The sequence below is a fragment of the Flavobacterium erciyesense genome (assembly GCF_018069925.1).
GTDB classification, from domain to species: Bacteria; Bacteroidota; Bacteroidia; order Flavobacteriales; family Flavobacteriaceae; genus Flavobacterium; species Flavobacterium erciyesense.
Window position 1 is genome coordinate 1 of sequence record NZ_JAGPXB010000005.1, and the last position, 115,343, is coordinate 115,343.

A 115,343-nucleotide genomic window follows, 5' to 3' on the forward strand; every position below is an offset into this window, starting at 1 on the left:
CGCTAATCCTGCTCTTACTGCTGTGGTAAGCGGTGCTGTAAACGGAGATGTAATTGATTACTCTCTTGCAACTTCTGCTACTCAGTTCTCTAACGTAGGTGAATATCCAATCGTGGTAACTTTAGGAACTAATCCTAACTATAACATTACGCCAGTAAACGGAACTTTAACAGTTACGCCTCTTAAAATTCTCGCAAAAGACGATGCAATTACAGCAACAGCCGGCACAACAGATGCTGGTAACGTATTACTGGATAACGGTTCTGGAAAAGATACATTAAATGGAGAACAAGCTACAACAACACTTGTGGTAATAACTGTAACAAGACCTGCAACGTCTGCTACAAATTCACCTGTACCTGTACTCAACCCTAGCAATGGACAAGTAAGTATTCCTTTCGGGACAATACCAGGAACATACGAAATCAAATATGAAATTTGCGAAATTATAAACCCTACTAATTGTTCAAATGCAACTGTGATAATCACAGTAAATGAACCTACCTATAATCCTGGAATTTCAGTTTTGAAAGAAGGTACCTATGTAGACAAAGATGGTAACGGAAAAGCAAACATTGGTGATGTAGTACAATATACATTTGTAATAAAAAACACTGGCGATGTAGACTTGACAAACGTAGTTTTAACAGATAATAACGCTGTTGTAAACGGTGGACCTATCGCTCTTTTAGCTGTTGGTGCAACAAATTCTACAACATATACAGCAGTTCATACAATAACTCAAAATGATATTGATGCTGGCTTCGTGTATAATTTAGCAACAGTAAAAGGTAGCTTACCAAATGGATCAACTATATCAGCAACATCTACTGATCCAACACCTTGCACGACATGTCCAGTAATTCCAACTTGTACAACATGTACGATAACACCAATTGCACAAAATCCTAGTTTATTGGTTGTAAAAACATCTAGTACTGAAAACTATATCAGTGTTGGAGACATAATCAATTACACCATTAAAGTCACAAACAATGGAAATGTAACTTTAGCACAGATTGTTGTAACTGACCCGCTTACTGGTATGAATGAAACTATCGACACTTTACTACCAGGAGCGTCTAGAGAATACGAGCAAAGCTACAGAGTAACTCAAAGCGACATCACTAATTTAAGTGTTACCAACGTGGCTTTTGCAAAAGGAAAAACACCTCAAAATAATGAGGTGAGCACTTCTGATGACGCAGTCGTAGAAGCTGCAATTGTATTAGGATGTGGAAATATTAAAGTTCGTAATGCTTTCTCACCAAACGGTGATGGTATTAATGAAGTGTTTGTTATTGACAATATTGACGCAACATGCTACCCTGAAAATACAGTTGAAATTTACAACCGTTGGGGAGTTTTAGTATTCGAAACGAAAAATTACAATAACGAAACTAATAACTTTGATGGTACTTCTAGAGGTAGATCTACAATTCAACAATCTGCTGGACTACCAACTGGAACTTACTTCTATATTTTAACATACAAATCAGTAGATGACAGTAATAGAGTTGAAACTAAAAAATTAGATGGATATTTGTATCTTTCTAGATAATCATAAATATAATCCTAGGGAACAACATCCTTAGGATTGCATTTAAAATTATGCACACTAACACTAAGAAGAAATAAATCGATTACAACCTGAATAACACATTACAGCTTAGGTACAATTATATTAAAAAAGCCCACTATGAAGACGAAAATATTTTTTGTTTTGTTGCTACTTACAGCTTACAAGAGCGCTGCACAACAAGATTCCCAGTTCACGCAGTATATGTACAATACCATAAATATTAATCCAGCATACGCAGGCTCCAGAGGGGCTATGAGTATTTTTGCCTTACATCGTGCACAATGGGTGGGATTAGATGGTGCACCTGTTACCAATGTAGGCTCTATTAATACACCATTAAATAACAGTAAACTTGGACTTGGGGTATCATTTATTAATGATAAGATTGGTCCAACTAACGAAACAACAATATCTGCAGATTTATCATACAGCATACAAGTATCTGCCAACTATAAACTTGCTTTTGGCTTGAAAGGAACAGCTAACTTATTAAATTTAGATCCTTCAAGATTAGATCCAGTAACAGCTGATCCTACACTTCAAAATTTCAATAATAAATTTAGCCCTAACATAGGATCTGGTCTATATTTACATTCTGATAAAGCATATTTGGGTTTATCTGTTCCCAATTTTATCGAATCTAGTCGTTATGACGATAATGAAGTAGCTATTTTTAAAGAAAGAATAAATTATTATTTAATTGGAGGATACGTATTTGACCTAAACAACAGTGTGAAGTTTAAGCCTGCCTTTTTATCAAAATTAGTGACAGGAGCGCCTTTACAAGTTGATGTTTCGGGAAATTTTATGTTTAACGAAAAATTTGTTGTTGGACTTGCCTACAGATGGAGTGCCGCTGTTAGTGCTATGGTAGGCTTCCAAGTAAGCGAAGGAATGTACATTGGTTATGGATTTGACAACGAAACCACAAATTTGAAAAACTACAACAGAGGCTCACACGAAATATTTATTCGCTATGATATTTTCAAAAATAACGGTAAAATAGTAGCTCCACGATTCTTCTAAATAAAATTATATGAAACCTAATATACTCTTTTGTATCGCTCTATTGATAACTATTTCAATAACCGGATATGCTCAAAAGGCACAAGTGAAATTAGCTAACAAGGAATATGAAAATTATGCTTTTATTGATGCTATTAAAACCTATGAAAAGGTTGCTGAAAAAGGATATAAGTCAGCAGAAATGTTCAAAAAACTTGGCAACTCCTATTATTTTAATGCTCAATTAGATAAAGCAGCTAAATGGTACCAAGCACTTTTTGAAATGAATACTTCTGATGTAGAAACAGAATATTATTATAGATATGCTCAATGCTTGAGAGCAATAGGTCAAAATGACAAAGCGGATAAAATATTACTTGAATTCACAAAAAAATCGGGTGGAGATTCTAGAGGAACTCTCTATAAAAAAAACACCAATTACTTAGAACAAATAAAAAAGAATTCAGGGCGTTACACTATTGAAGATGCGGGTATTAACTCTATTTATTCTGATTACGGTACAACCCTTTACAACAACAGAATTGTTTTTACATCAGCTAGAGATACCGGTGGAATTAGTCAACGCAAACACAAATGGACTAATCAGCATTTTACCAACCTCTACAGCGCGTCTTTAGATCAAATTTCAGCTGAAGCAAAACCAACAAAATTTGATAAAAATGTAAACTCCAAATTCAATGAATCGACACCTGTTTTCACCAAAGATCTCAACACAATGTACTTTACCAGAAATAACTTTCTAGATGGTAAAAAAGGGAAAAATGCAGAAAAAATAACACTTTTAAAAATATACAAAGCTACTAAAGTCAACAACACTTGGACTGATATTGAAGCACTTCCATTTACAAGTGACAACTACAATACCGCTCACCCCGCTCTTAGTCCTGATGAAAAAACACTTTATTTTGCTTCTGACATGCCAGGTACTATTGGCCAATCTGATTTATTTAAAGTAACAATTAACATTGATGGTAGTTTAAGCACTCCGGAAAATTTAGGTAAAAATATAAACACTGAAGGAAGAGAAACATTCCCTTTTGTTAGTCAAGATAACGAATTGTATTTCTCATCTGATGGGCATCCAGGATTAGGAGGATTAGATGTATTCGTATCGACATTGAACAACGATTCTGCTTGGGGAACTGTTGAAAATGTCGGATCAGACATCAACTCTCCTAAAGATGATTTCGCTTACTATATTGACACTACATCACGAAAAGGTTTTTTTACATCTAATAAAGACGGTGGAAAAGGATTTGATGACATCTATAAATTTCTGGAGCTCAAAAAGATAAAATGTGAACATGTTTTGTATGGAGTTGTTACTGATTTAAGTACTTCTGCAGGATTGGCAAACGCAAACATAGTGTTATTAGATGAGCAATACAACAAGATTCAAACACAGCAAGCGGATGCGCAAGGCAAATACTCATTCAACGTAGAATGCGATAAGATATATTTTGTAAGAGCACAATATCCTGAGTTTACAACAACAGAAGTAAAAGCAGAAACCAAAAAAGAGAACGAAAAAACATATGTTCCAATTGCTTTAGAAAGTTCAAAATGCAAGGTTGCAATTGGTGATGATTTAGGTAAATGTTTCAATATTAAAATGATCTATTTTGATTTGGATAAATCAACGATAAAGCAAGCTGCCGCTTTTGACTTAGAAAAAATATTAGATGTACTGGAACAAAATCCAACTATGAAACTTGACATTAGATCACATACAGATAGTAGGCAAACCTTTAAATACAATGAAGCATTATCTGATCGTAGAGCTAAAGCGACAATAGATTGGTTAATTTCTAAAGGGATTAGTCCTATTCGCCTCACTGGTAAAGGATACGGTGAAACTCAGCTGGTAAATAATTGTGCCGATGGAGTATCCTGTTCCGAAGAAGAGCACCAACTAAATAGAAGAAGTGAGTTTATTATTACAGCTTTGTAATTAGAAATTATTAAACAGTTTAGCAACTGATTAAAAAAAGGAGTAGTTCACACTACTCCTTTTTTTATACAACATAATTTGTAGCCCAAAGAATTTAATTGGATCTGCTATCAAACATAGATTTGAAAACAAAAACTTTAAGTATGCTTTCAAGATATTACCTTTAATACAAAATAATAGGGTGGTACTAAGATTTTCAATCACAATTAAGGAATAACTAAGTACTTTACAAATCAATATAGGTACAAACGTAAATATGCGTTAAATAGAAAAAGAGCTCTTTTAAACTTTACATTGTTGTTTGGTGCACCTTGTTGTGCACTAACTGTCATAAATCACTAGTGAATGCAAGGAACACATGTAATAACGCGTAAAATAAGTTATTCCTTTACTATTTGCTTGGATTGAAAAAGAGGTCCTTAAAATCACGTAAGATATATTTTAAAAGTAAAACAATTAAAGATTAAGCTGAATTCCAAAACGTAAAAAGTAGAAATACAGATAGAAGCGTATAACTAATCACTACCCAATTTTATACAACAAAAAAAAAGGCTGCCTCTTGGGGAGAAGGCAGCCTTTTTATTACAAACTCAACTTATATTCTTGCAAAGATATTAGTGTAATACTTTCTACCATTTGCTGGATTTTCTTTAATAGCTAAACCGAAGTGTGTAAAATTTCCTTCGATATTTTCTTTATGACTTGGACTTGCTAACCATGCATTTAAAACTGCCTCTGGTGTATTAAAATTATAAGCAATATTTTCACTTACTGACTTGGCACCTAAAGTCTTCATTATGTTTTCAGATCTTGCAACAAAATCATTATGGTTTACCACATTGTTTGCAATCATGTAATTATCATGCTCTTCTGATTTGAATGACATGTGATTGATGCGTTGCAAAGGATTTAAACCCTTACTTACTCTGTATTTATTAATCAAATCCATCGTTTCAATCTCGATGGTATTGTACTCATAACTTACTACTTTTTCAAGAGCCGCAGCTGGTTTTGTTTCAGCCTCTGAACCATCAGATGCACAAGAATTCATTGTTAATACAACATTTGTTATTAAAAAAATACGGAGTAAAGCTTTTTTCATAATAAAAAGTAGATTAAAATTAAAGTAGATTGTGGGGCAAAAAACTTTAATGTATCATAAATTTTTTCCTTGATTTCTTTGACAAATATACAAGCGTTATCGTTAAAGTACCAAAAAAAATCGATGAACTACATCATTATAAAAAATAAATAGGTATTTATCTTACATCAAGGTGCCAAACGACTATAGTCCCAAGCTCCGTTTTGATTAACTATAAATCGAATTCGATCATGCAAACGATTTGGTCTCCCCTGCCAGAATTCTATTTCTACGGGAGAAACTATAAACCCTCCCCAATGTTCCGGTCTTTTTACTTCTTTATCAATCACTTCATTTTCTAACACTTTTAATGCATCCTCCAAAAATGATCTTCCTGCAACAACATCACTTTGATTGGATACTATAGCTCCCAATCTACTTCCTAACGGGCGAGAATTGAAATAGGCATCAGATACCTCCGGACTTGTTTTAGCAGCAATGCCTTTTATAATAACTTGTCGCTCTAGATTAGGCCAAAAGAAGGATAAACATACCTGTGGATTAGAAATTATCGCTCTTCCCTTTTCGGAATTGTAATTAGTGTAAAAAACAAATCCTTCTTGTGTTACTTGTTTTAATAAAACGACTCTTGATTTTGGGAATCCATCTTTGCCAATTGTAGCAACAGTCATTGCATTTACCTCAAACTCTCCTCCTGCCTCTTCAACTTCTCGAAACCATAAATCAAATAATTCCATCGGATCAGTTGGTATAGTCGACTCTAAAAGTTCATTTTTATCATAAGACTTACGATAATTACTTAAATCATTCATACTTATATATTTTAATTAGTTGTGAAAATCTATTTTACAAAGCAGAAGCAAGGTTGTAGTTATAGCTCACTACTTCCCCACTATATTATTTTAGAACTCGAAAGTTTTACCATCGTCAGCCAAAAGAATAGAAGAAAAAATCGATTCAGCCTCAGCTTTAAACGATGAAATAGAATCGTAACGCGTGGAATAATGACCAAGAATCAATTTCTTGACCGTAGCTTTCTGTGCAATCAAGGCCGCTTCTTGTGCGGTACTGTGGAATGTTTTTTTTGCTAAAGCTTCTTCTGACTGCAAAAATGTCGATTCATGATACAATACATCAACATTTTTTATAAGGGGAATAATTGCTTCATGATATATAGTATCCGAACAAAAAGCATAACTCTTAGTCGCATCAGGATCGAAAGTTAATGCTGTATTAGGAATTATAGCACCATCATCTAATGTAATATCTTTACCGTTTTTGATATTTTGGTAATAACAGGTTTCTATTTTGTGTTGCTGTACGGCTGCAACATTTAATTTTCGCTCACCTACTTTTTCTTCAAATAAAAAGCCGTTCGTATAAACACGATGTTTTAAAGGAATCGTTTTCACTATTACCTTATCATCCTCATAAACAATTTCACTATCGAGCGATTTTAACTCATGAAAAAACAAACCATAATTAGTCCAAGCATTAGATAGTTTAAGTTGAAGCAGTATAATATCCTTGACTCCCTCAGGACCGTAAATGTGTAAATCAGTCGTTCTATTTAATAGTGAAAATGTAGAAACCAAACCAACAAGACCAAAAAAATGATCACCGTGTAAGTGCGATATAAAAATATGATTGATCTTAGAAAATTTAATCTTGTTTTTTCGGAGTTGTACCTGAGTACCCTCGCCACAATCAATTAAAAAAAGTCTGTTTTTTATTTCTAATACTTGCGAAGTAGGATTGGTAAAAGTGCGCGGAGTTGCGGCATAGCAACCAAGGATAGTTAGTTTCAAAGGGTATTGTGTTCAATTAATGTATTGGTATTCCTTTTTGCAACACTTTCTAAGTATGAAAATAAGTTTAAAAACCCAAATCACGTTCAATTTCTTCCATTTCAATAATATCATGTGCTTCAAGCAATGAAGGCACGACAGTCAACTTGGCTGGAAGTGCGTTAAAATCAAAATCAGCTACCACAATGACAAATGATTTTTTTAATTTTTTATGTTGTTTTGCTAAAGGAGCAAATGACTTTACATCAGCAACTGAAACTTCTTTGTACGCCAACAAATCAATGATTAGATTGTGTGTTTCAAAGGTTTTGTGTTGGTGTGTCACTTTCATCAAAAATCCCATTAAATCTCCTTGTGTATCTTTAATGGTAATAGTATGTCCTTTTTGATCTACTTTCATCTTGTATTTATTCTGGAATCAATTTTTACAAACTAAGTGTATTGCTTTGGCTAATTTACGAAGTTTTTCAACAAACTATTGAATTTTAGAAGCCAAAAGATAAATTACCGCCATGCGGATTGCTACTCCATTTTCGACCTGATTTAAGATCACAGATTGGCCAGAATCAGCCACTTCACTAGTAATCTCAACTCCACGATTTATAGGACCAGGATGCATGATGACAATTTCTTTATTCAAAGATTCTAACAGCGGAAGATCTACTCCATATTGTTGGGCGTACTCACGAGTTGAAGGGAAAAAATTCACATCCATACGCTCGTTTTGTACTCGCAGCATATTGGCTACGTCACACCATTCTAATGCTTTGCGCAAATTGGGCTCTACTGTCACACCTAAAGATTCGATGTGTCTTGGAATTAATGTTTTAGGTCCGCACACTTTCACTTCGGCACCTTGCATTTGCAACGCGTAAATATTAGAAAGTGCAACTCGGGAGTGCAAAACATCACCCACAATAACTACTTTTTTACCTGCTACCTCTCCTAATTTTTCTCGAATAGAATAGCTATCTAACAGTGCTTGTGTAGGATGTTCGTGCGCGCCATCGCCTGCATTTACAATACTTGCTTTTACGTTTTTACTCAAAAAATAAGCGGCTCCAGGATTGGAATGTCGCATTACCACCATATCAACCTTCATGGAAAGAATATTGTTTACAGTATCAATTAAGGTTTCACCCTTTTTAACAGATGACTGCGCTGCCGAAAAACTAATAACATCAGCAGATAATCTTTTTTGAGCTAATTCAAATGATAATTTGGTTCGGGTACTATTTTCAAAAAATATATTAGCAATCGTAATATCTCGTAACGAAGGTACTTTTTTAATAGGTCTATTAATGACCTCTTTAAAATGATCCGCAGTTTCAAAAATCAGGTCGATATCATCTTTTGTAATGTATTTGATACCCAATAAATGATTTACGCTTAATTCTTTCATTTAGTTTACGATTATATGTTTTTACTTGATAGTTTCGCTGGTAATTAGCTTGTAATCAAATACACGCCATCTTCGCCTTCCTGTTCTTTCCAGCTTACTTTTACTTTTTCGTTGTTGATGGCATCTACCTGCCTGCCCCTGTAATCGGGTTGAATTGGCAAATGCCTACTGAAACGTCTGTCTACAAGCACTAAAAGTTCAATTACTGATGGTCTCCCAAAAGATTGTATTGCTGTTAATGCCGATCGAATACTACGACCAGTATAAAGTACATCGTCAATAAAAATTACTTTTTTATTTTCGACAATAAAATTGATCTTGGTTTTGTTTGCCTCAAGTGGTTTATCAGTTCTTCTAAAATCATCTCTAAAAAAAGTAATGTCCAGATAGCCTAACGCAATTGCAGGAGTCTTATATTCTTGTTCTAAGATTCGTTTTAAACGCTCTGCCAAAAAAACACCTCGAGGTTGAATCCCTACTAGAATTGTATTTGAAAAATCTGAATGTTTTTCGATTAATTGACAAGCCAAACGATGCAGTATGATAGTAACTTCTTGTGCAGTAAGTAATACTTTTTGACTCATAGTAATTAGGTAGATAGTTGTGCAAATATACAAATTCAAATTTAGCTTTTTGGTATTCAAAAGGGACAAAAAAGCGTAAAATATTTCCGAAAAAGCATTTTAAATAGAACAATCGTGTAAAAACCAAACAGAATTGTATAACCCATATACTTATAAATCGATTACTTTTGATACTTCACTAACCATTAAAACCTCAGCCTTATGTTTCAGCAAATATCAAGAGTCCTTACATTAGTACTCGTTTTACTCACCATATCTAGTTGTTCCTTAATTGAAGGCATTTTTAAAGCGGGTGTTGGCGTAGGCATTTTTATTGTAGTAGCCATACTAGCCATATTAGCCTTTATCATTTCAAGAATTTTAGGACGTAAATAGAACCCAAATAAAAAACCCCAACGGCTATTGCAGTTGGGGTTTAAGTATTATTTTCTAGATAATTAGTTTGTAATTAAACCGTATACATTTTAGTTCTTAATTCTTGAATTTTATCATCCTCAAGATACTCATCAAAGGTCATATAGCGATCGATTGCACCGTTTGGCGTAAGCTCTACTACTCTATTACCTACAGTTTGTGCAAACTCGTGATCATGTGTTGTAAAAATCACAGAACCTTTAAAGTTTTTAAGCGAGTTATTGAATGCTGTAATTGACTCCAAATCTAGGTGATTGGTTGGTTCATCTAACATCAAAATATTAGCACGCTCCATCATCATTCGAGATAACATACAACGCACTTTTTCTCCTCCTGACAATACTCTACTTGTTTTTAAAGCTTCTTCGCCAGAGAAAATCATTTTACCCAAAAATCCTCTGATAAAAACCTCATCGCGCTCCTCCTCAGTTTTAGCATATTGACGTAACCAATCGACTAAAGTCAAATCATTATCAAAAAAAGAATGATTTTCACTTGGTAAATAAGCTTGATTGGTAGTTACTCCCCAATCGTATTTACCAGTATCAGCAACTTGATTGCCATTTAAAATTTCGTAAAAAGCTGTTGTAGCACGGGAATCTTTTGAGAAAAGAACAATCTTATCTCCTTTGGCCATATTCAAATCTACTCCTTTGAATAAAAGTTCACCATCTACAGTGGCGCTTAAATCTTGTACATTCAAAATTTGATCTCCTGCTTCGCGATCTTGATCAAATATAATAGCAGGATACCTGCGGCTTGAAGGCTTGATTTCAGAAATATTTAATTTAGAAATCATTTTTTTACGAGAAGTAGCTTGTTTTGATTTAGCAACGTTGGCACTAAAACGACGAATAAACTCTTCTAACTCTTGCTTTTTCTCCTCTGCCTTTTTGTTTTGTTGTGCACGTTGTTTAGCAGCTAACTGACTAGACTCATACCAAAACGTGTAGTTTCCAGAATAGTGACTAATTTTATTAAAGTCGATATCAGAAATATGAGTACAAACTGCATCCAAAAAGTGTCGGTCGTGAGATACTACAATTACTGTATTTTCATAATTGGCCAAGAAATTTTCTAACCAAGCGATCGTTTCAAAGTCAAGATCGTTGGTAGGCTCATCCATAATCAATAAATCAGGATTACCAAATAAAGCTTGTGCCAAAAGCACACGAACTTTCATCTTGCCCTCAAGATCAGCCATTAAAGTGTAATGACTATCCTCAGTAATACCTAAGTTAGACAACATGGCTGCGGCATCAGAGTCAGCATTCCAACCGTTCATTTCTTCAAATTGAACCTGCAATTCGCCAATTCTGTCAGCATTTTTATCATTATAATCTAAATACAGCTCATCCATTTCTTTTTTAACGGCATACAGTACTTTGTTACCCATCATTACAGTTTCAAGAACGGTATGCTCATCAAACATGTTGTGATTTTGGTTCAAAACAGACATACGCTTGCCTGGCTCTAAATGAATATGTCCAGAGGTTGGATCCATATCACCCGAAATTATTTTTAAAAAGGTAGATTTCCCAGCACCATTAGCACCAATCACACCATAAATATTTCCGTGCGTGAAAGTAGTGTTTACCTCGTCGAATAAAATTCGTTTGCCAAATTGAACTGATAAATTATTAACTGTTAACATGAAGATCTGATTATAAATTTTTTGCAAAAATACAAAAAAATACGGTTTAAAAACCATCAAAAAAAATGGAGCATATTCTATTACGATTGTCCGAAAAACCAACATTTCATTAAAATTGTTCTGTCAAAATGACAAATAGTTTTTAAAAACCAAAGCTCTTTTCTAGTTGAAAATCCATCTTGTACAACATCAAAACTACAAAACAAAAGAGGTGCTTTACACGCGAGTTACTTGACACAAATTTACAGACGTAAATAATCACCAAATAATGATTCAACTCATCTACAGTATCAGACTTACAATATTTATCTTAAGAAAAACAAATAAAAAGTTTGAAAAAAAAGCAGATATCTCGATTAAAAACTAGTTATTCAATAATTATATTATTATTTCGTTCGATTAATTTTTTTTTAATTCACTTAACAAATATATTTACGCTTTGACAGCAACAAATACCTGCTATTTCTAATTTTAAATTAATTAATACGTATGAACTCAGAACAAACAAAGTCTAATAATTCTGCCCTGTATACCCTGATTACAGTGTTCTTTTTTTGGGGATTTATTGGAGCATCAAACGGAGTATTTATTCCATTTTGTAAAGCTAAATTTGGTTTAGACCAATTTCAAAGTCAATTAATCGATTTCGCTTTTTATGGAGCCTATTATATTGGAGCCTTGCTACTTTTTATATTTAGTAGCATTGCCAAAAAAGATATTTTGAACGGTTGGGGATTTAAAAAAGGAATTATTTACGGCTTATTGATTAGCACTTTTGGCGCTTTATTAATGATTTTAGCCGTTACGCAAGGAAGTTATTTGTTTATTCTTGGGGCCTTATTTATTGTTGCGCTAGGTTTTTCATTGCAGCAAACCTCTGCTCAACCTTTTGCAGCATCTTTGGGAGAAGCACATACAGCATCCAGCAGATTAAACCTTGCAGGAGGTATAAATTCATTAGGAACAACTATTGGTCCAATTGTAGTTTCGATTGCGTTGTTTGGGGTAATTGCAGGTGTAAACATTGAAGAATACGCCCAAAGACCTGATTCATTAGACTCTATGCGAATTTTGTACGTTTTTGTAGGAGGATTGTTTTTACTTGCAGCTGCTTTATTTCAATTTTCAAAAAAATTACCTTCAGGTAAAAGTGATTCTACTTTTGAAACAGCAAGTAAAGCCATGAAAACATTAATCGGTATTACAGTAATCTTAGTTGCTGTGTTTGCTTATATCTTCTCTCGTTATGAAGATCCTGAATTCATCACAAGATTTATCGAAAACAAAGAAAAAGATTTCTTAGGCTTGGGTCTAACCGTTTCTACTTTATTAATTGTTGTTGTTGGTCTTTTGTATGCTAACACAACTGCACAAAAAAATCCTGAGGGTTGGGGAGCAATGAAATACCCTCAATTGGTTCTGGGAATGTTGGCTTTATTTGCTTACGTAGGCGTAGAAGTTACAATTGGAAGTAACTTGGGTGAATTATTAGTAACTCCTAATTTCGGTTCAATTGAAGGACCTGGATTAGCGCCTTACATGTCTATGTATTGGGGAAGTTTAATGATTGGTCGTTGGGCTGGTGCGATTACTGTTTTTAATCCATCGTCTCAAGTGAAAAAAATATTATTAATCGTTGTTCCTTATATTGCCTTTGGAGTTGTACTAACTGCTAATGCTATTTCAGGACAAGATGTAACGCCGCTTTATGCTTACGCTTTTGTAATTTTATTTCAAGTTGCTGGATTCTTTTTAGGAAAAGATCAACCATCAAGAACTTTAATGATTTTTGGTTTAATGGGAATGACAGCCATGCTAATCGGTTTATTCACCACCGGTACTATTGCTATTTTTGCTTTTATGAGCGGTGGTTTATTCCTAAGCATTATGTGGCCGTCTATCTTCTCATTAGCTATTGCTGGATTAGGAAAATATACTTCACAAGGGTCTGCATTCTTAGTGATGATGATTTTGGGTGGTGGAATTATCCCGCCATTACAGGGTAAACTAGCCGATATTATTGGTATTCATACCTCCTACTTTATTCCGGTACTTTGCTTTGCATTCATTGCATTCTACGGCTGGAAAGTGATTGGTATTTTAGAAAAACAAGGAATAGGAAAAGAAATAGAAGTTGGCGGCGGACACTAATTCCCAAAAAAACTAACCAAAATCAAACCAACAAAAAATCCCATTTGCCGCGGCGAATGGGATTTTTTTATTTCATCCAGTGTGACTAAAAAGTGTACACCGAAAATGTTTTATTTATTTCCTTTCTCGAAATCAGCAACAAACTGAGCCAAACCAATATCGGTTAAAGGGTGTTTTAATAAACCGTAAATTGCAGATAACGGGCCGGTCATTACATCAGCACCAATTTTAGCACAATTTACAATATGCATTGTATGACGGACTGAGGCAGCTAATATTTGAGTTTCGTAACCGTAATTATCGTAAACCAAACGAATCTCTTCAATCAATGCCAAACCATCTGTTGATACATCATCCAAACGTCCTACAAATGGAGACACATAAGTTGCTCCCGCTTTAGCAGCTAAAATAGCTTGCCCAACAGAAAACACCAAAGTAACATTCGTCTTAATTCCTTTATCTGAGAAATATTTAGCAGCCATAACCCCTTCTTTGGTCATTGGTAATTTTACCACAATTTGGTCATGTAAGTCAGCAAGCTCCTCACCCTCTTTAACCATACCCTCGTAATCAAGAGCATTTACCTCAGCACTTACGTCACCTTCAACAAGGTTACAAATGTCAACATAATGCTTTAAAATATTGTTTTTACCTGTAATTCCCTCTTTTGCCATCAATGACGGATTGGTAGTTACCCCATCCAAAACACCTAATGCTTGCGCCTCTTTAATTTGAGCTAAATTAGCTGTGTCAATAAAAAATTTCATAATTGTTGTATATTTAATTGTGTGTTATTACTCTTTTGGGCGTTACCCTCCGCAAAGCTACGGGTCGTGCTTTTCGCTGTATCCTCGCAAAAAAAGCGAGGGATGCCGCTACAATCACTAACGCATAACTACTGCAAAACTACAATTTAGAATCTGAATTTAGCTCCAATCGCCAAATCTATTCTCCATAAATTTTCATACTCTTCCTCGTTAAGCTTAATAGTTTGGGTAGAGCCATCTTCGTAAGTATATTTCAATTTTTTGAGAACCGCTCCTGCAAAATTTAGCTGAGGCCCAATTAATAAATTAGGACGCAATCTAAAATGGTAACTAAAACCTCCCACCATTCCAACATCACCACCTGTTATTTTTAGCGGACTACCTACTACTGAAGCATCATTACGGTAACCCATATAACCCAATGCAATCTCTAAACTAGCTTCACCCAAGCGTGCACTTGCGTTATCAGAAATAATAAATGACGGCCCAACAAACGTTATTTTAATGTCATCAGCAATATCACCACTTACAAAATTACCGTCACCAAAATCAATAATTTGATTGCGCAATATTGCATCCGCACGGAACACATTATATTTTAAACCAACACCACTTGATTCATTAGTTATATAATAGGCAGCTATATCAAAGCTACTTCCTGACTTTAACTCTTTATAATATTTTTTTTCTTGCGCAGTTAAATTATCTGGCGAAGCTGCAACTCTCCAACTCTTTGCTAAATTAGCCATTAGTAAAAATTTGGGGTTTTTAGTCTTTTCTACAACAGATTTAATTTCAGTTGAAGAAAAATCAGTCATGGAATTTGCAAATGGATTACTTTTGATGCTGTCAATTTGAGGCGTTATCACATTAGTGATAAGAGTAGCTTTTTCTCTCTGAACAAAATTAACGTTGGTTGTAGCATCAATTTGTTGAGCAGTAGCCATAGTAAAAAACGGAAAAAACAATAGTGCTTTTCTAAAGTCCATATGTAGATATTTATAAGTTATAATGATTCATTAGCATTTTCTCGTATACCTTATCAGGAAGTATTCGCTTGAGTACGATACTGAATTTTTGTAAAAACGCACCTACCTTATAATGTCCTTTTGGACTTGGCGCAGAAATAATAGCATAGACAGCTTCTGCCATTTGATTGGGATTACTTCCCGTATCCACGTGCGTATCCATAGTCTCTAAAGTTTTCTTATATGGCAACTCATAAGGCGAACCCGAAATTATAGGCGCATGATACCTTCCAGAAGCTATATTGGTAGCAAAATCCCCTGGTGCCACATTGGTTATCTGTACTCCAAAAGATTTAACCTCCATACGCAAAGCTTCGGTTATCAACTCTAAAGCTCCTTTTGAAGCCGAATAAATACTGCGATAGGGCAAACCCATATAGCCCGCAATAGAAGTAATATTGATTATCAAGCCTGATTTTTGAGCTCGCATTTGCGGCAAAGCGGCTTTCATTACTTCAATTGGTCCAAAAAAATTAGTCTCGAAATTATTTTTGATTTCCTCCATCGGGATTTCTTCCAAAGGACCTGTGATTCCAACTCCAGCATTATTAATCACTACATCAATTCGTCCAGCCAACTTAATAACCTCTGCAACTGCTGCATGAATTGAGTCGGCATTTCTCACATCTAATTGTAATAATGGAAAAACAGAATTTCGAATGTTCTTCGGATTTCTACTAGTTCCAAACACCACAAAGTCTTTTTCATGTAAAAATTCGCCTATTGATTTACCAATTCCTGATGATGCGCCTGTGATCAATACTACTTTTTTCATTGGTGTTTTGTTGTTGCTAGAAAGGTCCAAAAATAAAAAAATCCTCCGTAAGGAAGACTATATAATGAAGTGAATTTCGGAAAGTAAATAAAATAAAAAATGGCAAGCGACCTACATCGCACCGCTCAACCACGTACCCTTGCTATGTTCCCATCCTGGGGGAGTCTGCAGGAGCTGGTCGTGTAGGACTTGCCGGTGCAAATATACAACCTTTTTATATTTTCGCAAGAGCTTTACCTATTAAAAATAACGTTGTATATTGCTTCAACAAAAAATAGATCTCATGAAAAAACATAACTTCCTATCTGTCATTTTATTAAGCATAGCATTAACAAATTGCGGCGATACAAAAAAAGATTCAAATACTTTGTTTTCCTTTGATAGCAGCAAATTAAAAGAGCAATACACCCCAAAAGAATCGGCTTCATTAACACTTTTGAACAAGGACAATAAAGCAATTGACAGCATTGTTTATTATGTAAACGATAAAAAAATAGCAACCAAAAAAGATACTACAGCCCTGCCATTGGTATTACAAGACCAAAAACTAGGTTACCAAACCATTAAAGCTTTGGTTTATTTTGAAGGACAAAATACTGAAGCAACCACTCGCATCGAGCTAGTCTCAGATATACAACCTAAATTGTTAAAATATACCATCGTAAACACCTACCCTCATGACACGGCTGCCTATACACAAGGCTTAGAGTTTTATCGCGATACTTTATACGAAGGGACAGGAAATGGATCAGGAAACAGCACGGGAATAAAAGGGATTTCGAGCTTACGCAAAACCAATTACAAAACCGGCGAAGTGTATAAAAAAGTAGAACTCGCAGAGCAGTATTTTGGTGAAGGCATTACCATTTTAAACAATAAAGTATACCAATTAACTTGGCAAAATGGCGAAGCTTATATGTACAATGCCGACACTTTTGCTAAAGAAAAAACTTTTCCTTACCATAAAAAAATGGAAGGTTGGGGATTGGTAAATGACGGGACTAACTTATACATGACCGACAGTTCAGAGACAATTCATATTTTAAACCCTGCTACTTTTCAACCAATTGATCAAATTCATGTTTACTCGCTAAACTCTAAAGTTGCAGCGGTAAACGAACTCGAATGGATCAACGGGAAAATATACGGAAACGTGTATCAAAAAGATGCAATCGCAGTGATAAACCCTAAGAACGGAGCCGTAGAAGCCATCATTAATTTAGCCGATTTAAAAAAGAAAATCACACAATTACCAGATACTGATGTGCTAAACGGAATTGCTTACAACCCAAAAACCAAAACTATTTTTGTTACTGGAAAAAACTGGGATAAAATGTTTGAAATCAAAGTAACAGAATAATTACTTATGACCACGCTATTTACCAATATCAAAGAGTTGATTCAAATCAGAGAAGCAGGAATCACCAAGGTTTCAGGTTCAGAAATGGCCGTTTTACCAACCATACAAAATTCTTTTTTGGTTATTGAAAATGATTTGATCATTGATTTTGGAGCAATGGATGACTTACCAGAAATAAATCCTGACAATATAGTTGATGTTTCTGGGAAAATGATTTTACCTACTTGGTGCGACAGTCATACGCATTTAGTGTATGCCGGTAATCGCATTCAAGAATTTGTTGATCGTATTAATGGATTGAGCTATGAACAAATAGCGCAACGCGGTGGCGGAATTTTAAACTCTGCAAGCAAACTCAAACAAACTTCTGAAGACGATTTATACGAGCAAGCAAAGGAACGTTTAGAAGAAATCATGCGCTTGGGCACAGGCGCTGTTGAAATAAAATCGGGTTACGGTTTAACTGTTGATGGCGAATTGAAAATGTTACGAGTTATTCAACGACTCAAAACAGCATATTCTATTGCCATAAAAGCCACATTCTTAGGCGCTCATGCATTACCTGCCATTTACAAAAACAGTAGAGAAGAATACATCGAGTTGATTATAAATGAAATGTTGCCCGCTATTGCAAAAGAAGAGTTGGCTGATTTTATTGATGTTTTTTGTGAAACTGGCTATTTTACCGTTTCAGAGACAGAACAAATCATGCAAGCAGGAATTTCTTTTGGCTTACAACCAAAAATTCACGTAAACCAGTTCACTGCTATTGGTGGGATTCAAGCTGGAGTAAATAACAATGCGCTTTCTGTTGATCATTTAGAAGTTCTTACTCCAGCTGATATTGAAGCCTTGGTAAAAAGCCAAACAATGCCAGTTGCATTACCATCTTGTTCGTATTACTTAAGTATTCCATACACGCCTGCTCGCGAAATAATAAATGCTGGACTTCCACTCGCTTTGGCCTCTGATCACAATCCGGGCTCGACACCTTCAGGAAACATGAACTTTGTGGTAGCAACGGCTTGTATCAAAATGAAAATGACACCCGAAGAAGCGATTAATGCTGCAACGATCAATGGAGCTTATGCAATGAACTTATCCAACACTCACGGTAGTATAACCATTGGAAAAAAAGCCAATTTCATTATTACTAAATCAATTGCTTCTTATGCGCAGTTACCTTACTCTTTTGGAACTAACTTAATTGATAGCGTGTTCATTGAAGGTAAATTAATTTCATAAAAAAAGGAGGAACCAAATGATTCCTCCTTTTTACAAATACTAATTTGCGATTATTTCAAAGTAAAACTTGTTTTTGAAACTAATTGATCTTTGTCAAAAATGTTAACATAATAAACACCTTTTGGAAAATCTTTTCCTTTCAAGTTTTCAGTTACATCAACTGTTTTGTTCTCATAGTTAATATTCGATACAAAACTATAAGTCAATGAATTGTCACCGAAATTTTCTGTTTTCTTGTCTCCAAGAACATTGTTTTTACTGTCGATAACTTGTACAAAATAGGTCTTAGTCCCAGATTGAGCCACTTGATTTTCAGCAATAGTGTAGCTAATTTTCAAAACATCAGCACGACTTGCTTTTTCAGTAGAAATTTCTTTACCACTACTTCTCAATTTAAAAGCAGATCCTCTTGTATTTAAAACAGTCAATTTTGCAGCTTTTTCTACCACTTTAGATAATTCTTCGTTTTGGCCAACTAGAGTTTCATTGTATTTTTTTGACTCGCCCAAAACAGTTGCAGTACTATCTCTTTGCGCTGTTAAAGTAGTATTAGCCTTTTTAAGTGCTTCATTCTCCTCCATTAAAACCTTCATGTTTCCTTGCAAAGTATTGTATTGCGCTTTGTATTTTGCCAAACTTGCCACATCACCTTTCGACTTTGATAAACTTGCCATTAAATTAACTACTTTGTCACGCTCCACAATCAGTTCATCTGACATTGAAGTATTTTCAGCGATTGCCGCATCATAAGTAGCTTTTAGTTCTTCTAAGTCTTTCATAACAGACTCTTTTTCAGTCGTAGTTGTTTTTAATTCTGTTTGTACAACTTCTGCTTCCGATGTCATTTTAAAGATATACACCAAACTTCCCACTAAAAGAAGTGCTAATATGGCTACTATCGCTTTAAGACTTGAATTGCTTTTTTGATTTTCCATCTCGATTTAATTTTTTATTTATTTTTCAAATTTAACAATATATAATCACCTAGTAACGAATGTTAACACAATTATATTATTTTTGGAAAAAAATTTATTTCTCTAATGGAAAAAATAATCCGATTTACCTCTCACGATCTAGCTAAAATTACCAACCACCGCAGTGGAGAAATTAAATTTGGAGAGAAAATGATTACCATCCCAAGAGAGAATGACACCCTTGAATTTTTAAAAAAATCAGAAGCCAAATATGTCTTATTTGGCATTCCCGAAGATATAGGCATACGTGCCAACTATGGCAGGCCAGGAGCAGCTTCTGCTTGGGAAAGCGCTATAAAAAGTATTGCCAATATTCAGCACAATAAATTTTGTAAAGGAAATCAAATCCTGGTTTTAGGTACATTAGATGTTAGACAATTAATGAAAGATGTTACCTCTCTTGATTTTAACGATATTGATGACCGTTCAAAACTCAGTCAATTAGTTCAAAAAATTGATAAAGATGTATCGCACATTATATTCAATATCGTTTCCTCAGGAAAAATACCAATTGTAATTGGTGGCGGTCACAACAATTCTTACGGTAATATAAAAGGTACCGCTCTCGCAAAAGGAAAACCTATTAACGCAATTAATTTTGATGCGCACTCTGATTTCAGAATATTAGAAGGCCGTCACAGCGGCAACGGATTCTCCTATGCCTACGAAGAAGGTTTTTTGAAAAAGTATTTCATCTTCGGGTTGCATGAAAACTACACCTCTAAAAATGTTTTAGACATTATCAAAAAACTTGAAAATAGAGTTCGATACACTACCTATGACAGTATTTCTATTCGAGGTGAGAAAGACTTTAGACAAGAAATGAACGCAGCCTTAGAGTTCATCAATGACAACCACTTTGGTATTGAAATCGATCTTGACTCATTACCAAATATAGCTTGTAGTGCCATGACAACTAGTGGTTTTTCAGTTGAACAATTACGCCAATTTATTTCCTTTTTTGCAAAAAATACAAACGCCGCTTACTTGCATATCTGTGAAGGCGCACCCGACTTAGGAGAAGAATTAAACAACCACTTAATTGGAAAACTTATTGGTTATTTAGTAACTGATTTTATAAAAGCAAATCAATAAGACAATAAACCAAACTATAACATAAAAAGGGAGTGCAGAAACCCAAACAATAAATAAACTATCTTTGCAGCTCCAATCTTGTACTTCTTGCAAGATTTATTAATTTATAATTTATGTTATTCGAAGAATTATCATTATCCAAAAGCATACAAAGAGCCGTTTTTGAAGAAGGCTACCTCAACCCTACTCCTATTCAAGAGCAATCCATTCCTATTATTTTATCAGGTCGAGATTTAGTTGGTTGTGCGCAAACCGGAACCGGAAAAACAGCTGCATTTGCTATACCAATTATTCATCAATTACACCGAATTGTTGGGTCTTCAAAAAAAGCCAAACAAATTCGTGCTCTTGTAGTTACACCTACTCGCGAACTAGCAGTGCAAATAGGGCAAAGTTTTGATACGTATGCCAAATACACTAATTTAACACAATTAACTATATTTGGTGGTGTATCACAAAATCCGCAAGTTGACACCTTAAAAAACGGAATCGACGTACTTATTGCAACACCAGGTCGCTTACTTGATTTACACAAACAAGGATTTGTAAATTTGGATCATCTACACACTTTAGTGTTAGACGAGGCAGATCAAATGTTGGATATGGGTTTTGTAAATGACGTAAAAAAAATTGTAAAACTAACGCCAAAAAACAGACAAACGCTTTTCTTTTCGGCCACAATGCCAATTGCAATTAGAGAACTAGCCGAATTGTTTTTAACTGATCCTGCTACCGTTACCGTTTCTCCTATATCTTCAACTGCTGAAAATGTAGAGCAACGCGTGTATTTTGTAGAAAAAGGCGAAAAAAGAAACTTACTCTATCACTTGATTAAAACCGAGAATTTGACCGATGTACTCATTTTTTCAAGAACTAAACACGGTGCTGACAATGTTGTAAAAGCTTTAAACAAAAACAACATCCCTGCCGAAGCTATTCATGGTGATAAATCACAAAACGCCAGACAAAGAGTACTAGATGCTTTTAAAAACAAAGAAATTGGTGTTTTAGTAGCGACGGATATCGCAGCTCGTGGAATTGATATTGAACAACTTCCGGTGGTAATAAACTTTGATTTACCTAATATTCCAGAAACCTACGTACACCGAATTGGTCGTACAGGACGTGCAGGCAATGGCGGAATTGCAATTTCTTTTTGCGGAAAAGACGAACATCCTTATTGGAAAGACATTCAAAAACTCATAAAAGTTGATGTCAAAACAGTAACTGACCATCAGTTTCAATGGCATTCAGGAAGTCCTGACGCAGCGGCGGGAAGCAAACCGAAAAATTCAAATAGAAGCGGTGGCGCTCATAAATCACGTAAATCAGCAGGTTCTAAACAAAACAAGAAACGTTGGTATTAAAAAATATTTAGACAATACATCAAAAAAGCCTCAATTGAAATTAATTCATTTGAGGCTTTTTCTCTTGTAATTATTCTACAATTCGATATTAGCTTTTAATCATTCATCGAAATTAAAAACTCTTCGTTATTTCTGGTTTTCTTGAAACGATCATTGATAAAATCCATTGCTTCAACAGGATTCATATCAGATAAGTATTTGCGCATAATCCACATGCGTTGTAATGTTTTTTGATCTAGTAACAAATCATCACGTCTAGTACTTGACGAAGTCAAATCAATAGCTGGAAAAATACGTTTGTTGGCAATTTTACGATCTAATTGCAACTCCATGTTACCCGTACCTTTGAATTCTTCAAAAATTACTTCGTCCATTTTAGATCCTGTTTCAGTTAATGCAGTAGCAATAATACTTAACGAACCACCATTTTCTACGTTTCTAGCAGCTCCAAAAAATCGTTTTGGTTTTTGCAAAGCATTAGCATCAACACCACCACTTAACACCTTTCCAGATGCGGGTTGAACAGTGTTGTAAGCACGAGCCAATCTGGTGATCGAATCGAGTAAAATGACTACGTCATGACCACATTCTACCAAGCGTTTTGATTTTTCAAGAACAATATTAGCAATTTTTACATGCTCTTGCGGCTCACGATCAAATGTTGAGGCAATAACTTCACCTCGTACACTACGTTGCATATCAGTAACCTCCTCAGGGCGCTCGTCAATCAATAATACAATTAAATAAACTTCAGGATGATTTGCTGCAATGGCATTAGCAATTTCTTTCAACAACATTGTTTTACCAGTTTTTGGCTGAGCCACAATCATACCACGCTGACCTTTCCCTATTGGAGAAAATAAATCGATAATACGAGTAGAAATAGTACTTTGCTTCTCGGCTAATTTGAATTTTTCTGAAGGAAAAACTGGAGTTAAATGTTCAAAAGAAACACGATCACGAACTACTTGAGGATCGTGACCATTGATTTTTAAGACACGCACCAAAGGGAAAAACTTTTCTCCTTCTTTTGGAGGACGTACCACACCTTTTACCGTATCACCGGTTTTTAAACCAAAAAGTCTGATTTGTGATGTAGAAAGATAAATATCATCTGGCGAAGCCAAGTAATTGTAATCTGATGATCTTAAAAATCCATACCCATCAGGCATCATTTCTAAAACCCCTTCACTTTCTATAATCCCGTCAAATTCAAAATCAGAGGCTGCGAAATTATTTTTTTTGTTTTTAAAATTTGGGTTTTGATTCCCATTTTGATTTCCGTTCGGGTTGTTATTTTGGTTTCCGTTAGAATTTCCGTTTTGGTTTCCATTGGATTTATTTAACTGATTCGGATTTATTTTTTTAGGAGCAACTGGGGCTTCAACTGTTTCAACTGCAGTAATTTCAGTTTCTGAAACAGGTTTAACTCCTTCGCTTTTCTTTTGTTTTAAAGCTATTTTTTTCTCGTAAGCTGATTTATTGAATTTTATGACCTTTCCTAATTTCTTTTCAGAAGGTGCGCTTTCATTTCCAAGCGTTTCAACTTTGGTTTCTTCACGTTCAGCTTTTACTGGAATTGTTTCAATGCGCTCTTGTGTTTGTTGATTTTGCTCTGATTCAACTCCTTCTTCAACATCTCTGTTTTTTGTCGGTACAATACGAACTCTTTTAGACTTATTATCTTCCTTAACCTCTCCTTTAGTTTTTTCAGTTGCAATTGGAGCAGCGCTTGCTTGAAAATCTAAAATCAGACCAATTAATGTTTCTTTTTTAACACCATTAAATTTAATAGTTTTAGCGGCTTTAGCTATTTGTTGAAGCTCGGTAAGCTTCATTTGTTTTAATGCAGAAATATCAAACATGAAAGTTCTTGGAGTTTAATTAATTTTGTGTTGGGAATACTGTAAGGATAGGTAGTAATCGTAAAATGAATGAACCGCAGTATGAAGTACTTACGGTAATTTGATGCAATAATACGAATAAAAATTAAGCATACAATAGTATTTTTAAAAAAGAAAATATATTTTTGTAACAGATAATGACCACAAAATGATACAAAGAATTCAAACTGTTTATTTATTTTTAGCATTTGTTGTAACGGGTGTTTTGGTTTTTTTCATTCCTCTTTGGAAAGGAATTGATGGAACTCCTTTTTACTTTATGCAAAGTCAAGTATACACTGTTCTTCTTGGTTTGAGTACAACACTTTCGGTTTTTAGTATCCTCTCCTATAAAAAAAGACAAAATCAATTTGTTTTAGGCAGATTGAACATGATATTAAATTTGATTTTATTAGGATTATTTGTTTATCGCTCACTAAGTGTATCTGGAGAAGCAGCTGTTTCTGAGAAAGGTATTGGGATGTTTCTGCCTGTCGTAGCTATCGTGTTATTAGCTCTTGCTAATAAGGCCATCAAGAAGGACGAAGATCTTGTAAAATCTGTGGACCGATTGAGATAAACCTATAAATTTTAATTTATTAGTGCGAAGGAAACCCGAATGTAACAATTCGGGTTTTTTTGTGCTCCTTTTTAAAAGCTAATAATAAATAAACCACTGTAGGCTCTTTAAATTTTTCAAAAAAGAAACAGTAAAAACATTCTCATAGCTCTTAAGATAAAGAAAATGATAATAAAGTTCTTAATAAATTAAAAACTTAATATTTTTTTCATAAATTTGATTATTATAATTTCCACATGCTTCACAAAGTCCGTATTCACCTTGCCGATGACCACCAAATTTTAATTGACGGAATTAAAACCTTATTGCATACCCATGCTAATTTGCAAGTAGTAGGAACATCCCTTAGCGGAAGCAACTTACACCAAGAATTAATTGATAATCAAGCAGACTTACTAGTTCTTGATTTAAACATGCCCGAAACAGACGGAGTCCAAGTAATAAGAGAATTTAGCACTAAAGGATTTCCATGCAAGGTTATTGTTCTATCAAGCCATGACGACCTACGAATAATTAAAGAAGTAATGAAGTTAGGAGCAAAAGGCTTTCTAACCAAAAAATGTGCTGGCGAACATATCATTGAAGCAATTGGCGCCGTACTAGATGGAGAAGAATATTTTTGCAAGGCCGTTCGCGAAAAGATTTTCACCTCTGCCACCAAAGATCTCACTAAATCAGCAGTCTTTGAAACCAAAGATGAAGACAATTTGACTGAGCGAGAACGAGAAATAATCACACTCATCGCTCTTGAATTTAGCGGAAAAGAAATTAGCGAACAACTTTTTATTAGCGTCAACACAGTCGAGACGCATCGTAAAAACATAATGAAAAAATTAGATGCGAAAAATTCTATAAGTCTAGTAAAATATGCATTAAAGAAAAAACTAATTAAATAACACTATACCCACATTTTCCCTAATTTCTTCTCTACAAAGCCACTTACCATGCTGTTACCTCAATTTGTATTGTTGATCACATTTTACCTCAGTAGTATAAATACAACTTTTGCACATCCTAACCCAACTCTTAATAACAAAACAGCTGTTCTTGCAAAACAAGCCAATGAGCTCTTGAAAAAAGGAGATTTTGAACAATCTTTGGTACAATCCAGATTAGCATTAAGCCAAGCCATCGCTTTAAAAAACGATAATTTAATAGCTAGTTGTTACAATACGATAGCTGCTAATTTTGATCAACTTTCAGAGTTTGACAAAGCTTTTTATTATTACAACCAAGGCCTTATCTATGCCAACAAAACAAACAACGATGTTTTAAAAAATTGGATTCATAACAACCTTGCCAACATTTATTGTTTTGATAAGAAAGAGTATAAAAAAGGAATCTATCACTACAAAAAATCATTATCGTACAGCCAGAAACTGAAAGACTCAGCACAGATTGTTTTCACAAAATTAAATATCACTTGGGCTTACTTTGATGTAGGTAATTTTAACCAAGGCGCACCTCATTTAGATTACATAAACAAACACCATCCCAAACACGGCGATAAATCTACTATGGTAGCATTAAACATGCTAAATGGTATGTATCAAGCATCGCTTAAAAACAATAAAAAAGCAAATCAATTTTTTCAAAAAGCAATCAACGAAGGTATTGCAGGAAACGAAAAATCAGATTTATCATACTCTCACAATGAGTACGCAAAATTCCTTCTATCAGTAGGCGATTATAAAAATGCTTACCTCAACTTAGCACGATACAACCAAATTACGGAAGAACTTAACAACGAAGAAAAATTAAATAAGGCAAATGTTGCTGGAATTAATTTACAGATAGACGAATACAAAAGAGAAATAGATAAAATTGAAAACCAATTTGAAGATCAAAAGAATAAACTTTTAAAAGAGCAAGATCGAAATAAAAAAATAGTCATAGTGGTCGTTATAATTGTTCTACTCCTATCACTACTTTTTTATATTTGGGCGCAGAATTCACAACTAAAGCATAAAAACAAACTCAAAGATTTAAAAAGTAAGGTACAAGAAAACATTATCAACGCCTCCATAAACGGGCAAGAATTAGAACGTAAAAAAATCGCCTCCTTTTTACATGATAACATAAGTGCTTTGCTATCTTCTGCGGGCATGCAATTACAAGCTTTTTTAATACAAAATCCTATTGCATCACCAGAAATAAAAAAAACCAAAGCAATCTTAGATAATGCACACGACCAAGTACGCGATTTATCACATGAACTTATGCCGTCCCTACTCGCTCGTTTTGGCCTTTTTGACGCTCTAGAAGATTTGTGCGAAAAAAACTCAAGCCGCATTCTAGAATTTAAATTCAATTCGGCAACAACTCATGACAGACGCTACCATGAAGAATTTGAAATAAAAATCTATTATATCGTGATGGAATTAACAAACAATATCATCAAACACAGTGAAGCCAATCAAGCACTACTGGAAATCGAAGAAATTAACCAAGCGCTGCACATCAACTTAAAAGACAACGGAAAAGGCTTCGATTCAAAAAACTTTCAAGTGTTAGAAGGATTTGGAATCAACCAAATCAAAGCACGTATCAATAATTTGAAAGGCTCTATAATTATCAACTCAAAATTAAACTACGGCTCGAGTATTCAGTTGCAAATTCCAATTGCTTACCAAAAGAAGAAAACTAACCCCGTTTACCCAACTCAATAATCTCCATATCCTTAATCGCAGCTCCGTCAATTACAAAACGTAGCATCGTTCGCATTTGGTGAAAACCACTTTTACCTGCAGCGCCTGGATTTAAATGCAATACTTGAAAATGCTTATCAAACATCACTTTCAAAATATGCGAATGCCCGCAAATAAACAACTTAGGCGGATTGGTTGCCAAAACTGATTTGATAGCTGCACTGTATTTACCGGGATAACCGCCAATATGGGTGATCCAAACGTCCATGTCCTCACACAAAAAACGTTGGTGTAATGGAAACTCCAAGCGCGCTTGCGCATCATCAATGTTTCCGTACACGGCACGCAAGGGTTTTAGCTTCTTAATTGCATCCGTTACTTCCAAATTGCCAATATCTCCGGCATGCCAAACTTCATCAGCTTGTGCCACATATTTTAAAATAATATCATCAACATGACTGTGCGTATCCGAAAGTAAAAGTATTTTTTTCAATGTTTTATATTTAGGAGCTTTTTCCAGCTATTCGCTTTATTCCCGATCAAAAAACTACGGCAAAAAAGCCTTGTTTTTTAAAATCGGGAGATACCGCTGCTATCTGGGCTAGAATTTTCGGTAAAAATAGCCATTATTCAGTCAATAAGAACGCCTCATTTAATCTTAACAAACTTTGGCTCTTTGCTACTTCCTTGCACAAAAATTAATAAGTATCTTTGTGCTTTCAAAAAAAAAGAATTGAGGTATTTTATCAAATTCGCCTACAATGGCACCCATTATCACGGTTGGCAAATCCAACCAAATGCCGCATCGGTTCAAGAAACGCTAAACAAGGCACTTTCGGTTGTCTTAAACACAACCATTAGCGTTATGGGAGCGGGCCGCACGGATACTGGTGTTCACGCCTCCCAAATGTATGCCCATTTTGACTTTGATACTCCAATAAACGAGCCGACTTTAGTTCATAAACTCAACTCGTATTTGCCAAAGGATATTGTCATTTATGCCATACAATTGGTTCATGATGAAGCTCATTGCAGGTTTGATGCTAGTAAACGTACCTACGAATACCATATTAACACCTTTAAAAATGCCTTTTTGCAAGAGCAAAGTTGGTATTTTCATCAAGCACTTGATGTAGAATTAATGAATCAAGCGGCGCAAATTTTGCTCGTTCATACCAATTTTCAGTGCTTTTCAAAAGTAAATACCGATGTTAATACGTTTGATTGTACAGTTTTTGAAGCCTATTGGACCGCAAATAATGGACATTTGGTTTTTACCATTTCGGCCAATCGATTTTTGCGCAACATGGTTCGTGCAATAGTAGGAACATTAGTTAATGTAGGATTACACAAGATTACACTTGCTGATTTTTCAGCAATAATCGAAAGTAAAAACAGAGATAAAGCTGGATTTTCGGTACCGGCACACGGGTTGTTTTTAACCAAAATAGAATACGATTACATCACTGAATAGCCTTGATTAAATTCCTAGACTTTAATTTTAGTAGAAGTTCAGTAAATTATATTTATATCTAATAGCAGACACGAGCAAAGCGAATTGACCAAGTAAATAGCTCCAAAAAAAATATGAAAGCAAAAGCATTTGATACCCGACTGTTTAGTCGTATTTTAAAATTCACAAAACCATACAAATGGCGTTTTAATGGCGTTATAATATTTGCCATTTCACTCTCTATTTTTGCTGCATTACGTCCTTATTTGCTCAAGCAAACCGTTGATGCATACATTGCAACCGAAGATCAAAAAGGCTTGCTGTTGTATGTAACCTTGATGGGAATTGTGTTGTTATTAGAGGTCTTTTCGCAATTTTACTTTGTATTTTGGGCCAACTGGCTCGGACAAGATATCGTAAAAGACATTCGAACTAAATTGTTTCAACACATTTTGAGTTTCAGAATGAAATATTTTGACCACGTTCCGGTTGGGCAGTTGGTAACGCGAAGTGTATCTGATATTGAGTCTATTGCACGAATTTTTAGTCAAGGTCTATTTATGATTATTAGCGACTTGATGAAAATGGTAGTTGTGCTAGGTTTTATGTTTTATATGAACTGGACTTTGACTTGGATTGTTATTGTAGCCATGCCTATTTTGGTGTTTTTCACTCGTATTTTTCAGAAAAAAATGCAAGTTGCCTTTGAAGAAGTACGTACTCAAATTGCCAATATGAATTCCTTCGTGCAAGAACGCGTAACTGGAATGAAGATTGTTCAACTCTTTAATAGAGAAAATATTGAATCCGAAAAGTTCAAAGAGATTAACGACAAACACAAAAAAGCGTGGATTAAAACCATTTTATACAACTCCATCTTCTTCCCTATTGCAGATATTATTTCGTCATTAACTTTAGGATTTATCGTGCTTTACGGCGGAATCAAAATTTTAAATGGCGATAACTTTACCACTTTTGGAGATTTATTCTCCTACACAATGTTTATTGGTATGTTATTTAATCCGTTGCGTCAAATTGCTGATAAATTCAACGAAATGCAGTTGGGAATGATTGCTGCTAACCGTGTTTTTGATATTTTAGATACCCAAGATCAAATACAAGATACTGGTGTTATTGAAGCACCTACTTTTAATGGTGCCATAACTTTCAATAAAGTTCGTTTTGGGTACATTCCGGAAGAAGAAGTCATCAAAGGCATTGATCTTGAAGTGCAAGCCGGCCAGACAGTTGCCATTGTTGGATCAACCGGAGCAGGAAAATCAACCATAATCAACTTACTGAATCGCTTTTATGAAATCAACAGCGGTTCTATTTATATTGACAATCAAAATATAGAAAATTATACTTTGGGTTCGTTGCGCAAGCAAATTGCGGTGGTTTTGCAGGATGTTTTCCTTTTTGCAGATACTATTTTTAATAATATTACCTTACATAATCCTGAAATTGATCGCGAACAAGTATTGGTTGCCGCCAAAAAAATTGGAGTTCATGATTTCATAATGAGTTTGCCTGATAATTATGATTTTGATGTTAAAGAGCGTGGCGTAATGCTTTCATCAGGCCAACGACAATTGATTGCGTTCCTGAGAGCTTATGTGAGTAACCCAAGTATTTTAATTCTGGACGAAGCCACATCCTCTATTGATACGTACTCTGAAGAATTGATTCAGCGTGCTACCGAAACCATTACTAAAGGTCGTACCTCTATCGTGATTGCACACCGATTAGCCACAATTGTTAACGCTGATAAAATTGTAGTTATGGATAAAGGATTAATCGTGGAGCAAGGAACACATCAAGAATTAATTAATCGCGAAAGTGGTTATTACAAAAACTTATACGAATCGCAATTTGTTTCTGAATACAAATAAAATCCTTACATTTACTTGAAAATATTGTTAGCTATAACACATAAACAAGTGAAAAAACTCGGACTTTGTTTCTTGATTCTTCTATTCTATTCGTGTATCCCACTGCGAATCGCTCCAAAAATTGAGGGTGACAAAATTGTACAAGCCAAAAAATTCAAAAAAGACCTGCCCAATTGCTACGGTTTTGTATTTGAAGACAAAAAAAAGGCTGATGAATTTTACAACTTTATCAATACCAAATACAATTTAAAACACAGCAATGTAGATTCAAACGTTCCTATTGTAATTAACAAGAAGACTTTTTATATGTCGTTTTTTGAAAGAGAAAGAATCTCAAAAACACTGAATTTACTCCCAATTGTAGTAGATGCCGGTTTACAAACTAAAGGGAATGACCCTATTTTTGAGGATAATTATACTTCGAGAGACGGGTATTGGTATATTGTCATTTCAGTTCGTGATGCTGAAATTAAAGACTGCCTCGACCCTAATCATCCTGAACAGGCAATTGTAATTAAACATTTAAAAAAAATAAAGGACGAATATTTTTCGACCACAAATTATGTTGAAGCCTATCTAAAAATGAAATGATTCCTTCATCGATATCAACAAAGCTAATAAACTTGTAAAACGGCTAATTTTTTTTAAAATAAATCCTTAATTTTGCTACCCGAAAAGTGTTTTGAACCACTCGTAAATTGCAGTGGTAGAGGTGCTAGATTTTCAACAATAAAAAAAACAAAAAAACTTTACAATGAAATACGATATTATAGTTTTAGGAAGTGGTCCTGGTGGGTACGTTACAGCTATTAGAGCATCGCAATTAGGCTTTAAAGTAGCAGTTATTGAAAAAGAAAACTTAGGTGGTGTGTGCTTGAACTGGGGATGTATTCCAACAAAAGCATTACTAAAATCAGCTCAAGTTTTTGATTATTTAAAACATGCTTCGGATTACGGATTAACTGTTTCTTCATTTGATAAAGATTTCCCTGCGGTGGTACAACGCAGCCGATCTGTTGCAGACGGCATGAGCAAAGGAGTTCAATTTTTGATGAAAAAAAATAAAATTGACGTAATTGATGGTTTTGGAAAACTAAAACCAGGTAAAAAAGTTGATGTTACTGATAAAGACAATAAAGTTACTGAATACAGCGCTGATCACATTATTATTGCTACCGGAGCACGCTCTCGTGAGTTGCCAAACTTACCACAAGATGGTGTAAAAGTAATTGGTTACAGACAAGCAATGACTTTGCCAACGCAACCAAAATCTATTATTATTGTAGGTTCAGGAGCAATTGGAGTTGAGTTTGCTCATTTTTACAACGCGATGGGAACAGAAGTAACTATTGTAGAATTCATGCCAAACATTGTCCCTGTTGAAGACGAAGACATTTCTAAACAAATGGAACGTTCTATGAAAAAAGCAGGGGTTAAAATCATGACCTACTCTTCTGTAGAGCGTATTGATACCACTGGTGCAGGCGTTAAAGCATTTGTAAAAACAGCTAAAGGAGAAGAAGTTCTTGAAGCTGACATTTTACTTTCAGCGGTTGGAATCAAAACCAACATTGAAAACATCGGCTTAGAAGAAGTAGGTATTGCTACTGATAAAGATAAAATTTTGGTAAACGCATTCAATGCAACCAACATTCCAGGTTACTATGCTATTGGCGATGTTACTCCTGGGCAAGCATTAGCACACGTTGCTTCTGCTGAAGGAATTAACTGTGTAGAAAAAATTGCAGGTCTTCATGTAGAACCTATTGATTACGGAAATGTTCCAGGTTGTACGTATGCTACTCCTGAAATTGCATCGGTTGGTTTAACTGAAAAACAAGCTAAAGAAAAAGGATACGAATTAAAAATTGGTAAATTCCCATTTTCAGCTTCAGGAAAAGCAAAAGCAGCTGGAACACCTGATGGTTTTGTAAAAGTAATTTTTGATGCAAAATACGGTGAGTGGTTAGGATGCCACATGATTGGTGCTGGTGTAACAGACATGATTGCTGAGGCAGTTGTAGCTCGTAAACTAGAAACTACAGGTCATGAAATTTTAAAAGCCATTCACCCACACCCTACAATGAGTGAAGCAGTAATGGAGGCCGTTGCTGATGCTTACGGAGAAGTGATTCACTTGTAAGATTACACTTTTTAGAACAAAAAAATCCGATTGGCTCCAGATGCTAATCGGATTTTTTTTTGCAAAACAACACGATGTGACGCATTTGTTTAATTTTTGTACATTAACAATTATTTACAAAATGTAATCTACATTCTAATCAAATCTACTTTATCTTTGTAAATGGTGGGTTAGACCACTTTTTTATTGAACTTATTTTATAGCTATGACAGCAGAAAACAAACGATTTTCTACCCTTTTGAGCGAAAACCAGAACAACAATTGGGTACGAGCAATCGATTCGACAAAAATCATTAAATGGATAGATGATTTATTCAAAATATTATTCCCTGAAAAGGCTCTGGAAACGCTGCAGATAGAGGTATTACTAAATCAAAACAAGGCCGATTTTATCAGTATTTTATCTGAAATTGTAAAAGACAAACCTACCAACACCATCTTAGATGATGCCGAGGCGTTTTACAACAGTTTACCAGACCTTTACGCTAACATGCAGGCCGATGCTCAAGCTATTCTGGATACTGACCCTGCTGCTGACTGCATTCAAGAAATCATCAATTCCTATCCCGGATTTTTTGCTATTGAAGTATACCGAATTGCCAATGCCATTGCAAAAAGAACTCCTTGCCTACTGCCACGTATAATTACAGAATATGCGCATAGTAAAACAGGAGTCGATATTCATCCAAATGCTACTATTGGCGTACCGTTCATGATTGATCATGGTACAGGTATCGTGATTGGTGAGACTACCGTTATAGGCAAACACGTCAGCGTTTATCAAGGAGTTACACTTGGCGCCTTACAAGTTGAAAAAAGTATGCAAGAAAAAAAACGCCACCCAACGGTTGAAGACCATGTAATTATTTATGCTAATGCAACCATTTTAGGTGGCAGTACTATTATTGGTAATCATAGTATTATTGGTGGAAATACTTTCATAACAAAAAGCGTTAATCCGTACTCGTTTGTAATGCAATCCAATAAAAACACTGTTTTAAATCAACAGGAAACCAAGGATATTAACTTTTTTACGATCTAAAGAAATGACAAAATACAACAACATACTCGAAACTATTGGCAATACGCCACATGTAAAAATCAATCGCTTATTTGGCGAAAAACACAATGTGTACATCAAATTAGAGCGTGCCAATCCGGGAGCAAGCATCAAAGACCGTATTGCGCTGGCAATGATTGAAGATGCCGAAACGAGTGGGAAACTAGTTGCTGGAGGTGTAATCATTGAAGCGACTTCTGGAAATACCGGAATTGGACTTGCAATGGTGGCAGCCGTTAAAGGTTACAAATTGATTTTAGTAATGCCCGAATCGATGTCGATTGAAAGACGCCGATTAATGAGTTTGTACGGTGCTGAATTTGTACTCACACCTCGCGAAAAAGGTATGAAAGGCGCAATCGAAAAAGCCCAAGAATTAGTCGCAGAATTACCAAATGCGTGGTCGCCTCTTCAATTTGAAAATCCAGCTAATATTGCTATTCACCAACAAACTACGGCCCAAGAAATCATTGCTGCTTTTCCAGAAGGAATCGATTATTTGATCACAGGCGTAGGCACAGGCGGACATATTACAGGTTGTGCAGATATTTTAAAACAAAAATTCCCGAACTTAAAAGTATTTGCTGTCGAACCCGAAGCATCTCCGGTTATAAGCGGCGGAGCTCCTGCCCCACACCCCATTCAAGGAATTGGAGCTGGTTTTATTCCAACAAACTTACACACCAATTTGTTAGATGGAAGTATTCAAGTGAGCAAAGACGAAGCTTTCAACTACGCACAACGCGCTGCAAAAGAAGAAGGTATGTTTATTGGGATATCTTCGGGAGCATCGCTTGCCGCAGTGGCACAAAAATTAAATGAAATTCCAGAAAATGCTACCGTCCTCACTTTTTGTTACGACACAGGAGAACATTATTTGAGCATCGAAGGATTATTTGTATAGCTTTAATACCAGCCGACTTATGAATTTAAGTCGGTTTTTTTTTATAAAAAGTAAAGTAACTTATAAAATTAATTCATAAATTGCTTTCTAAATCAATCTCTTAAAGATGCTATGAAAAAAAATTTCTCGTTACTTCTTATTTTTTGCTTCACTCTTATTTCCTGTAATCCTGATGATGATTTTAAAAATCCCGAAAAACAAATAAAAGGAACGTGGGTTTTAAAGCAAGTCGTACAACAAAAAAATAATGCGACAGTTGTACTTGATCGCAGTAATACCGAATTTACTTTTGACGGAGCTACCGTTTCAATTAAAAAAGATACGCCTCTTCATGCTTTGGGGTACTACAATTACTCATTATTGCTCGAGAATTACTTTAATCCAGATTTACAGGAACCAAAAGGAAAAATTCTAACCATTAATGGTATAAGGTATATGTTTGAAATCACAGCATCTGGTAACAACATCAATTTAACGAATTTTTCAGATGGCCGTATTTTTTACTATTTAGAACGAAAAGCCAATTGATAGCAAAAAAAAAAATTCTTTTTCCATAACGGCAACTCAGTTTAATGTGAGGTGATCATTCGCAATATTACATTTTGTTTAATATTTTGTTAAATATGTTAGACAAGAGAATTAAATAACTACATTTGAATATCTTAATTTAACAATCTAAAATAAACCTTATGAAATTAGTAAAAACAATTAGTGCATTAATGGTGGTTGGAGCTCTAACCGCATCTTGCGGAGAAAAGAAAACAGCTGAAACAACAGAAACTATGGATTCAACTGCAGTAGCAGTAGATAGCACAGTAGTAACTGAAACGCCAAACATTGTAGGAGTAGCAGCTGAAAACGCAGACTTCTCTACTTTAGTAACTGCTGTAAAAGCGGCTGGGCTAGTAGAAACTTTAAGCGGTGAAGGTCCATTTACTGTGTTTGCACCAAACAATGCAGCTTTTGATAAATTACCTGCAGGAACAGTAGATACTTTATTGAAACCTGAAAGTTTAGATAAATTAAAAGCAGTTTTAACTTATCATGTAGTAGCAGGAAAATTTGATGCTGCAGCTGTAACAGAAGCCATTACAAAAGGAAACGGTAAATTTAATGTGACTACTGTACAAGGAGGAAATATCGTTCTTAGCTTAAAAGACGGTAAAGTAATTTTAACTGATGCAAACGGAGCTACTTCAACAGTAGTTTTAGCTGATGTAGCTGCTTCAAATGGAGTGATTCACGCGATTGACAGCGTAGTAATGCCAAAATAACGCTCTCTACATACATTTGTAAGCCGCTGTAACTTCACAGCGGCTTTTTTTATTTATAAATGAATAAAATTTGAATTTAATTTCCATCGCAAATCAGTGCACAATTAGCTTGAGCAGAGCAAGAAGACTTTATATCCAATATTATTATGTTTTTTATATCTTAGTTTTTAAAAACATAAAAATCAGTGCATTATGAAATTCAAGTTATTCATCACACTAGCCCTTTTAAATGCCTTCATTGCTTTTGCGCAAAAAGAAAAAGATCAAGAACAAATTAAAAAACTCCTAGAACGGGAGTCATCAACCTGGCGTTTGCAAGATGCAAAAGGTCATGCTGAGTGTTGGTACATTCAACCCTACAGTCGCATTTTAGTATCAACAGCTGATGGACAAACATATGACGTGCCACCTTCGGCAATGACAGCTACAGATCCTCAAAAAATGGGTAACGGCGGTTCAGCAGTTAATAGTAATTACAAAATGAACATCCAAAAACAAACAGCTTGGGTGAGTCATGATGAAATTTCGATTGGGATTGATGGTAAAAAAACATACTCCTATGAAATACGTTTACTCGAAAAAATAAAGAAAAAGTGGAAACTTGTTGGCCAATCGATTCATATTTACAAAACAGAATAAATAAAAAAAGGAGAAATTGATGACCTTATTTATTTAGAGAATGCTACTTATGATGTAATTCCTAACGTTTAAATAAAGTTTTTAAGGAGAAGAAAAGACTCTAAAATTGTAATTAACGTAAAAAACAAGGCTTTAATTTAAAATTTAGTCGTTTTTTATTTACAAAATAATACCCAGCAAAAGTAGTGTTTTACAAAAAATAAAATTATATTTGAGTACTAATTATATGTTTCCCCTGAATGAGCTACTTAAAAAAGGAACTATATGAATTAATCTCAAATGATAATTCCATTTTTGATTTTATTCAACAATCCGCACTAGATGGGTTGTGGTATTGGGATTTAGAAAACCCCGAAGAAGAATGGATGAATCCTAAATTTTGGACTACTTTAGGTTACAATCCAGATGAAATGCCACACAAATCAAGTGCTTGGCAAAACATTATTTTCCCAGAAGACTTAGCCCTTGCTACCAATAACGTCACTAAACATTTACAAGATCCAAATCATCCTTACGACCAGGTATGCAGATACAAGCATAAAAACGGTACTACCAAATGGATAAAATGTACTGGAAAAGCCATTCGAGATGAAAATGGGAAGCCAACACGTATGTTGGGAGCCCACATTGATATTACGGACTTAAAATACCAAGAAGAACTTTTAGAAAAATGTAATGAAGCTGCTTTAATTGGATATTGGGAAGTAGATTTAGTAGAGCAAAAATTACATTGGAGTAGAATTACCAAAATAATTCACGAAACCCCACAAGATTACGAACCGGTACTTGAAAGTGCAATTAATTTCTTCAAAACAGGCGAAAACCGCGATGAAATCATCTCAAAATTTACCGAATGTGCCACAAACGGGACTCCTTATGATGTCCGTTTGCAAATTGTTACAGTAAACAACAACACAAAATGGGTACGTTCAATAGGACAACCAATTTTTGTTGATGGAAAATGCGTAAAAGTCTACGGAACTTTTCAAGATATCACAACTGAAAAAGTGGCTAAACTTGCCCTAATAAAAGAAAAAGAAAAATTACAAACAGTACTCGAGGGCACTAATCTTGGTACATGGGAATGGGATATAAGTACGGGAGGCCTTGTATTTAACAAACGATGGGCTGGGATGATTGGTTACACAATTGAGGAATTAGAGCCGATCAGTATTCAAACTTGGCTAAACCTCGTGCATCCTGACGACTTAAAAGAATCAGAGGAAAAACTTCAAGATTGCTTCACAAGGAAAATAGATTTTTATAGTTCTGAATGTCGATTGCGCCACAAAAACGGTGAATGGATCTGGATTCTTGATCAGGGAAGGGTCATAAGTTGGGACGTTTACGGACAGCCATTATTGATGTATGGAACCCATACCGATATCACTGAAAGCAAAAACAAATTTGAGCTAAATAAACAATTCATAATACAAAACCCTAATGCGATAGCCATGTTTGATAACAACATGCGTTATATTGCTTGTTCCGAAAAATGGCAATTAGATTATAACATTAAAAGTGTTTATGCTGAAGGGAAATCTATTTATGAATTATTTCCCGGATCTGAAGAAAAATGGAAAAAAATTCATGACGAATGTTTAACTGGAGTTGCAAAAAAGAATGATGAAGAGAAATTTTTTCTAGCAGATGGCACTGTACAATGGTTACAATGGGAAATAAAACCTTGGTATATAGACCAATCAAATGTTGGTGGCCTAATCGTGTATACCCTGGACATCACCGATAGAAAAAAAACAGAAGAAGCCTTTAGAATTAGTGAAGAAGCTTTTAGGGGCAATTTTGAAAATGCCGCTATCGGAATGGCTTTACTCAATGAGTCAGGACAATGGATGAAGGTCAATCAAAGCCTATGCAAAATTGTAGGCTATACAGAGCAGGAGCTCATGCAAATTACTTTTCAAGACATTACTCATCCTGAAGATCTCGATGCTGATTTAAAACTACTTAACGAACTTATAGCGGGTGATATAAATTTTTATCATATCGAAAAAAGATATATTTGCAAAAATGGTGACATTGTTCATTTAATTCTTGCTGCTTCATTAGTTCGCGATGAGAATCAAAAACCTTTATATTTCATTTCACAAATAATTGATATTACATCGCAAAAAAAAGCCGAAGAGGAAATTCAATCATTATTATTGGTAACGAAAGATCAAAATGAAAGACTGAAAAACTTCGCTCATATTGTATCACACAACTTGAGATCGCATTCTGGGAATATTGCCATGATGCTAGATTTATTGCTTTACGAAAACAAACATTTAGAAGAAAACGACGTTATACAATTACTCAATACCGCTTCTAAAAATCTAAAAGAAACTATTGCTCATTTGAATGAAGTAGTACTCATGAATACTACTATAAGCGATAATTTGATCAGTATTAATCTTAAAAACTCAATAGCATCAAGTATTCAAAACCTACAAGCATTAATTAATAGCGCTCATGTAGAAATCCAAAATGAGGTTCAAGATGATGTTAATATTAAAGGAATTCCAGCATATGTAGATAGCATTTTACTGAATTTTATATCAAATGCAATCAAATACCGATCTACAATTTATCCACCAACAATAAAATTATATATGCTAAGTGAAAAAAATCACGCTGTATTGTGCATTGCTGATAATGGAATTGGGATCGATTTAGAGAAAAATGGAGACAAGGTATTTGGCATGTACAAAACTTTTCATAGCAACGAAGATGCTCGTGGAATTGGACTATTTATCACTAAAAACCAAATTGAAGCCCTTGGAGGAAAAGTAGAAATAGAAAGCGAACTTAACAAAGGGACGACCTTTAAAATATATTTTAATTATGCCTAAAATTGATATTGCCTGTATTATTGATGACGATCCTATTTTTGTTTTTGGAACAAAACGCATCATGGAAATTGCAAACTTTTGCGAAAGTTTTATGATTTTCAGAAATGGAAAAGAAGCTTTCGATAATTTGAAATCTATAATTATTGCAAATCAAAAGCTACCTGATTTAATTTTATTAGATTTAAACATGCCAATATGGGATGGATGGACTTTTTTGGACGAGTTTATAAAAATCCCTAGCGCAAATCCCATAACTATTTACATTATGACCAGTTCTATTGATCCTGCAGATATTGAAAAAGCAAAAAGTTATGATGCCGTAAGCAATTATCTTGTGAAACCTATTACAATAGAAGAGTTACAAAAACTTATTTCGTAATATTGCTGCTGCAAAAAAAAACGTGTAAATTAACACTATTATCTTTTTTCGGTAAAAAACTTTTTTCAAAAGATTTCACGAGTGTATCAATTGAAAAAAGTTTTTTTTTGTTTTACAACTAAAATAAAGTTACTTAAATAGCTTGTAAAGCTTGAACAAATAGATCAATATCTTCTTTGGTGTTGTATTGACTCAGAGAGACACGTAAACTTGGCTTTTTTAAATCCTCACCCGAAAGTATTTCGGCCAACACATGCGAAGGCTTTATACTGCCCGATTGACAAGCACTCCCACGCGATACAGCAATACCTTTCATATCCAAATGAAATAAAATCATCACCGTTTTACTTTCGGGAAAAGGCAACAGGATATTTACAACAGTATGTAAACCGTCTGCTGGTCCATTTACTCTAATACCCGGAAACGAATCTTCAAGTGATTTCAGTAAATAGGATTTAAGCAATTTTATATGCTGTTCATCCTCGATTAAACTATCATAACTCAACGTCAAGGCATGCGCCATGCCAGCAATTTGATGTAAAGCCTCAGTACCTGCACGCAATCCTTTTTCTTGTTCACCTCCAAAAAAAAGTGGTTGCAATCCCGAATTTTTGCGAATATAAGCAAAACCCACACCCTTCGGTCCATGAAACTTATGAGCACTTGCTACTAAAAAATCAATGGGTAACTGGCTCAAATCAAGCGCTAATTTCCCCACTGATTGTACTGCATCAGTATGGAACAAAGCAGAATGCTCTTGACATATTACACCTACGCGATGCAAATCAAGTATGCTACCAATTTCATTATTCACATGCATTAAACTTACAAGGGTTTTGCGTTCCTGACCAAGCAATTCTACTAAATGAGTCAAATCTACAGTCCCATCGGCTTGTAAATTCACGAAATCTACCTGAATTTTAAATTCATTTTGCAATGCCAAAACTGCATACAAAACCGCATGATGCTCAATTTTACTGGTTATAATGCGGGTTATTTTCAAATCAAGCACCGCAGAACGAAGAATCCAATTGTTTCCTTCGGTGCCACCTGAAGTAAAAATAATCTCCTGCGCTGTTGCATTTAGGTTTTTAGCAATCGATTTTCTAGCTAATTCTAAAGTGTTTTTTGCTGACCTACCAGAACTATGGGTAGACGATGGATTGCCATATTCTTGCGTTAAAACACGGGTCATTTCTTGAATTACTTCAGGTCGTAAGGCGCTTGTAGCAGCATTATCGAGATATACTTTATTCATGGTGATTAATACTAATTAGGTCAATTAAATGACTTTTGTTAAACCAAACTGGCTTTCTTTTTCCCAAAAAATAACTTTTCATTAAAAATTACAATCGAAACCAAAATTAGGAAATATGAAAAGAGTTGTACAAAGCTCACTTGTTCATCATAATAAAAAATAGCAAGTAAAAAATTGATGATTGGGTTAATATATATCATAATTCCAACCGCCGAAGAGCTTATTCCTTTCAGTGCATACAGATTTAAAAACAAAGGAATTACCGTAAAAAATACAACAATAAGCGCCATGCACCCATAAAACAACGGTTCGGTAGGAACAGCGCCACTATCTGTAGGATAAAAAGGAGCCAAAATTACGGCAGTTAAAATCAGTTGTATCGTAAGTCCAAAAAACTTATCAATTGCCGTATTTTTTCGTTGACTTATAATGTAAAACGCATAAGTAGCTGCTGTTAACAGACTATAAAAAATAGCACTAAAATGACCATAACCCAACAGTATACAACTCACAAAACTTACAAAAACAGCAAACCACTGCCATTTACTTAACTGCTCCTTAAGTAAAAAATAGGCAAAGACTGTGGTTAAAATAGGACAAATTAGATAGGCTAACGAAGCAGCATTAACGCTCACATGGTTCATTACAAAAATATAAATGAACCAATTGCTTGATAAAAATACAGCTCCACCCAAGGTCATCACAATAGCATTGCGCTGCTCCACCACAGGCAAAGAACGCAAATAATGCCAATTTTGCGTAACTACTTTTCTCCTAAAAAGTACGTTAATCAAAATCATTGTAGCAACACTAAAAAAAACGCGGTAAAACAATATATCGAGTGAAGGATAATTTTGCAGCGGTTTGAGAGCAAAACTAAAAAATCCCCAAATAAAAAAAGCCGCAAAGGCCGCCGCATAATACTTATTTCGTGCCATGAAAGATATAAAATAAGTGCAAAGATACTGATTTATGTTGGCTAAATCCGTAAGTGAACTCCTTTCTGAGAGCAAACTTTTGAAGCAAAAAAGAGGTTCCTTCAACACAATATCTTGTTAAAAATGGGAATTTTAAAACGGAATCGATTTGATACAGATTAAAAATTATATTTTTGTTCTAAATAGACCAAAGAAATGAAAAAAATATTGAGCCTAGTAACACTAGCACTACTGTTTACCAGCTGTGATGACGGAGATTTAGTACAAGAAGACCTTAGTTTTGACAATGTTGATCCTGTAAAATGTGCTAATAACAACATCATTTACAAGATAAAAGATAATGAAGCTTTTATCATTGATGCTACAGGAATTACATTTCCTACTGAGGAAGGTAGTCAAGAAATCATTATCAGTTCAACCAATCGTGTCCTATACCGCTCGTACAAAGGAACAGTAACATCAGCCACTTTCTGCGAAACGATACCGCCAGCAAATCCAATTGTAAGCAACCAATGGACAGCAAAAGACGGTGGAATAATTGTGATTAGCACTAAAGCAATAAAACCCCCAAACACAACTGATAACAGTACTAGAATCACTGGATACAACCACAATATCAGTTTTAAAAACGTTACTTTTATTAAAGAAAATGGCACGCAAGTGTATGAAACATTTGCTTTTGGAAACTATAAAACCACAGCAACACCTTTGCCATTTTCATTTACCAAAGTGTTAAAGCAATGTCCTACATCCAAACAATTGTACGATAGAAATAGTGCTGAAGCGCTAATTTTAGACATCGACCCAAGCCTAATTAGCAATACACCGACACCTTTAAATACGCCAAGAACAGCATTAATTGGTACTACAACAAACAAACTTACCTACCGATTATTTGGCGGTTTATTGACTGACGATTACTTCTGCAACCCTACTTATCCTGCTACACCTGTAGTGAATGAAGAGTGGTTGGGCGTCGCTGGAGTTGACAATACTAGCGGAATAATTGAAGTTACAACAGCCTCTTTTGGTAACGGATTTAAGCATACAATTGTTCTAAAAAAGGTAAAAATGAAGAAAGGAAATAATGATTTTTTACTAGGTGACAATTACATTTATGGCGAACTTTTAACGACAAATTAAGAGTGAAAATCAGTTAAAAAAACACTGCTTTTTTGAGCCAAAAAATCCCAAATTCTAGTAGGTATTTAATACCATAAAACTAGGATTTGGGATTTTTTTTTGCTTTCAAAAAACGCAAAAAAAGAGCACTTACATTGCGCTTTGTTTGATAAAAACTTCGGTTGCACCTAAACCATATTTTTGATAATTGGCGTCCCTAAAATCGATATTATCATAGCGACCCAATAAAAAATCCAATTCTGATTTTAAGATTCCTTCACCAACTCCGTGTATAAAAATGATTCTCGGAATTCTGTTTCTGATTGCAAATTCAATATGTCGTTTAGCCGTTTCCGTTTGTAAAGTCAAGATATCATAATTTGACATACCACGTTTGTTTGGAACCAACTTTTCGATATGTAAATCGAATTCTGGAGCGGCAATTTCGTGCTTCGATTTCTTTTCTTTCACAAAACTACGCGGTTTTGGAATTTCTTTTTGCTTTGCAACCTCACTTACATTAATTCTTTTAATGTCATTTAGTAAATTACTGGAATCGTTTACTTTAATAATTTCGTTGACAAAAAATGTCATCGTGAAACCATCCTCAGTTTCTATTGTAACTTGGTTCTTTTGAACGCTCAAAACACGTCCACTGATGGCATCATCTAATACCTCTACTCGATCGCCTTTAGTTATCATGCTCTTCTTTTTTATCTTGATTTTTACTCGGTGTTTTAGCGCTTAATCGCATCATGCCAAACATAAAAACTAGAATTGCTCCCACCATTATGTACACATTTTTTTCTTTGCTTATCTGTTCGTTGAAAGCTACTGCTATTGCAACTACCATTATCAGAAGTACTATTTTTTTCATCTTTAAAATATCAGTTTCCAAAAGTACTGAATTTAAAATTGCCTCCTTTATTCTCAAAAAAGTTTCTCTTTTTTTTTGTACTATTGTACCATATGGAACTCGAAGAAATACAAAAATTCATGCTACCTTGTTTAAGCAAAACACTCTTTGGAATTGAGTGTTTGGGTTGCGGTTTTCAGCGGAGTATATTCTTGCTTTTGCAAGGAGAATTTAAAGCCTCTTTCGAAATGTATCCAGCCATTTTTACGAGCTTAATTTTCATTGCTTCGCTACTTCTAAATGCGGTTCATAAAAAAGGGAATTACTCAAAAATGATTTTTGTTTTAGCGGTCATTAACGTATCGATAATGATAGCTGGTTATTACTACAAACATTTTTAAAATTCATTTTTTCGAAAAAAACTTGCCGCGCAATTTATTCGCATACGCACAGATTCTTTTTGATTGTAAAGACCTTTTTTAACAAATTGAATTGAATTCGTGTTTCACTTTTTGCGTAAGCGTACGGCTGTATAAAAATTGTTCAATACCTTTGCAAAAGTTCGCAACGATCTAAATTTTAAAAATAAAAGCAAGTCACAAAATCTTTCAAATAAAATAGACCAAATCATCTCTCAAAAGTTGAAGATGCCTTTACAATTGCTAGGAGTAAAATGAAAGATAAAGTGCATTACAAATTATATCCAATGAAAGCATACCCCTTACTTGAATTAATTGGCAACACGCCTTTAGTCGAATCAAGTCACTTAGTAAAAAATAAAAACGTCAAACTTTTATTAAAGTTAGAAGGAAATAATCCTGGCGGTAGTGTAAAAGACCGAGCAGCTTACAATATGATCAAAGCGGCACTTGATCGCGGTGACATCAAAAAAGGCGACAAGCTTATTGAAGCTACAAGTGGCAACACCGGAATTGCATTAGCCATGATAGCGCAACTTTTTAATATTGAAATCGAACTGGTATTACCAGAAGATTCCACAATTGAACGTACTCTAACGATGAGGGCCTATGGAGCGACTGTTACCTTAACACCAGCCGAAACTGGAATCATTGGCTCAAGAGATTATGCAGACAAAAAAGTAGCAGAAGGCGGCTATGTTATGCTAAACCAATTTGCCAATGATGACAACTGGAAAGCACACTACAACACCACTGGACCAGAAGTTTGGCGCGATACCGAAGGAACCGTAACTCATTTTGTGGCGGCCATGGGAACAACGGGAACAATCATTGGTACCTCAACCTTCTTGAAAGAGCAAAATTCAGCTATTCAAATTGTTGGTGCACAACCAAGCGATGGGTCTCAAATTCCAGGTATTAGAAAATGGCCTCAAGAGTACTTGCCGAAAATTTTCGATGCAAGTAAAGTTGATGTTACAATTGAAATTACAGAAGCAGAAGCGAGAGCTATGACCAAACGTTTGGCACGAGAAGAAGGCATATTTGCGGGCATGAGCAGCGGAGGCTCGGTAGCGGCTGCTTGCAAAATTGCCGAATCAATCGAATCTGGAGTGATTGTAGCCATTATTTGTGATCGCGGGGACAGATATTTATCCTCTGATCTTTTTGATTAATAATGGCCATCTAAAACAGTAATCTTTGCAAAACTTTATATTTATGAAAATGAGCAAATTTATTCCAATTTTTATTTTACTTGTCATGACAACTACCGCTCAGGGTCAGGATTGGCCAAATTTCAGTAAATACAAGTCACAAAACGCGGCACTTGTCACTACTAACAAGAACCCAGGGCGAATTGTTTTTATGGGCGACTCCATAACCGAATTTTGGAGCGCAACAGATTCTGATTTTTTTTCAGGAAAAAACTATATCAACAGAGGCATTAGCGGACAAACCACACCGCAGATGTTGGTGCGTTTTAGAGCAGATGTTATTGCATTGAAACCTGAAGTAGTGCATATTTTAGCAGGAATCAATGACATTGCGGGCAACACAGGACCATCAACTATTGAAATGATTGCTGATAATATTTTTTCGATGGCGGAGCTCGCTAAAATTCATAACATCAAAGTAATATTATGCAGTGTATTGCCTGCATACGATTTTCCTTGGAAACCCAATCAAAATCCAGCTGAAAAAGTTATTGCTCTTAATACAATGCTCAAAAGTTATGCCTTAGCGAACCAAATTGAGTACATCGATTATTTTACCGCAATGAAAGACGATCGCAACGGACTCCAATCAGCTTATTCTGGAGATGGTGTGCATCCCAATAAAATAGGATATCAAGCTATGGCTCCGCTAGCAACCAAAGCCATTCAAAGAAGTTTGAAATAAAATCAATAAAAAAAGGCTCAAATTCATACTGATTTTGAGCCTTTTTTTTACAAAATAAATCGTTCTAATTGACAAGTGTAGCTGAACTTGATATAGTTGCGTTTAAAACCTTTGAAATCGGACAGTTCTTTTCCGCCTTGGTCACTAATTCTTGAAAAGCATCTTCTGAAATATCCTGTACTTTTGCTTGCACCGTTAAATGAGAAGTTTGTATGGCTCCATCAACAAAGTCAATATCGCACTTGGTTTGTATTTGGTCTATTGCAAAACCAGCCTCTGTAATGTAAGCCGTTAATTGCATCGTAAAACAGCCCGAATGCGCTGCTGCAATCAATTCTTCGGGATTTGTACCTACTCCTTCATCAAATCTTGATTTAAATGAATATTGCGTATCGTTCAGAACAGTACTTTGCGTACTCAAGTGACCAGCCCCTTCTTTTAAAGTTCCTTTCCAAACAGCGGTTGCATTTCTTTTCATAATAGTTTGTTTTTAGTTTATGTGTTTTATCAAAGATAGACGGAAGTCTTTGAATCAACTGTTTAGAACCTTTTTTTAACACAAATTTGACTTAGCGAAGTTCCTCATTTGATCCTAAAAGTTGCCAATCCAAAAAAAATAATTTCGAAATTACAGGAAACACGCAATCGAATTTTGTAGTAAAATAATTAACTTTGTTAAGAACAGTTCAGTTTCAAAACTTTTAAGAATCATTAAAACCTTGTCAATGTCAGATTTCATCAATAAGCAACTACTTCAATTTGTATCATTTTTAAAAAACCCAACAGACGAAACTCCTTTGCCAACAACATTTGCGTCAAAGTTTAAAATAGTACTTTCATTTTTTTTACTTGAAATACCCGTAATGCTCGTTTTGATTTTAATTATTAGCGGTCTAGAAAATGCTAAATTAATTAATACAGATAATCACTCAATCGAAGCATTATTAAAAACTGTACCGACAGCGGCGCTCTTTTTTATAGTTGTCATTATTGCGCCACTGTTTGAAGAACTCATATTCAGATTGTACCTGCGCTATGAAACAAATTTTGCAATTGGTTTAAGTATTGGCTTTGCTCGTTTTTTTGGTCAAGAAAAAGCAAAAGAGGTTGATTTAAGTTTGAAAGAGAGTTGGTTGCGTTTTTACCCCAAAATATTTTACTTTTCAGCATTCCTATTTGGCCTTGTTCATCTCGTAAATTTTGAAATTACAACAGCAATCCTTTTACTTTGCCCTATTATAGTGGCACCGCAAATAGTATTAGGATTAGTAATTGGGTACTTGAGAGTTCGTCACGGCTTCTGGACTGGATTTCTGATGCATGCTTTCCATAATTTTGTATTTGTGGGTATCAGTGTCATAGCTCTTAAAACAAGTCCTGACCTTGAAAAAAAGAAAATTTCGCAGCAGAGAATCATAGAATGGAACTCAAGCCAAGAATGCAGAGTCAACAATACTTTAAAACACGAAAAAGTATTTCAGCGAAACAACGATAATACATAGCAATTGTAACGAAACTGAAATTTTCCCAAACAAATGAATTGTGAGGTATAAAATCATGAGCCATTTTGATGCACAACAAGAGCATCAGCAAGGCTTTTCTCTCTCAAAAAAATATAATGTAAACTTAGTAAATAAAAACATGTTAGTCAAAACTAGGTAAGCTAATTGTAAACGTAGCTCCTTTATTTACCCCAACGCTTACAGCAGAAATTTCTCCGTCAAACTTCTCTACAATTTTCTTGCAAAGATAAAGCCCAATACCTGTAGAATGTTCTCCTGCGGTACCAGTTCTGCTCCTACTTGTGAATTTTTGAAATAGTTCAGGTACTTTGTCAGGATCAAAACCAATTCCATAATCTTTTATTTCAAAAATAATTCTTTGGTTACTTTCAAAAACAGAAAACTCAATATGACTATTTTCAAATGAAAACTTAAGCGCATTAGCTACTACATTTACTAAAACTCTGGTCAGTAAATCAACATCAATTTTTAATTTTACTGACAGCAATTTTATGTTTTGCTGAAATGTAATATTTTTAGATTTTAATTTAGCCTCCATTTCAAGTTGTATTTGTGCAACAAGAGACTCAATAGAAACAGAAGTTAATTTTTTACTTTTTTTAGATACCTCTTCTTCTGCATGAATTAGTTTAATAAAAGAACCAATCAACTCTAATTGATGCGTCATTGAAACCTCAATTAAATGCGCAAACTCAGTTACCTCCGCCGATCCTTTTTCGTCAACGATCAAAGTCGCAAGTGTTTTTGCATTTGCAGCAAAAGCTCTAAGATCATGCGACAAAAGATAGACTAAATCTTGTTTGTCATCGATGAAACGTTCATTTTCAATAACAGCACTTTGTATATTTGCCAAAAGCAACCCTGCCTCATCCTGAAAATTAGTAGGTAACTGCGGGATAATTCTTTTTTTACGATATTTTTGGAGTGCTTTAGAAGCAAGCTCAATTGGTTTAATTAATAATTTAAGCGCCCATAAAGTAATTGAGGTGGCAAGCAAAGTAACCACCAGAATGAAATAAATGGCAGACTCTGCCGTAAAATGCTCTTTGCCAAAAAGTACAAAAAACACCAATCCAATTAAAGGCAAGTGAATCCCAACAAAAGCAACAAATAAAAATTTGAAGGCATACCTTTTTTTAAGGAAAGAAATTTTTGATAACTGACTGTAAAATTGCATTTTATAAATTTTAAATGTAAAAATGGAAGCTCAACGAAAATAATTAAAATCAATAAGCTATTTCTTATTTAAATCATAAGAAAAAGTTAAAGCTTTTATTGTAATTGAAATGAGGTACGATGAAATTACTTACTTGGTTTTAGAAATAGACAAAATAGCACAAATTGATTAAAAATATGGAATTACATAGCAATCCAAAAAAATTATTAAAGTTATAAACTCCATTACGCAAGCACATCCTTTACTTGAAAACAATAGGACTTAAAAATATTTCACAATTTAAATTCAAAAAACCATTCAATCCCTTATTTTTGCAGCATGGCTAAGAAAAATACAGACAAAGTTGTCTTTCATCAAATAAAAGTCCTTGATGCTGGTGCAAAAGGCGTATCGGTAGCAAAAGCTCCTGATGGTAAAGTAATTTTTATCCCGAATGTAGTTCCGGGTGATGTAGTTGATGTACAAACTTTTAAAAAGCGTAAAGCGTATTACGAGGGAAAAGCAGTGCATTTTCATGAATATTCAACACATCGCGTTGATCCTGTTTGTGAGCATTTTGGTGTTTGCGGAGGATGCAAATGGCAAAACATGAACTACAACCAACAATTGTTTTACAAACAAAATGAGGTTCAAAATCATTTACAACGTATCGGAAAAATTGAATTACCAGAGTTCGAAAATATTCTTGGTTCTGAGAAAAAGTTTTTTTACCGAAACAAAATGGAATTTTCTTTCTCGAACAGTCGCTGGTTAACTCAAGCCGAAATCGACAGTACAGATGATTTAGGAAATCGCAATGCCTTAGGTTTTCATATCCCGAAAATGTGGGATAAGATTTTAGACATTACCAAATGCCACCTTCAAGAAGATCCATCAAACGCAATTAGAAACGAAGTACGTGACTTTGCTAATGCAAACGGATTGACATTTTTCAACCCGAGAGAGCACGCTGGATTGCTAAGAACTTTAATGTTGCGTACAGCTTCTACCGGTGAAATCATGGTGTTGATTCAGTTTTTTGAAGATAACAAAGAACAAAGAGAATTATTACTTGACCATTTATATGCTAAATTTCCGCAAATTACTTCTTTACAGTTCGTAATCAATAACAAAGCGAACGATACTTTGTACGACACCACCATTGAATTGTACAAAGGAAGAGATTACATCCTTGAAGAAATGGAAGGATTAAAATTCAGCATTAATGCCAAGTCTTTTTACCAAACCAACTCTGATCAAGCTTACGAATTATATAAAATTACTCGCGATTTTGCAGGACTTACCGGTAACGAAGTAGTGTATGATTTATATACAGGAACGGGGACAATTGCGCAATTCGTATCTAAAAAAGCGAAAAAAGTAATTGGTGTCGAGAGTGTTCCTGATGCTATTAAAGACGCCAAAGCAAATGCCGTAAGAAACGAGATTACCAACTGTGAGTTTTTTGTTGGAGACATGAAAGTGGTTTTCAACGACGCTTTTATTGCACAACACGGACAACCAGATGTAATTATTACTGATCCACCGCGTGACGGAATGCACAAAGATGTAATTGAGCAAATCATGAAAATTGCACCTCAAAAAGTAGTTTACGTAAGTTGTAATTCGGCTACACAAGCTCGTGATTTGGCTTTGATGGATGAAAAATACAAAGTAACTCGCGTGCGTCCTGTTGATATGTTTCCGCAAACGCATCACGTTGAAAATGTTGTTCTTTTAGAGCTAAGATAAACGCGACAGTTTCATTTTTTGCCAAAATTAGGCGTGTAGCTATAATAATTTTGCTTTAACAATGTTTGCCATCAAGTACAAAAATATGCAAATGAAAAAAATAGTAGTGTTCATCATGCTCTTGGCGTGTGCTTTCTCATCTTGTGAAAAGGATGATATTTGCGATGCGAATACACCAACCACTCCCCGACTCATTATCGAATTCTATGATTTCGATAATCCTTCGGTGCTAAAAAACGTATCCAACTTGAGAGTCATTGGCCAAGGAATGACCGAACCGCTATTGTTTGGTGGTGCTCCTACTACTAGCGGAAGCAAAATTGCTTTGCCCTTGCGAACTGTGGGTACCACCACAACATTCAGCCTAACACTCAACTCCGGAAATTCAAATCCTGCTTTGATTGACGAGGATATCATCCGTTTTGATTACAGCACACAGGAGTTATTTGTATCAAGAGCGTGCGGCTACAAAAGTAACTTTACATTAGATCCAACTACGCCTTTTACACATACAGACCCTATTGCGGCTAACCAAAGATGGATCCGATTTATTTCAGTTGAAAAAAACAGTATAACTAACGAAAATGAAACACACCTTAAAATCTTTTTTTAGTAGTTTGCTTTTCTTTTCGATAGCGATCACTACTGCACAAGAAACAACAACAAAAGGAGAAATTCCGAAAGCACCAAAAGCAAATACTGCTGCACCTGCAGTTAGTATTCAAAAACCGCTGAGCACTGCAATTATCAATGATACAGTGAAAAAAGCCACTGTGGTGCCACCCAAAACAGATCGTTATGGGGTACGAGTAGGTCTTGATTTGTACAAAATCACAAGAGGTTTGTATGACCGTGATTACAAAGGATTAGAACTTGTTGGAGATTACCGCTTGACTAAAAAATATTTTTTAGCGGCTGAATTAGGTAACGAAAATAAAACCACTGATGACGATCGTGTAAACTTTACAACAAAAGGTTCGTATTTAAAAGTAGGTTTTGATTACAACGGTTACGAAAATTGGCTGGATATGGAAAATATCATTTCGATTGGTTTGCGCTACGGATTCAGTACTTTCAATCAACAATTGAATTCGTATCGAATTTACAATGCCAATCCGTATTTTCAAGAAACACCAACTATAGCTTCTGGACGAAAATTCGAGGGATTGTCAGCAAGTTGGATCGAAGTAGTTGCAGGAATAAAAGCTAAAGTTTTTGATAATGTTTTTATGGGATTCAGCCTTCGCTTAAACCGATTGGTTACCAACAAAGAACCTGATAATTTTTCAAACCTATACATTCCCGGATTCAACCGAACTTATGACGGTAATTTTGGAGTTGGATTTAATTATACCGTGACGTATTTTGTTCCTATCTTCAAAAAGAAGGTAGCACCAAAAGTAGTGATAAAAAAATAACCGCCAATTGGCGGTTATTTTTTTGATGCAGTTTCAACTACGATCCTATTTCTTTAAATCCTTTTATAAAAAGCCATTTCATATACAACTTCTCGCCATCTTTAGTTTTAACAGCTTGAAATTTTGGTGCAACTAACGTTCCTATTACAAATGCGGTCAACGGAATCCAAATCCCTGTTAAATTGGTGTATTCATCAATGGCATAACGCGCTGCGATAAATAAAACCGCAAAACTAGCCAATTGGTAAACAAATGCTTGTACTTGTTTTTTTGTCATTTCTCTATTTTTTTGAAAATATAAATCAACTTATAAAATTAAGCCTCTTCTGCTGCTTGCTCACCGTCGACTTTACCAACTGCTGCAAATTTCGTTCGCTTACTACCTTCGTACATTTCGTATTTAGCCAATCGAGCTTCTAGTCCGGCATTAAATAATTTAATTTTACGAGAAGGTTTCAATCCCACAAACTTTAAGGCTTCTAGATTTGCTGTAATCATCCAAGCATTGGTCCCTGGATAATTTTTCTTTAAAGTATCACCTATATTTTTGTAAAATGCTTCCATATGAATATCCAAACGCTCATCATAAGGCGGATTGAATACGATATGCAATTTGCCTTCAGAAGTTTTTTCCGAATCGAAAAAGTTAGCTTCACTTATCGATACATAATCCTCAAGATTTGCATTCTTGATGTTTTCTTTTGCTTTTAAAACCGCACTTGGCGCTTTGTCATAGCCTTTTATGGTATAATGAAACTCACGCACACGCTTAAGCAAACTATCTGTAATGGCATCGAATAAGTCATTATCCCAGTCGTTCCATTTTTCAAACGCAAATTGTTTTCTGTTGATATTCGCCGGAATGTTGCAAGCAATCATGGCTGCTTCGGCCAAGAAAGTCCCTGAACCACACATTGGATCTAAAAAATCCGATTGGCCATCCCAACCAGAAAGCAATAAAATACCCGCTGCCAGCACTTCATTTATAGGCGCAATGTTGGTAGCTGTTCTATAACCACGTTGGTTCAACGCATTACCAGAAGTATCTAAAGCCACCGAAACTTGATCTTTGTCAATATGAATGTTGATGCGCAAATCAGGATGCACTTTGTCAATACTTGGGCGTTGTCCCGTACGTTCTCTAAACTGATCTACAATAGCATCTTTACATTTTTGAGAAACAAACTCAGAGTGGTTAAAATAGGTAGAATGCACCGTTGTGTCAATCACAAAGGTTTGATTGGCTTGCAATAATTTTGACCAATTCATGCTCGCAATACCGCGATACAAACCTTGTTCGTTATTGGCTTTAAAGAAATATATAGGTTTTAAAATTTTTAAAGCCGTACGCAAAGACAAATTCGCTTTGTACATAAAACCTTTATCCCCTTTAAAACTAACCATTCTTACACCTTGCTCCACGTTTTGTGCGCCAAGCATTTGCAATTCTTTTGCTAATATTTCTTCAAAACCAAAAAAGGTTTTGGCAATCATTTTAAAATTATTTTCCATTGTAAAATCAAGTATTCGTTGCAAAAATACACTAAATTTGCATCAATCGAATTAATTGAAAAAGAATAAATGTCTGCAGATCAAAATACGTCTCAAGAAAACCAAGAACTTTCTAAAGCCAATTGGTACACTTCCTGGTTTGACACTCCTTATTACCACATCCTTTACAAAGACCGTAATTACCGAGAAGCGCAGCTTTTCATGGATAATTTAACGCACTACCTTAACTTACCTGAAAAAGCCAAAGTTTTGGATTTAGCCTGTGGCAAAGGCCGTCATTCTATTTACTTGAATCAATTAGGATTTGATGTTTTGGGTGCCGATTTATCTACTAACAGCATTGAAGCAGCTAAGAAAAACGAGAATAACAATTTGCACTTCAAAGTACACGACATGCGCGTTCCTTTTGAAGAAAAATTCGATGCTATCTTTAATCTTTTTACCAGTTTTGGGTATTTTGAAAATGACGAAGACAATTTAACAACCCTAAAAGCCATCAAAGAAAGTTTATCTGAGTACGGCTTTGCAGTGATTGATTTCATGAACGTTAATCAGGTGTTGAACACACTGGTACCCGAAGAAACAAAAACCGTTGACGGAATCGATTTTCACATCACCCGTTACTTGAAGGACGGACACATTTACAAAGAAATTCAATTTCAAGACCAAGGGCAAGACTACCATTTTACCGAAAAAGTAAAAGCACTCACCCTAACCGACTTTGAAAACCTTATGGAAGAAGCCGGAATTTATCTCTTAGACCTTTTTGGCGATTATAAATTGAAAAAATTCCATAAAACAGAGAGCGAACGATTGATTATGATTTTTAAATAGGAAACGATTGTTATGTATCACAACTACAAAATGAAAGTGTAGTTGCAGATTAAAACAACAATTTATTCGTTAAGCAAAGCCCATGAATTACCTATTGCCCTTACTTTCTGTTTTACTTGGTTACATCATAGCACTTGCGCTAAAACCAAAAAACAAAACCAACTTAAAATTACTACTCGCCTTTAGCGGGTCGTTTTTGTTGTCGCTTACAGTAATGCATTTGCTGCCTGAAATTTACGAAAGTAGCATAAGCAATATCGGTTTGTTTATCATGTTAGGGATATTGTTCCAAATTATTTTAGAATTCTTCTCCAAAGGCGCAGAGCACGGACACGTTCACGGCAAAGCCAGCATGAGCCAAATTCCGTGGTTGCTATTCATCAGTTTGTGCATACATGCCTTTCTCGAAGGCTTTCCGGTAAGCCATCACCACGATTTAGCATTAGGAATAGCCATTCATCACCTGCCAATCGCTATTATTTTGACTACGTTTTTCATTAACGGAAATCTCAATAAAACGGCCATCTTTTTCTTCATGATCACTTTTTCGGTCATGACACCTTTGGGCACCTTTTTATCTGATTATCTGCCTATTTTAAATCGATATTACGCCGAGCTAACCGCAATTGTGATCGGAATTTTATTCCACATCTCCTCCACCATTATTTTTGAAAGCAGCGAAGGCCACAAATTCAATATCGCCAAGGTTTCCATGATTGTAATTGGTATTGCATTGGCATATTTTTTATAAATTTACAAGGTGGGCGTGCCCGCCAAAAAAAGGCGGTCGGGCTATCCGCTGCAATCTTTTTTCATTTCGCTACCGCTGCATGATAAAAGGATTTCCGCTTTTATCCCTCACGCGCGACCCGAATCAATAGAGAATTTTGTGCTTTGGCACCCAAAATACAGTAGCAATGGAATTTACAAAAACCACCGAACAAGCCTCCAAATACGACCACTTAGAAAAAATGTCGGTTCAGGAATTGTTAACCAACATCAACCAAGAAGACCAAACCGTACCACAAGCAGTGGCAAAAGCCATCCCGCAAATAGAAGCCCTAGTTCAAGAAATTGTACGCAAAATGCAGCAAGGCGGGCGTTTGTTTTACATTGGCGCAGGAACATCCGGCCGCTTAGGAGTAGTTGATGCCTCCGAGTGTCCGCCTACTTTTGGAGTTCCATTTGATTTGGTTGTAGGTATCATTGCAGGTGGCGATGCCGCGATACGCAAAGCCGTTGAAAACGCCGAAGACAATGCCACCCAAGCTTGGCTTGACTTACAAGCTTTCAACATCAATACCAACGATGTCGTTATCGGAATCGCTGCTTCAGGCACTACGCCCTACGTAATTGGCGGTTTACAGGCTTGCAACCAAAATAACATAACCACCGGAAGCATTTCATGTAATGCCAACAGTCCGCTTTCGCAAACCGCACAATTCCCAATTGATGTAGTTGTAGGTCCGGAATTCGTAACCGGAAGTTCACGCATGAAAGCCGGAACAGCACAAAAACTAGTGCTAAACATGATTTCTACTACAAGCATGATTCAGCTCGGAAAAGTAAAAGGAAACAAAATGGTCGATATGCAGCTCAGTAACAACAAACTTGTTGATCGTGGCATTAAAATGATCATGGACGAAATTCCGGTGACCTACGAGCAAGCATCTGCCTTATTATTGGAACACAAAAGTGTGCGACAAGCGGTGATGAATTATGGTGAAAGAGGTTACTAGTTGACTCTAATTCTAAAAAAAAATCCGTGATCAGATTATCAACATTCGAAGATAACTCATTTGAGCCTTTTCAGACCTTAACTGAAGAAACTTACATGCTTCTAAAACAGGATAGTGCAGTTTTAACGAAATCGTATACTCAATTTGTTGTTTTCAAATACCTTCAATTAAATCTAAAAGATTACGCTGACTTTGTATCAGAGTGGACAAATGTACCAGCCTACAAAATGGATTTAATGATTTCGACTAATATTCATTTTGTGTTAGAATTTAATAAAAGAATTTCTAACGTTTTAATGAGTTTCAAATTCTTTTTGGATAACGCAGAAACGTATCTTAAAAGAAAACACGGTAAAGATTCTAAAATAGCTAAAGATTTTACAGAACTTACTAATAATTTATTCGACAATTCCTTTGCATATCGTTTTCTATCTAAACTTAGAAACTATTCAGCGCATTTAGGATTTCCTTTAGAAGTTGTTTTATTCAAAATTGATTACAATAATGAATTTCCGGAATCAAGCAAACATTCTTCACAATTACTTCTAAATTTAGAATCCCTAAAAAAAGAAAAAAAATTATTTAGTAGTATAGTTTATCGAGATCTCGATAAAATGACAGAAGATTTAGATTTGATTCCGTTAATAAAGGAATTATCTTTTCACATTATATCAATTCAAAAATTCATTTATTTTAGTGAACGTAATGAACTTGATGAAGCTATTGAAAATATTGATTTTTTTGTTGGAAGTAGAAAAACGAAAAATAATCAAATCAAAGTTTACACCTATGAAAATACCAACAATAATTCCACAATGAAAATTTTTGATATACCTTACGAGATTTTAGAAGAATTTAAAAACACATATAAAAACTGGTGCTGACACTCGCTATATAATCACTTTACTATTTTTCAATTAACGACAAAATTGTTTTGTGTTTAAAAGTTGCAAAAACTAAGACCTCAAAATTACAAACCGCATAAACTATCACTATGAGCACCAACAGAGTACTTTTATCCAAAGGAGTTAAATATTTAGCGGGCTCGTTGCCGCTGTTATTTATTGGACCGTCCTTGATTTATAATGCCTTCATGAACCAAGGAAATGTTTGGCATTATTTAATTCTTGCTATAGGTATTGCAGCCTGCGGTGCCGCGATGTATTGCATGTTTAAAGGCCTAAAAATAATCATGCAAAGCTTATTTAACGATTAATGGAAGAATTACTCTATTTTCAAAAAAAATTCGATAAAATCGTGCTGCCTTCCTACAGACTCACCAACCGTGAGTTTGAAGATTGTGTTTTTACCAACTGCGATTTCTCTTCGAGCAATTGGTCGCAAACCACTTTTATGGATTGTGAGTTTATCGATTGTAATTTGGCGCTAATTCAAACCGCTGGCTGCAGTTTCAAAAATGTACAATTTACCAATTGCAAATTACTAGGCATTGCCTTTGATCAATGTGCTGATTTTTTGTTTCAAGTTAGTTTTCAGGATTGTAACCTAGATTACGCCTCGTTTGCCAATAAAAAAATGCCGAAAACTAATTTTATGGCGTGTTCTCTCAAAGAAGTAAGTTTTGTTGGTAGTACACTTACTGGCTCTAGTTTTGAAGATAGTATGCTGGAAGGCGCAATTTTCAACAATACACAATTAGCCTCGGTAGATTTTACCAAAGCAAGCAATTATAAGATTGACCCCGAATACAACCCGATGCGCAAAGCTAAATTTTCGGCGCAAGGAATTGTGGGATTATTGGATAAATATGATATCAAAATAGTTTAATTTTACCCCAGATGGCAGTGAAAACTGGGTTGCTGTTTTTTGCGCTCTTTTTCTTGGCCAAAAAGAGCGACCAAAGGAAGCTCCTTTTGGGGCAATAGAAAAAAAGCAAAAAACGCAACACGTTGCAACGAACAGCTGGAATAGGTTCTAAAAAAAACAAGAATGAAAAAAATTATTGCATTAGTAAGTATTTTTATGTTGGCTTCCTGCTACGAGCAAGAACGCAATTGTAAGGATTTTAAAACCGGAAAATTCAAGTTTGAATACGAGGTAGATGGCGTTAAAAAAACGACTGTTTTTGAGCGCAACGACAGTATTGAAATTGAAACTTTTGAAGGAAAAACAGATACAGCTAGTATTAGATGGGTGAATGATTGCGAATATGTTTTGCTCAAATTGCACCCAAAAAATATGGCCGAAGAAAAGGCGATTGGCATGAAAATTTTAACCACCACTAAGGATTCTTACACATTTGAATTCGGGATGGTAGGCTCTGATGCTAAACAGCGTGGTACGGTAACGAAAATTAATGATTAATTTAGACTTTTAAACACTATAAAATGGAAGTATTTTTGAACCCAGATGCTTGGGTAGCCTTATTAACCTTGACTTTTCTTGAAATTGTTTTGGGAATTGACAACATTATTTTTATTTCGATTGCAACGGGTAAATTGCCAGTAGAACAACGCAAGAAAGCCACCAAAATTGGTATGTTTTTGGCCATGTTCATGCGTATTGCGCTATTATTTGGTATCAATATTTTGATTCAAATGAAAGAGCCTTGGTTTCATATTGATTTGCCTTGGTTTTCGGCAGGAATTACGGGTCAAAGTTTGATTCTTTTTGGCGGTGGATTGTTCTTAATTTACAAAAGTACCAACGAAATTAGAGAGAAAGTAGACGAAAAAGGCCATGAAGAAAAAGAGTTGGGCAAAGCCGCAACCAAGTCGTTTCAAAATGTAATTTTTCAAATCATTTTAATTGACCTTGTATTTTCTTTTGATAGTATTTTGACTGCCGTGGGGATGACCAATGGTGTTGAAGGCGCACTTTATATTATGATTACTGCCGTTATTATTTCAGTACTCGTGATGATGCAGTTTGCAGTTCCTGTTGGAAATTTTGTAAACAAACATCCATCGATTCAAATTTTAGGATTATCTTTTTTGATCTTAATTGGGATGATGTTACTTACTGAAAGCGCACATTTATCTAACGCTTTAATCTTTGGAAGTCATGTAACTCCAGTGCCAAAAGGCTACTTGTACTTTGCGATTTCGTTCTCATTATTAGTAGAAGTACTGAATATGAAAATGAATAAAAGTAAAAGTAAATCGTAAGAAGTGAGAAGTGAATGGTGAGTTGTGAATGGTGAGTTGTGAGAAGTGAACTCAAATTCATTTATAAAATAGAATGCCCCCAAATAGTATCGCACTATTTGGGGGCATTTTTTATGGAGAATAAATTAATCTAAACTCATGGTGATTTGACCATCATCGTCAAGTTGTACCGGACCTGCATCTTCATCGCTTAAAACAGTTGGTTCAGGAACCTCTTCTACTGGTTCTTCATACGGCAGTGGATCTAGCAAATTGACTTGTTTTAATTTATCAGTAGTCAATTGATTACCCTGTGCTTTGAATCCTTTTACGGCGATAAAAGCCTCTACATCTACAATTTGATTTTCTTTTTGAACGCCTTTTACTTTTGCAAAAATCAATTCGGCAACGGGTCTGTAATCGGTTGAAACAATTTCGAGTCTTGAATTAGCATGCTCTGAGATGAAGGCTTCTTCTTTGTTTTCGGTTTCTACCAAAAAGCGTTTGATGTAGTAGCGTTCTTTTTCACCGTCGTAATAAATAGCCGAAATAGGTTTTTTCGGATTCCATTTCTCCAAAACAATCATGTCTTGATCAAAATGTGTGGTTAATTCAGGCGTAATCACTTTTAATTTCCCTGATTGCGAAACGATCAAAATTTTATCTGAAGGTCTGAATTCACCGAGTAATTCCCCACGTCCGTCTACATTTAAACGTTGTACCGTATCGTCAAACCAAACTTTACGAGGCAACAAAGTAGAAATTCCTTTTTCTTTCAGTTCAATCTTTTTGATTGGGTATTTGGTAACTAAATTTCCTTTTGAACTTCGCCCTTTGATGGCTAAGTTAGCAAAGTCAATATCAAATTTTAATTTTTTGATAGTTCCCACTTGGCGCAGCAAAATAGTAATTACCTCAGCCTCTCCGTTTGGATTGCATGAAAAGTATACAATTTGAGATCCCGCAGTTTCATTGGTTAAATCATATGGCTTATCACGCGTAACGCCCGATACATTAAAACGTTTGATGTACGATGGACCCGATTTTCCGTCGCGGTAAATCAAGTTGTAAATCGTACGCTTGTCGCTCTTGTCAAAAATAGCTACGTGAATAATATCTTTTCCTACGAAAGTCTTTGCATCGACTTTGGTGATCATCATTTTTCCATCGCGCATAAACACAATCACATCATCAATATCAGAACAATCGGTGACGTATTCGTCTTTCTTTAAACTAGTCCCCACAAAACCTTCCTCGCGGTTGACATACAGTTTAGTGTTGCGTAAGACTACTTTTGTTGCTTCGATATCATCAAAAATGCGCAATTCGGTTTGGCGTTCGCGTCCTTTACCGTATTTCTCTTTTAACTTGGTGAAATAGGCAATTGCAAAATCGTTTAAGTTTGCTAAATGATGCTCTACTTCTTGCATTTCGGCTTCTAACTTGGCAATCATATCGTCAGCCTTATCGGAGTCAAAACGCGTGATACGAATCATCGGAATCTGCGTTAAGCGCTGCAAATCGTCATCATTAATTTCTCTAACAAATGATTCTTTGAAAGGCTCAAAACGATCGTACAAATAGGTATACAGCGCTTCTCTATCACCATATAACTTAAAATCAATGTACATTTCTTCGCGAATGAAAATTTTCTCTAGTGTTGAAAAGTGCCACTTGTTTTTTAATTCTTCGAGTTGAATTTCGAGTTCTTGCTTCAATAAATCAACGGTTCTTGCGGTTGAAATGCGCAACATTTCAGAAACCCCAATAAACAAAGGTTTGTTATCTTCAATCACACAACCCAAAGGTGCAACTGATGTTTCGCAAGCTGTAAAAGCAAACAAAGCATCAATAGTTTTGTCTGGAGAAACTCCTGGAAAAAGATGAATTAAAATTTCAACTTCGGCAGCAGTATTGTCTTCAATTTTTTTGATTTTGATTTTGCCTTTTTCATTGGCTTTCAAAATACTATCAATTAAAGTGGTCGTATTGGTCGAAAACGGAATTTGCGTAATCACCAACGTATTTTTATCTAATTGGGCAATTTTGGCACGAACGCGTACACGTCCGCCACGCATTCCGTCATTGTAATTCGATACATCAGCAATACCTTGCGTCAAGAAATCTGGGTATAAGGTAAATGGTTTTCCTTTTAATATTTTAACCGAAGCATCGAGCAATTCGTTGAAATTGTGCGGCAACACTTTCGTGGAAAGTCCTACAGCAATCCCTTCTGCTCCTTGTGCCAAAAGCAACGGAAACTTAACAGGAAGATTGTTTGGCTCAGCACGACGACCGTCATACGAAACACCCCAATCGGTAATTTTTGGAGAATACAAAACCTCCAAAGCAAACTTGGATAAACGCGCCTCAATGTAACGCGAAGCCGCAGCGCCATCGCCTGTTAAGATATTTCCCCAGTTTCCTTGGCAATCAATCAATAAATCTTTCTGGCCAATTTGCACCATAGCGTCACCAATACTCGCATCTCCGTGAGGGTGATACTGCATGGTGTGCCCTACTACATTGGCTACCTTATTATAACGACCGTCATCCAACTCTTTAAGTGAGTGCATGATTCTACGTTGTACAGGTTTAAATCCATCCTCAATAGCAGGTACGGCACGTTCCAAAATTACATACGAAGCATAATCCAGAAACCAATCTTTGTACATGCCCGTAACCTTGGTTATGGTATCGCCTTCTTCATTATTGTTTTCGTAAAAATGCTGCATGCCACTCGAGGTTTTTATGTCTTCGAAACCAGCGTCGTTACTTACATCTTCATTTTCTTCTCCCTCAGGAATTGTATTTTCTTCTTCTTCGTCTTTCATTTATTTTGATTCCGAAATTAATTGTATTAAATCTTCTCTGCTAGGCAGAATTGTTTTGTATTTACTGGCAAATATTTGCTCATTATTTTCAGGCAAAGTATACTCGACAACCAAATCGCTTTTGTTTTGGCAAAGCACAATTCCAATCGTTTTATTTTCATCCTCCAAACGCATTTCTCTGTCATAATAATTGACATACATTTGCATTTGTCCTAAGTCTTGATGCTTTAATTCCCCTATTTTTAAATCAATTAGAACAAAACATTTTAATATTCGGTTATAAAAAACCAAATCGATTCGAAAATGTTTATCATCAAAAGTAATTCTATTTTGTCTCGCCACAAAAGTAAAACCGTGACCTAATTCTAATAAAAAATGCTCAAGTTTATCAATGATTTCCTCTTCTAGTTCCGATTCGGAATACTGATGCAATTCAGGTAAGCCTAGAAATTCTAAAATATAAGGATCTTTAATAATATCTTTTGGTTTCTCAATAATTTGACCTTTTTCAGAAAGTTTCAAAATCCCTTCTTTATCCCTGCTCAAAGCCAATCGTGTATAAAGTGCCGAATCATATTGTCTTTTTAACTCACGAACACTCCAATTGTATTTTTCTGATTCTATCTCGTAAAAACGCCTTTCCTTTTCATCATCAATTCGAATCAAAAAATTATAATGAGACCAAGTTAATTTGAAGATCAAAGTTAGTCTTGCTGATTTTAATCGGTCATTTTGTGATAATCTAAATTCACTTTCTCTTATTTGTAATTCCGTAGACAGTGACTGTGATTTTACATTTTCAGAAATCGTAGACACTGTCAACGAATTTGCATAAATTGTATAAAACTTTCTGATTCTCTCTAGATTTTCAACTGAAAACCCTTTCCCAAACTCAGTAGTTAACTCTTTAGAAAGTCCTTTCAATAATTGCTTCCCATATTCTGCTCGGTTGTTTCCATTTTGTTCTTCTTCAACAATCATTCTTCCAATTTCAAAATAGGTATAGACCATCGTTGAGTTTACAGTGCGTAAAACTTGCGTTCGAGCATTTTGTAGTAACTCAACAACTTGAGAAAACAAAACTTTATTTTTAAGCTTTTCCTCGAATATACCTTCTTCGTCTTTCATTAAAAATATGCTATTGAATGGTAATTTTGTATATTTTTTTTCTGTTTTGCTAAAAAGAATAGTTCTCCTTACAGATATGTTCTACAACTTCAACTTTATTTCCGCTTGCATCAACGTGATTTTTAACGATTTTACCGCACTCTTTATGATCATTTGATAAATTAATGAAAAATAATACTGAAACAGCTAGAGTAAAAATTGAGCCAAATATTAGAGTAATTTTGTTCATACTTCCTTTTTTAATTAATGTTTGTCAATTAGTTAAAACCTTTACTTTTAAAAAAATTATATTCTTTTGCTCCATTTCCATCTCCATATTCTACAAAAAGTTTTATTCCAAATTTTCGAAAAAGCTCAGCCATATCAGCATAACAATATTTTTGGAATCCTTCTAAATTACTTGAATTTCTTGAACCAATACAACTCGTACAAAACTCATTGTAACCAATGATTCTATTCTTTTCATCTCTAAACAAGATCATATGCCTTGGATTATAACACCCCGCTTCCATCTCTTGGGGAATACAAGTATCACTAATCAACAGATTAATAAGTTCTTTCTCTTGACTTTTATTTAAAATTACTCTCTCTTGAATCATTGTACTATCAAAAGTAAATTTATAATTATCAACTACTACTTTATATGAAGCAGACTCACCCTTGTATTTTATAGTATCCCATACTACCCTATTATAATACGAAACCAATTCAATCTTAGAGAACTTCTTTATTGGAAAATCTCTTTTATTAATTATTTTACTAATTGATTTTTCGATAGGAATCCCTTCCGACTCTAGTGACTGCTGTACATTTTCATTTTTACAACAAACCAATAATAAAATAGCAACAAAAAATATTATTCTCCGCATAAACTAAATATCCTAATTAAAATCATTCCTCTACCAAAGCATCCAACTCCACCTTCAAGTTCTTGATAATAAACTCTTGTCGGTCTGGCGTATTTTTGCCCATATAAAAGGAAAGTAACTGCTCAATCGACGTATTTTTATCCATCATAATAGGATCTAAACGAATGGTTTCTCCAATAAAATTCTTGAACTCATCTGGTGAAATCTCTCCTAAACCTTTAAATCGGGTGATTTCTGGTTTTGGTTTTAATTTTTCAATAGCATCTTTACGCTCTTCTTCAGAGTAACAATAAATCGTTTCCTTCTTGTTTCGAACCCTAAAAAGTGGCGTTTGCAAAATATACAAATGTCCTTCTTTGATTAGTTCAGGGAAAAATTGCAAAAAGAAAGTAATCAATAACAATCGAATGTGCATTCCATCGACATCGGCATCGGTAGCGATTACAATGTTGTTGTAACGCAACTTTTCGAGACCATCCTCAATATCCAAAGCGGCTTGCAGCAAGTTGAATTCTTCGTTTTCGTACACAATTTTTTTACTCATTCCGTATGAGTTCAGCGGCTTTCCACGCAAACTAAACACGGCTTGCGTATTCACATCACGAGACTTGGTAATGGATCCCGAAGCCGAATCTCCCTCGGTAATAAAAAGTGTACTCTCTAAGTTTCTAGGATTTTTAGTATCGGGCAAATGCGCACGACAATCTCTTAATTTTTTATTGTGTAGGTTGGCTTTTTTAGCACGATCTGTAGCTAGTTTACGTATTCCAGATAACTCTTTTCGCTCACGCTCCGCCTGCAAAATTTTGCGCAATAATGCCTCAGCAGTTGGTGGATTTTTATGTAAATAGTTATCTAATTTATTTTTGATAAAATCGTTTACAAACGTACGAACAGAAACTGGCGGCGTGCCATCATCTGATCCCATATCTGTGGAACCTAATTTAGTTTTGGTCTGCGACTCAAATACCGGCTCCATTACCTTGATACTAATGGCACTCACAATCGATTTTCGCACATCCGATGCTTCGAAGTTTTTGTTATAAAACTCTCTGATTGTTTTTACAATGGCTTCTCTGTAAGCTGCCAAGTGCGTTCCTCCTTGTGTTGTGTTTTGACCGTTTACAAACGAGTGGTATTCCTCACTGTATTGCGTTTTACTGTGAGTAAGCGCAATTTCAATATCATGTTCCTTGAGGTGAATAATTGGGTATTCCTGGTCTTCGACATTGATTGTTTCTTCTAACAAATCACGAAGTCCGTTTTCCGAAATGTATTTTTCGCCATTAAAAATAATCGTCAAACCATTGTTCAAGTAACAATAGTTTTTGACCATTTTGATCACATATTCCAAACGGAATTTGTAATTTTTAAAAATGGTTTCATCAGGCGTAAAAGTTACTTTAGTTCCTTTACGCTTTGTGGTATCAATTATATCTTCTTCAAGGACTAAATTTCCGGCCGAAAACTCAGCAGCTTTTTGCTTATCATCTCGAACCGATTCTACCCTAAAATAATTCGACAATGCATTGACAGCCTTGGTACCCACACCGTTCAAACCAACCGATTTCTGGAATGCTTTAGAGTCGTATTTACCACCCGTGTTCATTTTCGAAACCACATCAACGACTTTCCCTAACGGAATTCCACGGCCGTAATCACGCACCGAAACCGTTTTGTCGCGAATAGTCACCTCAATCGTTTTGCCCGAACCCATGACAAACTCATCGATACAGTTGTCAAGAACTTCTTTTAATAAAATATAAATACCGTCATCTGGCGAGGAGCCATCACCTAATTTCCCGATATACATCCCGGGACGCATACGAATGTGCTCTTTCCAGTCGAGTGACCGAATATTATCTTCGGTATATTGATTTTGATTGGACATGGTAAAAATTGTGGATTTTAACTTCGTTCAGTTAGGCCTTCGCTATTCGCCTAGCCCTCGAAAGCGCTAATATAGCGCATCTCAAACTATATAAAAAGCAGATGCAGGCAAAGTTATTAAAAATGATATTGACAACGAAACCCCACCAACAATTTTGAAATCAGAGTCCGAATTTACTGCACCCTAAAGACCTGCGTTTTTTTATTTAGGACCACAGCAATCCTCTTTTAAAGACACTCACTCCCGCCATTCGCTATATCTTGTGCCGGCATAAATGCCACCGTCACAAGGATGCCGCTGCTGTCGGGGGTAATGAGACGAGTTTATTTAATTTGCTATTTAGCCAATATTTGGCAATTAAAAAAGTGAGATCATTTTTCTCAAGTTCAAATCCAATTCTTCATTTTTAATCACGCCTTTTGCAAGATCGAAATTATCATTAAAACTAGGTAACGAAAAAGTTGCTTTCACATCGGCTCCGTAGCGCGGAAAAGCATTTTTAGCAATTTCTAAAACCGAAGCGCCACCACGTGCTCCCGGCGAAGTAGCTAGCAATAGCATTGGTTTGTCTTGAAAAACTTTGGGAGTAATTCGAGAACACCAATCGTAAATATTTTTAAAGACCACCGAATAATTGCCATTATGCTCCGCCATTGACACCACCAACAAATCAGCTGTAGAAAGCGTATGTAAAAAGGCTTTAGCTAGTTCATGCTGCCCAATTTCGGCTTCTAAATCAACGCTAAAAAGCGGCATTTGATAATCGTTTAAATCTACAACTTGTACTTCAGTTGCACTAAACAAACTTGCCGCGTAAGTTGCCAAGTGTTTATTAATTGAGTTTTTACTGCTGCTAGCGCCAAAAGCGATTATCTTCATAGGATTGGTTTTAGAATCATAATTTAGAGTCTTGAATTTATCAGACTTTTGTAAAAAAGTAAACTTACAATTTTTTCAAACGCAACAGAAACGGATTAATAGAGAACTTTTAGTAAAACTGTTTTTTTTTTATATCTACGCTTCTTAAAAATACGAATTAAAAAACTTAAGTTCGATTTCTACTGATCTGGTTATTTTGACTTACTGAGGAAAGAAGTATCTCCGTGCGTTGAGCAACTTGTTTAGATTCCTCCTTCGTCGGAATGACAAATTTGGGCTTGTTTTGTTCTTATTCTTTGTCATGCTGAGGAACGGAAGCATATCCGTGTTGTGTGCAACTGATTGGGCTTCCTCCTCCGTAAGAATGACAAATTTGGGCTTGTTTTGTGCTGTTACTTTGTCTTCCTGAGGAACGAAGCATCTCCGTGAGGCGACATCAAAAACTAATTGCAACCAACGAATTTATAAGAAACGCACCTACCCCCGATTGCAGCGGAAAGCATTTTTAGCTAAAGTCACTATTTTTTCTTGCACTAAAAGAGCGACCAACGGAAGCTCCTTTTGGGGCTTAGAAAAAGTGACTTTAGCTAAAAATCTTGAAGCGGAAAGCGGGATTGGGTTCAAAAAAAAAGTCGAAAGCTATTACTAACTTTCGACTTTTCTATTTTGACTTGTGACCAATTAAAAACTAGACGTTAAATCTAAAGTGCATTACATCACCATCTTTTACAACGTATTCTTTGCCTTCAACTTTAAATTTGCCAGCTTCTTTGCATTTAGCTTCTGAACCATAAGTAACATAATCCTCATAAGAAATCACCTCGGCACGAATGAATCCTTTTTCGAAATCAGTATGGATTACTCCTGCTGCTTGCGGTGCAGTTGCACCAATATTAATGGTCCAAGCGCGAACCTCTTTTACACCTGCAGTAAAATAAGTTTGCTGTTTTAGCAATTTGTATGCAGCACGAATTAAAACAGATGCACCTGGCTCTTCAAGTCCCATATCTTCAAGAAAAACTTGACGCTCTTCGTAGCTTTCTAATTCGGTAATATCAGCCTCGGCTCCTACTGAAAGGATAATTACCTCAGCATCTTCATCCTTTACCAATTCTTTTACTTGGTCTACGTATTTGTTTCCGTTTACAGCTGAATTCTCGTCAACATTACAAACGTACAATACTGGTTTTGCAGTGATTAATTGAAAAGCCTCCATTAAAACCTCTTCGTCATTGCTTTGAGGAACGATGGTACGGGCTGATTTTGCTTGAAGCAAAGCATCTTTAATACGGTCTAAAAGTGCTTTTTCAGTTTGCGCTTCTTTGTTACCTGTTTTTGCAGCACGATTTACTTTTTCTAAACGCTTTTCAACTGTTTCTAAATCTTTTAACTGCAACTCGATATCAATAGTTTCTTTGTCGCGAATTGGGTTTACATTACCATCTACGTGTACAATATTATCGTTATCAAAACAACGTAAAACGTGAATAATAGCATTACACTCTCTAATGTTTCCAAGAAATTGATTTCCTAAACCTTCGCCTTTACTTGCTCCTTTTACCAAACCTGCAATATCAACGATATCTACAGTCGCCATTATTACGCGTTCTGGTTTTACCAATTCTTCTAGTTTGTTAATTCTTGGATCGGGAACATTTACCACACCAATATTTGGTTCAATGGTACAAAAAGGAAAGTTAGCACTTTGCGCTTTTGCGTTTGACAAACAATTGAACAAAGTTGATTTTCCAACATTAGGTAACCCTACAATTCCTGCTTTCATGTGTAAATACTTTTTCTATAATAAAGAGACTTGCCACTTGTTTCGGGCAATGCCATTAATTGATTTTTACTGTTTTAGACCACCTTACAAAAAATAAAGAAGGTAGCTTATTGCTAAAAGTTGGCAAATATACCATTTTAAAATAGGTTTTCAATACGCAATAGAAGGCTTAAAACAGTAAGAACTGTTAAAATCGAAAAAAAATCAAAATTTGATACTAATGTTTTGTTAAAAGATATATATCTTGCAACCAAATTCTAATCAAACCAAAAAAATCACAACGTATTATGAAAAAATTCGCATTTTTATTAATTCTATTAAACATCTCCTTTGCCTTCGCACAGAAGCAGGTTTCGGGAGTTGTAAAAGACAACAGCGGCAACACACTCCCAGGAGTAAATATTGTTGAAAAAGGAACGCAAAACGGAGTATCAACAGATACTGATGGTTCGTACAAGATCAAAGTAAAAGATGGCGCAACCCTTGTATTTAGTTACGTGGGCTTTAATAAAGTAGAAAGAGCCACTACTGAAGCTATAATTAATGTGGTTATGTCAGAAGAAGGTGGGCAAAACTTAAATGAAGTTGTAGTAACAGGAACTAGAACAGCTCCTCGAAGCAATACTACTTCAGCACTACCTATAGATGTATTGTCTTCAAAAGACTTAACTTCAACAGGACAAGCCACTTTTGATAAAGCTTTACAGTACAAAATACCTTCATTTAACACAGTGCAAACTCCTGTTAATGATGCAACTTCATTACTTGACCCGTATGAGATTAGAAATATGGGACCAAGTAGAACGTTGATCTTAATTAACGGTAAAAGAAAAAACTTAAGTTCTTTATTGTATGTGCAAACTTCTCCAGGACGCGGTGAAACAGGATCTGATATCTCAGCGATTCCAACTGACGCAATTGAAAAAGTAGAGATTTTACGTGATGGTGCTTCTGCGCAGTACGGCTCTGATGCGATTGCAGGTGTAATGAACATCATCTTAAAGAAAAACACAAATGGCCCATCGGTAACTATGAGGAGTGGAATGACATCGGAAGGTGATGGAGAAATGATCGGTATTAGCTTAAATAATGGTTCTGAGGTAGGTGAAAAAGGATTCATCAACTATACAGTAGATTTTTCTAAAGTAAACCTTGCTAACAGACCCGGTAAAGTAGATGCGGCTGGAGAAGCAGCTGATTTTGGAGCATCACTAGCAGATGTACAATCGTTTTTAGCATTAAAACCAGATGCAGGAAATATCAATGGATCACCTGAAACCGCTGCTGCTAAATTTTTAGTAAATGGTGGATTTGGATTATCTGACGACACTTCATTATACTATAATGCGGCTTATGTTTACAAAAAAGTAAATTCATTTGCCAATTACAGAACACCATATTGGAGAACTTTGGCTGATTATCCTTTCTTAGCTGATTTCTTCGGAAACGGAACTGCAGCTTCTTACAAAGGTTATGTACCTACTTTCACAGGAGATTTGAACGATTACAACGCAACATTAGGTTACAAAGCCGTGAAAAATGGTTGGAATACTGACGCAAGTATTACAGTTGGAGGAAACTCTCAGACGTACAGTGTAGAAAATTCATTTAACCGCTCTGACATTCAAGATGAGGATGGTAACAATGTTTACTTAGAGAATAGCCCTATCACATTCAAGCCTGGAGGAACTTCTTTCAATCATATTGTGGGTAACTTAGATATTTCTAAAAACTTATCTGACAAAGTTAGTATTGGATTTGGATCAGAAATTAGAACAGAAACTTTTGAAGTAACAGAAGGTGACAAAGCATCTTGGGACGGAATTGGAGCTGACTCATTTGCAGGAAACAGACCTGAAAATTCTGGAAAATGGAACCGTTACAATTTAGGAGCTTACTTTGATTTAGCTTATGACGTTACCGAAGATTTCTTAATTAATGGAACACTTCGTTACGAAGATTATAGCGATTTTGGTGGAGCTACAGTTTGGAAAATTAGCTCTAGATATAAATTTTTAGATGACAAAATTACTTTTAGAGGATCAGTTTCTACTGGATTTAGAGCACCAACTTTGCACCAGATTTATACTCAAAAAGCACAATATTCATTTGTAGCTGGTCAAGGAATTCAAGTAAGTGGTATCATTAATAACGTTTCACCACAAGCACGTATTTTGGGTGTACCACAACTAGATGCTGAAAAATCAACTAACATTACTGTTGGTTTTGGCGCTAAACCTTCTAAAAACTTTAGCCTTACGGTAGATTACTACAATATTAAAGTGAAAGACAGAATTGTTTTAGGTGACAGACAAGACACTCAATTTGGTAACATCGCTTACTTCTCTAATTCATTTGATTCTAGAACAGCAGGTTTAGATGTCGTAACAAACTACAGTAACATTCTACTAGGAGAAGGAAAATTAGGATTCAATTTATCTGGTAACGTGACTTTCCAAAATGAAAGAATTTCTCCTGTAACAAACAATTCATTTGGAGCAACTTTAGATGCATTGATGTTTACTTCAAGACCAGAAACTAAATGGATTTTGGGAGCAAACTATGAAATTGGCAAATTTGGTTTTTCTTTGAATAACACCTATTTCGGAAAATCAACTTTCAAACAAGATGGTATGAATGCAAACTTAAGAACTGAGTTTACACCAAAAATTGTTACTGATTTAGGAGTTACGTTCTCTGCTACTGATAAATTGACTTTAGCTTTAAATGTAAATAACCTTTTGAATGTTTTACCAGAATGGAATTTCAAAGCTGAAAATGCAGCTGGTGTAGCGATCTTAAATGACCCAGCACAAGTTAAAACACAATCTAACTTGATCACATTTAACCAACGTTACTCTCAAATGACTTACGATGGATACCACTTTAGTCAATTAGGAACGATGTTTAATTTATCTTTGAACTACAAATTCTAATTTTAGAATACCCAAATAACAAAAAAAAAGGACTATCGAAAGATGGTCCTTTTTTTCTTCACATTCGCAAAATAATAACCACAAAAAAACCTGAGATATTCTCAGGTTTTTTTATGCTTTAAAATAAAAAGCTATTATTCGTTATGTAAAAAAGCTTGTCTGTTTAACAATGTTTCTTCGCTTTCTACGTGATTATCATCAGGCACACAACAATCAACAGGACAAACTGCTGCACACTGTGGCTCATCATGAAATCCTTTACACTCGGTACATTTTCCAGGAACGATGTAATACACCTCGTCAGAAATTGGAGTTTGAGCCGCTTCGGCATCTACTTCAGTTCCATCAGGAAGAATAATCGTACCCGATAATTTAGTTCCATCCTTGTACCTCCAATCATCTGCACCTTCGTAAATTGCTGTATTTGGGCACTCTGGTTCGCAGGCCCCACAATTGATGCACTCGTCTGTTATAATAATTGCCATGATATATAATTTTTAAAGTCTGACGGTCTGCTGGCAACGATCAATTTCTTTTGAACGCTAGACCTTTGACTTTAGACATATTTATGCTTATTTTTGTGCAAAATTACAATCAAAACAATTCATAAGCAAACATTATGACATTAGAAACAAAAAAAAGTATTTTTGTTGCATTAGGTAAATTTCTCGGACAATTTACAGCCGACAACACCTCAAAAAATGATGCAGTTTTGCATAACGATACTTTTTTTGACTCGTTTCATGATTTGATTCATTTGTCACAAAGCCATAACGGCTGGTACACTCCCGAGAATGTATATTATGCCATTAATTCATGGGCGCAAGCATTAACTCCTGAAAATTTAGATCAGTGGTTAAAATCGTATGAAATTGAGAAGCAACAACCAAAAACTATTGCTTTAATATTGGCAGGAAATATTCCGTTAGTTGGTTTTCATGATTTTTTATCGGTTTTAATTTGCGGTCATAATGTGGTTGTTAAAACCTCTTCAAACGACCAGCATTTATTGCCATTTTTGGCTAAATATCTCATTGCAATTGAGCCTGAATTTGCCACTAAAATTGCTTTCGTTGAAGGCAAATTAGAAAATTTTGACGCTGTAATTGCAACCGGAAGCAACAATACAGCACGTTATTTTGAATATTATTTTAAAGACAAACCCGCTATCATTAGAAAAAGCCGTAATTCGGTAGCCGTATTGACAGGCAACGAAACTGCAGCACAACTCCATGCCTTGGGCGAAGATATTTTTAGGTATTTTGGTTTAGGTTGCCGTAACGTTTCTAAACTGTTTGTTCCAAAAGATTACTCGTTTGTTCCGTTCTTTGAAGCGATTTTTGCCTACCAAGATGTAATTCATTACGAGAAATACGCCAATAATTACGATTACAACAAAGCCGTTTTCTTGATGAGTAATTTTAAATTGCTTGACAATGGCTTTTTGACCATTAAAGAAGATGTGAGTCATGCCTCGCCAATTTCGAGTGTATTTTATGAATATTACGATAACCTTGATGAACTCAAAAATCGTTTAGAAAACGAAAAAGACCTACTACAGTGCATTGTATCAGATGATTTGATTGAAAACAGTGTAGCCTTTGGCGAAACTCAAAATCCGCGATTGTGGAATTACGCAGATAACATCGATACAATTTCATTTTTAACAAGTTTGCCGTAGAAAAAAGTGTAATTATTCCGAATTAAATAGTCCTTATTAAGCAAGTATTGCCGAAATTTGCACTTTAATTTTTTGGATATAAACTACACCATGAAAAAACACAACTACAGCGCAGGACCTTGCATTTTACCGCAAGAAGTTTTTGAAAAATCAGCACAAGCCATCCTTAATTTTAACGACTCCGGACTATCACTATTAGAAATCTCACACCGAAGCAAAGACTTTGTAGCAGTGATGGACCAAGCAAGAGCTTTGGTACTTGAATTATTAGGCCTTGAAGGAAAAGGCTACCAAGCTTTATTTCTAGCAGGAGGAGCAAGTTTAGAATTTGTTATGATTCCTTATAACTTAATGAAAGTAGACGGAAAAGCTGCCTATTTAGATACGGGTACTTGGGCAGCAGGAGCTATCAAAGAAGCCAAACTATTTGGTGAAACCGTAGTGGTAGGATCTTCAAAAGACGATAACTACAACCACATCCCAACCGGTTATAGCATTCCTACTGATGCCGATTATTTTCACTGCACGAGCAACAATACCATTTTTGGTACACAAATGAAAACTTTTCCAACTACTGAAGTGCCGGTAGTGTGCGATATGAGTTCGGATATTTTCTCGAGAGTATTAGATTTTTCTCAATTTGATTTGATTTATGCAGGCGCACAAAAAAACATGGGGCCTGCTGGAACTACACTTGTTGTGGTAAAAGAATCAATCCTAGGGAAAAGCGGACGCGATATACCAAGCATGTTGGATTACAGCAAACATATTAAAGCCGAAAGTATGTATAATACGCCACCTGTTTTCCCGGTGTACACTTCATTATTGACTTTGCAATGGTTAAAAAATTTAGGTGGAATTGCTGCCATTGAAAAGCAAAACAACGCTAAAGCAAATTTGTTGTATTCAGAAATTGATCGCAACCCATTGTTCAAAGGCGCCGCTGCCGTTGCGGATAGATCAGCGATGAATGCTACTTTTTTATTGAATGATGAAGCACATGCGCCAATTTTTGATGAAATGTGGAAAGCAGCTGGTATCTCTGGACTTCCGGGTCACCGCAGTGTAGGTGGTTACCGTGCCTCTATGTACAACGCATTACCTCTTGAAAGTGTACAAGTTTTAGTTGATGTGATGAAAGCTTTAGAAACGAAAGTATAATAGCCCAGAAAAAACGAACTACAAAAGCAATAGGCTCTAGCCCCGATTGTAATGGAAATCCTTTTATGTTTTTTCTTTAAAAACATAAAAGATTGCAATGGAAAGCGGGAAATAGCTCCTAAAAAAATAAATAACTAGAAAATCGTTCTGGATTTTTAAAATATAAAAAAATGAAAGTATTAGCAAACGACGGAATTTCAAAAAGCGGAATTCTTGCCTTAGAACAAGGCGGATTTGAAGTAATTACAACCAAAGTAGCTCAAGAGCAAGTGGCTAATTTTGTTAATGAAAATAATGTGAGCGTTGTTTTGGTGCGTAGCGCAACCAAAGTTCGTAAGGATATTATTGATGCTTGTCCGGGACTAAAAATTATTGGTCGTGGTGGCGTAGGAATGGATAATATAGATGTAGATTATGCTAAAAGCAAAGGCATTCATGTGATCAATACACCGGCTTCCTCATCAGAATCGGTTGCAGAATTGGTATTTGCACATTTATTTACAGGAGTACGTTTCTTGCATGATTCGAATAGAAATATGCCACTTGAAGGCGATACGAACTTTGACGGACTTAAAAAAGCATACGCAAATGGTATTGAACTTAGAGGCAAAACATTAGGAATTGTTGGTATTGGCCGCATTGGTCAAGCTACTGCAAAAATGGCTTTGGGCTTAGGCATGAAGGTAATTGCAGCGGATAGTTTTATTCCTCAAGTGGATGTTACTGTATCGTTTTTTGACGGTCAATCAATTACTACTACTATTGTAACTCAAAGTTTAGAAAGCGTTTTTAAAGAAGCTGATTTCATCACTCTTCACGTACCTGCACAAGACGGCTATATTATTGGTGAAAAAGAATTGAGCATCATGAAAAACGAAGTGGGCATTGTAAACTGCGCGCGTGGCGGTGTAATTGATGAAGTAGCTTTGGTAAAAGCCTTGGATAGCGGCAAAGTATTGTTTGCAGGATTAGACGTTTTTGAGAGCGAACCAACTCCTGAAATGGGCATTTTAATGCACCCAAAAATTTCGTTAACACCACATATTGGTGCAGCAACTGGCGAGGCTCAAGACCGTATTGGTACTGAATTGGCACAACAAATCATCAGCCTTTTGGCATAACAAAATAGGATTTCAGGCCTTACTTAAAAAGGATTTATTTCAATGAAATAAATCCTTTTTTTTATTTAGCTTTGAAAACTAAACAACATCAAAACCTATGTTAGAACAATTAACCCAATTAGCACAACAGTTTGGAGTAGAATCAGTTGTAAAAAACAATGCAATTCCAAACGAACAAAACGATGCCGTAATTCAAGAAGCAAGTGGTTCTATTTTTTCTGGCTTACAAAAAATAGCTTCAGAAGGCGGCGTGGAACAATTAGCATCACTATTTCAAGGTAACAATGCTCAAAACGCAACCAATCCTGTAGTTCAAAAACTAACCGAACAACTCACAGGAAGCTTGGGTCAAAAATTTGGAATTAATAGCGAAACCGCAGCTGGTGTGGCAGCAAACTTAATTCCGCAAATCCTTAGCTCGCTAGTCAACAAAGCCAAAGATCCTAACGATAGTAGTTTCCAAATTTCGGATATCATAGCTGCTATTTCAGGAAGCGGAGCAAATGGTTCTAGCATTATGGATGCAGTTTCTAAGTACGGTGGCCAATTTGGCCTAGATCAAAATGCAGACGGAAAAGTAGATATTAGCGATGCCATGGCTGCTGTATCTGGTAAAAGTGGCGGCATTGGCAGTATACTTGGAAAGCTATTTGGCAAATAAAAACATTAAAAATCACTCAATTGGGTGATTTTTTTTTGTTAAATATTTAGTAATAGGTGTTTTTATATTGTACTTTTAAAATAAAAATCATGACGATCAAAAAAACCTCTTGGATTTTACTTGTATTTGCACTCGTTATTCTTAGCTGTACCGCTGTAAAGCCACATGATACAAGTTTTAAAAAGCCAACCGCAACAGTAGGCGATACCGTTCGTATTGCCAATGAAGAGTTAGAATACGAAGTGATCATTATTGAACCTGGATTTAATGCTTGGCTGACTTCTGTAGCTCTGCCGCGCAATTACCATTCACAGTCGTTTTTAGAAAGCAAAAATTTTATGTATGTAACTGAGTGGAATAACCGCGCTAGACAGCCAATGCGATACAATCCTAACTTATACGAAATGCCAATTAATTACGATCCAAATATTAACTACGGCTACGAAGTGAATTATCTTATTTACAATTACATGATTTATTTTCAAAACACATACAAACAGCAGCTTTATGGTTTTGTTCCGGTGAGATAATGTCAGTATATTTGTATCGACTATTAAACAAAAATGAATAAACTCAAACAACGTTGGGGTGTTACTAGCAATTACCAACTAACGATAATTTTTATTGTTTTCGCTATCACGGGCTCTGCCTCTGCATGGCTTTCTAAGCCTCTGTGCGTTTGGATAGGCATTACCAAAGAAACTCTTGGTTGGGGTTATTATCCGCTAAGATTCTTATTAGTATTTCCTATTTATCAGGTTTTGTTGGTACTAATAGGTTTTATATTCGGGCAATTCAAATTCTTTTGGACATTCGAAAAGAAAATGCTTCGCCGTATTGGCTTGGGATTTTTATTAAAAGAATAAAAAAACGCCTCATTGGGCGTTTTCCTTTTTGATAACATATTTATATAGCCAAGCTAGTGTAAAGGTGGGTACAAAATCAGAGAATGGCAACACCTCTTCGACAAATGCCAAAATACCACCAACTTTTCCTAAAGTTCCTTTGTACATTCGAGTCATTAAAAATCCAGCGAATGGCGCCCAAATTACATCTGAAAATTCGCCAAGAAACGGAATTGTTAATGACAACATTCCGATAGCATCAAATATAATACTCAGAGCCAAAAGACGCATTTTGGAATGGGTTTTAGGAATAGCAACAGACTTATTCATTTGTATTACTTTTTAATATTTCACAAAGCAGTTACAAATCTAATGCCAATTATTTTTTGAGCTTGTCTTTGTACATTTTTTGCAATTTCTCAATTTTAGGGGTAATTACGTAACTGCAATAACCTTGCGTTTTATTTTGATTGTAATAATTCTGATGGTAATCCTCAGCAACATAAAAAGCAGTAGCCGGAGAAATTTGAGTTACAATAGGCTTCCCAAAAGTATTTTCGCTAGTCATTAACGCAATGTAATCTGTGGCTAATTGTTTTTGAGCCTCATTGTGGTAAAAAATCTCGCTGCGGTATTGTGTTCCTGAATCAGCACCCTGACGATTCAATGTTGTTGGATCGTGTGTGGCAAAAAATATTTCTAGCAATTCGCCATACGTTATTTTTTTAGGATCAAATGTAATTTCAATCGCCTCGGCATGGCCTGTCATACCGCCGCTTATTTCTTGATAAGTCGGATTCAATGTGCGTCCGCCAATGTATCCTGAAACCACTTTAGTTACGCCATCTAGCTGTAAAAATACCGCTTCGGTACACCAAAAACAGCCACCCGCAAATGTGGCTACATCCCAATCTTTTTGAATTTCCATATTATTTTTTTCTATACTTTTAGGTACTATTACTGTTTTTTCTTTGGCACAAAATGAAAAAGGAAGTAATGCCAAAAAAACACCTATCATTTTTTTCATAGTGTAATTTTTAAATCAAAGTTACAAGATATGCAACAGTCCTGCCCTCGTTCTTAACTAAAGTTTATCGTTTGTTAAACTAAAATTACAAAGGATCTATTTAATAATACTTAAAATCTTTGTTTCTTTGTCAAAACAGTTTCAAAAAATGATCCAAGCTACCAATTTGCATAAATATTACGACCAATTACACGTTCTAGAAGGAGTCGATTTACATATTAAACAAGGTGAAATCGTATCAATTGTAGGCGCGTCAGGAGCCGGAAAAACAACTTTGCTACAACTATTAGGTACCTTAGACAAACCCACTGTAGCGGCAAGCAAGCATCATGCAGCGCTAGGCGAATGCTCATTACTAATCAACGGGCAGGATATCACGAAAATGAAAGACACGACTTTGTCGCAATTTAGAAACCTCAACTTGGGTTTTATTTTTCAATTTCATCAACTTTTACCAGAGTTCACTGCACTTGAAAACGTATGCATCCCCGCTTTGATTGCCAAAAAATCAAAAAAAGAAACCGAGGGCGAAGCGATCAAACTCCTCACCTATCTTGGTTTAGCGCACCGCATTCATCATAAACCGAACGCACTTTCTGGCGGAGAGCAGCAGCGTGTGGCAGTCGCTAGAGCTTTAATCAACAAACCAGCTGTGATTTTTGCCGATGAGCCATCAGGGAATTTAGATACCGCCTCAGCCGAAAATTTGCACCAGCTATTTTTTAAATTGCGTGACGAATTCGGACAGACTTTTGTCATCGTAACACACAACGAGGAGCTAGCCAATATGGCCGACAGAAAATTAATTATGGTAGACGGGCAAATTAGTAATTAGGAGCTAATTAGCTCCGCTGAATCTTCGATTTCCAGCTATCCACTATATTCCCGATCAAAAAACTACGGCCGAAAAAGCCTTGTTTTTTAAAATAGGGAGATGCCGTTCCTATCTGGGCTGGGAAAACTGCAATAAACACGCGTAATTAATTTCATTCAGCTACCTCTTAACCATGACTTCAACTGAACTCAAAGATTTTTTAGACGAAAAAGTCATACAATACAACACTCTTGATTTTATTGACAGTGATCCAGTTCAAATTCCGCATCTTTTTTCACAAAAAGAAGACATCGAAATTGCAGGCTTTCTAAGTGCTACTATCGCCTGGGGCAACCGTAAAATGATCATTCAAAACTCACATCGCATGCTCGATTTAATGGGAAATGCACCTTTTGATTTTGTAATGTCGCACAGCGAAAGTGATCTAGAACGCCTCAATAATTTTGTGCACCGCACCTTCAACGGCCAAGATTTCATAGGCTTCATAAAATCATTGCAACACATTTATAAAAAACACGGTGGACTTGAGGCTGTTTTTGCACAAAATCAAGAAGCACAATCCGTGCAAAAAAGTATATCTGAATTCAAGAAAACTTTCTTTTCGATTCCGCATTTGCCACGTACACAAAAACACATCTCTGATCCTTTGAATAATTCAGCAGCAAAACGGATTAACATGTACCTACGTTGGATGGTTCGACAAGACAATAAAGGAGTAGATTTAGGCATTTGGAAAAGCATTTCACCCGCTGCCCTATCTTGCCCTTTGGATGTGCACTCTGGCAATGTAGCACGTAGATTGGGTATTTTAAATCGAAAACAAAACGATGGCAAAGCCTTAGCCGAGCTAGATGCCAAGCTAAGAGAATTTGACCCCAATGATCCTGTAAAATACGATTTTGCTTTGTTTGGGTTAGGTGTTTTTGAAGGCTTTTAATCCAAAACAAACTGCCTTTGCCACATTCCTTGTAAAAAGACTATCTTTGCACAAAATTTAAGCAAATGAGTACTTTCGAACAATTCAAACTCCCTAAATCTGTACAAAAAGCAATTGATGATTTAGGATTTACCACTCCAACTCCAATTCAGGAAAAAACTTTTTCTGTAATTATGTCAGGACGCGATATGATGGGAATTGCACAAACAGGTACAGGAAAAACATTTGCCTACTTATTACCTTTACTGAAGTTATACAAATTCACACCTGGCCACACACCAAAAATCGTGATTTTGGTTCCTACACGTGAATTGGTTGTACAAGTAGTTGAAGAGGTTGAAAAGCTAACCAAATACATGTCGGTTCGTACTATTGGTATTTTCGGTGGTGTAAACATCAATACCCAAAAAACTACTGTCTACCAAGGATGTGATATTCTTGTGGGTACTCCGGGACGTATCATGGACCTTACCTTGGACAATGTGATCCGATTTGAGGAAATGCAAAAATTAGTCATTGACGAATTTGATGAAATGCTCAACTTGGGTTTCCGCACTCAACTAACTGCAATTTTGGCCATGATGCCCAAAAAACGTCAAAACATTCTCTTCTCGGCTACCATGACAGATGAAGTAGATGCTATTTTGAATGATTATTTTGATTATCCTGAAGAAGTTACCCTTTCAGCATCAGGAACACCACTTGAAAACATTACACAAATTACGTATCACGTACCTAATTTTAATACTAAAGTTAATTTGCTAAAACACCTACTTTCAACTACAGAAGATATGAGTCGCTTGTTGGTATTTGTAAACAATAAAAAAATATCTGATCTCTTGCACGAGCGCATCGAGGAAGATTTTGAAGGTCAATTTGGGGTAATTCACTCCAACAAATCTCAAAATTATCGTTTGAGCACTATGGCTTCTTTTCAAGAAGGCAATTTACGTGGTTTGATTACTACTGATATCATGGCAAGAGGACTAGATATTTCTAACATTACGCACGTTGTCAATTTTGAAATGCCTGAACTACCTGAATTGTACATGCACCGTATTGGTAGAACTGGTCGTGCCGATGCAACAGGTACAGCAATAAGTTTTATAGCTCCTCGCGAAGAAGAAAAGAAAATTGAAGTAGAATTGTTAATGAATATGGAATTGGCCTTAGAACCTTTCCCAGAAACAGTCGAGATTTCAAGCAAATTAATCGAACCGGAAAAAGATAGACAACCGATTAAGTTTTTGATGAAAAAACAAAAACTAGCCGGCGATGGTGCTTTTCAGGAAAAAAGCAAGAAGAATAAAAAGGTAAATCTCGGAGGTCCTGGCGTAACAAAGAAAAAAACACACGGATCAGTGAATAGAAACATGCTAAAAACGAGAGCTAAAAAGAAGAAAGACAGCAATAAATAATACTTTTATTAGTTCTCTACATACCATAAAAAAGGCTAAAAATGCAATTGTATTTTTAGCCTTTTTTGTTTCCACAGACTATTTACTGCTTTGTAAAGACCAAACAAACTGGTGCGCATAAAGAGATCTTCTCGCCCGTTGCGGTTAAACTTCCTGTTTTTTTATTTCGTTTAAAAACAACTACTTCATTCGTATATTGATGCCCGACTAGTAAAAAATTACCGCTTGGATCAATTACAAAGTTACGAGGCCCTTTACCTAATGAGCTTTGATGCTCTTGCCCTTTTAATAAACCGTTTTTTTCGACTTTAAAAATCGAAATGGTATTGGCTTCTCCACGATTTGAGGCATATAAAAATTTTCCGTCAAGAGAAAAATGCAAGTCGGCTGCGCTAAAACTACCTTTAAAATCTGGAGAAAGTAATGAAGTTTCTTGAATTAATTTTAATTGACCGTTTCCATATTCAAAAACGGACAAAGCAGCAGTAAGTTCTTGTAATAAATACATGTATTTCCCATTAGGACTAAAGGTTAAATGCCTTGGCCCGCTACCCGATTTTACAGCAACAACAGCTGTTTGTGTTAAAACATCCTTTTCTGAATTAGGATTGTAAGCGTAGAGCGTCACGGTATCTGTCCCTAAATCGGTTGCTAGCGCATATTTTTTATCCGGCGAAAAATGCAACATATGTACATGAGGACCTTCTTGTCGCTGGGTATTTGGTCCTTTGCCTTTATGAGAAATTAGTTGATTGGCTGCTGAAAGACTTCCATCGGATTTCTTTTTAAAAACAGTAATACTACCACCACTGTAATTGGCCACCATCACATTCGGGCCGTCTGTAATTATATGACAAGGATCAGCTCCTTCTGACGGCTGTGTATTTAGTAATTGCAACTGTGCAGAACTCGCATCGTAACTAAAAGCGCTAACGCTACTTTTACTTCCAAATTCATTTACCGCATAAACAAATTTATTATCATTAGACACTGTCAAAAAACTCGGATTCACAGTTGGAGCTGAAGTGTTTTTCAAATTAAAATCACCGGTCTTGCTGTCAAAATCGTAAACATAAATCCCCTTACTATCACACCCTTGTGTATAGGTACCTATGAGTAAATTCAATTTGTTTTTTTGTGCATAAGTAGCCGATATAAACAGAAACGCTATAATAAGTATAAATTTTTTTTTCATGTTTGAAATGGTATTAAGTAGCTAAAATACACATTATATGTGTACGTTTAACACTTTGAATCAAGCACCGAAAAATAAAAGCGCAATACCATTAATCTGTTCACAAATTTGTATTTTTGATTCCGAAAAGTAAACAAATGCCCTTGCAATTGACTTGCAAAGCTTTAAACACCGCTTACGAATGCATTTTAAACATCCTGAATTTTTATATTTCCTGTTTTTGCTCCTCATACCCATAGTGGTGCATCTGTTTCAACTTAGACGATTTAAAAAAGAATATTTCACCAATGTTCGCTTTTTACAAGCACTTTCTATTCAATCCAGAAAAAGTTCGACCCTAAAAAAGTGGTTGCTCTTGGCTTGTCGCTGCTTGCTTTTAACAGCTTTAATTTTGGCTTTTGCCCAACCTTTTTTTGACTCCAAAGACAGTAAAAATGCTAATAACGAATTGTACATCGTGCTTGACAATTCTTATAGCATGCAAGCCAAAGGCAAAAAGGGAGAATTATTAAAACGAGCCGTGCAAGATTTACTGGAACACGCACCGGAGCAAACTACGTTTTCATTACTCACAAATACAGAGAATTTTTGGAATACCGATATCAAAACGATTACGAACGCTTTACAAAATTTAGAGTACAGCGCAACACCTTTAAATGTTGAAGCTCTTTTATCACAAATCAAAGCCCGAAAATCAGCTTTCAAGAAAGATATTGTCATTATCACCGATGCAGTAGATTTAGATGTAAAAGCACTTAAAAGCGTATCGAAAGACGCAAATCCATTGTTGATAATTCCGGAGGCAGAGCAAAAAACTAATGTATCGATTGATAGTGTTTTTATCAAAAAAGCTGTTTCCAATTTCTATGAAATTAGTGTTGAAATTTCAAACTATGGTTCAGACATGGATCGTATTCCAGTGGCTTTATACAATGAAAATAAATTGATAGCCAAAACATCAGTAACACTTAAAGGTTCTAAACAATCCATTCCGTTTACTATTCCCAAACAAGCTTTTCATGGTTATGCTTCTATCAGCGACGATGGTTTAGCTTATGACAACACCTATTATTTTAGTATTGCTGAAATGAAAAAAACAAGTGTATTAAGTATTGGAGATGAATCAAAGAGCGAATTTTTATCCCGCATTTACACCGCTCCCGAATTTAGTTTTCGAAACAGTGCGCTTTCTGCTTTGGACTATAACAGCATTGAAGAGCAAAATGCTATTGTCTTGAATGAAATTGATGCCATTCCGCAAGCATTGAGTACAACATTACAATCATTTATTAACAAGGGAGGAAGTGTTATTCTTATCCCTGCAGCCAATACAAAGGATACGAATCCATTTTTAGCAAAAGTGAGTAACTTACAGTTGACTGATTGGGCAGCGAATGAAAAACAAATTACCAAAATCAATTTTGATCATCCAGTTTTTAATGCGGTTTTTGAAGAGAAAATTACCAACTTCCAGTTTCCTAAAACCAAAGCCAGCTTTAAGCTATCAAGTAATAATCCTGCGGCTTTGTGGTATGAAGATCAATCGGCATTTTTAACAGCTATTATCAATCCAGTTGGTGCTTTGGCTGTATTTGCAGCGCCACTAAATACTGAAAATTCTAATTTTCAGCAATCGCCTTTAATTGTTCCCACTTTTTACAAACTCGCTACTTTACAGCAATCAAATGGTAGCTTAGCTCAGACTATCGGAAACGATCAACCTCATATTACACCCGTAACCTTATCAAAAGATGCAATCCTTGAAGTAAAAGGTCCTGGCGAACCTTTTATTCCGGTGCAACAAATTTTGAGTAACAAAGTCAAAATGAGTTTTACAGAATATCCGCAACAAGCAGGAAATTTCAGGATTTACAATAAAAAACAGTGGATTGAAAACATCAGCTTTAATTACAATCGAAACGAAAGCGATCTTTCTCAAACCAACCAAAATTCTCTATCGGATTTTGACACCGAATCATCTATAGAATCCTTTTTTGATGCCGTACAAACCAACAGAACCGATAATCAAATATGGAAATGGTTTGCTATCTTTGCGCTATTGCTAGCACTGACTGAAATGGCGATAATTCGATTCGTAAAATAACAACACACACCTTGCTTAACTTTATCCAATCATGAAATTAATCATCAGAAATGCCAAGATTATCGATCCTACAAGTCCATTCCACAACCAGACTACTGATCTTTTAATCGTTGATGGTTTACTGCAAAAAATAGAAACGGCATTAGCCAATCCTGATAATATTGAAGAACTTCAACTAGAAAATTTGCACGTTTCTCAAGGTTGGTTTGACAGTAGTGTTTCGTTAGGTGAACCTGGTTTTGAAGAAAGAGAAACTTTAGCCAATGGGCTTTTGGTAGCTGCTAAAAGTGGATTCACAGCCGTAGCTTTGCAACCTAACACCAATCCTGTTATTGACAATCAATCACAAATCAATTTTGTACTTTCAAAAGCTAAAAATGCAGCCACTGAACTCTACCCGATTGGCGCATTAAGTAAAGGAAGCGAAGGCACTGATATGGCTGAAATGTTCGATATGAAAAACGCTGGAGCAATTGCGTTTGGAGATTATAACAAAAGTATTGCTAATGCAAATTTATTAAAAATCGCTTTGCAATACGTACAAGATTTTGATGGTTTAGTGATTACTTTTTGTCAAGACAATACGCTAAAAGGACATGGTGTAGTGCATGAAGGTAATGTTTCAACTCGTTTAGGTCTGAAGGGAATACCAAGTTTAGCTGAAGAATTACAAGTAGCACGAAATTTATATTTATTGGAATACACAGGCGGAAAATTGCACATTCCTACCATCTCTACTCAAAAATCAGTTGAATTAATTAAAGAAGCTAAAGTAAAAGGATTGCAAGTTACTTGTAGCGTTGCAGTACACAACTTAGTTTTGACCGATGAAAAGCTTGATGGTTTTGATACCCGTTTTAAGGTTTTGCCACCGCTGCGTAGCGAAACTGACCGAAAAGCCCTCTTGGAAGGTATTCACGATGGGACCATTGACATAATTACATCTGACCATAATCCGATTGATATTGAACACAAAAAAATGGAATTTGACGGCGCAAAATATGGAACGATAGGTTTAGAAAGCGCTTTTTCAAGCTTACTAACTGTGCTTCCTCTAGAGCTAGTTATTGAGAAATTAACCGCTGGAAAAGCTACTTTTGGCATCAAGTCGCACAGTATAATGGAAGGAGCAACAGCTTCGCTTAGCTTATTCAATCCTGATGGAGATGATATCTTTCAAAAAGAAAACATACTATCAAAATCGAAAAATTCTGCTTTTTTAGGTAGCTCAATTAAAGGAAAAGCATACGGAATTGTAAACCAAGGACAATTAATTTTAAACAAATAATGACACCAACAAATCAGTCTAATTCAGGAAAAACAGCCGCGATTACAAGTTATATTTTAGGGATTGGCGTTTTTATTGCTATGTCAATGAACTCCGAAGATAAAAGTGCCTTTGCCTCATTTCACATCCGACAAGGGCTCGGACTCACACTTACTTTCTTTTCACTTGGCCTTATCATTAGTAACTTTGATAGTATGATGATCTCCGCTCCAATGTGGATTTTCATTTTAGTTTTGTGGTCGTATGGGATTACATCTGCCATAAGAGGCGAAATGAAACCATTACCACTATTGGGTAATTTATATCAAAAATGGCTTTCTAATATTTCATAAACGAAGTTAGAAGCCACTATTTAACTGAAAAAAAACAGGATTTCAGTATTCCTTAAAACACACATCATGAATTTATCTTTAGAATATAAAATTAGAGAGCCCAAAAAAATTGAAGCTCAAAATCCATTATTGTTATTATTGCACGGTTACGGCAGTAACGAAGCTGATTTATTCTCATTTGCAGAAGAATTGCCAGACGAATATTATGTGGTTTCTGCAAGAGCTCCGTATGATTTGCAATATGGCAGCTATGCTTGGTACGCCATCAACTTTGATGCAGATGAAAATAAATTTTCAGATGTTGGTCAAGGACAAGAATCTAGAGACCGTATCAAAAATTTTATTGAAGAACTAATAGAAAATTACCCAATTAATAAACAAGATGTTTCTTTAATCGGTTTCAGCCAAGGAGCAATTTTAAGTTATGCCGTAGCTTTATCGTACCCAGAAACAGTGCAACGAATTGTTGCTATGAGTGGTTATGTAAATCTTGAAATGGCAACCGCTGATTACTTAAAAAACAGTTTTAACAACTTAAAAATATTTGCCTCACATGGCACGGTAGACCAAGTAATCCCTATTGATTGGGCCAGAAAAACACCTGCAATAATCGAAAAATATGGTATTCCTATAACCTACAAAGAATATGCTGTTGGCCATGGAGTAGCACCACAAAATTTTTATGACTTTAAAGCTTGGTTACAAGAATAAAAAAATAAAAAAATCGCAGTAGGAATTAAATTCTTTACTGCGATTTTTTTTTGATTTTTACTTCTGATAAATAAACGACTGGTTAACCTCAAATGAAATACTGTCATCTTCATTGATAAAGTATTTCAAAAGAACTTCGCCCCAACGTTCGCCATCACTATAATCTGCAATAATCCAACGGTGGTTTAAAATTTTTACTTTATTAATCACGAATTTATTGGCTCCAATTTGATCCTGACCTGTGTAAGGATTCCCTTTTGGATTAGAGTTAAAGTCTAATAATTTTTCAGTAACTACAGGAATTAACTTTTCGTATTGAATGCTTTTGTCTGGAAAACTAGCTTCTAAATAGTTCTGCGCATTTTCATTTTTGTTTAACGAAAAATAATCAGCGTCAGCCAATTGATTTGTCACTAAAGTTAAACTATCACGTAATTTTTTAGTTGTTTTTTCGTAGCGCTTTTGCTCAAAATTTACTTGATTACTCAAAAACATATAAGTAAAAAGAGTTGATAAAACGGCCAAAATTGTAAGATAAAGCAAGAAAGAATTTTTCATTTTGTAAATTGTTAAATAGTAATTTCTAGGGTATCAAATGCCAAGAAAACATTGGGCGGTAATTTTTTTTGTACCTCCTCATGAAAGCCCATCACATGACTAATGTGCGTTAAATAGGCCTGCTCTGGCTGTACCAAATTTATGAAATCTAAAGCTTCTTTCAAATTGAAATGTGTATCATGTGGCTCTTCGCGCAAAGCATTAACCACCAACACTTTTACTCCTTTTAACTTTTCAATTTCGGCTTTTTCAATCGTTTTTACGTCCGTTAAATAAGCAAAATCGTCCACTCGATAACCAAAAACTTGTAAGTTTCCGTGCAGCACATTGATCGGAATAATTGATTTTCCGCCTAAAACAAATGGAACGTTATTTTGAACCGGAATAGTGCGTACCGAAGGAGCTCCGGGATATTTGTTTACAGTTTCAAAAACGTAAGCAAAACGCTCCTGCAAGTTATCTAAAACTCGCTGATGTGCATAAACTGGAATTTCGCCTTGCTTGAAGTTAAAAGGGCGAATATCATCTAATCCAGAAGTATGGTCTGCATGTTCGTGGGTAAACAAAATACCATCTACTTTTTGACAATTGGAACGCAACATTTGCTGTCTAAAATCGGGGCCGCAATCAATTACGAAAGAATGCTGCTCCCATGCCAACCAAATGGATACGCGCAGCCTTTTATCCTTACTATCAGTACTTTTACAAACAGGGTGATCGCTACCTATTACGGGGATGCCTTGTGAGGTGCCAGTTCCTAAAAAATTTACCTTCAACTTTATCGCTTTTTATTGCAAAAATAGGGTTAATTCTCTTTCTTTGATAACCTATTTCATTAACTTTGCAACATATTAGCCATAGTAAACAAAAATGGATACAGCAATTAAATTAAAAGGTGATAAAATCATCGAACAAATACCTTCGATTAAAGACAAAGCACTTCGTATCAATTTGAACGAAAATATATACGGAACTTTTGCTGAAATTGGTGCTGGACAAGAAACAGTGCGTCATTTTTTTAGAGCTGGTGGGTCATCTGGAACTATTGCAAAAGCAATGTCAGCTTATGACAAAGACTTTAGTGATGCCGTTTATGGTGTAGAATCGGATGGGCGTTATGTCACTGAGAGCCGACTCAAAAAAATGTTAACCCACGAGGTCAATTTGATTGAAAAACGTTTGAGCAGAGAAAAGCATCCTAATAAAATGTTTTTTAGTTATGCCAACACCGTAGCTACTATCGATTTTGCGAAACAATTTAAAGGCCATGGCTGGGTAGGAATTAGTTACCAAATTGAACCTGACGAAGACTACAACGAAATCATATTGCATATCCGTTTTAAAGAAACCGATGTGCGTTTACAACAAGAAACTTTAGGTATTTTAGGTGTTAACTTAATTTATGGTGCCTTTTACAAATACAACGATCCTAAGCGTTTGCTGCGTTATTTATATGACCACTTAGATAAAGACCAACTCGAAATTGATACCATAAACTTTTCGGGACCACGCTTTGCTGATGTAGATAACCGTCTGATGAGTTTACAGTTGGTTAAAAACGGAATGACTGATGCGGTGATGTTTAATCCTGACGGGAAAAATATTTTACCTGCTGCCATTTTGTACAAGAAGAATATCTTGGCTTTCAGAGGAAGTTTTAGACCTGTTACTAAGGTAAATATGGACATGTATGAGAAATCATTAAAAATGTTCCTAAATGAAAACAAGGTCGATAAAGACAATACCTTGGTGGTTTTTGAAATAACACTTTCGAATTTGCGATCGGATGGTGAAATTGACGAAAGAGATTTCATGGATCGTGCCGAATTGCTTTGTTCTCTCGGACAAACGGTAATGATATCGAACTTTCAAGAATATTACAAAGTGGTTGAGTATTTTGCTAACTATACCAAAGCTCGCATGGGATTGGCGCTAGGTGTAAACAACTTGGTTGATATTTTTGACGAAAAATACTATCGTCACTTAAGCGGTGGTATTTTAGAAGCCTTTGGTAAACTATTTTACCGCGATATGAAGGTGTTTTTATATCCTATGATGGGTGAAGATGGTGTTATTATCAATTCTGATAACCTAAAAGTACATCCTAGAATGAAGGAACTTTACAAGTTCTTTAAATTTAATGGTAAAGTAGTCGATATTGACGACTATGACCCTACAATTTTGGAGGTGTTTTCTCGTCAAGTATTGAATATGATTAACAATGGAAAACCAGGTTGGGAAAGTATGCTACCTTCAGGTATTGCAGAAATTATAAAGGAACATCAATTGTTTGGTTACGACCCAAATAAAATTTTAAAAGAAGTCAATTAAAGATTCACTTTGAACGATATAAAAAAACCTTGTTAGCATTTACTAACAAGGTTTTTTGTTTCTGTCAACCCAAGCAATCTTCGAAATCAAATGCTTTGCTTGAATGTGTATGTAATTTTTATTTCAAAATTTGAGCAGCGTGCGCTTTCGTTTTTACATCAGAAATTACCTCATCGATAATTCCCTTTTCATCTATAATAAAGGTGGTACGGTGAATGCCATCGTACTCTTTGCCCATGAATTTTTTAGGACCCCAAACTCCAAAAGCCTGAATTACAGCTTTATCTTCGTCAGCTAATAAAGGGAAAGGAAATTCATACTTGTCTTTAAACTTTGCTTGTGCTTTGGCCGAATCAGCGCTTACGCCTAGTATAGCATAGTTATTTGCTTGAAAGCGCTCAAAATTATCTCTTAAATCACAAGCCTCAGCAGTACAACCTGGTGTACTAGCTTTTGGATAAAAGAAAACTACTAGTTTTTTACCTGCGTAATCAGCTAATTGATGGGTATTTCCGTCTTGATCGGTTCCTGTAAATGCGGGAGCGGCATCGCCTTTTTTTAATGTTGTCATGGATTGTGGATTTTACTTCTATTTGTGTTTTTTATTGAGGTATGCCCCAGATGGAAATGTAAAGCCCGGACTGAAAAACACTATTTTTTTCAGGATGATAAAGAGCGACCGGCAGGAAGCTACTTTAGCATTCTAGAAAAAAAGTGTTTTGAAGGAGGACTTGCAATGTACAGCTGGATTAGGCTCCTCTTAAAATTTTTGCTAATTTTACCTGAGTTAAATGTACGAAAATGAACAAACAGGAACGTGTAACTTTTGTTATAAATACGTTAAAAGAATTATATCCTACCATACCGATTCCGCTAGATCATAAGGATCCGTATACGCTATTAATTGCCGTTTTACTCTCGGCACAGTGCACCGATGTTAGGGTCAATCAAATTACACCTTTACTTTTTGCGAAGGCAGATAACCCGTTTGACATGGTGAAAATGACCGTTGACGAAATTAAAGAAATCATTCGGCCTTGTGGCTTATCGCCAATGAAATCGAAGGGAATTCATGGTTTATCTCATATTTTAATTGACAAATATAATGGCGAGGTACCGCAAAGTTTTGAAGCCTTGGAGGAATTGCCTGCGGTGGGTCATAAAACTGCGAGTGTGGTAATGTCACAAGCTTTTGGTGTGCCTGCTTTTCCGGTTGATACGCACATTCACCGCTTGATGTACCGATGGAATTTAACCAATGGTAAAAATGTGGTTCAGACTGAAAAAGATGCCAAACGCCTTTTTCCTGAAGCTACATGGAACGACTTGCACTTGCAAATTATTTGGTACGGACGTGAATATTCGCCCGCTCGTGGTTGGGATTTAGAGCGCGATATTATTACCAAAACCATTGGAAGAAAAACAGTTATTGATAGTTTTCACAAAGGGAAGTAAACATAAAAAAACCACTTTCATCAACTAGAAAGTGGTTTTTTTATACTTATTAAAAATCGATAGATTATTCAAGCCATTTAATTTGCTATTATCAGAAATTTTTGATCTTTGGTTTGCATTAAATGCAATGCTTTTGAATAATTAAGTAAAAAAGAAATTGTTTCTTTTTTGGGTTTCATTACAGCATTTGTCTGCAATTTTTTAGAGTAAATTTTTGCCATAGAATACAATATTTTGTTTCTATGATAACGCTATACTTTGGCTAATATTGCTAGGCCGTTAAAACTATTTGATGTTTATCAATCACTTTACGCAAATTGAGTAATGCATAACGCATGCGCCCAAGAGCTGTATTGATACTAACCCCCGTAGTTTCGGCTATTTCTTTGAAGCTCATGTCTTGATACATGCGCATAATTAAAACCTCTTTTTGATCATCAGGCAGCTCTTCGATTAATTTTTTGATATCTAATTGCACTTGATCAGCAATAATTTGATTTTCTACCGTTAATGATTCATCAGTCATGATCGAAAAAATAGAGAATTCTTCGGTTTCTCTAAAAAGCGGCATTTTTTTAGATTTACGAAAATGATCAATGATTAAATTGTGAGCAATACGCATGACCCAAGGCAAAAATTTACCTTCTTCGTTATACGAATTAGACTTAAGGGTGTTGATGACTTTTATAAAAGTATCTTGAAAAATATCGTTGGTTACATCGCGATCTGGGACTTTTGAATAAATAAAACCGTAAATCTTAGATTCGTGTCTTTTGATGAGTTTTGCTAGTGCATCCTCGTTTCCATCGATATATTCTTTGATTAATGACGCGTCAGGAAGTTGTATACTAACCATAATAGTACTTTTTAGTGGTAATTTATTGAAATAATGTTCTAAAAAGTATTGTTCTGTTATAGGCAGTATGTTTTGCGTTAATTTATTAATCAAAAATAGCTATTTTTTTTTTCAAGTTGCAACTAAAATCAAGAAAAGTTAACATTTTGATAGCAAAAAATGTTAATTTATAGAACTAGATTTAACTTTGTTTGCTTAAAAGCTAAGATGTAAGACCGTGTTTTTCATCTCTTCAAGATTATTTGACATCTCAACTCTGTTCAAATAAAAAGCTGCTGCTCGTAAAACGAACAACAGCTTTTATAGTATGAAACTATTTTTTTAAAAAAATAAGCATTAACTCCTTGCTTAAAAAATTTGAATCGGTTATTGATAAACTCTGATATAATCAATCACAAATTCTTGTGGTAAGATAGTATCATCAACCTCGGGTCCGCCAAAATTGCCACCTATTGCCATATTTACAATTAGATAGAATGGTTGATTGTAAGGCCAAGTTGCTTCCGTTTTTTGTTCTGGTTGAAAGGTATATACCAATTGATCGTCTACGAAAAAATCCATTTTATCCTTTGTCCATTCTACTGCATAGATGTGAAATCCCTTTTCAATATTTTCAAACTTTGTTTTTTTAGTATTGATCGTATTACCGTGACTGGCTTGCGTGTGTAACGAAGTGAAAACCATGTGAGGCTCTTTGCCCACGTATTCAAGAATATCAATTTCACCGCAAAGTGGCCATCCTACTTGTTTGATATTAGACCCTAGCATCCAGAATGCTGGCCAAACTCCTTGTCCGACTGGCAATTTAGCTCGAGCCTCAAAACGTCCGTACTGGAATTCTTTTTTGCCTTGGGTTGTGATGCGAGTGGAAGTATAGGTATTACCTTCTTTTTTACCCACAATTGTCAATTGATTGTTAGCTACTTTATGGTTTGTTTTCGTGTACAATTGGCGTTCATTATTGCCCCAACCACAGTTCGGACAACCGTCTCCAAGCTCAAAATTCCAATCCTTTTCATTCAAACTTGACCCGTTAAAATTCTCTTCCCAAACTAATTTTCGTTGCTGTTGTGCAAAACTATATTGCACAATCATTATCAAAAAAAGGATGTATTTTTTCATCTTTACTTATTTTACAAATTGAAAACTACTTTCTAAAACCGTTGCTGAACTTCCGCCTACAAACACTTTAAAATCGCCCGCTTCGGCCTCCCATTTGCGGTTAGCGGTAAAATATTCAATGGTTTTTTCATCAATTGTAAAAGTTACTTTTTTTGATTCGTTAGGTTGAAGTTCGATCATTTCAAATCCTTTTAACTCTTTAATAGGACGTGTTGTGCTACCAATTAAATCCCGAATATACAATTGAACCACCTCTTTACCAGCTATTTTACTGTTGTTTTTCAAGGTAACTGAAACTTCAATTTTTCCGTTTACACCAAAAGAATTAGCGCTTAGTTTTAAATCAGAATATTCAAATTTAGAATAGCTTAAACCATGTCCAAATGGATACAAAGGTGTATTTTTCTCATCAATAAAATGCGACCAAAAAACACTCTCAGGTTCGTTCATTGTAGGTCGTCCCGTATTTTTAGCATTGTAATACAAAGGCAACTGCCCTACACTACGTGGGAAAGTCATTGGCAACTTACCACTTGGATTGTAGTCACCATAAAGTACTTGTGCAATAGCATTACCACTTTGCGTACCCAATTGCCAAGCCTCGACAATAGCTGGAATATTCTCATCTGCCCAAGGCAATGCTAACGGACGACCGTTATTGAGTACCAAAACAACATTTGGGTTCACTTTGTAAACTTCCTCTAATAATTCTTGTTGTACTCCCGGTAAATCGATGTTGGCTCTACTACGCCCTTCACCTGATTGCAAACCGTGCTCGCCTAAAACCATTACCACAACATCTGCTTTTTTTGCAGTAGCAACCGCCTCAGGGAAACCACTTTTGTCCGTCATATTAATATTAGTTTCCCAAATAAACTGCGTTCTTCCCACAGCTACATCTGCACCTTTAACGTAGGTGATTTGGTTTCCTGTATATTTTTGCATCCCTTCAATAACAGAAACTGCGGTATTGTCATCAGCAGCAATGCGCCAACTTCCGAGTGGACTTGTTTTATCAGCGGCAAGTGCTCCAATAATTGCAATTTTTTGACCTGATTTTTGTAAAGGCAACAAGTTTTTTTTATTTTTTAATAAAACGATAGACTTCTTAGCCACATCTAAAACGCCATCATGAAACTCTTGCTTTCCAACTGTTGTTTTCTCACGATTTTCATCACAATATTTGTACGGATCATCAAACAATCCCAATTCGAATTTTACTTTCAAAATTCGTCTGGCAGCATCGTTGATTGTCGCTTCTTTAACCTTGCCTTCTTTAACTAATTGAACCAAATGATCCACGTATGCCGAAGATTCCATATCCATATCAGAACCTGCGTTGATAGCTAATTCAGCGGCATGTTTGCTATCTTTTGCAAATCCGTGTGGAATCATTTCGTTAATAGAACCCCAATCAGAAACCACGAATCCGTCGAAATTCCAATCTTTTTTCAAGATTTCTCTTTGCAGGTAAGCACTTCCTGTTGCAGGCACGCCATTTAACTCATTGAATGAATTCATGAATGTACGAACACCAGCATCAGCGGCCGCTTTGAACGGAGGAAAAATAGTATTTTGCAAAACTGATTCGCTGATATCAACTGTGTTATAATCGCGCCCTGATTCGGCGAAAGCATAACCTGCAAAATGTTTCGCGCAGGCCAAAATAGTGTTGGTTGCTGCTAAATCCGTTCCTTGAAAACCTTGCACACGAGCTACTGCGATTTTACTTCCTAAAAACGGATCTTCGCCAGCGCCTTCCATCACGCGACCCCAACGGGCATCTCGCGCTACATCAACCATAGGTGCAAAAGTCCAATTTAAGCCTACTGCTGCAGATTCCTCGGCTGCAATTGCAGCAGATTTTTTGATCGCTACTAAATCCCAGCTAGCTGCTTCAGCTAACGGAATTGGACTTATGGTTTTGTATCCATGAATGACATCAAACCCAAAAATTAAAGGAATACCCAAACGAGTTTCTTCAACAGCTATTTTTTGCAAGGCACGTACATCCTTTACCCCTTTTACGTTGAGCATAGATCCTACCAAGCCCTTTTTTAAATCGTCGTATTTTTTGGCTGCTTGACCTTCTTTTGGTGTAGGCCCAGTGATATCCCAAAAACCATTGTACTGATTGAGTTGACCTACTTTTTCAGACAACGTCATTAAGTTGAGGACAGAATCAACTTTACGGTCCAAAGGATTGGATGTTTTCGTACTTACTGGAGCTTGCAATGTTTGTTTACTACAAGCCACCACAACGCTCACACAAACTGCCAGATATATAAATGAATGTTTCATTTTAGTCTTATTTTAAAAAACAAAAGGTAGGTAATGATACCTACCTTTTATTAATTGATTTATAAATATACCGCTATTGGTAAACTCGAACGTAGTCAACCTCCATTGCTGATTGCATGAAAGCCGGATCTATTGCACCACCAAAAGTACCACCCATAGCCACATTCATTATCAAGAAGAAATCCTTATTGAAAGGCAAACTACCTGTGTTATTTACTGAGTGTACTAAAGTGTCATCAACATAAATTTTAATAGAAGTTGGACTCCAGATGGTTTTGTAAATATGAAACTCCGTTGAAACATTAGGAATTGATGTTTTTGCTGTATTCGCGCTACCACCGAAATTACCTGGATAATGTAAGGAACCATGTATAACATTTTGTTCGTTTCCTCTGTGTTCCATATAGTCAATTTCACCACAGGCAGGCCAAGGATTGGTTGCATAATTTTCACCAAGAGACCAGATTGCAGGCCAAGTTCCACGCCCGATTGGAAGTTTAGCTCTTACTTCGATTTTACCGTAAGTAAATTCAAATTTATTTTCTGTTTTAATACGAGCAGAGGTGTAACTTGATCCTACTTTTTTAGCAGTAATTTTCAAAGTTCCGTTTGATATCAGGACGTTATCGGCTGCGCTAGTATAACTTTGAGATTCGTTATTACCCCAACCGTTTGTACCAGTACCTAAATCGTAACCCCATTTTGTTGGGTCTGGAGCACCATCTACATTAAATTCATCTGAAAATTTTAACACGGTATAATCCGTTACAGGCGTTGGATTCACCACTGAACCTGCTGGCGATGTCGTAAAAGTATGGTACCAAGCTAGGAATGGATTTCCTGATTGAATTACACGTACAGTCATACGATTGTCAGTAATACTTAAGATTTCGTAAGAGCTAGCTCCAACAAAATACCCCATGAAACCGCCATCAGCAATATTGAGAATTGTCCCTCTTGTTTGTGTTTTCGCATCTGGATTTTTAGAAACAAAAGATTCTGATTTGCTCAAGGTAACTGTTTTTAAACCACTAGTGTTTAATGGGTAGCAGGCATCATCCCCTCCGCCTTTAAAAGCACCGTTATAAAAAGTTTGTCCCTTATTATCCAGTTCAAATTTCATTTGTTTACCAACTAGTGAAAATGTCATAACGCTGTTGTACATACAAGTTGCTGATTTTTCATTTGCCGCAGCACTATAAAATGCTGGGAAATAATTTTGTTTACCAAAAGTAGGATCAGCCCAAGCCACATTTGGTCCTACACCTAAATGTCCTGGCTCGCTTTGTGCCCAGTACCATTTCCTTGAAGTACCACCAGTAAGACGTTGCACTGCGATTGGATCATCGTATTCACTAAAAACAGTTACTTCAATAGTACTACTTGAACTAACTCCACCTGCTCCAGAGGCAATAACAGTTACCGTATAAGTTACTGTTCCTGGTGTACTAAAGGTATTTTCAAAAACACCACTAGGAACATTTTTAGAAGTACCATCACTAAAAATATACTTGTACGAAATGGCATCATCAGCTTTACTAACAAACTTCACTTTTCCTGAACCGTCACCGTTTGGAAGAGCTGCCGTTTTACCCACAACTTCAGCTGTTATTTGAAGTCCAGAAGGGGCATTAATTGACCCAAAGCCTAAATTATCCTCTTGACAATTGACCATCAGCAGAAGGGCAAAGAGAGCTACAATGTTTGATATTAATTTTTTCATTTTTTTATTTTTTTAAATCTTATTACGATTTAGTTATGGAAATAAACGTTATCAACATAAACCGTGTTGTTTCCTGAAGGTGCTCCCACATAAATCAACTGTGCGATATGCGCTCTTGTGGTAAGGCCAGTAAACTGACTTAGAGGTATATCCAAACTAATCCAAGTGTTCTTTGCAGGTGATGTAATTGTAATTTCATGTTCTACATCGTCACCTCCACCAAAGGACCCATTCGCTCCAAAATCGACTAATTTAACCTTAAATTCAGTAAAATCAGATGACCACACATCCGTATGAAAATGTGTCATCGCTGTAGCATTAATTGGTGTACTCGTTGCTTCGATACCCACAAAGTTTAGAGCACTGTATTTTTTAGTTGCATTACCACTGATGCTAACATCAGTTAAAGTAGCGCTTGACCAAGAAGTTCTCCAAGTATCAACTGCTACATTGGAATAAACATCACTAAACATAGAGATTACTTTAGATGCTGGTAAAGTAGGGTTTGGCGAAGCAGTAATTGATCCCGCTGTATTGTAGAAAAAAACATTGTCAACATACACCGTATTATTTGAAGATGGTGCTCCAACTAAAATCAATTGTGCAATATGGCTGCGAGTTGTTAAGCCAGTAAAATCGCTCAAAGGTAAATCCAAACTCACCCATTGTTCTCTTTTTGGGTTGGCAATTGTAATTTCGTGTTCTCTATCATCACCTCCACCGAATGAGCCATTAGCTCCAAAATCGACTAACTTCACTTTGAATTCAGTTAAATCAGCTGACCAAATATCGATATGGAAAAAAGTCATTGCTGATGCATTGATTGGAGAAGAAGTAGCCTCGATTCCAACGAAATTTAAGGCACTGTACTTTTTAGTAGCATTACCACTAATATTAATATCCTCAAGTGTTGCTTGTGACCAAGATGTTCTCCAAGTATCAACTGCAACATTTGTGTAGCTGTTGCTAAACATAGATATTACATTTGCAGCAGGAATGGTAGGAGTTGGAGCGGCAAATAAATTAGTTACTGTAACACTTTCTGTTTTTTCAGCTTTTGCTGCACCACCGCTAAGTGCCACCACTCTTACTTGATAAGTACCTGCTGCTTTGTACGTATGAGAAACTACATCACCTTGCATAAAGTCAACTGGTACTTCGTTAGGAACATCTCCAAAATAAACTTGAAAGAAAGTTTCTAATTCTGCTTCGGCAGAAACTGTAATTCCTAGATTACTTCCGATTCCTACTTTAGTAACTAAATTGCGAGGAGCTAAAAACGAAACCATTACTTCTTGAATTGTCTCTGTTTTTTTACCATTTAAAGTCACACCAACAATACGAGCATTGTATTTCCCCTCCTTGTATTTGTGTGTGTATGTCTCACCAGCTCTCAAAAACACTGGAGCTGTAGTTGTGTCGCCAAAATAAATTTCGAATTGCGTCACCCCATCACCTTTCGGCAAAAAGGTAACATTACCTGTATTGTCCTGTGTAATGGTTGTAAGTGCTGAAATATTAGATGGAGCAGCGATGCTGTCTAAATCAACATCGTTATTTTCATCTGAGCACCCAAAAGTGAATGTCAGTACAAAAATACTTAGTATTAATTTTAATTTTTTCATATCTAAATAGTATTAGTTTTTAGTATCCTGGATTTTGTGCCCAATTTCCGTTGGCAAACTGAATTTCTTCAATAGGAATAGGAAACAATTCATGTTTGTTTGCAGTAAAACCAGCAATTTCCTGCGCTGCTTTACCTGTACGAACTAAGTCAAAGAAACGGTGACCCTCACCTGCTAGTTCCACTCTTCTTTCTGCCCAAATAAAATCAGTTAAGGCAGCACCTGATGAAGCGATGTCGTGATTTAAATCTCCAAACGCACGACGACGCACTTGATTTAAATAGCCTCTTGCTTTGGCATCATCTATGTTTCCGCGATTTAAAGCTTCTGCAGCCATCAATAATACATCAGCATAGCGAATGGCTCTGTAATTGTTTGGATTGGTTAAGTTCAAATCTCCTTGCGCATTAGTACGTCTTTTTCTTGGAATGTATTTTCTGTTAAAAAAACCAGTATGCTCGTACCCTTTACCAAATGTAGCGCCCGTACTTGCTGCCCAAGCTTCGATATCTAAAATTGCTACTGCTTTTCGGTTATCACCTGCTTCAAAAGCGTTTACAATTTTTTGCGTAGGCACATTAAAACTGAAACCAGAGCTAAATACATCACCAGTGTAGTTACGTGGTCCACTAAAACCTACTGCTACGTTACCTTCACTACATTGCAAGCAATTAAAATCAGCACCTTCGGTATCAGTATATTGAACTTCGAAAACTGATTCTACACCATTTTCACCAGCTTCTTCAAAAATAGAATTGTAATCAGATACTAATGAATATGCTGAAGAATTTATTACACGCTCCAGAGCAGTGGCTGCAGGTGCAAATTTATTTTGATACAAATAAGCTTTACCTAAAAGTGCTAATGCTGCACCACGAGTCACACGTCCTTTTTGAGTGGCTGTAACTGGTAAGTTTTCTGAAGCAAAAATCAAATCTGCCTCAATAGATGCATAAACTTCTGCTGGAGTCGATCTTTTAATTGATTTTTCATCACCAGGACTAAAGCGGGCGTCCCCTTTCATTGGGATTCCTCCAAACCATTTTACTAATTCAAAATGAAAATAAGCTCTCAAAAAACGAGCCTCAGCAATCACTTGATTTTTTCCTGTAAAATCAGTTTTGTCTTTAAATTCTAAAATGTAGTTAGCACGTTGTACGCCCGCAAACATGAAATCCCATAGGTTTTTCAAGTTACTATTTACTGGTGTATGAATCATATCATCAATCTGCTGAAAACCAGGCGTATCCAATTGACTTTCGCCTCCTGCTAAAGTATTATCCGAAGCAATCTCACCTAGGAGCGCATTAAGATAAGTAGATTGCAAAATATCATAGGTTGCAATTAATGCGTTGTCATAATCAGATTTTGAATTAAAATAATTCTCTGAATCGATTGAATACTGAACCGGTCTGTCTATAAATTCATCGCTACAAGAAACGATTAAAGTAGAGCTAACAGCAACCGAAAGTAAACTAATATAAATATACTTTTTCATTGGGTGTAGAATTAAAAATTAAGATTTAAACCTAACAAATAGGTTCTTGGAATAGGGTAAAAACCATTGTCAATACCTCCACCAATTGGAGCTCCATTTGAAGCACCTGGATCATAACCACGGTACTTTGTAAATGTATAAAGGTTGTTTACCGCTGCGTATAAACGTACTTTTGAAATACCCGCTTTTTCTACAAAACTCGGTTTTACTGAATAGCCTAACTGAATATTTTGAATTCGGGCATAAGATCCGTCTTCTACAAAATAGCTTGAGAAATTTGAATTTCCGGTAGCTCCAGTAGTTACTCTTGGAATCGAGTTTGTACTTCCTTCACCTGTCCAACGGCCTAAAACGTAGTTTAATCTATTGACATCTGTAAGGTTTCTTTCGTAGTTACGAACAATATCATTACCAACGGAAGCAAATGTATACATGGCAAAATCAAATTGCTTGTAATTCATTTGAATATTGAAACCCATTGTTGCTGTTGGAATAGGATCACCGATGTTGGTTCTGTCTTTGTCATCTAAAGTACCATCACCATTAACATCTACAAATCGTAAATCACCAGGGCTAGCTTCAGCACCAAGTGCTAATTGAGATGGATGTGCATCAACCTCAGCTTGATTTTGGAAGATTCCATCCGTTTTATAACCGTAAAAATAGCCGATTGGCAAACCTACTTGCATTCTTGAAGGTGCTTGTTGACCTACCCCGAAAGATCCGTTTGGTATAAATGGTACTCCATTTGTACTTAGAACTTCATTTTTAATAAAAGTAACATTGTACCCTAAATTAACTGAAAAACTATCCGAGAATTTATTTTTATAATCAACAGCAAACTCAAATCCTGAATTTCTCACTGTACCTCCATTTATTGTTGGTGAAGACGCTCCTGGCGCTGCGGTTCCATTAATACCAGAAACTGGTATATTAGTGATCAATAAATCAGCCCTTGTGTCAATAAAATAATCAGCTACAATTGAAACTTTGTCATTTAGCAACCTCAAATCTAAACCAACATCAAATTTCCTAGCTTCTTCCCATTTCAAATTTGGATTAGGAATTTGTCCCGTAGCCAAACCGTTAATTAAAGTCCCATCAAAAACATAAGTTGCCTCACCAGTTAATTGAGAAATGTATCCATTATTTTGAATTTGGTCATTACCCAATGTTCCATAACTTCCTCTTAATTTCATAAAATTAACAAGTTTGTCTTTTCCAAAAAAACCTTCATCAGAAATTACCCAACCCGCAGTTAATGAAGGGAAATAGCCCACTCTGTTACCCGGACCAAATTTTGTTGAAGCATCTCTTCTAATCATAGCAGAGAATAAATACTTTCCTTTAAAATCATATTGTCCTCTTGCAAAGTAAGACAGTCTGCGCTCATCGTAAACATAAGACCCAACTGGAATCGTTCCTTCCGGCGGAACACCTCTTGTTAGAGTAATATCAGCAAATTCCCATGAATTATAAGGCACATCATATCCTGTTGCAAACAAACCATTACCAAACTGCTTGTAAATGGTATTACCTACCGTTGCAGTTACATTATGATTTTCTCCAAATTTGTTTGAGTAAGTTCCGTATAAATCGAAAGAATAATCGTTATCATTTATCGCATTTTGAGATACTGAACTACGTAAAACATCAAAAACTTTACCCCCGTATGATACTTGCTTTGCAAAAGATTTCGCTTCACTGTTCGCTGTATTGAAACCAATGGTACTAGAAATCACGAAATTTTTAAATGCTTTGTACTCTAAACCAAAATTTCCATTGATTTTTTTGAAATTGTAGTCATTGTAAGTATTAGCCATTTGCTCAAGAGGGTTGATAATTTCAAAACCCAAACCTGCGGGGCTTGGCACTTTGGTAAAATTGCCATTTGCATCATAAGGCGCAAGTGTTGCTGGTAAATTCAAGGCATTGAATAAAACCGAACCAAGTCCGTTTTCATTTAAAGATTTTCTATTAAAATAAGTATAGATAACATTGGTCTTCAATTTCAGTTTATCAGAAACATCTGCACTTAGTCCAATTCGGGCAGTATTTCTTAAAAAACCTGATTTTGCTCGACCGATAATTCCCTCTTGATCGATATGTGAACCACTCACCGAATAAGTAATTTTATCAGAACCACCTGAAAAAGACAAATCATGACTTATAACAGGGACATTGGTACTAAAAATCTCTTTTTGCCAATCGGTACCTTTACCTAAACCTGATACATTAGGAAAAGGAATGGCAGCACCGCCATTAGCATAACTTTCGTTTAAAAGTAAAGCATACTCAGTAGCATTTAATGTTGGTAGTGATCTGGATGTTTCTTGAAAACCAGTGTAAGTATTGTAACTTAATTTACCTTTGGAATTCTTTTTACCAGACTTTGTCGTAATTAAAATAATACCATTCGCACCAATTGTTCCATAAATGGCTGCTTGAGCATCTTTCAAGACAGTGATCGATTCGATGTCATTCGGGTTTAATAAACCCAACTCCCCTACATAACCGTCAATGATTGTGGTAGGTCTGTTCTCACCATTGGTAGCAATACCTCTAATTCTGATATCTAATGAAGCACCCGGAGCTCCTGATGTAGTAGTTACATTCACTCCGGAAACGGTACCTTGAAGAGCTTGCTCAACACGAACTGGCTTTAATGCATCCAGAGTTTTACTGTCCACTACTGAAACAGCACCAGTTACTTCACGCTTTTTTTGACTTCCGTAACCAATAACGACTACTTCGTCTAACATTTTAGAGTCCTCTTGCATTACAATATTTAATGCATTGTTCGCAGAGGTAACTTTAAATTCAAGGTTTTTGTATCCAACGTATGAAAACACTAAAGTTGATCCTGCTGGCACGTTTTTAATAGAGAAACGTCCATCCATGTCTGTGGATGTTCCTGTGGTTGCATTTTTAACTTGAATGTTTACTCCTGGAATAGGTAAACCAGAACCTGCTTCTTTAACAACTCCTCCTACATCATTTCCTTGGGCAAAACCAAAGGAAGTCAGAAATAGAAAAAGAATGAGTAGATAGTTTGACTTCATAATTTGTGTTTTTTGTGAATTATAAAATTAGCGGTAACAACTAATAATTAATTAAAAAGAACCTCAACAAAAAACATACAATGCAAAAAAACATCTAATTAATTTCGAATCTCCAAACATCCATTGAAAATCGCGCCTTTTTACAGAAAAATATCCACCACAAAAATGTTAAATCAACCAAAAATAACGTTAATGTTGTGGTGATGTATAGGTAATACCCATTAATTTCGACTTACCTATACAGCTAAAATATACTCAACAAGTCCTTGTTCATGTGTTAATCCCATCTTTTTACGCAAACGATATCTTTTAATTTCGACACTTCGAACAGAGATGTTTAACAATGGTGCAACTTCCTTAGACGAAAGATTCAATCGCAAGTATGCACACAAGCGTAAATCGTTAGGAGTTAAATTTGGATGTGCTTCTTTTACTTTCTTCAAGAAATCTTTATCGGCATTATCAAAAGCTTCTTTAAAAACGCTCCAACTATCGCCTTCGGAGATGTTTTTATTGATTGTAGAAATAACAGATTTAATGCTTTTGCTTCCCTCCTCAGAAGTTTTCTTTAAATCTTCTTTTATAAAAGCGAGCAATTCATTTTTACTGTTTAAACTCATAGTCGACACTGCTAGTTCTCTGTTTTTGGTATCTACATCGCGAGATAGCTGTTCATTACGTACGCGCATGAGTTCTTGTTCATTTTCTAACTCTTTAATCTCCAACAAAAGATTATTTTCTTCAATTAGCTTAAGCTCTTTTTCTTGATAATATTTTTTATATGCTTTGTGGATGAATCTAGCTGAAATGGCAAAGAGAACGAAATAAATCAGCAAAGCAAGATTAGTCAAATACCAAGGTTTTTTTACCGTAAAACTATAACTTACACCATCATCAAGCGTACCATTAGCATATTTGGCACGCACTTTTAGAACATAATCACCTGGTGGTAAATTTTTAAAATTTATAGACGTTTTAGAATTCCATTCGCTCCACTCCTCTTGAAAACCCGCCAAAAGATATTGAAATTCTGTATTGATGTACTTATTGTACTCGGGAACGGTGTAATTTATTGTGATGTTGTTTTCATCATATTTAAAAATTCCTTTGCCCTGAATTTCCTGATTTTTATTGGCCTCGTTTTGTTTGTTGATTGTGACTGACGTAATAGCAACTTTGTAGTTTTTAAAAGTCAAATCATTCAGATTTAAAATGTAATAACCGTCTGTTGTCCCTATTAAATAATTAGTACTAGAAATTTGAGTTATATTTTCATATCCTAACATCGAATTGGTTAAAAATGCTGGAATTGGAATTACATTTTGTTTTAGTTGGCTACTTAACTTACCGATAGAAAAATAGTGGATGTAATTTTTAGAAAAAAGCCAAATTTTGTTCGACTCGTCTACAATTAACTTACCAGAGGTGTATTCGTCTTTGGTAAATACATTACTTAACAAACTGTCTTTAGCAAATTGATTGGTTGCTACATTCAATTTATATATCCCTTGCTTGTTAGCGTAATAAATAGCATTATTAAATTGCGTTAAACTGGCATGTTTGCCTTTGCTCGGAGATTGATACGTGTATAAAGATGAAATTTTGCTCCAGTTAGCGTCCACGTTTAATCGATAAACTCCTTTATATTCGTGGCTTATAAAAATTTGATTTTTAGTAGTGACTTCAAAATATTTCGAAGAATTATTAAAGCCCGCGATTTTGTTTTTAAAACGCCAACCAGAAGCTGTTTTTTGTAGGACTGAGATTCCGAAATAATTTCCTTGTAGTAAGAGGCCCTTTTGGTTAGGAACAGACTCAAATTTCCAAGTTCCTGATGCCGAAAAAATAGATTGTGCTGCACCATTATCAACAACAAAAGTACCCGAGTCATGGCCACAAAATAAGGTATTGTCAAAAATGAATAACGACCATACTTGCCCCTTAGTTCCTGGAATAAACTTAAAAGAATCATTACCGCCATATTTCTTGTAAAACAAACCTTGGTTGGTTCCAATGTACAGGATTCCTTTGTACAACTTTGAAGCGTAAACTGTTCCTAAAGTCCCCGTATCATCAACATAATTTTGAACAGGTGATTGCAGGTTGATGCAATTGATACCGTTATCGAGGCCAACCCATAAATTTTTATCATCATCTTCAAATAATGAAAGTACTGTATTATTACTTAATCCTTTGTTTTGAGTGATATGATATTGAAATCGACCATTGGAACTAATGATATAAATTCCGTTAGACACTGTTCCTAATGCAAAACTACCATCAGAAAGCTGTTGACTACTATACACGCTACTGGCAGCTAACTCAGCATCTACTTCGGTGCTAAACTTGGTTACTGTATTTCCAACTAGCTTGTAAAAACCATTTAACTGCGTTTGAATCAGTAAACCATCCGCTTCTGAAAAAAGATTTACAATTTTATTTTTTTGCAAAATCGGACTGTTCGAAACCAAGCGAGCGTTGCCATTCTCTATTTCAAATAAACCTTGATTTACTGTTTGAAAAAAAATGCCATTTTTAGTCCAAAATGATTTGGTAATCGTGTTTTTAGGACTAATAATTTTAAAACTATTTTGTTTTGAGTCATAAATATAAATCCTATTTAACGATTGAAAAACAACCCAATGCTCATACTGCAAGATATTCCAAAACTGCTCGTCATCTAAAATTTTTGATTTTATCTTTTTACTTAACGAATTGTACTTCAGTTTTCCGTTCTCTTGCCTTGACCAATAGCCAAATTCCATGTAGCAGCCCGTGTATACTTTGTTACCTATTACTTTTACCGAACGTAAAATTGTTTCGTTAGGCGAAGGATACAACTCCCAACTAGCACCATTATATTCAAGTAAACCTTCATTATTGGCAAAAAAAACAAAATGATTTTCATCTTGCGCAATCATCCAGTTTTGATTTCCCGCACCATAAGTTGCCGAGTTATACTTAACAATAGGTGGCAATTCCTGCGAAAAGGCAAAAGAATAACAAAACAGAATTAGGAAGTAAATAGGTGTTTTCAAGGCTCAAAAGTTTATTTTTTCAAATGTAAATCTAAATATAATATTTATTACACATATATGCCTCATAAAATTAGGATGGCCTATTAAACCTGTCAGAATACCCGTTTTAAATATTATTTGTGAGTTGTTCACGCTCAAATCTCTGTTCAAAAATGCTTACTTTTGTAAAAATTATCATTTGTATGCAAATTGACCTTTCTCAGCTAGATCCAAAGAAAAATATTATTATTAAAGGAGCTCAAGTTCACAATTTAAAAAATGTGGATGTTGCTATACCGCGTAATAAATTAGTAGTAATTACAGGACTTTCAGGATCAGGAAAATCTAGTTTAGCATTTGATACGCTATACGCAGAAGGACAACGTAGGTACGTAGAAAGTTTATCATCGTATGCACGTCAATTTCTCGGTCGTTTAGACAAACCAAAAGTAGAATATATCAAAGGTATAGCTCCTGCAATTGCGATTGAGCAAAAAGTGAATACTACAAACGCGAGGTCAACAGTAGGAACTTCAACCGAGATTTATGATTACATGAAATTATTGTACGCTCGTATCGGTCGTACATTTTCACCAATCTCTGGCCAAGAAGTTAAAAAAAACACGGTTACTGATGTTGTAAACGAAGTAAAATCGCTTCCGTTAGACAGTAAATGGCTACTCCTTGCCCCGATTCATCTCGAAGAAGGCAGACTGCTTAAAGACAAATTAAATGTACTCCTACAGCAAGGTTTCGCAAGGATTTTGGTTGACAACGAAATGGTTCGTCTTGATGAATTACCGGATGATTTGGATAAAAAAACGATCTTTTTAATTGTCGATCGAATTGTAGTTAAAGACGAAGAGGAATTCTTCAACCGATTGGCTGATGCGGTGCAAACTGCCTTTTTTGAAGGAAAAGGAATTTGTTACCTGCAAGATTTACAAGGCGAACAAAAATATTCCTATTCCAATAATTTTGAGTTAGATGGCATCGCTTTTTTAGAGCCCAATGTACATTTATTCAGCTTCAATAATCCCTATGGAGCTTGTCCGGTGTGCGAAGGCTACGGAAATATTATTGGTGTAGATGCTGAATTAGTTGTGCCTAACACAACCTTATCCATATTTGAAAACGCTATTTATCCGTGGCGAGGAGAAAGTATGGGTTGGTACCGTGATGAATTGGTTAACAAAGCTTATAAATTTGATTTCCCTATTCACAAACCTTATTACCAATTGAGCGATGATCAGAAAGAGTTGTTGTGGACTGGAAATTCTTATTTTGTAGGTTTGAATGACTTTTTTAAAGAATTAGAAGAGAAAAATTATAAAATACAAAACCGAGTAATGCTGTCGCGTTACCGAGGTAAAACAAAGTGTACGGCTTGTAAAGGTAAACGCCTGCGTGTGGAGGCTTCTTACGTTAAAATTAACGGAAAAACTGTCTCTGATCTAGTTGACTTACCAATAAAACACTTGGTTGCGTTTTTTAAAGACATTCAACTAGATACTTATGAGCAACAAATTGCCAAACGATTACTAGTTGAAATCAATAATCGATTGTCATTTTTAACGCAAGTAGGACTCGATTATTTAACCTTAAACCGAAACTCAGCTACCTTATCAGGCGGTGAGTCTCAGCGAATCAACTTAGCAACTTCTCTTGGTAGTAGCTTGGTAGGATCCATGTACATTCTTGATGAACCTAGTATTGGTTTACATCCAAAGGATACAGAACGATTGATTCAGGTGCTACTTTCATTGCGTGATTTAGGAAACACTGTAATTGTAGTAGAGCACGATGAGGACATCATGAAAGCTGCCGATATGATTATTGATATTGGTCCCGAAGCAGGAACATTAGGTGGAAATTTAGTAGCGCAAGGTACTTACCCAGAAATTCTGAAAGCCGATTCGTTGACGGCCAAATACCTTAACGGAGATTTGGCCATTGAAGTGCCTAAAAAAAGAAGATTATTTAAAAATCATATTGAAATAAAAGGAGCTAGAGAAAATAATTTACAAAATATAGATGTTACTTTTCCATTAGATGTGCTGACTGTTATTACTGGAGTTTCAGGAAGCGGTAAAAGCACCTTGATAAAAAAGATTCTTTTTCCTGCCATGCAAAAAAAGCTGGAAAATGTAGGAGACAAAGCCGGACAATTTAGCGAAATGACAGGCTCTTTTTCGCAAATTAAACACATTGAATATGTAGACCAAAACCCAATTGGTCGCAGTTCACGATCTAATCCTGTTACCTATATCAAAGCGTACGATGACATTAGAGATTTGTATGCTCGCGAAAAACTCTCTAAATTAAGAGCATACCAAGCCAAACATTTCTCCTTCAATGTGGATGGCGGACGCTGCGAGACGTGCAAAGGAGAAGGTAGTATTAATGTGGAAATGGTCTTCATGGCCGATGTGCAGCTTCCATGCGAAACTTGTCAAGGGAAACGCTTTAAAAAGGAAGTACTCGAAGTTACTTTTGAAGGCAAAAACATCCATGAAATATTGAGTTTAACCATAGATGATGCCCTTGCCTTTTTTGCCGCTCACAAACAAACTAAAATCACTCAAAAACTACAGCCATTACAAGATGTAGGTTTGGGTTATGTGCAATTAGGACAATCCTCTTCTACCCTTTCCGGTGGTGAAGCACAACGAATCAAATTGGCCTCATTTTTAGTAAAAGGAGCAACAAAAGACAAAGCTTTGTTTGTTTTTGATGAACCTACTACGGGACTGCATTTTCATGATATTAAAAAACTCTTAGCTTCATTTGACGCGTTAATTGACAAAGGACATTCCATCATCGTAATTGAACACAATTTGGACTTGATTAAGTGTGCCGATTGGATTATTGACTTAGGTCCCGAAGGTGGCGAAAATGGAGGCCAATTGCTCGCCGTTGGTACGCCGGAGCAAATTGTAAAAAATAAAAAATCGATTACTGCAAGTTACTTGAAAGCAGTTTTATAAAGGCCGATTTATAAAAGCAAAAAGCCGATTCCCTAAAAGAATCGGCTTTTTTTTGTTAATTAACTTATTTACTAGAATCGGTAACCTAAACTAATACCACTGCGAACACCACCCCAAGGGCCGCTTACTTTAATGGTTGCTCCACGAGCAGTTACGGTTGAAGTCACATCTGATAAAGGCAACTCAATATCCTCTAATTGATTACGCAATTCCTCTTGCTCAAAAGCATTCAAATCACGATCTGTAACACCTTGAAAACTACCATCAGACGTACCGTAATGAGGTCCAACAATCCACCAGTCTAAAATGAAATGTTTGCCTAAATTAAATTGTGCTCCCAATTGTAACCCGAATGAATTGGCAGTTAATTTACCTCCAACAGCCAAATTTTCTTGATTTGTTCCAGTGGGGTTTGTATCAAACGTAAAATTTATATTTGAAATATCATACTTTACATTTCTGTAAAAAGGAGCAATATAAAATCCTTTTCCATACCCTTTTCCTAGGTAAAATCGAACCTCAGGAGTAATTGCTGTATAGCCTAAAGTCGCGTTTTCAAAAATACCCTGCGTTTCTGGATCATCAGATGTAAAATCGTTGATGGTTTTTTGAAACGGTAGGGCACCTGAAGGAATAAAACTGTACCCTAATACAATTCCGATTCGTTTTGAAACGCTTCTTTCGTATTGAAGTTGAATGTTTTTGAATGCCAAACTTGTCAAACTAATTTTAAAATTGTTTTTCGGAATTACAATAGAATCATTTTTTGTTTGTGCGACAACAGGCGCGATGGCAAAAAGCAGCAATGCTACTAAAAGGATACTTTTTTTCATAGGAGTTCGATTGTTTAATGAATCAAAAATAGGATTTTTTAAGCCATGTGGCAATTTTCTTCAAAAATATTACCATCCTCGTCAATGGCAATAATAATCTCTCTAGGCTTTGCACTTACTCTTGCATAATATAGCCATACAAAAGACCACAGCCCCAATGTAATACAACACAATACAAAGTTGAATAAGTGGTCAACTTGCTGTTTTTCTCTGCGCAAAACAATGTAGGGCAACTTGTCATTTTGCTCTAAAATAACAAAACCATCTGCAATTTTATTTTTTAAGGTAAAGTAGAAATTCTTTTTTTGCGCCTCTGAGACATCTTGAAGTATAATTTCTGATTCCATAATTGGTTGTAAATTTTTTGATTTGCTAAAAATTAACTTCACAAATTTACTTTCAAAATTCAGTATAGGCAATACCAACTTTAGGTGATATTTACGCCTTAAAAAGAAGTGCTTTATTACAAAATCGATATTGCTGCAAAAAACATAACTGTTTAAACTGAATTAGGAACGAAGCTTCAACTTAACTAAAACCATGTCAATAGCATTGTTAATCTCGGGCGAAATAACCAGTTTATAATTAACAGCTACATAAACAACTGTAATTAATATCGATTTTAATATGATGTTAAAAACTGGTACAAATGGAAAGTCCCAAAAATAAAACAACAAAAACAAGAAGAAGGTAATTCCTAAGGAATACACAGTTTGCTTTGTAAATGGATACAAATGCATTCGCTTGACAACAAAAAGTAATTTAGCCAAACTGTATAAAGTAATAGATAAGAGCGTAGCGACTGCAGTTCCAGTTATAGCAAACCTTGGAATAAAAAACATGTTTAACCCAACTGTCAAGAAAACAAGCAATAATCCCAAAAACAAGACCATACGATAGTATTTTGAATTGAAAATAATCGCGTTATTATTTCCTAAGATCAAATCAAAATATTTAGATATACCAATCAAAAATACCACAAGAATTCCACCGCCATATTCTTTTGGGACCATAACGTAAAGTTGATTGATGTTAACAAAAATACACAGCATTACAAAGCCACCAACAACTTGCAGATTAATAGAAGTCTTTTTATACAAATCATTTAATTCATCATGCTTATTCTCATGCATCAATTTAGCAGTTATTGGATATGTAATCTGATGCATTGCACGACTGGGAACAGCAATTACAGAGGCAATGTAAGTAGCAACTGAATAATAGGCTATATTCTCAATTTTAATATACTGATTCAGCATAATCTTATCGATATCTAACAGCATAACAGCGACACTGCCTGATAAAATAATGAAAAAAGTATACACTAAAACATCTTTCACATTTTGCGGAATAGTGAACTGGAACACAGGTTTTTTTATACGGAAAGCATAAAGCATCGTAATAATAAAAGCCAGAAAGTAGATAATAGCAGTGACATAAATAAATTCAACAACAGAAATCCATCCATAATAAACTCCAATCAATGCAAATAAAGAAAATAATCTTAGGCCAACTTCTTTAACAAAATTGCCAAAAACTGAATGCATGTGCACTCTAGCCCAAGCATAAAAAATCTCGAAGTAAGCCATACTGAGGCCTATAAATGGAATGAGCCACAAATAGTCTTTAACAACAGGGTTTTCTTTACTCAAGTATAACGAAATGGGTTCAAAAAAGAACAATCCTATCAATACTAAAGGAATACATAACAATAAAGGAATTAACACAGTAAATGATAAAAAACGAGAGCGCTCTTCCTCTGTTTCATATTGCGTATAAAACTTTACTAAGGTGTTTTGCATCCCAAAGGCTAACAAAGGCATAATTATATTTGCCCAAGAAAGTATGTAATTAGTAAGAGCATAAAATACAGTTCCTAAAAAAAATGGATATAAATAGAGTGTATTGATTGCACCGATACCAAAACCTAAATAGGTAATTATTGTATTTTTTAAAGATTGATTAAGAACTATTCCCATTGTGATTTTGTGCAAAGTATTATTTACTTTGCTTTTATTTTTAGACCTTTTTTAATAAAATTGCTAGTTCTTGAGTTAAATTTTTACGCGAAAATTGCTGTAAACCAACGGGATGCGATTGTAATTTCCCTTGCAAAAATTGGTTATAATAGTCCAAAATTACACTTTTCAGCTTCACTTTATCTGAATATTCAAAAAATACTCCCGTATTAGTCTGCGTAATAATTTCGGCAAAATCAGAATCTTTCGGACCAATTGCGATTATTGGCCTATTCGAAACCATATATTCAAATAATTTCCCTGGAATAATACTTTTGGTATCAACCGAATTTATTTCGATAAGCAATAACACTTGTGACTTTCTTTGGTGAGCGATAGCTTCTTTATGCGACACATAACCTAAGTTGTTCACGCAGGCGTTTAAGCCAACTCGCTCTATGGTTCCTAAAACCTCTTGACTTACAGCACCAATTAGCTTTATTTCCAAATCTGATTTGAACGTGGCGTGTTCTTCACATAATTCTACCAAACTTTCCCATAGTGCCAAAGGGTTACGTTCTGATAACAATGAACCAATATGCGCCATTGAAAACTTACGATCCAAAGCTTGTACTGACACTTCTTCGCTGTCATATCCATTGGTAATTACTGTGATTGGTTTTGACGTTATCGCTTCAAACTCAGCTTTGGTAGTTTTGCTGGTTACCAAAATCGAATCAGCAGCATTTAGAACTTGATTTTCTAATTTTTTGTGAGTCGATGCTGCAAAATTAGACAAGCGTAGTGCCTTATGATAGCCAATAGTTGTCCAAGGATCTCGAAAATCGGCAATCCATTTTACAGCCAATCTTTTCTGTAATTCCAATCCAATAAGATGCAAACTATGTGGCGGTCCTGATGTTACAATTGTATCAATTTGATTTTCTTTTATGTATTGTTGTAAAAAGTTAACAGAGGGTTTTACCCAAAAAACGCGTGCATCTGGTATAAACAAATTCCCTCGTATCCATAAAAAAGCTTTATCTAAAAAAGATTGCTTTTTTTGGTTCGGAATAATTCCCGAATTCATCTTTTTTGTTTTATTCTTAGATAAAAATGATGCCAATTGATAAGGTTCAAAAATCTTATTTCGAATAATAACAACCTCATTAGAAACTTCTTGTACCAATTGTTCATCAATGATGGGATACGTTGGGTTTTCAGGAATATAAACAATTGGTTGTACACCGAACTCAGGTAAATATTTGACAAATTTTAACCAACGTTGCACTCCTGGTCCTCCTGCCGGCGGCCAATAATACGTGATAATAAGTACCTTTTTTTGAGACAAAATGTATTTTTTTTAAACTTTATACGCGACACCTAAATAAACAGCCAAAATAAACATGTTAGTTTAGCAGTATAATTACAAATTATGAATACAATTTCGATTTATTGGTTTGCTGTTGCAATCTTTTTACGTTCAAAATAAATTCCTGCCAAAATCAAAAGCAAGATAACAATAGAACTAATAAGCGTAATAGTACTTCCCGTTTTTACTACTTGAGGTTCAAATTTAAACTCGATAATGTGATTCCCTTTTGGAACAATTAGCCCACGTAAAGTATAATCAACTCGCAAATGATCAACTAATTTATTATCAATGTAGGCATTCCAACCATCAGCATAATACATCTCTGAGAAAACAGCCAAACCATCGTTCGTATTTACAGATTTATACTTTAATGCATTCGGCTTATAATTCTCTAATGTAATACTAGCGCTACTATCTTTGGCGAAAGCCACTGTAGGAACTTGAAACTCCTTCTGGTTTACAACAGCAACTTTTTTAGAGTTTAAATTTGTCAACGCTTTCATTTCCTCATCAGGAGAATTTACTTTTTTAACTTGGCTCACAAACCAAGCATTTCCATTTGCATCTGGATTTGCAACAACAAAATCATTGTCTTTTTCATCCTTTTGAATCACGTAAACCACATTAAGCATATTGAGTACTTCAATATTATTTTTGGCTATTTGATAATCCAATAATTGCTGCATGCGTCTTGGCCGTACCGCACTGTAACCGCCAATTGATTTGTGGAAATAAGAAGTACGCGAACCCATAACATTTGCTACTTCAAATACTCGGAAATTAGCAGTATCCTTTAAAATCTGGCTATCAACAGGCGTTTCTTGAAATGGAACTTCTACTTCGTATTTACTGACAAAATCCTTAGCTGAAACGTATTTTTTATCTACAAAAAACAAGTCGAAAACCATAAATAGTCCAACTAGAATAATTGCAGTGCGTTGCACAAAAAAGTTTTTAATGAACAACCATAATACTCCTGCTGCAACCAAAATAAAGAATCCAGATCGAAGCAAATCTGCAGTATACAAATTCATACGATCCTGCTTTAATGCAGTTATAAATTCAGGACCGAAATTTTTAACAAAAAGTGCATCAGATGGACCTGAGAAGTTAAACATTCCTTTGCTAAAAAATAAAATAATGAGAATGCCTGCACTTAAAATTGTTGTCTCATAAAGTGCTTTCCATTGGGCTTTTTTATCTGCTAAAAAGAAGGCTTGCAATCCCATAATTGCTAACACAGGGAAACATAATTCTAAAACCACTTGAATCGATGAAACAGCCCTAAATTTATCATACAAAGGAACGTAGGAGATAAAAAAGTCAGTGATTAGGCTAAAGTTCTTTCCCCAAGAAAGAATTAATGCTACGGCAGCACCACATGCAAAAACGTATTTAATTTTTCGTTTATCAAGAAACAAAGCTAAAATGGCAAGAAAAAATACAATTGCACCAATATAAGCTGGAGCAGCCACAATTGG

104 protein-coding genes and 1 other RNA gene (1 of these 105 running past the window's edge) are annotated in these 115,343 nt (G+C 35.5%); 56 read left to right on the top strand and 49 right to left on the bottom strand.

The window, feature by feature from the left end; genetic code table 11:
- The 3 genes from KBJ98_RS06875 to KBJ98_RS06885 form a co-directional block, all read left to right on the top strand.
- Positions 1–1,561: DUF7507 domain-containing protein (locus KBJ98_RS06875; protein ID WP_210788982.1), on the top strand; the 1,561-nt coding region annotated here is incomplete at its 5' end.
- 138 nt (positions 1,562–1,699) lie between these two features.
- Entirely contained in the window at positions 1,700–2,608 is a 909-nt protein-coding gene (locus KBJ98_RS06880) for a PorP/SprF family type IX secretion system membrane protein (RefSeq protein ID WP_210788984.1), read from the top strand.
- Between the two features lie 10 nt (positions 2,609–2,618).
- Entirely contained in the window at positions 2,619–4,559 is a 1,941-nt protein-coding gene (locus KBJ98_RS06885) for an OmpA family protein (RefSeq protein WP_210788986.1), read from the top strand.
- A gap of 595 nt (positions 4,560–5,154) precedes the next feature.
- Here KBJ98_RS06885 and KBJ98_RS06890 read toward each other — a convergent pair.
- The 6 genes from KBJ98_RS06890 to pyrR form a co-directional block, all read right to left on the bottom strand.
- Positions 5,155–5,661 carry a CAP domain-containing protein gene (locus tag KBJ98_RS06890; RefSeq protein ID WP_210788988.1) on the bottom strand — a complete coding sequence of 169 codons (507 nt, stop codon included), beginning with the start codon at positions 5,659–5,661 and terminating at the stop codon, positions 5,155–5,157.
- Positions 5,662–5,828: 167 nt separating this feature from the next.
- On the bottom strand, positions 5,829–6,473 hold the full coding sequence (gene pdxH / locus KBJ98_RS06895) for a pyridoxamine 5'-phosphate oxidase (RefSeq protein WP_210788990.1): 645 nt from the start codon (positions 6,471–6,473) through the stop codon (positions 5,829–5,831).
- 90 nt (positions 6,474–6,563) lie between these two features.
- Positions 6,564–7,469 carry a ribonuclease Z gene (locus KBJ98_RS06900; protein WP_210788991.1) on the bottom strand — a complete coding sequence of 302 codons (906 nt, stop codon included), beginning with the start codon at positions 7,467–7,469 and terminating at the stop codon, positions 6,564–6,566.
- A 67-nt stretch (positions 7,470–7,536) separates the two neighbouring features.
- Positions 7,537–7,869, bottom strand: coding sequence for a ribonuclease Z (locus tag KBJ98_RS06905; protein ID WP_210788992.1), 333 nt, complete (start codon positions 7,867–7,869; stop codon positions 7,537–7,539).
- A gap of 75 nt (positions 7,870–7,944) precedes the next feature.
- On the bottom strand, positions 7,945–8,871 hold the full coding sequence (locus KBJ98_RS06910; protein ID WP_210788993.1) for an aspartate carbamoyltransferase catalytic subunit: 927 nt from the start codon (positions 8,869–8,871) through the stop codon (positions 7,945–7,947).
- Positions 8,872–8,915: 44 nt separating this feature from the next.
- Positions 8,916–9,455 carry a bifunctional pyr operon transcriptional regulator/uracil phosphoribosyltransferase PyrR gene (pyrR, locus tag KBJ98_RS06915; RefSeq protein WP_210788994.1) on the bottom strand — a complete coding sequence of 180 codons (540 nt, stop codon included), beginning with the start codon at positions 9,453–9,455 and terminating at the stop codon, positions 8,916–8,918.
- 201 nt (positions 9,456–9,656) lie between these two features.
- Between pyrR and KBJ98_RS06920 the strand changes: the two genes are divergently transcribed.
- Entirely contained in the window at positions 9,657–9,830 is a 174-nt protein-coding gene (locus tag KBJ98_RS06920) for a hypothetical protein (protein ID WP_210788995.1), read from the top strand.
- A 73-nt stretch (positions 9,831–9,903) separates the two neighbouring features.
- Here the strand turns inward: KBJ98_RS06920 and KBJ98_RS06925 are convergent, their stop codons facing one another.
- Complete coding sequence (locus KBJ98_RS06925; RefSeq protein WP_210788997.1) at positions 9,904–11,523, bottom strand: ABC-F family ATP-binding cassette domain-containing protein; 1,620 nt, start codon at positions 11,521–11,523, stop codon at positions 9,904–9,906.
- Positions 11,524–12,012: 489 nt separating this feature from the next.
- Between KBJ98_RS06925 and KBJ98_RS06930 the strand changes: the two genes are divergently transcribed.
- Positions 12,013–13,674, top strand: a complete 1,662-nt coding sequence (locus tag KBJ98_RS06930; protein WP_210788999.1) for an MFS transporter — start codon at positions 12,013–12,015, stop codon at positions 13,672–13,674.
- Positions 13,675–13,784: 110 nt separating this feature from the next.
- Here the strand turns inward: KBJ98_RS06930 and fsa are convergent, their stop codons facing one another.
- From fsa to ffs, 4 genes are all read right to left on the bottom strand, one after another.
- A complete protein-coding gene (fsa, locus tag KBJ98_RS06935) occupies positions 13,785–14,441 on the bottom strand; it encodes a fructose-6-phosphate aldolase (protein WP_166137560.1) in 657 nt (218 codons plus the stop codon).
- A 146-nt stretch (positions 14,442–14,587) separates the two neighbouring features.
- Positions 14,588–15,430: a hypothetical protein gene (locus KBJ98_RS06940; protein ID WP_210789000.1), complete on the bottom strand. Its 843-nt coding sequence runs from the start codon at positions 15,428–15,430 to the stop codon at positions 14,588–14,590.
- Between the two features lie 10 nt (positions 15,431–15,440).
- A complete protein-coding gene (locus KBJ98_RS06945; protein WP_210789001.1) occupies positions 15,441–16,244 on the bottom strand; it encodes an SDR family oxidoreductase in 804 nt (267 codons plus the stop codon).
- A gap of 97 nt (positions 16,245–16,341) precedes the next feature.
- Positions 16,342–16,439, bottom strand: an RNA gene (gene ffs, locus KBJ98_RS06950) — signal recognition particle sRNA small type.
- Positions 16,440–16,527: 88 nt separating this feature from the next.
- Between ffs and KBJ98_RS06955 the strand changes: the two genes are divergently transcribed.
- Both KBJ98_RS06955 and hutI read left to right on the top strand, forming a co-directional pair.
- On the top strand, positions 16,528–17,604 hold the full coding sequence (locus KBJ98_RS06955; RefSeq protein WP_210789002.1) for a glutaminyl-peptide cyclotransferase: 1,077 nt from the start codon (positions 16,528–16,530) through the stop codon (positions 17,602–17,604).
- Between the two features lie 6 nt (positions 17,605–17,610).
- Positions 17,611–18,849 (top strand): imidazolonepropionase, encoded by a 1,239-nt coding sequence (hutI, locus tag KBJ98_RS06960; RefSeq protein ID WP_210789003.1) that lies wholly within the window; start codon positions 17,611–17,613, stop codon positions 18,847–18,849.
- A gap of 50 nt (positions 18,850–18,899) precedes the next feature.
- Here hutI and KBJ98_RS06965 read toward each other — a convergent pair whose 3' ends face one another.
- On the bottom strand, positions 18,900–19,784 hold the full coding sequence (locus KBJ98_RS06965; protein ID WP_210789004.1) for a hypothetical protein: 885 nt from the start codon (positions 19,782–19,784) through the stop codon (positions 18,900–18,902).
- A gap of 105 nt (positions 19,785–19,889) precedes the next feature.
- Between KBJ98_RS06965 and KBJ98_RS06970 the strand changes: the two genes are divergently transcribed.
- Both KBJ98_RS06970 and KBJ98_RS06975 read left to right on the top strand, forming a co-directional pair.
- Positions 19,890–20,918 carry a formimidoylglutamase gene (locus tag KBJ98_RS06970; RefSeq protein WP_210789005.1) on the top strand — a complete coding sequence of 343 codons (1,029 nt, stop codon included), beginning with the start codon at positions 19,890–19,892 and terminating at the stop codon, positions 20,916–20,918.
- Positions 20,919–21,031: 113 nt separating this feature from the next.
- Positions 21,032–22,285: a DEAD/DEAH box helicase gene (locus KBJ98_RS06975; RefSeq protein WP_210789006.1), complete on the top strand. Its 1,254-nt coding sequence runs from the start codon at positions 21,032–21,034 to the stop codon at positions 22,283–22,285.
- A gap of 95 nt (positions 22,286–22,380) precedes the next feature.
- Here the strand turns inward: KBJ98_RS06975 and rho are convergent, their stop codons facing one another.
- Complete coding sequence (gene rho / locus KBJ98_RS06980) at positions 22,381–24,150, bottom strand: transcription termination factor Rho (RefSeq protein WP_210789008.1); 1,770 nt, start codon at positions 24,148–24,150, stop codon at positions 22,381–22,383.
- A gap of 187 nt (positions 24,151–24,337) precedes the next feature.
- On the opposite strand from rho, the gene KBJ98_RS06985 reads away from it, so the two are divergent.
- The 3 genes from KBJ98_RS06985 (at position 24,338) to KBJ98_RS06995 (ending at position 27,417) form a co-directional block, all read left to right on the top strand.
- On the top strand, positions 24,338–24,748 hold the full coding sequence (locus tag KBJ98_RS06985; protein ID WP_210789010.1) for a DUF4293 domain-containing protein: 411 nt from the start codon (positions 24,338–24,340) through the stop codon (positions 24,746–24,748).
- A 236-nt stretch (positions 24,749–24,984) separates the two neighbouring features.
- Complete coding sequence (locus tag KBJ98_RS06990) at positions 24,985–25,644, top strand: response regulator (protein ID WP_210789011.1); 660 nt, start codon at positions 24,985–24,987, stop codon at positions 25,642–25,644.
- A 48-nt stretch (positions 25,645–25,692) separates the two neighbouring features.
- Positions 25,693–27,417: a tetratricopeptide repeat-containing sensor histidine kinase gene (locus tag KBJ98_RS06995; protein ID WP_210789012.1), complete on the top strand. Its 1,725-nt coding sequence runs from the start codon at positions 25,693–25,695 to the stop codon at positions 27,415–27,417.
- Here KBJ98_RS06995 and KBJ98_RS07000 read toward each other — a convergent pair.
- Positions 27,392–27,889 (bottom strand): metallophosphoesterase family protein, encoded by a 498-nt coding sequence (locus KBJ98_RS07000; protein WP_210789013.1) that lies wholly within the window; start codon positions 27,887–27,889, stop codon positions 27,392–27,394. The two genes, KBJ98_RS06995 and KBJ98_RS07000, sit on opposite strands and share 26 nt — an antisense overlap.
- 240 nt (positions 27,890–28,129) lie before the next feature.
- Between KBJ98_RS07000 and truA the strand changes: the two genes are divergently transcribed.
- The 11 genes from truA to KBJ98_RS07055 all read left to right on the top strand — a co-directional run bounded on the left by truA (position 28,130) and on the right by KBJ98_RS07055 (position 39,992).
- Positions 28,130–28,870: a tRNA pseudouridine(38-40) synthase TruA gene (gene truA, locus KBJ98_RS07005; RefSeq protein ID WP_210789014.1), complete on the top strand. Its 741-nt coding sequence runs from the start codon at positions 28,130–28,132 to the stop codon at positions 28,868–28,870.
- Between the two features lie 113 nt (positions 28,871–28,983).
- Positions 28,984–30,741, top strand: coding sequence for an ABC transporter ATP-binding protein (locus KBJ98_RS07010; RefSeq protein ID WP_210789015.1), 1,758 nt, complete (start codon positions 28,984–28,986; stop codon positions 30,739–30,741).
- A 72-nt stretch (positions 30,742–30,813) separates the two neighbouring features.
- The gene (locus tag KBJ98_RS07015) at positions 30,814–31,332 is read left to right on the top strand and encodes a hypothetical protein (RefSeq protein WP_210789017.1); all 519 of its coding nucleotides are present in this window, start codon (positions 30,814–30,816) and stop codon (positions 31,330–31,332) included.
- 163 nt (positions 31,333–31,495) lie between these two features.
- Positions 31,496–32,884 (top strand): dihydrolipoyl dehydrogenase, encoded by a 1,389-nt coding sequence (gene lpdA, locus KBJ98_RS07020; protein ID WP_210789019.1) that lies wholly within the window; start codon positions 31,496–31,498, stop codon positions 32,882–32,884.
- 205 nt (positions 32,885–33,089) lie between these two features.
- The gene (locus KBJ98_RS07025) at positions 33,090–33,926 is read left to right on the top strand and encodes a serine O-acetyltransferase (RefSeq protein ID WP_210789020.1); all 837 of its coding nucleotides are present in this window, start codon (positions 33,090–33,092) and stop codon (positions 33,924–33,926) included.
- A gap of 4 nt (positions 33,927–33,930) precedes the next feature.
- Entirely contained in the window at positions 33,931–34,848 is a 918-nt protein-coding gene (gene cysK / locus KBJ98_RS07030; RefSeq protein ID WP_210789022.1) for a cysteine synthase A, read from the top strand.
- Between the two features lie 111 nt (positions 34,849–34,959).
- Positions 34,960–35,376 (top strand): hypothetical protein, encoded by a 417-nt coding sequence (locus tag KBJ98_RS07035; RefSeq protein WP_210789023.1) that lies wholly within the window; start codon positions 34,960–34,962, stop codon positions 35,374–35,376.
- Positions 35,377–35,537: 161 nt separating this feature from the next.
- Positions 35,538–36,122: a fasciclin domain-containing protein gene (locus KBJ98_RS07040; protein WP_210789025.1), complete on the top strand. Its 585-nt coding sequence runs from the start codon at positions 35,538–35,540 to the stop codon at positions 36,120–36,122.
- A gap of 192 nt (positions 36,123–36,314) precedes the next feature.
- The gene (locus tag KBJ98_RS07045) at positions 36,315–36,761 is read left to right on the top strand and encodes an endo-arabinase (RefSeq protein WP_210789026.1); all 447 of its coding nucleotides are present in this window, start codon (positions 36,315–36,317) and stop codon (positions 36,759–36,761) included.
- Positions 36,762–37,000: 239 nt separating this feature from the next.
- Entirely contained in the window at positions 37,001–39,613 is a 2,613-nt protein-coding gene (locus tag KBJ98_RS07050; RefSeq protein WP_210789027.1) for a PAS domain S-box protein, read from the top strand.
- Entirely contained in the window at positions 39,606–39,992 is a 387-nt protein-coding gene (locus KBJ98_RS07055; RefSeq protein WP_210789028.1) for a response regulator, read from the top strand. The genes KBJ98_RS07050 and KBJ98_RS07055 overlap by 8 nt, the downstream gene beginning before the upstream one ends.
- 133 nt (positions 39,993–40,125) lie before the next feature.
- Here the strand turns inward: KBJ98_RS07055 and KBJ98_RS07060 are convergent, their stop codons facing one another.
- Both KBJ98_RS07060 and KBJ98_RS07065 read right to left on the bottom strand, forming a co-directional pair.
- On the bottom strand, positions 40,126–41,250 hold the full coding sequence (locus KBJ98_RS07060; protein ID WP_210789029.1) for a cysteine desulfurase family protein: 1,125 nt from the start codon (positions 41,248–41,250) through the stop codon (positions 40,126–40,128).
- 38 nt (positions 41,251–41,288) lie between these two features.
- Positions 41,289–42,188: an EamA family transporter gene (locus KBJ98_RS07065; protein ID WP_210789030.1), complete on the bottom strand. Its 900-nt coding sequence runs from the start codon at positions 42,186–42,188 to the stop codon at positions 41,289–41,291.
- A gap of 195 nt (positions 42,189–42,383) precedes the next feature.
- Here KBJ98_RS07065 and KBJ98_RS07070 point away from each other — a divergent pair, with 195 nt between their 5' ends.
- Positions 42,384–43,331: a hypothetical protein gene (locus KBJ98_RS07070; RefSeq protein WP_210789031.1), complete on the top strand. Its 948-nt coding sequence runs from the start codon at positions 42,384–42,386 to the stop codon at positions 43,329–43,331.
- Between the two features lie 129 nt (positions 43,332–43,460).
- Here the strand turns inward: KBJ98_RS07070 and KBJ98_RS07075 are convergent, their stop codons facing one another.
- Entirely contained in the window at positions 43,461–44,012 is a 552-nt protein-coding gene (locus KBJ98_RS07075) for a Smr/MutS family protein (RefSeq protein ID WP_210789033.1), read from the bottom strand.
- On the bottom strand, positions 44,002–44,163 hold the full coding sequence (locus KBJ98_RS07080) for a hypothetical protein (protein ID WP_225899079.1): 162 nt from the start codon (positions 44,161–44,163) through the stop codon (positions 44,002–44,004). Before KBJ98_RS07080 ends, KBJ98_RS07075 begins: the two co-directional genes overlap by 11 nt.
- 143 nt (positions 44,164–44,306) lie before the next feature.
- On the opposite strand from KBJ98_RS07080, the gene KBJ98_RS07085 reads away from it, so the two are divergent.
- The 3 genes from KBJ98_RS07085 to KBJ98_RS07095 all read left to right on the top strand — a co-directional run bounded on the left by KBJ98_RS07085 (position 44,307) and on the right by KBJ98_RS07095 (position 46,484).
- Positions 44,307–44,567, top strand: a complete 261-nt coding sequence (locus KBJ98_RS07085; protein WP_225899085.1) for a DUF2752 domain-containing protein — start codon at positions 44,307–44,309, stop codon at positions 44,565–44,567.
- Between the two features lie 305 nt (positions 44,568–44,872).
- On the top strand, positions 44,873–45,760 hold the full coding sequence (gene cysM / locus KBJ98_RS07090) for a cysteine synthase CysM (protein ID WP_210789042.1): 888 nt from the start codon (positions 44,873–44,875) through the stop codon (positions 45,758–45,760).
- Positions 45,761–45,803: 43 nt separating this feature from the next.
- Positions 45,804–46,484 carry an SGNH/GDSL hydrolase family protein gene (locus KBJ98_RS07095; RefSeq protein WP_317192485.1) on the top strand — a complete coding sequence of 227 codons (681 nt, stop codon included), beginning with the start codon at positions 45,804–45,806 and terminating at the stop codon, positions 46,482–46,484.
- Positions 46,485–46,548: 64 nt separating this feature from the next.
- Here KBJ98_RS07095 and KBJ98_RS07100 read toward each other — a convergent pair whose 3' ends face one another.
- On the bottom strand, positions 46,549–46,962 hold the full coding sequence (locus KBJ98_RS07100; protein WP_210789043.1) for an OsmC family protein: 414 nt from the start codon (positions 46,960–46,962) through the stop codon (positions 46,549–46,551).
- A 247-nt stretch (positions 46,963–47,209) separates the two neighbouring features.
- On the opposite strand from KBJ98_RS07100, the gene KBJ98_RS07105 reads away from it, so the two are divergent.
- Positions 47,210–47,986 carry a CPBP family intramembrane glutamic endopeptidase gene (locus tag KBJ98_RS07105; RefSeq protein ID WP_210789044.1) on the top strand — a complete coding sequence of 259 codons (777 nt, stop codon included), beginning with the start codon at positions 47,210–47,212 and terminating at the stop codon, positions 47,984–47,986.
- Between the two features lie 142 nt (positions 47,987–48,128).
- Here KBJ98_RS07105 and KBJ98_RS07110 read toward each other — a convergent pair whose 3' ends face one another.
- Positions 48,129–49,184 (bottom strand): sensor histidine kinase, encoded by a 1,056-nt coding sequence (locus KBJ98_RS07110; RefSeq protein ID WP_210789045.1) that lies wholly within the window; start codon positions 49,182–49,184, stop codon positions 48,129–48,131.
- A gap of 318 nt (positions 49,185–49,502) precedes the next feature.
- On the opposite strand from KBJ98_RS07110, the gene rlmD reads away from it, so the two are divergent.
- The 3 genes from rlmD (at position 49,503) to KBJ98_RS07125 (ending at position 52,333) form a co-directional block, all read left to right on the top strand.
- Positions 49,503–50,915: a 23S rRNA (uracil(1939)-C(5))-methyltransferase RlmD gene (rlmD, locus tag KBJ98_RS07115; RefSeq protein ID WP_210789047.1), complete on the top strand. Its 1,413-nt coding sequence runs from the start codon at positions 49,503–49,505 to the stop codon at positions 50,913–50,915.
- Positions 50,916–51,006: 91 nt separating this feature from the next.
- Positions 51,007–51,528, top strand: coding sequence for a DUF6452 family protein (locus KBJ98_RS07120; RefSeq protein WP_210789049.1), 522 nt, complete (start codon positions 51,007–51,009; stop codon positions 51,526–51,528).
- Positions 51,500–52,333, top strand: a complete 834-nt coding sequence (locus tag KBJ98_RS07125) for a DUF6048 family protein (protein ID WP_210789051.1) — start codon at positions 51,500–51,502, stop codon at positions 52,331–52,333. Before KBJ98_RS07120 ends, KBJ98_RS07125 begins: the two co-directional genes overlap by 29 nt.
- A gap of 37 nt (positions 52,334–52,370) precedes the next feature.
- Here KBJ98_RS07125 and KBJ98_RS07130 read toward each other — a convergent pair whose 3' ends face one another.
- On the bottom strand, positions 52,371–52,610 hold the full coding sequence (locus tag KBJ98_RS07130; protein ID WP_210789053.1) for a hypothetical protein: 240 nt from the start codon (positions 52,608–52,610) through the stop codon (positions 52,371–52,373).
- 38 nt (positions 52,611–52,648) lie between these two features.
- A complete protein-coding gene (locus KBJ98_RS07135; RefSeq protein ID WP_210789055.1) occupies positions 52,649–53,845 on the bottom strand; it encodes a THUMP domain-containing class I SAM-dependent RNA methyltransferase in 1,197 nt (398 codons plus the stop codon).
- Positions 53,846–53,914: 69 nt separating this feature from the next.
- On the opposite strand from KBJ98_RS07135, the gene KBJ98_RS07140 reads away from it, so the two are divergent.
- The 8 genes from KBJ98_RS07140 (at position 53,915) to KBJ98_RS07175 (ending at position 59,546) form a co-directional block, all read left to right on the top strand.
- Entirely contained in the window at positions 53,915–54,679 is a 765-nt protein-coding gene (locus KBJ98_RS07140; protein ID WP_210789057.1) for a class I SAM-dependent methyltransferase, read from the top strand.
- Between the two features lie 82 nt (positions 54,680–54,761).
- The gene (locus KBJ98_RS07145; protein ID WP_210789060.1) at positions 54,762–55,430 is read left to right on the top strand and encodes a ZIP family metal transporter; all 669 of its coding nucleotides are present in this window, start codon (positions 54,762–54,764) and stop codon (positions 55,428–55,430) included.
- 166 nt (positions 55,431–55,596) lie between these two features.
- On the top strand, positions 55,597–56,418 hold the full coding sequence (gene murQ / locus KBJ98_RS07150) for an N-acetylmuramic acid 6-phosphate etherase (protein WP_210789062.1): 822 nt from the start codon (positions 55,597–55,599) through the stop codon (positions 56,416–56,418).
- A gap of 26 nt (positions 56,419–56,444) precedes the next feature.
- Positions 56,445–57,302 (top strand): hypothetical protein, encoded by an 858-nt coding sequence (locus KBJ98_RS07155; protein WP_210789063.1) that lies wholly within the window; start codon positions 56,445–56,447, stop codon positions 57,300–57,302.
- Positions 57,303–57,412: 110 nt separating this feature from the next.
- Positions 57,413–57,634, top strand: a complete 222-nt coding sequence (locus KBJ98_RS07160; RefSeq protein WP_166137439.1) for a DUF6095 family protein — start codon at positions 57,413–57,415, stop codon at positions 57,632–57,634.
- Complete coding sequence (locus KBJ98_RS07165) at positions 57,634–58,206, top strand: pentapeptide repeat-containing protein (protein WP_210789065.1); 573 nt, start codon at positions 57,634–57,636, stop codon at positions 58,204–58,206. Before KBJ98_RS07160 ends, KBJ98_RS07165 begins: the two co-directional genes overlap by 1 nt.
- Before the next feature lie 162 nt (positions 58,207–58,368).
- On the top strand, positions 58,369–58,743 hold the full coding sequence (locus KBJ98_RS07170; RefSeq protein ID WP_166137433.1) for a DNA topoisomerase IV: 375 nt from the start codon (positions 58,369–58,371) through the stop codon (positions 58,741–58,743).
- 23 nt (positions 58,744–58,766) lie between these two features.
- Positions 58,767–59,546, top strand: coding sequence for a TerC family protein (locus tag KBJ98_RS07175; RefSeq protein ID WP_210789067.1), 780 nt, complete (start codon positions 58,767–58,769; stop codon positions 59,544–59,546).
- Between the two features lie 125 nt (positions 59,547–59,671).
- Here KBJ98_RS07175 and KBJ98_RS07180 read toward each other — a convergent pair whose 3' ends face one another.
- From KBJ98_RS07180 to ychF, 7 genes are all read right to left on the bottom strand, one after another.
- A complete protein-coding gene (locus KBJ98_RS07180; RefSeq protein WP_210789070.1) occupies positions 59,672–62,359 on the bottom strand; it encodes a DNA gyrase/topoisomerase IV subunit A in 2,688 nt (895 codons plus the stop codon).
- Positions 62,360–63,487 (bottom strand): PDDEXK nuclease domain-containing protein, encoded by a 1,128-nt coding sequence (locus tag KBJ98_RS07185; protein ID WP_210789072.1) that lies wholly within the window; start codon positions 63,485–63,487, stop codon positions 62,360–62,362.
- A 49-nt stretch (positions 63,488–63,536) separates the two neighbouring features.
- Positions 63,537–63,716, bottom strand: coding sequence for a hypothetical protein (locus KBJ98_RS07190; protein ID WP_210789074.1), 180 nt, complete (start codon positions 63,714–63,716; stop codon positions 63,537–63,539).
- Between the two features lie 28 nt (positions 63,717–63,744).
- On the bottom strand, positions 63,745–64,356 hold the full coding sequence (locus KBJ98_RS07195) for a hypothetical protein (RefSeq protein ID WP_086453204.1): 612 nt from the start codon (positions 64,354–64,356) through the stop codon (positions 63,745–63,747).
- Positions 64,357–64,378: 22 nt separating this feature from the next.
- Positions 64,379–66,247, bottom strand: coding sequence for a DNA topoisomerase IV subunit B (locus KBJ98_RS07200; protein WP_210789076.1), 1,869 nt, complete (start codon positions 66,245–66,247; stop codon positions 64,379–64,381).
- A gap of 357 nt (positions 66,248–66,604) precedes the next feature.
- Positions 66,605–67,126 carry an NADPH-dependent FMN reductase gene (locus KBJ98_RS07205; RefSeq protein WP_210789078.1) on the bottom strand — a complete coding sequence of 174 codons (522 nt, stop codon included), beginning with the start codon at positions 67,124–67,126 and terminating at the stop codon, positions 66,605–66,607.
- A gap of 688 nt (positions 67,127–67,814) precedes the next feature.
- Positions 67,815–68,909: a redox-regulated ATPase YchF gene (gene ychF / locus KBJ98_RS07210; RefSeq protein ID WP_210789081.1), complete on the bottom strand. Its 1,095-nt coding sequence runs from the start codon at positions 68,907–68,909 to the stop codon at positions 67,815–67,817.
- Positions 68,910–69,196: 287 nt separating this feature from the next.
- Here ychF and KBJ98_RS07215 point away from each other — a divergent pair, with 287 nt between their 5' ends.
- A complete protein-coding gene (locus KBJ98_RS07215) occupies positions 69,197–71,845 on the top strand; it encodes a TonB-dependent receptor (RefSeq protein ID WP_210789083.1) in 2,649 nt (882 codons plus the stop codon).
- A 134-nt stretch (positions 71,846–71,979) separates the two neighbouring features.
- On the opposite strand, the gene KBJ98_RS07220 is transcribed toward KBJ98_RS07215, so the two are convergent.
- Positions 71,980–72,330 (bottom strand): 4Fe-4S dicluster domain-containing protein, encoded by a 351-nt coding sequence (locus KBJ98_RS07220; RefSeq protein ID WP_166137409.1) that lies wholly within the window; start codon positions 72,328–72,330, stop codon positions 71,980–71,982.
- A gap of 134 nt (positions 72,331–72,464) precedes the next feature.
- Here KBJ98_RS07220 and KBJ98_RS07225 point away from each other — a divergent pair, with 134 nt between their 5' ends.
- The 6 genes from KBJ98_RS07225 (at position 72,465) to KBJ98_RS07250 (ending at position 77,335) form a co-directional block, all read left to right on the top strand.
- Positions 72,465–73,526, top strand: a complete 1,062-nt coding sequence (locus KBJ98_RS07225; protein WP_210789085.1) for an acyl-CoA reductase — start codon at positions 72,465–72,467, stop codon at positions 73,524–73,526.
- 90 nt (positions 73,527–73,616) lie between these two features.
- Positions 73,617–74,687, top strand: coding sequence for a 3-phosphoserine/phosphohydroxythreonine transaminase (gene serC / locus KBJ98_RS07230; protein WP_210789087.1), 1,071 nt, complete (start codon positions 73,617–73,619; stop codon positions 74,685–74,687).
- A gap of 170 nt (positions 74,688–74,857) precedes the next feature.
- On the top strand, positions 74,858–75,808 hold the full coding sequence (locus KBJ98_RS07235) for a D-2-hydroxyacid dehydrogenase (protein ID WP_210789088.1): 951 nt from the start codon (positions 74,858–74,860) through the stop codon (positions 75,806–75,808).
- A 97-nt stretch (positions 75,809–75,905) separates the two neighbouring features.
- On the top strand, positions 75,906–76,469 hold the full coding sequence (locus KBJ98_RS07240) for a DUF937 domain-containing protein (protein ID WP_210789089.1): 564 nt from the start codon (positions 75,906–75,908) through the stop codon (positions 76,467–76,469).
- Positions 76,470–76,564: 95 nt separating this feature from the next.
- Complete coding sequence (locus KBJ98_RS07245) at positions 76,565–76,999, top strand: DUF6146 family protein (protein ID WP_210789302.1); 435 nt, start codon at positions 76,565–76,567, stop codon at positions 76,997–76,999.
- Between the two features lie 33 nt (positions 77,000–77,032).
- Complete coding sequence (locus KBJ98_RS07250; protein WP_166137394.1) at positions 77,033–77,335, top strand: DUF6787 family protein; 303 nt, start codon at positions 77,033–77,035, stop codon at positions 77,333–77,335.
- A 9-nt stretch (positions 77,336–77,344) separates the two neighbouring features.
- Here KBJ98_RS07250 and KBJ98_RS07255 read toward each other — a convergent pair whose 3' ends face one another.
- Positions 77,345–77,644, bottom strand: a complete 300-nt coding sequence (locus KBJ98_RS07255) for a hypothetical protein (RefSeq protein ID WP_210789090.1) — start codon at positions 77,642–77,644, stop codon at positions 77,345–77,347.
- A 49-nt stretch (positions 77,645–77,693) separates the two neighbouring features.
- Positions 77,694–78,341: a peptide-methionine (S)-S-oxide reductase MsrA gene (gene msrA / locus KBJ98_RS07260; RefSeq protein ID WP_210789091.1), complete on the bottom strand. Its 648-nt coding sequence runs from the start codon at positions 78,339–78,341 to the stop codon at positions 77,694–77,696.
- Positions 78,342–78,489: 148 nt separating this feature from the next.
- On the opposite strand from msrA, the gene KBJ98_RS07265 reads away from it, so the two are divergent.
- From KBJ98_RS07265 to KBJ98_RS07275, 3 genes are all read left to right on the top strand, one after another.
- Positions 78,490–79,176 (top strand): ABC transporter ATP-binding protein, encoded by a 687-nt coding sequence (locus KBJ98_RS07265; protein ID WP_210789092.1) that lies wholly within the window; start codon positions 78,490–78,492, stop codon positions 79,174–79,176.
- Between the two features lie 172 nt (positions 79,177–79,348).
- Positions 79,349–80,113, top strand: coding sequence for a TIGR02757 family protein (locus KBJ98_RS07270; RefSeq protein WP_210789094.1), 765 nt, complete (start codon positions 79,349–79,351; stop codon positions 80,111–80,113).
- 65 nt (positions 80,114–80,178) lie between these two features.
- On the top strand, positions 80,179–81,531 hold the full coding sequence (locus KBJ98_RS07275) for a DEAD/DEAH box helicase (protein ID WP_210789096.1): 1,353 nt from the start codon (positions 80,179–80,181) through the stop codon (positions 81,529–81,531).
- A gap of 82 nt (positions 81,532–81,613) precedes the next feature.
- Here KBJ98_RS07275 and KBJ98_RS07280 read toward each other — a convergent pair whose 3' ends face one another.
- Positions 81,614–82,726, bottom strand: coding sequence for a lactonase family protein (locus tag KBJ98_RS07280; protein WP_210789098.1), 1,113 nt, complete (start codon positions 82,724–82,726; stop codon positions 81,614–81,616).
- Positions 82,727–82,907: 181 nt separating this feature from the next.
- Here KBJ98_RS07280 and KBJ98_RS07285 point away from each other — a divergent pair, with 181 nt between their 5' ends.
- The 4 genes from KBJ98_RS07285 to KBJ98_RS07300 all read left to right on the top strand — a co-directional run bounded on the left by KBJ98_RS07285 (position 82,908) and on the right by KBJ98_RS07300 (position 87,161).
- Entirely contained in the window at positions 82,908–84,830 is a 1,923-nt protein-coding gene (locus KBJ98_RS07285; RefSeq protein WP_210789100.1) for a vWA domain-containing protein, read from the top strand.
- Between the two features lie 31 nt (positions 84,831–84,861).
- Entirely contained in the window at positions 84,862–86,118 is a 1,257-nt protein-coding gene (locus KBJ98_RS07290; RefSeq protein WP_210789101.1) for a dihydroorotase, read from the top strand.
- On the top strand, positions 86,118–86,450 hold the full coding sequence (locus KBJ98_RS07295; RefSeq protein WP_166137366.1) for a hypothetical protein: 333 nt from the start codon (positions 86,118–86,120) through the stop codon (positions 86,448–86,450). Before KBJ98_RS07290 ends, KBJ98_RS07295 begins: the two co-directional genes overlap by 1 nt.
- 66 nt (positions 86,451–86,516) lie before the next feature.
- Positions 86,517–87,161, top strand: a complete 645-nt coding sequence (locus KBJ98_RS07300) for an alpha/beta hydrolase (RefSeq protein ID WP_210789102.1) — start codon at positions 86,517–86,519, stop codon at positions 87,159–87,161.
- A gap of 57 nt (positions 87,162–87,218) precedes the next feature.
- Here KBJ98_RS07300 and KBJ98_RS07305 read toward each other — a convergent pair whose 3' ends face one another.
- Together KBJ98_RS07305 and KBJ98_RS07310 are read right to left on the bottom strand one after the other, a co-directional pair.
- The gene (locus KBJ98_RS07305) at positions 87,219–87,719 is read right to left on the bottom strand and encodes a hypothetical protein (RefSeq protein WP_210789103.1); all 501 of its coding nucleotides are present in this window, start codon (positions 87,717–87,719) and stop codon (positions 87,219–87,221) included.
- Positions 87,720–87,730: 11 nt separating this feature from the next.
- Positions 87,731–88,495 carry an MBL fold metallo-hydrolase gene (locus tag KBJ98_RS07310; protein ID WP_210789104.1) on the bottom strand — a complete coding sequence of 255 codons (765 nt, stop codon included), beginning with the start codon at positions 88,493–88,495 and terminating at the stop codon, positions 87,731–87,733.
- A 94-nt stretch (positions 88,496–88,589) separates the two neighbouring features.
- On the opposite strand from KBJ98_RS07310, the gene KBJ98_RS07315 reads away from it, so the two are divergent.
- Positions 88,590–90,050 (top strand): TonB-dependent receptor, encoded by a 1,461-nt coding sequence (locus tag KBJ98_RS07315; protein ID WP_210789105.1) that lies wholly within the window; start codon positions 88,590–88,592, stop codon positions 90,048–90,050.
- Between the two features lie 118 nt (positions 90,051–90,168).
- On the opposite strand, the gene bcp is transcribed toward KBJ98_RS07315, so the two are convergent.
- Complete coding sequence (gene bcp, locus KBJ98_RS07320) at positions 90,169–90,621, bottom strand: thioredoxin-dependent thiol peroxidase (RefSeq protein ID WP_210789107.1); 453 nt, start codon at positions 90,619–90,621, stop codon at positions 90,169–90,171.
- A 230-nt stretch (positions 90,622–90,851) separates the two neighbouring features.
- On the opposite strand from bcp, the gene KBJ98_RS07325 reads away from it, so the two are divergent.
- A complete protein-coding gene (locus tag KBJ98_RS07325; RefSeq protein WP_210789109.1) occupies positions 90,852–91,505 on the top strand; it encodes an endonuclease III domain-containing protein in 654 nt (217 codons plus the stop codon).
- Positions 91,506–91,776: 271 nt separating this feature from the next.
- On the opposite strand, the gene KBJ98_RS07330 is transcribed toward KBJ98_RS07325, so the two are convergent.
- The 8 genes from KBJ98_RS07330 to KBJ98_RS07365 form a co-directional block, all read right to left on the bottom strand.
- The gene (locus tag KBJ98_RS07330; RefSeq protein ID WP_166137343.1) at positions 91,777–92,361 is read right to left on the bottom strand and encodes an RNA polymerase sigma factor; all 585 of its coding nucleotides are present in this window, start codon (positions 92,359–92,361) and stop codon (positions 91,777–91,779) included.
- 366 nt (positions 92,362–92,727) lie between these two features.
- Positions 92,728–93,483 carry a glycoside hydrolase family 16 protein gene (locus KBJ98_RS07335; protein ID WP_210789111.1) on the bottom strand — a complete coding sequence of 252 codons (756 nt, stop codon included), beginning with the start codon at positions 93,481–93,483 and terminating at the stop codon, positions 92,728–92,730.
- A gap of 6 nt (positions 93,484–93,489) precedes the next feature.
- Positions 93,490–95,784, bottom strand: a complete 2,295-nt coding sequence (bglX, locus tag KBJ98_RS07340) for a beta-glucosidase BglX (protein WP_210789112.1) — start codon at positions 95,782–95,784, stop codon at positions 93,490–93,492.
- Positions 95,785–95,857: 73 nt separating this feature from the next.
- Complete coding sequence (locus tag KBJ98_RS07345) at positions 95,858–97,507, bottom strand: glycoside hydrolase family 16 protein (protein WP_210789114.1); 1,650 nt, start codon at positions 97,505–97,507, stop codon at positions 95,858–95,860.
- Between the two features lie 29 nt (positions 97,508–97,536).
- Positions 97,537–99,132 carry a hypothetical protein gene (locus KBJ98_RS07350; protein ID WP_210789116.1) on the bottom strand — a complete coding sequence of 532 codons (1,596 nt, stop codon included), beginning with the start codon at positions 99,130–99,132 and terminating at the stop codon, positions 97,537–97,539.
- A gap of 19 nt (positions 99,133–99,151) precedes the next feature.
- Complete coding sequence (locus KBJ98_RS07355; protein WP_210789118.1) at positions 99,152–100,630, bottom strand: RagB/SusD family nutrient uptake outer membrane protein; 1,479 nt, start codon at positions 100,628–100,630, stop codon at positions 99,152–99,154.
- A gap of 11 nt (positions 100,631–100,641) precedes the next feature.
- Entirely contained in the window at positions 100,642–103,692 is a 3,051-nt protein-coding gene (locus KBJ98_RS07360) for a SusC/RagA family TonB-linked outer membrane protein (protein ID WP_210789120.1), read from the bottom strand.
- A gap of 236 nt (positions 103,693–103,928) precedes the next feature.
- Positions 103,929–106,730: a helix-turn-helix and ligand-binding sensor domain-containing protein gene (locus KBJ98_RS07365; protein ID WP_317192486.1), complete on the bottom strand. Its 2,802-nt coding sequence runs from the start codon at positions 106,728–106,730 to the stop codon at positions 103,929–103,931.
- 182 nt (positions 106,731–106,912) lie between these two features.
- Here KBJ98_RS07365 and uvrA point away from each other — a divergent pair, with 182 nt between their 5' ends.
- Entirely contained in the window at positions 106,913–109,696 is a 2,784-nt protein-coding gene (gene uvrA / locus KBJ98_RS07370; RefSeq protein WP_210789305.1) for an excinuclease ABC subunit UvrA, read from the top strand.
- 71 nt (positions 109,697–109,767) lie between these two features.
- Here uvrA and KBJ98_RS07375 read toward each other — a convergent pair whose 3' ends face one another.
- The 5 genes from KBJ98_RS07375 to KBJ98_RS07395 all read right to left on the bottom strand — a co-directional run.
- Complete coding sequence (locus KBJ98_RS07375) at positions 109,768–110,529, bottom strand: hypothetical protein (protein ID WP_210789122.1); 762 nt, start codon at positions 110,527–110,529, stop codon at positions 109,768–109,770.
- 38 nt (positions 110,530–110,567) lie between these two features.
- Positions 110,568–110,876, bottom strand: coding sequence for a hypothetical protein (locus tag KBJ98_RS07380; protein ID WP_225899081.1), 309 nt, complete (start codon positions 110,874–110,876; stop codon positions 110,568–110,570).
- A gap of 162 nt (positions 110,877–111,038) precedes the next feature.
- On the bottom strand, positions 111,039–112,508 hold the full coding sequence (locus KBJ98_RS07385; RefSeq protein ID WP_210789124.1) for a lipopolysaccharide biosynthesis protein: 1,470 nt from the start codon (positions 112,506–112,508) through the stop codon (positions 111,039–111,041).
- Positions 112,509–112,548: 40 nt separating this feature from the next.
- Positions 112,549–113,838 (bottom strand): glycosyltransferase family 4 protein, encoded by a 1,290-nt coding sequence (locus KBJ98_RS07390; protein WP_210789126.1) that lies wholly within the window; start codon positions 113,836–113,838, stop codon positions 112,549–112,551.
- Between the two features lie 101 nt (positions 113,839–113,939).
- Positions 113,940–115,343, bottom strand: the 3' portion of a protein-coding gene (locus KBJ98_RS07395; RefSeq protein WP_210789128.1) for a YfhO family protein. It continues 1,014 nt past the right edge of the window; 1,404 of the gene's 2,418 nt are visible here — the last part of the coding sequence; the start codon falls outside the window, past its right edge; the stop codon is at positions 113,940–113,942.

Excerpts from the sequence above, each read along its gene's own strand:
- bcp (WP_210789107.1), bottom strand. The coding sequence starts at position 90,621 with ATGACAACATTAAAAAAAGGCGATGCCGCTCCCGCATTTACAGGAACC.
- KBJ98_RS06990 (WP_210789011.1), top strand. The coding sequence starts at position 24,985 with ATGCTTCACAAAGTCCGTATTCACCTTGCCGATGACCACCAAATTTTA.
- KBJ98_RS07010 (WP_210789015.1), top strand. The coding sequence starts at position 28,984 with ATGAAAGCAAAAGCATTTGATACCCGACTGTTTAGTCGTATTTTAAAA.
- KBJ98_RS06945 (WP_210789001.1), bottom strand. The coding sequence starts at position 16,244 with ATGAAAAAAGTAGTATTGATCACAGGCGCATCATCAGGAATTGGTAAA.
- KBJ98_RS07040 (WP_210789025.1), top strand. The coding sequence starts at position 35,538 with ATGAAATTAGTAAAAACAATTAGTGCATTAATGGTGGTTGGAGCTCTA.
- KBJ98_RS07295 (WP_166137366.1), top strand. The coding sequence starts at position 86,118 with ATGACACCAACAAATCAGTCTAATTCAGGAAAAACAGCCGCGATTACA.
- KBJ98_RS07360 (WP_210789120.1), bottom strand. The coding sequence starts at position 103,692 with ATGAAGTCAAACTATCTACTCATTCTTTTTCTATTTCTGACTTCCTTT.
- KBJ98_RS07385 (WP_210789124.1), bottom strand. The coding sequence starts at position 112,508 with ATGGGAATAGTTCTTAATCAATCTTTAAAAAATACAATAATTACCTAT.
- KBJ98_RS07185 (WP_210789072.1), bottom strand. The coding sequence starts at position 63,487 with ATGAAAGACGAAGAAGGTATATTCGAGGAAAAGCTTAAAAATAAAGTT.
- KBJ98_RS07110 (WP_210789045.1), bottom strand. The coding sequence starts at position 49,184 with ATGCAATTTTACAGTCAGTTATCAAAAATTTCTTTCCTTAAAAAAAGG.
- KBJ98_RS07215 (WP_210789083.1), top strand. The coding sequence starts at position 69,197 with ATGAAAAAATTCGCATTTTTATTAATTCTATTAAACATCTCCTTTGCC.
- KBJ98_RS07160 (WP_166137439.1), top strand. The coding sequence starts at position 57,413 with ATGAGCACCAACAGAGTACTTTTATCCAAAGGAGTTAAATATTTAGCG.
- KBJ98_RS07265 (WP_210789092.1), top strand. The coding sequence starts at position 78,490 with ATGATCCAAGCTACCAATTTGCATAAATATTACGACCAATTACACGTT.
- KBJ98_RS07105 (WP_210789044.1), top strand. The coding sequence starts at position 47,210 with ATGTCAGATTTCATCAATAAGCAACTACTTCAATTTGTATCATTTTTA.
- KBJ98_RS07095 (WP_317192485.1), top strand. The coding sequence starts at position 45,804 with ATGAAAATGAGCAAATTTATTCCAATTTTTATTTTACTTGTCATGACA.
- KBJ98_RS07250 (WP_166137394.1), top strand. The coding sequence starts at position 77,033 with ATGAATAAACTCAAACAACGTTGGGGTGTTACTAGCAATTACCAACTA.
- KBJ98_RS07035 (WP_210789023.1), top strand. The coding sequence starts at position 34,960 with ATGAAAAAAAATTTCTCGTTACTTCTTATTTTTTGCTTCACTCTTATT.
- KBJ98_RS06970 (WP_210789005.1), top strand. The coding sequence starts at position 19,890 with ATGGAAAAAATAATCCGATTTACCTCTCACGATCTAGCTAAAATTACC.
- KBJ98_RS07120 (WP_210789049.1), top strand. The coding sequence starts at position 51,007 with ATGAAAAAAATAGTAGTGTTCATCATGCTCTTGGCGTGTGCTTTCTCA.
- KBJ98_RS07130 (WP_210789053.1), bottom strand. The coding sequence starts at position 52,610 with ATGACAAAAAAACAAGTACAAGCATTTGTTTACCAATTGGCTAGTTTT.
- KBJ98_RS07070 (WP_210789031.1), top strand. The coding sequence starts at position 42,384 with ATGAAAAAAATATTGAGCCTAGTAACACTAGCACTACTGTTTACCAGC.
- KBJ98_RS07270 (WP_210789094.1), top strand. The coding sequence starts at position 79,349 with ATGACTTCAACTGAACTCAAAGATTTTTTAGACGAAAAAGTCATACAA.
- KBJ98_RS07165 (WP_210789065.1), top strand. The coding sequence starts at position 57,634 with ATGGAAGAATTACTCTATTTTCAAAAAAAATTCGATAAAATCGTGCTG.
- KBJ98_RS07045 (WP_210789026.1), top strand. The coding sequence starts at position 36,315 with ATGAAATTCAAGTTATTCATCACACTAGCCCTTTTAAATGCCTTCATT.
- cysK (WP_210789022.1), top strand. The coding sequence starts at position 33,931 with ATGACAAAATACAACAACATACTCGAAACTATTGGCAATACGCCACAT.
- rho (WP_210789008.1), bottom strand. The coding sequence starts at position 24,150 with ATGTTTGATATTTCTGCATTAAAACAAATGAAGCTTACCGAGCTTCAA.
- KBJ98_RS07065 (WP_210789030.1), bottom strand. The coding sequence starts at position 42,188 with ATGGCACGAAATAAGTATTATGCGGCGGCCTTTGCGGCTTTTTTTATT.
- KBJ98_RS07135 (WP_210789055.1), bottom strand. The coding sequence starts at position 53,845 with ATGGAAAATAATTTTAAAATGATTGCCAAAACCTTTTTTGGTTTTGAA.
- KBJ98_RS07225 (WP_210789085.1), top strand. The coding sequence starts at position 72,465 with ATGACATTAGAAACAAAAAAAAGTATTTTTGTTGCATTAGGTAAATTT.
- KBJ98_RS07080 (WP_225899079.1), bottom strand. The coding sequence starts at position 44,163 with ATGGTAGTTGCAATAGCAGTAGCTTTCAACGAACAGATAAGCAAAGAA.
- KBJ98_RS07350 (WP_210789116.1), bottom strand. The coding sequence starts at position 99,132 with ATGAAAAAATTAAAATTAATACTAAGTATTTTTGTACTGACATTCACT.
- cysM (WP_210789042.1), top strand. The coding sequence starts at position 44,873 with ATGAAAGCATACCCCTTACTTGAATTAATTGGCAACACGCCTTTAGTC.
- KBJ98_RS07285 (WP_210789100.1), top strand. The coding sequence starts at position 82,908 with ATGCATTTTAAACATCCTGAATTTTTATATTTCCTGTTTTTGCTCCTC.
- KBJ98_RS07335 (WP_210789111.1), bottom strand. The coding sequence starts at position 93,483 with ATGAAAAAATACATCCTTTTTTTGATAATGATTGTGCAATATAGTTTT.
- KBJ98_RS07060 (WP_210789029.1), bottom strand. The coding sequence starts at position 41,250 with ATGAATAAAGTATATCTCGATAATGCTGCTACAAGCGCCTTACGACCT.
- KBJ98_RS07050 (WP_210789027.1), top strand. The coding sequence starts at position 37,001 with ATGAGCTACTTAAAAAAGGAACTATATGAATTAATCTCAAATGATAAT.
- KBJ98_RS06940 (WP_210789000.1), bottom strand. The coding sequence starts at position 15,430 with ATGGACTTTAGAAAAGCACTATTGTTTTTTCCGTTTTTTACTATGGCT.
- KBJ98_RS07220 (WP_166137409.1), bottom strand. The coding sequence starts at position 72,330 with ATGGCAATTATTATAACAGACGAGTGCATCAATTGTGGGGCCTGCGAA.
- KBJ98_RS06905 (WP_210788992.1), bottom strand. The coding sequence starts at position 7,869 with ATGAAAGTAGATCAAAAAGGACATACTATTACCATTAAAGATACACAA.
- KBJ98_RS07305 (WP_210789103.1), bottom strand. The coding sequence starts at position 87,719 with ATGAAAAATTCTTTCTTGCTTTATCTTACAATTTTGGCCGTTTTATCA.
- KBJ98_RS06985 (WP_210789010.1), top strand. The coding sequence starts at position 24,338 with ATGATACAAAGAATTCAAACTGTTTATTTATTTTTAGCATTTGTTGTA.
- KBJ98_RS07175 (WP_210789067.1), top strand. The coding sequence starts at position 58,767 with ATGGAAGTATTTTTGAACCCAGATGCTTGGGTAGCCTTATTAACCTTG.
- KBJ98_RS06890 (WP_210788988.1), bottom strand. The coding sequence starts at position 5,661 with ATGAAAAAAGCTTTACTCCGTATTTTTTTAATAACAAATGTTGTATTA.
- KBJ98_RS06910 (WP_210788993.1), bottom strand. The coding sequence starts at position 8,871 with ATGAAAGAATTAAGCGTAAATCATTTATTGGGTATCAAATACATTACA.
- KBJ98_RS07170 (WP_166137433.1), top strand. The coding sequence starts at position 58,369 with ATGAAAAAAATTATTGCATTAGTAAGTATTTTTATGTTGGCTTCCTGC.
- KBJ98_RS07085 (WP_225899085.1), top strand. The coding sequence starts at position 44,307 with ATGCTACCTTGTTTAAGCAAAACACTCTTTGGAATTGAGTGTTTGGGT.
- KBJ98_RS07380 (WP_225899081.1), bottom strand. The coding sequence starts at position 110,876 with ATGGAATCAGAAATTATACTTCAAGATGTCTCAGAGGCGCAAAAAAAG.
- KBJ98_RS07190 (WP_210789074.1), bottom strand. The coding sequence starts at position 63,716 with ATGAACAAAATTACTCTAATATTTGGCTCAATTTTTACTCTAGCTGTT.
- rlmD (WP_210789047.1), top strand. The coding sequence starts at position 49,503 with ATGGCTAAGAAAAATACAGACAAAGTTGTCTTTCATCAAATAAAAGTC.
- KBJ98_RS07325 (WP_210789109.1), top strand. The coding sequence starts at position 90,852 with ATGAACAAACAGGAACGTGTAACTTTTGTTATAAATACGTTAAAAGAA.
- KBJ98_RS07200 (WP_210789076.1), bottom strand. The coding sequence starts at position 66,247 with ATGTCCAATCAAAATCAATATACCGAAGATAATATTCGGTCACTCGAC.
- KBJ98_RS06955 (WP_210789002.1), top strand. The coding sequence starts at position 16,528 with ATGAAAAAACATAACTTCCTATCTGTCATTTTATTAAGCATAGCATTA.
- KBJ98_RS07345 (WP_210789114.1), bottom strand. The coding sequence starts at position 97,507 with ATGAAAAAATTAATATCAAACATTGTAGCTCTCTTTGCCCTTCTGCTG.
- KBJ98_RS07100 (WP_210789043.1), bottom strand. The coding sequence starts at position 46,962 with ATGAAAAGAAATGCAACCGCTGTTTGGAAAGGAACTTTAAAAGAAGGG.
- KBJ98_RS06965 (WP_210789004.1), bottom strand. The coding sequence starts at position 19,784 with ATGGAAAATCAAAAAAGCAATTCAAGTCTTAAAGCGATAGTAGCCATA.
- KBJ98_RS07280 (WP_210789098.1), bottom strand. The coding sequence starts at position 82,726 with ATGAAAAAAAAATTTATACTTATTATAGCGTTTCTGTTTATATCGGCT.
- fsa (WP_166137560.1), bottom strand. The coding sequence starts at position 14,441 with ATGAAATTTTTTATTGACACAGCTAATTTAGCTCAAATTAAAGAGGCG.
- uvrA (WP_210789305.1), top strand. The coding sequence starts at position 106,913 with ATGCAAATTGACCTTTCTCAGCTAGATCCAAAGAAAAATATTATTATT.
- msrA (WP_210789091.1), bottom strand. The coding sequence starts at position 78,341 with ATGAAAAAAATGATAGGTGTTTTTTTGGCATTACTTCCTTTTTCATTT.
- serC (WP_210789087.1), top strand. The coding sequence starts at position 73,617 with ATGAAAAAACACAACTACAGCGCAGGACCTTGCATTTTACCGCAAGAA.
- KBJ98_RS06975 (WP_210789006.1), top strand. The coding sequence starts at position 21,032 with ATGTTATTCGAAGAATTATCATTATCCAAAAGCATACAAAGAGCCGTT.
- KBJ98_RS07195 (WP_086453204.1), bottom strand. The coding sequence starts at position 64,356 with ATGCGGAGAATAATATTTTTTGTTGCTATTTTATTATTGGTTTGTTGT.
- pyrR (WP_210788994.1), bottom strand. The coding sequence starts at position 9,455 with ATGAGTCAAAAAGTATTACTTACTGCACAAGAAGTTACTATCATACTG.
- KBJ98_RS06995 (WP_210789012.1), top strand. The coding sequence starts at position 25,693 with ATGCTGTTACCTCAATTTGTATTGTTGATCACATTTTACCTCAGTAGT.
- hutI (WP_210789003.1), top strand. The coding sequence starts at position 17,611 with ATGACCACGCTATTTACCAATATCAAAGAGTTGATTCAAATCAGAGAA.
- KBJ98_RS07235 (WP_210789088.1), top strand. The coding sequence starts at position 74,858 with ATGAAAGTATTAGCAAACGACGGAATTTCAAAAAGCGGAATTCTTGCC.
- KBJ98_RS06880 (WP_210788984.1), top strand. The coding sequence starts at position 1,700 with ATGAAGACGAAAATATTTTTTGTTTTGTTGCTACTTACAGCTTACAAG.
- KBJ98_RS07375 (WP_210789122.1), bottom strand. The coding sequence starts at position 110,529 with ATGAAAAAAAGTATCCTTTTAGTAGCATTGCTGCTTTTTGCCATCGCG.
- ychF (WP_210789081.1), bottom strand. The coding sequence starts at position 68,909 with ATGAAAGCAGGAATTGTAGGGTTACCTAATGTTGGAAAATCAACTTTG.
- KBJ98_RS06885 (WP_210788986.1), top strand. The coding sequence starts at position 2,619 with ATGAAACCTAATATACTCTTTTGTATCGCTCTATTGATAACTATTTCA.
- KBJ98_RS07180 (WP_210789070.1), bottom strand. The coding sequence starts at position 62,359 with ATGAAAGACGAAGAAGAAGAAAATACAATTCCTGAGGGAGAAGAAAAT.
- KBJ98_RS07140 (WP_210789057.1), top strand. The coding sequence starts at position 53,915 with ATGTCTGCAGATCAAAATACGTCTCAAGAAAACCAAGAACTTTCTAAA.
- KBJ98_RS07355 (WP_210789118.1), bottom strand. The coding sequence starts at position 100,630 with ATGAAAAAGTATATTTATATTAGTTTACTTTCGGTTGCTGTTAGCTCT.
- KBJ98_RS07145 (WP_210789060.1), top strand. The coding sequence starts at position 54,762 with ATGAATTACCTATTGCCCTTACTTTCTGTTTTACTTGGTTACATCATA.
- KBJ98_RS07025 (WP_210789020.1), top strand. The coding sequence starts at position 33,090 with ATGACAGCAGAAAACAAACGATTTTCTACCCTTTTGAGCGAAAACCAG.
- KBJ98_RS07300 (WP_210789102.1), top strand. The coding sequence starts at position 86,517 with ATGAATTTATCTTTAGAATATAAAATTAGAGAGCCCAAAAAAATTGAA.
- KBJ98_RS07330 (WP_166137343.1), bottom strand. The coding sequence starts at position 92,361 with ATGGTTAGTATACAACTTCCTGACGCGTCATTAATCAAAGAATATATC.
- bglX (WP_210789112.1), bottom strand. The coding sequence starts at position 95,784 with ATGAAACATTCATTTATATATCTGGCAGTTTGTGTGAGCGTTGTGGTG.
- KBJ98_RS07125 (WP_210789051.1), top strand. The coding sequence starts at position 51,500 with ATGAAACACACCTTAAAATCTTTTTTTAGTAGTTTGCTTTTCTTTTCG.
- KBJ98_RS07075 (WP_210789033.1), bottom strand. The coding sequence starts at position 44,012 with ATGATAACTAAAGGCGATCGAGTAGAGGTATTAGATGATGCCATCAGT.
- KBJ98_RS07315 (WP_210789105.1), top strand. The coding sequence starts at position 88,590 with ATGGATACAGCAATTAAATTAAAAGGTGATAAAATCATCGAACAAATA.
- KBJ98_RS07055 (WP_210789028.1), top strand. The coding sequence starts at position 39,606 with ATGCCTAAAATTGATATTGCCTGTATTATTGATGACGATCCTATTTTT.
- KBJ98_RS07275 (WP_210789096.1), top strand. The coding sequence starts at position 80,179 with ATGAGTACTTTCGAACAATTCAAACTCCCTAAATCTGTACAAAAAGCA.
- KBJ98_RS06920 (WP_210788995.1), top strand. The coding sequence starts at position 9,657 with ATGTTTCAGCAAATATCAAGAGTCCTTACATTAGTACTCGTTTTACTC.
- KBJ98_RS07255 (WP_210789090.1), bottom strand. The coding sequence starts at position 77,644 with ATGAATAAGTCTGTTGCTATTCCTAAAACCCATTCCAAAATGCGTCTT.
- KBJ98_RS06930 (WP_210788999.1), top strand. The coding sequence starts at position 12,013 with ATGAACTCAGAACAAACAAAGTCTAATAATTCTGCCCTGTATACCCTG.
- pdxH (WP_210788990.1), bottom strand. The coding sequence starts at position 6,473 with ATGAATGATTTAAGTAATTATCGTAAGTCTTATGATAAAAATGAACTT.
- KBJ98_RS06925 (WP_210788997.1), bottom strand. The coding sequence starts at position 11,523 with ATGTTAACAGTTAATAATTTATCAGTTCAATTTGGCAAACGAATTTTA.
- murQ (WP_210789062.1), top strand. The coding sequence starts at position 55,597 with ATGGAATTTACAAAAACCACCGAACAAGCCTCCAAATACGACCACTTA.
- KBJ98_RS07240 (WP_210789089.1), top strand. The coding sequence starts at position 75,906 with ATGTTAGAACAATTAACCCAATTAGCACAACAGTTTGGAGTAGAATCA.
- KBJ98_RS07205 (WP_210789078.1), bottom strand. The coding sequence starts at position 67,126 with ATGAAGATAATCGCTTTTGGCGCTAGCAGCAGTAAAAACTCAATTAAT.
- KBJ98_RS07290 (WP_210789101.1), top strand. The coding sequence starts at position 84,862 with ATGAAATTAATCATCAGAAATGCCAAGATTATCGATCCTACAAGTCCA.
- lpdA (WP_210789019.1), top strand. The coding sequence starts at position 31,496 with ATGAAATACGATATTATAGTTTTAGGAAGTGGTCCTGGTGGGTACGTT.